The sequence below is a fragment of the Bradyrhizobium sp. ISRA436 genome (genome assembly GCF_029910015.1).
GTDB lineage: Bacteria > Pseudomonadota > Alphaproteobacteria > Rhizobiales > Xanthobacteraceae > Bradyrhizobium.
This window is the reverse complement of sequence record NZ_CP094519.1, coordinates 570,457-685,799: the sequence shown is the minus strand read 5'-3', so window position 1 is coordinate 685,799 and position 115,343 is coordinate 570,457. Positions and strand designations below refer to the sequence as shown.

At 64.5% G+C, this 115,343-nt stretch carries 95 protein-coding genes, 1 pseudogene and 1 riboswitch (2 of these 97 only partly in view); of the genes and pseudogenes, 59 read left to right on the top strand and 37 right to left on the bottom strand.

All coding sequences use genetic code 11. The annotated features are described in order from the left end of the window. A protein-coding gene (locus tag MTX23_RS03165) for an acyl-CoA dehydrogenase family protein (RefSeq protein WP_280975189.1) crosses the window boundary here: on the bottom strand, positions 1-930 show its 5' portion. The gene continues 255 nt to the left of window position 1, outside the view; only the first 930 of its 1,185 coding nucleotides appear in the window; it begins with the start codon at positions 928-930; the stop codon falls past the left edge of the window. 167 nt (positions 931-1,097) lie between these two features. On the opposite strand from MTX23_RS03165, the gene MTX23_RS03160 reads away from it, so the two are divergent. Together MTX23_RS03160 and MTX23_RS03155 are read left to right on the top strand one after the other, a co-directional pair. Next, on the top strand, positions 1,098-1,643 hold the full coding sequence (locus MTX23_RS03160; RefSeq protein WP_280975188.1) for a carboxymuconolactone decarboxylase family protein: 546 nt from the start codon (positions 1,098-1,100) through the stop codon (positions 1,641-1,643). Positions 1,644-1,785: 142 nt separating this feature from the next. Continuing rightward, complete coding sequence (locus MTX23_RS03155) at positions 1,786-2,280, top strand: VOC family protein (RefSeq protein WP_280975187.1); 495 nt, start codon at positions 1,786-1,788, stop codon at positions 2,278-2,280. A gap of 80 nt (positions 2,281-2,360) precedes the next feature. Here the strand turns inward: MTX23_RS03155 and MTX23_RS03150 are convergent, their stop codons facing one another. The 4 genes from MTX23_RS03150 to MTX23_RS03135 all read right to left on the bottom strand — a co-directional run bounded on the left by MTX23_RS03150 (position 2,361) and on the right by MTX23_RS03135 (position 6,801). Further along, the gene (locus MTX23_RS03150; protein WP_280975186.1) at positions 2,361-3,578 is read right to left on the bottom strand and encodes an MFS transporter; all 1,218 of its coding nucleotides are present in this window, start codon (positions 3,576-3,578) and stop codon (positions 2,361-2,363) included. Positions 3,579-3,757: 179 nt separating this feature from the next. After that, the gene (locus MTX23_RS03145; RefSeq protein ID WP_280975185.1) at positions 3,758-5,002 is read right to left on the bottom strand and encodes an MFS transporter; all 1,245 of its coding nucleotides are present in this window, start codon (positions 5,000-5,002) and stop codon (positions 3,758-3,760) included. Between the two features lie 444 nt (positions 5,003-5,446). Continuing rightward, positions 5,447-5,944, bottom strand: coding sequence for a type II toxin-antitoxin system HicB family antitoxin (locus tag MTX23_RS03140; RefSeq protein ID WP_280975184.1), 498 nt, complete (start codon positions 5,942-5,944; stop codon positions 5,447-5,449). A gap of 182 nt (positions 5,945-6,126) precedes the next feature. Then, complete coding sequence (locus MTX23_RS03135; protein ID WP_280975183.1) at positions 6,127-6,801, bottom strand: DUF938 domain-containing protein; 675 nt, start codon at positions 6,799-6,801, stop codon at positions 6,127-6,129. Between the two features lie 281 nt (positions 6,802-7,082). On the opposite strand from MTX23_RS03135, the gene soxX reads away from it, so the two are divergent. From soxX to MTX23_RS03090, 9 genes are all read left to right on the top strand, one after another. Next, complete coding sequence (gene soxX, locus MTX23_RS03130; protein ID WP_280977962.1) at positions 7,083-7,373, top strand: sulfur oxidation c-type cytochrome SoxX; 291 nt, start codon at positions 7,083-7,085, stop codon at positions 7,371-7,373. Positions 7,374-7,404: 31 nt separating this feature from the next. Continuing rightward, positions 7,405-7,899, top strand: coding sequence for a thiosulfate oxidation carrier protein SoxY (soxY, locus tag MTX23_RS03125; RefSeq protein WP_280975182.1), 495 nt, complete (start codon positions 7,405-7,407; stop codon positions 7,897-7,899). A 72-nt stretch (positions 7,900-7,971) separates the two neighbouring features. Further along, positions 7,972-8,283, top strand: a complete 312-nt coding sequence (gene soxZ, locus MTX23_RS03120; protein ID WP_280975181.1) for a thiosulfate oxidation carrier complex protein SoxZ — start codon at positions 7,972-7,974, stop codon at positions 8,281-8,283. Further along, complete coding sequence (soxA, locus tag MTX23_RS03115; RefSeq protein ID WP_280975180.1) at positions 8,280-9,140, top strand: sulfur oxidation c-type cytochrome SoxA; 861 nt, start codon at positions 8,280-8,282, stop codon at positions 9,138-9,140. The genes soxZ and soxA overlap by 4 nt, the downstream gene beginning before the upstream one ends. Next, positions 9,137-9,442 (top strand): hypothetical protein, encoded by a 306-nt coding sequence (locus MTX23_RS03110; RefSeq protein WP_280975179.1) that lies wholly within the window; start codon positions 9,137-9,139, stop codon positions 9,440-9,442. The genes soxA and MTX23_RS03110 overlap by 4 nt, the downstream gene beginning before the upstream one ends. Before the next feature lie 187 nt (positions 9,443-9,629). Further along, positions 9,630-11,381 carry a thiosulfohydrolase SoxB gene (soxB, locus tag MTX23_RS03105; protein ID WP_280975178.1) on the top strand — a complete coding sequence of 584 codons (1,752 nt, stop codon included), beginning with the start codon at positions 9,630-9,632 and terminating at the stop codon, positions 11,379-11,381. Next, the gene (locus tag MTX23_RS03100; RefSeq protein ID WP_280975177.1) at positions 11,378-11,839 is read left to right on the top strand and encodes a hypothetical protein; all 462 of its coding nucleotides are present in this window, start codon (positions 11,378-11,380) and stop codon (positions 11,837-11,839) included. The genes soxB and MTX23_RS03100 overlap by 4 nt, the downstream gene beginning before the upstream one ends. 11 nt (positions 11,840-11,850) lie before the next feature. Continuing rightward, positions 11,851-12,294 carry a DsrE family protein gene (locus tag MTX23_RS03095; RefSeq protein ID WP_280975176.1) on the top strand — a complete coding sequence of 148 codons (444 nt, stop codon included), beginning with the start codon at positions 11,851-11,853 and terminating at the stop codon, positions 12,292-12,294. Between the two features lie 190 nt (positions 12,295-12,484). Continuing rightward, on the top strand, positions 12,485-13,525 hold the full coding sequence (locus tag MTX23_RS03090) for an MBL fold metallo-hydrolase (protein ID WP_280975175.1): 1,041 nt from the start codon (positions 12,485-12,487) through the stop codon (positions 13,523-13,525). Positions 13,526-13,546: 21 nt separating this feature from the next. On the opposite strand, the gene MTX23_RS03085 is transcribed toward MTX23_RS03090, so the two are convergent. From MTX23_RS03085 to MTX23_RS03075, 3 genes are all read right to left on the bottom strand, one after another. Then, positions 13,547-14,338 (bottom strand): ABC transporter substrate-binding protein, encoded by a 792-nt coding sequence (locus MTX23_RS03085; protein ID WP_280975174.1) that lies wholly within the window; start codon positions 14,336-14,338, stop codon positions 13,547-13,549. A 251-nt stretch (positions 14,339-14,589) separates the two neighbouring features. After that, positions 14,590-15,363, bottom strand: a complete 774-nt coding sequence (locus tag MTX23_RS03080) for an ABC transporter ATP-binding protein (protein WP_280975173.1) — start codon at positions 15,361-15,363, stop codon at positions 14,590-14,592. After that, positions 15,360-16,382 (bottom strand): iron ABC transporter permease, encoded by a 1,023-nt coding sequence (locus MTX23_RS03075; RefSeq protein WP_280975172.1) that lies wholly within the window; start codon positions 16,380-16,382, stop codon positions 15,360-15,362. The genes MTX23_RS03080 and MTX23_RS03075 overlap by 4 nt, the downstream gene beginning before the upstream one ends. Before the next feature lie 132 nt (positions 16,383-16,514). Further along, positions 16,515-16,641: riboswitch (cobalamin riboswitch) on the top strand. Between MTX23_RS03075 and MTX23_RS03070 the strand changes: the two are divergent. Both MTX23_RS03070 and MTX23_RS03065 read left to right on the top strand, forming a co-directional pair. Beyond that, a pseudogene (locus MTX23_RS03070) lies at positions 16,636-16,875 on the top strand (TonB-dependent receptor); the annotation flags it as partial. Its footprint overlaps the riboswitch before it by 6 nt. A 108-nt stretch (positions 16,876-16,983) precedes the next feature. Beyond that, positions 16,984-17,145: a hypothetical protein gene (locus tag MTX23_RS03065; protein ID WP_280975171.1), complete on the top strand. Its 162-nt coding sequence runs from the start codon at positions 16,984-16,986 to the stop codon at positions 17,143-17,145. A 109-nt stretch (positions 17,146-17,254) separates the two neighbouring features. Here the strand turns inward: MTX23_RS03065 and MTX23_RS03060 are convergent, their stop codons facing one another. Continuing rightward, positions 17,255-18,541, bottom strand: coding sequence for a hypothetical protein (locus MTX23_RS03060; protein WP_280975170.1), 1,287 nt, complete (start codon positions 18,539-18,541; stop codon positions 17,255-17,257). Between the two features lie 171 nt (positions 18,542-18,712). Between MTX23_RS03060 and MTX23_RS03055 the strand changes: the two genes are divergently transcribed. Beyond that, positions 18,713-19,951, top strand: coding sequence for an MFS transporter (locus MTX23_RS03055; RefSeq protein ID WP_280975169.1), 1,239 nt, complete (start codon positions 18,713-18,715; stop codon positions 19,949-19,951). Positions 19,952-20,016: 65 nt separating this feature from the next. Here the strand turns inward: MTX23_RS03055 and MTX23_RS03050 are convergent, their stop codons facing one another. Next, positions 20,017-20,469: a MarR family transcriptional regulator gene (locus tag MTX23_RS03050; RefSeq protein WP_280975168.1), complete on the bottom strand. Its 453-nt coding sequence runs from the start codon at positions 20,467-20,469 to the stop codon at positions 20,017-20,019. A gap of 81 nt (positions 20,470-20,550) precedes the next feature. On the opposite strand from MTX23_RS03050, the gene MTX23_RS03045 reads away from it, so the two are divergent. From MTX23_RS03045 to MTX23_RS03035, 3 genes are all read left to right on the top strand, one after another. Further along, entirely contained in the window at positions 20,551-22,335 is a 1,785-nt protein-coding gene (locus tag MTX23_RS03045) for a chloride channel protein (RefSeq protein ID WP_280975167.1), read from the top strand. Positions 22,336-22,524: 189 nt separating this feature from the next. Continuing rightward, complete coding sequence (locus MTX23_RS03040) at positions 22,525-24,243, top strand: amidohydrolase family protein (protein ID WP_280975166.1); 1,719 nt, start codon at positions 22,525-22,527, stop codon at positions 24,241-24,243. Between the two features lie 213 nt (positions 24,244-24,456). Then, entirely contained in the window at positions 24,457-25,611 is a 1,155-nt protein-coding gene (locus MTX23_RS03035; protein ID WP_280972038.1) for an IS4 family transposase, read from the top strand. A 134-nt stretch (positions 25,612-25,745) separates the two neighbouring features. Here MTX23_RS03035 and MTX23_RS03030 read toward each other — a convergent pair whose 3' ends face one another. Further along, on the bottom strand, positions 25,746-27,050 hold the full coding sequence (locus tag MTX23_RS03030; protein WP_280975165.1) for an MFS transporter: 1,305 nt from the start codon (positions 27,048-27,050) through the stop codon (positions 25,746-25,748). Between the two features lie 238 nt (positions 27,051-27,288). On the opposite strand from MTX23_RS03030, the gene MTX23_RS03025 reads away from it, so the two are divergent. The 5 genes from MTX23_RS03025 to MTX23_RS03005 all read left to right on the top strand — a co-directional run bounded on the left by MTX23_RS03025 (position 27,289) and on the right by MTX23_RS03005 (position 33,014). Then, on the top strand, positions 27,289-28,053 hold the full coding sequence (locus MTX23_RS03025; RefSeq protein ID WP_280975164.1) for a class I SAM-dependent methyltransferase: 765 nt from the start codon (positions 27,289-27,291) through the stop codon (positions 28,051-28,053). Positions 28,054-28,089: 36 nt separating this feature from the next. Beyond that, positions 28,090-28,743, top strand: a complete 654-nt coding sequence (locus MTX23_RS03020; protein WP_280978352.1) for an ABC transporter ATP-binding protein — start codon at positions 28,090-28,092, stop codon at positions 28,741-28,743. Continuing rightward, a complete protein-coding gene (locus MTX23_RS03015; protein WP_280975163.1) occupies positions 28,740-31,199 on the top strand; it encodes an ABC transporter permease in 2,460 nt (819 codons plus the stop codon). The genes MTX23_RS03020 and MTX23_RS03015 overlap by 4 nt, the downstream gene beginning before the upstream one ends. 178 nt (positions 31,200-31,377) lie before the next feature. Next, on the top strand, positions 31,378-32,487 hold the full coding sequence (locus tag MTX23_RS03010) for a lipocalin-like domain-containing protein (protein WP_280975162.1): 1,110 nt from the start codon (positions 31,378-31,380) through the stop codon (positions 32,485-32,487). 137 nt (positions 32,488-32,624) lie between these two features. Next, positions 32,625-33,014: an MAPEG family protein gene (locus tag MTX23_RS03005; RefSeq protein ID WP_280975161.1), complete on the top strand. Its 390-nt coding sequence runs from the start codon at positions 32,625-32,627 to the stop codon at positions 33,012-33,014. 138 nt (positions 33,015-33,152) lie between these two features. Here the strand turns inward: MTX23_RS03005 and MTX23_RS03000 are convergent, their stop codons facing one another. The 3 genes from MTX23_RS03000 to MTX23_RS02990 all read right to left on the bottom strand — a co-directional run bounded on the left by MTX23_RS03000 (position 33,153) and on the right by MTX23_RS02990 (position 38,926). Continuing rightward, positions 33,153-34,343, bottom strand: a complete 1,191-nt coding sequence (locus tag MTX23_RS03000) for an ABC transporter substrate-binding protein (RefSeq protein WP_280975160.1) — start codon at positions 34,341-34,343, stop codon at positions 33,153-33,155. Positions 34,344-34,571: 228 nt separating this feature from the next. Then, complete coding sequence (locus tag MTX23_RS02995; protein WP_280975159.1) at positions 34,572-37,745, bottom strand: multidrug efflux RND transporter permease subunit; 3,174 nt, start codon at positions 37,743-37,745, stop codon at positions 34,572-34,574. Further along, the gene (locus MTX23_RS02990; protein WP_280975158.1) at positions 37,742-38,926 is read right to left on the bottom strand and encodes an efflux RND transporter periplasmic adaptor subunit; all 1,185 of its coding nucleotides are present in this window, start codon (positions 38,924-38,926) and stop codon (positions 37,742-37,744) included. Before MTX23_RS02990 ends, MTX23_RS02995 begins: the two co-directional genes overlap by 4 nt. A 567-nt stretch (positions 38,927-39,493) precedes the next feature. Between MTX23_RS02990 and MTX23_RS02985 the strand changes: the two genes are divergently transcribed. From MTX23_RS02985 to MTX23_RS02945, 9 genes are all read left to right on the top strand, one after another. Continuing rightward, positions 39,494-40,648, top strand: a complete 1,155-nt coding sequence (locus MTX23_RS02985; protein ID WP_280978351.1) for an iron-containing alcohol dehydrogenase — start codon at positions 39,494-39,496, stop codon at positions 40,646-40,648. An 88-nt stretch (positions 40,649-40,736) separates the two neighbouring features. Then, a complete protein-coding gene (locus MTX23_RS02980; protein WP_280975157.1) occupies positions 40,737-42,287 on the top strand; it encodes an AMP-binding protein in 1,551 nt (516 codons plus the stop codon). Between the two features lie 123 nt (positions 42,288-42,410). Then, complete coding sequence (locus tag MTX23_RS02975; RefSeq protein WP_280975156.1) at positions 42,411-43,109, top strand: DUF2270 domain-containing protein; 699 nt, start codon at positions 42,411-42,413, stop codon at positions 43,107-43,109. 148 nt (positions 43,110-43,257) lie between these two features. After that, positions 43,258-44,145 carry a TauD/TfdA family dioxygenase gene (locus MTX23_RS02970; RefSeq protein WP_280975155.1) on the top strand — a complete coding sequence of 296 codons (888 nt, stop codon included), beginning with the start codon at positions 43,258-43,260 and terminating at the stop codon, positions 44,143-44,145. A gap of 361 nt (positions 44,146-44,506) precedes the next feature. Further along, a complete protein-coding gene (locus MTX23_RS02965; RefSeq protein WP_280975154.1) occupies positions 44,507-46,105 on the top strand; it encodes an ABC transporter substrate-binding protein in 1,599 nt (532 codons plus the stop codon). Between the two features lie 145 nt (positions 46,106-46,250). Next, positions 46,251-47,198 carry an ABC transporter permease gene (locus MTX23_RS02960; RefSeq protein ID WP_280975153.1) on the top strand — a complete coding sequence of 316 codons (948 nt, stop codon included), beginning with the start codon at positions 46,251-46,253 and terminating at the stop codon, positions 47,196-47,198. Positions 47,199-47,201: 3 nt separating this feature from the next. Next, positions 47,202-48,095 carry an ABC transporter permease gene (locus MTX23_RS02955; protein WP_280975152.1) on the top strand — a complete coding sequence of 298 codons (894 nt, stop codon included), beginning with the start codon at positions 47,202-47,204 and terminating at the stop codon, positions 48,093-48,095. An 11-nt stretch (positions 48,096-48,106) separates the two neighbouring features. After that, positions 48,107-49,108 carry an ABC transporter ATP-binding protein gene (locus MTX23_RS02950; protein ID WP_280975151.1) on the top strand — a complete coding sequence of 334 codons (1,002 nt, stop codon included), beginning with the start codon at positions 48,107-48,109 and terminating at the stop codon, positions 49,106-49,108. After that, positions 49,105-50,103 carry a dipeptide ABC transporter ATP-binding protein gene (locus MTX23_RS02945; RefSeq protein ID WP_280975150.1) on the top strand — a complete coding sequence of 333 codons (999 nt, stop codon included), beginning with the start codon at positions 49,105-49,107 and terminating at the stop codon, positions 50,101-50,103. The genes MTX23_RS02950 and MTX23_RS02945 overlap by 4 nt, the downstream gene beginning before the upstream one ends. Before the next feature lie 122 nt (positions 50,104-50,225). On the opposite strand, the gene MTX23_RS02940 is transcribed toward MTX23_RS02945, so the two are convergent. The 4 genes from MTX23_RS02940 to MTX23_RS02925 form a co-directional block, all read right to left on the bottom strand. Next, positions 50,226-52,214, bottom strand: a complete 1,989-nt coding sequence (locus tag MTX23_RS02940; RefSeq protein WP_280975149.1) for an acetyl-CoA carboxylase biotin carboxylase subunit — start codon at positions 52,212-52,214, stop codon at positions 50,226-50,228. After that, positions 52,211-53,827, bottom strand: a complete 1,617-nt coding sequence (locus MTX23_RS02935) for an acyl-CoA carboxylase subunit beta (protein WP_280975148.1) — start codon at positions 53,825-53,827, stop codon at positions 52,211-52,213. The genes MTX23_RS02940 and MTX23_RS02935 overlap by 4 nt, the downstream gene beginning before the upstream one ends. After that, entirely contained in the window at positions 53,827-55,425 is a 1,599-nt protein-coding gene (locus tag MTX23_RS02930; protein WP_280975147.1) for an AMP-binding protein, read from the bottom strand. The genes MTX23_RS02935 and MTX23_RS02930 overlap by 1 nt, the downstream gene beginning before the upstream one ends. A gap of 191 nt (positions 55,426-55,616) precedes the next feature. Then, the gene (locus tag MTX23_RS02925) at positions 55,617-56,483 is read right to left on the bottom strand and encodes a 3-keto-5-aminohexanoate cleavage protein (RefSeq protein WP_280975146.1); all 867 of its coding nucleotides are present in this window, start codon (positions 56,481-56,483) and stop codon (positions 55,617-55,619) included. Positions 56,484-56,695: 212 nt separating this feature from the next. On the opposite strand from MTX23_RS02925, the gene MTX23_RS02920 reads away from it, so the two are divergent. Continuing rightward, positions 56,696-57,919: an ABC transporter substrate-binding protein gene (locus MTX23_RS02920; RefSeq protein WP_280975145.1), complete on the top strand. Its 1,224-nt coding sequence runs from the start codon at positions 56,696-56,698 to the stop codon at positions 57,917-57,919. A gap of 84 nt (positions 57,920-58,003) precedes the next feature. On the opposite strand, the gene MTX23_RS02915 is transcribed toward MTX23_RS02920, so the two are convergent. The 4 genes from MTX23_RS02915 to MTX23_RS02900 form a co-directional block, all read right to left on the bottom strand. Next, a complete protein-coding gene (locus tag MTX23_RS02915) occupies positions 58,004-58,822 on the bottom strand; it encodes a helix-turn-helix domain-containing protein (RefSeq protein ID WP_280975144.1) in 819 nt (272 codons plus the stop codon). 118 nt (positions 58,823-58,940) lie between these two features. After that, positions 58,941-59,597: a glutathione S-transferase gene (locus MTX23_RS02910; protein WP_280975143.1), complete on the bottom strand. Its 657-nt coding sequence runs from the start codon at positions 59,595-59,597 to the stop codon at positions 58,941-58,943. Then, a complete protein-coding gene (locus MTX23_RS02905) occupies positions 59,597-60,766 on the bottom strand; it encodes an acyl-CoA dehydrogenase family protein (protein ID WP_280975142.1) in 1,170 nt (389 codons plus the stop codon). Before MTX23_RS02905 ends, MTX23_RS02910 begins: the two co-directional genes overlap by 1 nt. A gap of 128 nt (positions 60,767-60,894) precedes the next feature. Next, the gene (locus tag MTX23_RS02900) at positions 60,895-62,031 is read right to left on the bottom strand and encodes an acyl-CoA dehydrogenase family protein (RefSeq protein WP_280975141.1); all 1,137 of its coding nucleotides are present in this window, start codon (positions 62,029-62,031) and stop codon (positions 60,895-60,897) included. 219 nt (positions 62,032-62,250) lie between these two features. Between MTX23_RS02900 and MTX23_RS02895 the strand changes: the two genes are divergently transcribed. The 3 genes from MTX23_RS02895 (at position 62,251) to MTX23_RS02885 (ending at position 66,153) form a co-directional block, all read left to right on the top strand. After that, entirely contained in the window at positions 62,251-63,792 is a 1,542-nt protein-coding gene (locus MTX23_RS02895) for a long-chain fatty acid--CoA ligase (protein ID WP_280975140.1), read from the top strand. A 129-nt stretch (positions 63,793-63,921) separates the two neighbouring features. Further along, positions 63,922-65,142 carry an ABC transporter substrate-binding protein gene (locus MTX23_RS02890; RefSeq protein WP_280975139.1) on the top strand — a complete coding sequence of 407 codons (1,221 nt, stop codon included), beginning with the start codon at positions 63,922-63,924 and terminating at the stop codon, positions 65,140-65,142. Positions 65,143-65,442: 300 nt separating this feature from the next. Beyond that, positions 65,443-66,153, top strand: a complete 711-nt coding sequence (locus MTX23_RS02885) for a DUF1614 domain-containing protein (protein ID WP_280975138.1) — start codon at positions 65,443-65,445, stop codon at positions 66,151-66,153. Between the two features lie 148 nt (positions 66,154-66,301). Here the strand turns inward: MTX23_RS02885 and MTX23_RS02880 are convergent, their stop codons facing one another. Beyond that, the gene (locus tag MTX23_RS02880) at positions 66,302-67,072 is read right to left on the bottom strand and encodes a helix-turn-helix transcriptional regulator (RefSeq protein ID WP_280975137.1); all 771 of its coding nucleotides are present in this window, start codon (positions 67,070-67,072) and stop codon (positions 66,302-66,304) included. Positions 67,073-67,273: 201 nt separating this feature from the next. On the opposite strand from MTX23_RS02880, the gene MTX23_RS02875 reads away from it, so the two are divergent. From MTX23_RS02875 to MTX23_RS02865, 3 genes are all read left to right on the top strand, one after another. Beyond that, a complete protein-coding gene (locus MTX23_RS02875; RefSeq protein ID WP_280975136.1) occupies positions 67,274-69,559 on the top strand; it encodes a marine proteobacterial sortase target protein in 2,286 nt (761 codons plus the stop codon). A gap of 182 nt (positions 69,560-69,741) precedes the next feature. After that, on the top strand, positions 69,742-70,311 hold the full coding sequence (locus MTX23_RS02870) for a class GN sortase (protein WP_280975135.1): 570 nt from the start codon (positions 69,742-69,744) through the stop codon (positions 70,309-70,311). 171 nt (positions 70,312-70,482) lie between these two features. After that, positions 70,483-72,705, top strand: a complete 2,223-nt coding sequence (locus tag MTX23_RS02865) for an acetate--CoA ligase family protein (protein WP_280975134.1) — start codon at positions 70,483-70,485, stop codon at positions 72,703-72,705. A gap of 67 nt (positions 72,706-72,772) precedes the next feature. Here the strand turns inward: MTX23_RS02865 and MTX23_RS02860 are convergent, their stop codons facing one another. Then, positions 72,773-73,528 (bottom strand): trypsin-like serine protease, encoded by a 756-nt coding sequence (locus MTX23_RS02860; protein ID WP_280978350.1) that lies wholly within the window; start codon positions 73,526-73,528, stop codon positions 72,773-72,775. 117 nt (positions 73,529-73,645) lie between these two features. On the opposite strand from MTX23_RS02860, the gene MTX23_RS02855 reads away from it, so the two are divergent. From MTX23_RS02855 to MTX23_RS02835, 5 genes are all read left to right on the top strand, one after another. After that, positions 73,646-74,278, top strand: a complete 633-nt coding sequence (locus tag MTX23_RS02855; protein WP_280975133.1) for an HAD-IA family hydrolase — start codon at positions 73,646-73,648, stop codon at positions 74,276-74,278. Between the two features lie 131 nt (positions 74,279-74,409). Then, entirely contained in the window at positions 74,410-74,730 is a 321-nt protein-coding gene (locus MTX23_RS02850; RefSeq protein ID WP_280975131.1) for a hypothetical protein, read from the top strand. A 143-nt stretch (positions 74,731-74,873) separates the two neighbouring features. Beyond that, positions 74,874-75,821: a MoxR family ATPase gene (locus tag MTX23_RS02845; RefSeq protein WP_280975130.1), complete on the top strand. Its 948-nt coding sequence runs from the start codon at positions 74,874-74,876 to the stop codon at positions 75,819-75,821. A gap of 5 nt (positions 75,822-75,826) precedes the next feature. After that, complete coding sequence (locus tag MTX23_RS02840) at positions 75,827-77,203, top strand: VWA domain-containing protein (RefSeq protein ID WP_280975129.1); 1,377 nt, start codon at positions 75,827-75,829, stop codon at positions 77,201-77,203. Between the two features lie 165 nt (positions 77,204-77,368). After that, positions 77,369-78,589, top strand: coding sequence for a DUF2235 domain-containing protein (locus MTX23_RS02835; RefSeq protein ID WP_280975128.1), 1,221 nt, complete (start codon positions 77,369-77,371; stop codon positions 78,587-78,589). Between the two features lie 3 nt (positions 78,590-78,592). Here MTX23_RS02835 and MTX23_RS02830 read toward each other — a convergent pair whose 3' ends face one another. Genes MTX23_RS02830 through MTX23_RS02820 form a run of 3 tightly spaced genes read right to left on the bottom strand, consistent with a single transcriptional unit; the run spans position 78,593 to position 82,652 of the window. Beyond that, a complete protein-coding gene (locus tag MTX23_RS02830; RefSeq protein ID WP_280975126.1) occupies positions 78,593-80,818 on the bottom strand; it encodes a molybdopterin cofactor-binding domain-containing protein in 2,226 nt (741 codons plus the stop codon). Beyond that, the gene (locus MTX23_RS02825) at positions 80,815-81,300 is read right to left on the bottom strand and encodes a (2Fe-2S)-binding protein (protein WP_280975125.1); all 486 of its coding nucleotides are present in this window, start codon (positions 81,298-81,300) and stop codon (positions 80,815-80,817) included. The genes MTX23_RS02830 and MTX23_RS02825 overlap by 4 nt, the downstream gene beginning before the upstream one ends. Further along, the gene (locus tag MTX23_RS02820) at positions 81,297-82,652 is read right to left on the bottom strand and encodes a cytochrome c (protein ID WP_280975123.1); all 1,356 of its coding nucleotides are present in this window, start codon (positions 82,650-82,652) and stop codon (positions 81,297-81,299) included. Before MTX23_RS02820 ends, MTX23_RS02825 begins: the two co-directional genes overlap by 4 nt. A gap of 99 nt (positions 82,653-82,751) precedes the next feature. On the opposite strand from MTX23_RS02820, the gene recQ reads away from it, so the two are divergent. The 3 genes from recQ (at position 82,752) to MTX23_RS02805 (ending at position 87,591) form a co-directional block, all read left to right on the top strand. Further along, positions 82,752-84,620: a DNA helicase RecQ gene (gene recQ, locus MTX23_RS02815; protein WP_280975122.1), complete on the top strand. Its 1,869-nt coding sequence runs from the start codon at positions 82,752-82,754 to the stop codon at positions 84,618-84,620. Between the two features lie 197 nt (positions 84,621-84,817). Next, positions 84,818-86,566, top strand: a complete 1,749-nt coding sequence (locus MTX23_RS02810; RefSeq protein WP_280975121.1) for an NAD(P)/FAD-dependent oxidoreductase — start codon at positions 84,818-84,820, stop codon at positions 86,564-86,566. An 83-nt stretch (positions 86,567-86,649) separates the two neighbouring features. Continuing rightward, the gene (locus MTX23_RS02805) at positions 86,650-87,591 is read left to right on the top strand and encodes a metallophosphoesterase (protein WP_280975120.1); all 942 of its coding nucleotides are present in this window, start codon (positions 86,650-86,652) and stop codon (positions 87,589-87,591) included. Between the two features lie 60 nt (positions 87,592-87,651). Here the strand turns inward: MTX23_RS02805 and MTX23_RS02800 are convergent, their stop codons facing one another. The 3 genes from MTX23_RS02800 to MTX23_RS02790 form a co-directional block, all read right to left on the bottom strand. Then, positions 87,652-88,920 carry a trypsin-like peptidase domain-containing protein gene (locus tag MTX23_RS02800; RefSeq protein WP_280975119.1) on the bottom strand — a complete coding sequence of 423 codons (1,269 nt, stop codon included), beginning with the start codon at positions 88,918-88,920 and terminating at the stop codon, positions 87,652-87,654. A gap of 194 nt (positions 88,921-89,114) precedes the next feature. Beyond that, entirely contained in the window at positions 89,115-89,354 is a 240-nt protein-coding gene (locus tag MTX23_RS02795) for a hypothetical protein (protein ID WP_280978349.1), read from the bottom strand. A gap of 121 nt (positions 89,355-89,475) precedes the next feature. Continuing rightward, positions 89,476-90,489, bottom strand: coding sequence for a 1-aminocyclopropane-1-carboxylate deaminase (locus tag MTX23_RS02790; protein WP_280975118.1), 1,014 nt, complete (start codon positions 90,487-90,489; stop codon positions 89,476-89,478). Between the two features lie 159 nt (positions 90,490-90,648). Here MTX23_RS02790 and MTX23_RS02785 point away from each other — a divergent pair, with 159 nt between their 5' ends. From MTX23_RS02785 to MTX23_RS02770, 4 genes are all read left to right on the top strand, one after another. Next, positions 90,649-91,113 (top strand): Lrp/AsnC ligand binding domain-containing protein, encoded by a 465-nt coding sequence (locus tag MTX23_RS02785; RefSeq protein WP_280975117.1) that lies wholly within the window; start codon positions 90,649-90,651, stop codon positions 91,111-91,113. Positions 91,114-91,279: 166 nt separating this feature from the next. Then, complete coding sequence (locus MTX23_RS02780) at positions 91,280-92,212, top strand: LysM peptidoglycan-binding domain-containing protein (RefSeq protein WP_280990717.1); 933 nt, start codon at positions 91,280-91,282, stop codon at positions 92,210-92,212. A 177-nt stretch (positions 92,213-92,389) separates the two neighbouring features. Then, complete coding sequence (locus MTX23_RS02775; protein WP_280975116.1) at positions 92,390-92,710, top strand: hypothetical protein; 321 nt, start codon at positions 92,390-92,392, stop codon at positions 92,708-92,710. A gap of 107 nt (positions 92,711-92,817) precedes the next feature. After that, entirely contained in the window at positions 92,818-93,621 is an 804-nt protein-coding gene (locus tag MTX23_RS02770) for an NAD-dependent protein deacetylase (RefSeq protein ID WP_280975115.1), read from the top strand. Between the two features lie 125 nt (positions 93,622-93,746). Here MTX23_RS02770 and MTX23_RS02765 read toward each other — a convergent pair whose 3' ends face one another. From MTX23_RS02765 to minC, 4 genes are read right to left on the bottom strand one after another with little or no spacing between them, the layout of a single operon-like run. Continuing rightward, complete coding sequence (locus MTX23_RS02765; RefSeq protein ID WP_280975114.1) at positions 93,747-94,049, bottom strand: hypothetical protein; 303 nt, start codon at positions 94,047-94,049, stop codon at positions 93,747-93,749. After that, positions 94,046-94,324, bottom strand: a complete 279-nt coding sequence (gene minE / locus MTX23_RS02760) for a cell division topological specificity factor MinE (protein WP_280978347.1) — start codon at positions 94,322-94,324, stop codon at positions 94,046-94,048. Before minE ends, MTX23_RS02765 begins: the two co-directional genes overlap by 4 nt. Next, positions 94,324-95,139: a septum site-determining protein MinD gene (gene minD / locus MTX23_RS02755; protein ID WP_280975113.1), complete on the bottom strand. Its 816-nt coding sequence runs from the start codon at positions 95,137-95,139 to the stop codon at positions 94,324-94,326. Before minD ends, minE begins: the two co-directional genes overlap by 1 nt. Before the next feature lie 20 nt (positions 95,140-95,159). Beyond that, positions 95,160-95,852, bottom strand: a complete 693-nt coding sequence (gene minC, locus MTX23_RS02750) for a septum site-determining protein MinC (RefSeq protein WP_280975112.1) — start codon at positions 95,850-95,852, stop codon at positions 95,160-95,162. Between the two features lie 992 nt (positions 95,853-96,844). Between minC and MTX23_RS02745 the strand changes: the two genes are divergently transcribed. Next, a complete protein-coding gene (locus tag MTX23_RS02745) occupies positions 96,845-99,976 on the top strand; it encodes a multidrug efflux RND transporter permease subunit (protein ID WP_280975111.1) in 3,132 nt (1,043 codons plus the stop codon). Positions 99,977-100,251: 275 nt separating this feature from the next. Next, positions 100,252-100,725 (top strand): hypothetical protein, encoded by a 474-nt coding sequence (locus MTX23_RS02740; RefSeq protein WP_280975110.1) that lies wholly within the window; start codon positions 100,252-100,254, stop codon positions 100,723-100,725. A gap of 121 nt (positions 100,726-100,846) precedes the next feature. Here the strand turns inward: MTX23_RS02740 and MTX23_RS02735 are convergent, their stop codons facing one another. Next, entirely contained in the window at positions 100,847-101,749 is a 903-nt protein-coding gene (locus MTX23_RS02735; RefSeq protein ID WP_280975109.1) for an SDR family NAD(P)-dependent oxidoreductase, read from the bottom strand. A gap of 178 nt (positions 101,750-101,927) precedes the next feature. On the opposite strand from MTX23_RS02735, the gene MTX23_RS02730 reads away from it, so the two are divergent. From MTX23_RS02730 to MTX23_RS02720, 3 genes are all read left to right on the top strand, one after another. Next, on the top strand, positions 101,928-102,395 hold the full coding sequence (locus MTX23_RS02730) for a MarR family winged helix-turn-helix transcriptional regulator (protein ID WP_280975108.1): 468 nt from the start codon (positions 101,928-101,930) through the stop codon (positions 102,393-102,395). Positions 102,396-103,135: 740 nt separating this feature from the next. Then, a complete protein-coding gene (locus MTX23_RS02725) occupies positions 103,136-104,458 on the top strand; it encodes an MFS transporter (protein WP_280975107.1) in 1,323 nt (440 codons plus the stop codon). A 456-nt stretch (positions 104,459-104,914) separates the two neighbouring features. Beyond that, positions 104,915-106,081, top strand: a complete 1,167-nt coding sequence (locus MTX23_RS02720; protein ID WP_280978346.1) for an ABC transporter substrate-binding protein — start codon at positions 104,915-104,917, stop codon at positions 106,079-106,081. 465 nt (positions 106,082-106,546) lie between these two features. Here the strand turns inward: MTX23_RS02720 and MTX23_RS02715 are convergent, their stop codons facing one another. Next, positions 106,547-108,886 (bottom strand): MMPL family transporter, encoded by a 2,340-nt coding sequence (locus tag MTX23_RS02715; protein WP_280978345.1) that lies wholly within the window; start codon positions 108,884-108,886, stop codon positions 106,547-106,549. Positions 108,887-109,518: 632 nt separating this feature from the next. Here MTX23_RS02715 and MTX23_RS02710 point away from each other — a divergent pair. Then, a complete protein-coding gene (locus MTX23_RS02710; RefSeq protein ID WP_280975106.1) occupies positions 109,519-110,118 on the top strand; it encodes a cytochrome c family protein in 600 nt (199 codons plus the stop codon). Between the two features lie 30 nt (positions 110,119-110,148). Here MTX23_RS02710 and MTX23_RS02705 read toward each other — a convergent pair whose 3' ends face one another. After that, positions 110,149-110,487, bottom strand: a complete 339-nt coding sequence (locus tag MTX23_RS02705) for a hypothetical protein (protein ID WP_348637542.1) — start codon at positions 110,485-110,487, stop codon at positions 110,149-110,151. Positions 110,488-110,787: 300 nt separating this feature from the next. Between MTX23_RS02705 and MTX23_RS02700 the strand changes: the two genes are divergently transcribed. From MTX23_RS02700 to MTX23_RS02690, 3 genes are all read left to right on the top strand, one after another. Beyond that, complete coding sequence (locus MTX23_RS02700; protein WP_280975105.1) at positions 110,788-111,000, top strand: hypothetical protein; 213 nt, start codon at positions 110,788-110,790, stop codon at positions 110,998-111,000. A 601-nt stretch (positions 111,001-111,601) separates the two neighbouring features. Beyond that, positions 111,602-114,508 carry a UPF0182 family protein gene (locus tag MTX23_RS02695; RefSeq protein WP_280975104.1) on the top strand — a complete coding sequence of 969 codons (2,907 nt, stop codon included), beginning with the start codon at positions 111,602-111,604 and terminating at the stop codon, positions 114,506-114,508. Positions 114,509-115,184: 676 nt separating this feature from the next. Further along, on the top strand, positions 115,185-115,343 hold the start of the coding sequence (locus MTX23_RS02690; RefSeq protein WP_280975103.1) for an ABC transporter ATP-binding protein/permease. 2,025 nt of this gene lie beyond the right edge of the window; only the first 159 of its 2,184 coding nucleotides appear in the window; its start codon is at positions 115,185-115,187; its stop codon lies beyond the right edge, outside the window.

The window sequence follows — 115,343 nt, the reverse complement described above, 5'->3', positions numbered from 1 at the left end:
GAGATCGACCGCGCGCTCCGCGGCCGCGGCGAGTGCCGCTTCATCCACCTCGAAGGTCGCGATCTGGCTGCGCAGTTGCGCATCGTCGAGCTTCCCTTGCGCGTCCGCGCCGACGGAGTCCGCCGCGATCTGGCCGAGTGGACGGCCGATGCCGCGCTCGCCCATGCCCGAGATCATCGCGCGCTCGTGCTGCAGCAGGTATTTTGCGACGTCCCAGCCGCGGTTGACCTGACCCACGACATGCGACTTCGGCACGCGCACATTGTCGAAGAAGGTTTCGCAGAACGGCGAATAGCCCGAGATCAACAGGATCGGCTTGGTGGACACGCCCTTCGACGTCATGTCGAATAGGATGAAGCTGATGCCGTCATGCTTCTTCGCCGCCGGATCGGTGCGGACCAAGCAGAAGATCCAGTCGGCATAGTTCGCGTACGAGGTCCAGATCTTCTGGCCGTTGATGATGTAGTCGTCGCCGTCGCTCTCGGCGCGGGTCTGTAGCGAGGCGAGGTCGGAACCGGCGTTCGGTTCGGAATAGCCCTGGCACCAGCGGATCAGGCCGGCGGTGATCTTCGGCAGATGTTCCCGCTTCTGTTCCTCGGTGCCGTATTTCAGCAGCGCCGGCCCGAGCATCGAGACGCCGAACGAGGTGAGCGGCTGCCGCGCGCCGATCGCCGCCATCTCCTGGCGCACGATCTTGGCCTCCTCGCCGTCGAGGCCGCCGCCGCCATATTCCTTCGGCCAGTGCGGAACGGTCCAGCCCTTGTCGCGCATGCGCTCGAACCAGACGCGTTGCGCTTCGGAGGAGAACTTGGCGTTGCGGCCGCCCCAGAACGTGTCGCCATCCGACGTCATCGGCTTGCGCATCTCCGGCGGGCAATTCTGCTCCAGCCAGGCGCGGGTCTCACTGCGGAATTTCTCGAGGTCAGCCATTGTGCGTTTCCGGTCAAAAATCGACGAATTGAAATCGACCTTAGCCAGCGCCCCGTGGAATTCAATATGTCTTGCGACCGCGCCATGCTCTGCTGTCGGTGGTCACTTTGCCGGATCGGGTGTATGCGCGAGATGGGGTAACGATTGAAAAGCAAGAGGAAACGGACATGCGGCTCAAACTCCTTTCGCCTGGCGAAATGAACGCCGCCCAAAAAGAAACCTATGATGAGTCGATCGCCGGCAAGCGCGGGGCCCCGCCGGCGCCGATGATGGCTTGGCTCAACAGCCCGGAGATGGCGCGGCATGCCACGCGCCTTGGCGAGGTGCTGCGCTTTGACACGATCTTTCCGGCAAAGCTGTCGGAGATCGCGATCCTCGTCACTGCCCGGCACTGGACCGCGCATTACGAATGGTATGCGCACAAGCGCCTGGCACTGAAAGGCGGCCTCGACCCGAAGATCATCGAAGACATCCGGGTGCGACGCGTCCCGACCTTCGACGATCCCAAGGCCAAGATGATCTACGAGCTCGCCAAGTCGTTGCACGAGGGCCACGGCGTGGCCAAGCCGCTGTATGACGAGGCGGTCGAACTGTTGAGCCTGCGCGGCGTCGTCGAGATCATCGGGTTGTGCGGCTACTACACCATGGTGTCGATGACGCTGAACACGTTCGAGTTCGAGGTACCCGGCGGCGAACTGTCGGAACTGGCATAAGTAGCGGGCTCCGGCCCGCAACTGAGACGCTTCCGGAAACCTTGGGTTTCCGGATCGACCGCCCTTCGATCCGCGGATTCTGATTATATTAGGTTTAGAGGCTTCCCGCGGGTGGGAAGCCACACGCCAGCGGAGCCAGAACGTGTCGCAGACCCCTCCCATCATCGCGGGCACCCGGATCGGGCATGTCCATCTCAAGGTCGCCGATCTCGATCGTGCGCTGGGGTTCTATTGCGGCGTGCTCGGCTTCGAGCTGCAGCAGCGCATGGGTTCCGGCGCGGCCTTCATCTCGGCCGGTGGCTATCACCACCACATCGGCCTCAACACCTGGGAGAGCAAAGGCGGGCATCCGCCGCCGCCCGGCACCACCGGCCTGTACCACACCGCCATTCTCTACCCGAGCCGCCCAGCGCTCGCCGACGCGCTGCACCGCGTGCTCTCCGCCGGCATTCCGCTCGACGGCGCCAGCGATCACGGCGTCAGCCAGGCCCTATACCTGCGCGATCCCGACGAGAACGGCGTCGAGCTCTACTGGGACCGGCCCGAGGCCAAATGGCCGCGCACGGCCGACGGCAAGCTCGCGATGTTCACCAGGCGGCTGGACCTCGAGGACCTCTTGAAGCAGCGGGCGGCATAATTCCGTAGCCCGGATGAGGCGCAGCGCAATCCGGGACTTGCGCTCGCTGGGACAAATTCCGCACCGCAAAGCGACGTCGGCTACGGTCTCCGGTGGATCATGATCGCGACGGCCGCGATCAGCTCGAGACCGACGCAGCCATAGAACGGCGGCGTGTAGCTGCCCGAAAGATCGTGCAGCAATCCGATCACGCCGGGGCCGAAGGAATAGGTGATCTGGTTGATCGCCGTGAGCAGGCTGACGAGCACGCCGAACGCGCGCGGATCGAACTCGCGCTGGACGATCAGCGACGGCAGTGTGATCACGTTGCCGACGGAGAAACCGAACAGCCCGCAAGCGGCGATCTGCGCGACATCATTGTGCAGGTTGATGATGACGAGCAGCGCGACGGCCTGGCTGGCAAAGGACAGCGCCGATGCCAGCCGCTGGTTCAGCCGGTCGATCACGAAGGAGAAGGAGACGCGGCCGACCACCGCCATCGCGGTCAACAGTGCGATCGCGACCGTGGCGCGCTCGCGCCCGATCACCTGATCCAGGAACGCGATCAGATGGACGATGAAGCCGACCTGGGCAAACAGCACCAGCGCAAATGCGACCGAGACCGAGAGGAAGTTGATGTCGCGCAGCGCCCGGGTGCGGACCTGCGTTGCCGACGGCGCGTCCGCCGCAGCCAACGTGACCGCGTGGAGATGAGCCGGCGGCGGCCCGACGAAGATCAGGGTCACCGGCACCATCACCGCGACCAGCAGCGCGGCGGCGGCGATCATCGCGCCCGAAAAGCCGAACGCGCCAATTCCCGCGACCAGCAGCGGCACGCCGACGATGCCGCCGAAGCTCGCGCCATTGAGCGCAAGACTGATCGCCATGCCGCGCTTCTTGTCGAACCACAGGCCGAGCGTGTTGGTGATGATGGCGAGGCTGGTGCCGGCCCAGCCGAAGGCGAGCAAGGCGTCCGCGAGGTAGAGCTGCCAGGGCTCGCGCACCTCGCCGACCGCGACAGAGGCGACGGCCATCGCGAGCGTGCCCGCGATCAAACATTTGCGCGGGCCGAACGCCTTGATCGCCTCGCTGACGAAGGCAACGAGCGCCGCGCCGAACAGGTAGAAGAACGTCGTGCCCGAGGAGATCAGCGACGCCGGCCAGCCGTGCAGCCGCTGCAGCTCGGCGACATAGACGCTCTGGCCGTAAAAGCCGAGCCCCCAGCCGAAGGTTGCAAGCAGGAAGCAGACGACGACGATGCGCCAGCCCTCGTAGCGCAGCGAGGTCTCATCGGGCGGGGTGTATGAGGATGCGTCCATTTTGTTGCTCTTGCTTCTCACATCGTCATGACAGGGAATTGCCGGTTCTGACGATGTAAATAGCCACGCAAGGCAATCACTTCGATTCAGATCGAAGTGTCAGCAATTGGCAGCAGGAGACCTGCTGCGCATGCCCCTGCGGGAAGACCGCAACGCACCTTTTCGTTTCCGGCTCTTGCCTAGACGCTGGGATCCGGAATCTCGTCCATCGCCCGTAATTTCGCTCGGCGTTTGGCGAACGACACGAGCGACAGCACGACGAGGCCGAGCAGCACCGGCGGGAACACCACCATGTTGACGGCGTTCCAGCCGTAGTGGGCGAGCAACTGGCCTGAGGAGAACGAGCCGATCGCCATCATGCCGAAGACGAGGAAATCGTTGAAGGCCTGCACCTTGTTGCGTTCCTGCGGCCGGTGGGTTTCCAGCACCAGCGCGGAGGCACCCACGAAAGCGAAATTCCAGCCGACCCCGAGCACGATCAGCGTCGCCCAGAAGTGCGGTGCGGTGATGCCGGACAGCCCGATCATCGCGGCCACCGCTTCGAGGATCAGGCCGAGCGCGACGATCACCGGCGCGCCGAACCGCGCGATCAGAGAGCCGGTGAAGAAGCTCGGGCCGTACATCGCCACGATGTGCCATTGAATGCCGAAATTGGAGTCACTCACCGTGAGCCCGCACATCTTCATGGCGAGCGGCGCCGAAGTCATCACGAGGTTCATCATCGGATAGGCGATCACGCCGCACAGCGCGGCGGCAATGAAGCGCGGCTGCTTCGCGATCTCGAGCAGCGGACGGCCGCCATGCAGGTCCGCCGCCGCGGGCTTCGGCGCATCGACGCCGGACAGCACCGCCATCGCGACCAGCGCAACCAGCGCCTGCATCACAAAGGAGAAGGCGAACAGATAGGGCGGCCAGACGTCCATGGTCCATTGCACGAGCTGCGGCCCGAGCACGCCGGCGAACACGCCGCCGGCCATCACCCACGACACCGCCTTGGGCCGAAACTCGGCGCTCGCGCCATCGGCCGCCGCGAAGCGATAGGATTGCGCCACGGCGCCGTAGAGTCCGCCGAGGAAGGTCGCGCCGCAGAACAGCCAGAACGACGCGTGCAGGATGGCCCAGGCACCGAGCAAGCCGGTGAGCGTGCCGCAGCCGGTGCCGATGATGAAGGCGACACGGCGGCCATAGGCCCGCGAGATCGCGCCGGTCGGCAGCGTGCCGGCGGCAAGCCCGAGCACATACATCGAGAGCGGCACCGTCGCGAGCGAGATGCTCGGTGCCAGCGTGGCGCCGACGATCGAACCGGTGGCGAAGATCACAGCCGAATTGGCGCCAGTCAGCGCCTGCGCCGCGGCGAGCCGCAATACGTTGCCGCGCGCCCGCGCGTCGTCGGCCGCTTCGTCCAAAGCTGTCACGTCGGTCATCGGCATTCCCGCCCTGAGCGTCCCCCGGCGGGAGCCCCCTGTTGCCGGCACTATGAAGAGCGGGCTCGGCGCGATCAACCGACGCAAATGGGCGCACCCCATGCGAGAATGCAATGAAATGCGGCTCAGCAGATCATTCTGCCCGTTCCGTCATCTTGAGGCGCGAGCCTTGCATCGCATTTGCACTGCTGGGCGAGCCGCGAAGGATGCACGGGCCACCGTCCGGACCGTCGCGCATCGAGACGCCGCTTCGCGGCTCCTCAGAGGCGGTGAATGCATGCAGTCCGTCATTGCGAGGAGCGAAAGCGACGAAGCAATCCATACTTCCGCGTACGCCGCGCGATGGATTGCTTCGCTTCGCTCGTCTTTCCGGTCATCGCGAGGAGCGTCAGCGAGGAAGAACCCATCCTGCTTCCTCTCGACCAGGATTGCTGTCGCGCGTCCCTATCGCATCAGCTTCTTGGCCGGCCGCTTCCCGGCGCGCAACGCGCCGGTCTTGTGCACCTTGGAACGTGGCGCGATCGGGGCGCCGCGTGGATATCCGCCCGGCCATTCGAGCGCAAGCGAGCTCGCAAAACCGAAAAAGCTCGAGCGGCTCATGCCGAGCTCGGCGGCGCGCTTGTCGATCCGCACGATCAGGCTCTTCGGCAGATAGACATTCACCCTCTCGGACGGATCAGGCGGATCCACACCGACGATGAAGTAGGCGGCGACGTCGGAGCCCTTCGGGGCCACGATCTGCTCGATCGGCGTCGGCTCCGGCAGCACGCGACCCTGCTCGACCCAGCCGTCGACCGCCTGCGCCAACGCATGCTCGGCGCGTTCGATCGCCTCTTCCTGCGATCTGCCTCCGGCCACACAGCCCGGAAAATCGGGAAACCATGCGCCGAACGCACCGCGCGGACCGCGCTCCAGCACCGCCGGATAAAGCCGCCTCTCCATTCTGGCCTCCGTTGTTGAGGTATGCTATTTAACACACAGGAGTGTGTCAAATGACACATTGTCAGGCGGAAGAGCGGACATGGACCCGCAAGCCGAGCTCCGCATCATCCCGGCGGCCTATCGCTACGCCCTCCTGAAGGACAAGATCGGCTGGAATCGACGGCGACCGGTGAGCGCAGCAGCTAGTCCCGCGCGAACGCCAGAATCATGTTGTTGGCCGGCATCTCGAACGCGTCAGCCAACTTCAGGCCGACGCTCCTGGCCAGTTTTTTGAGGTCGGCGATATCGCGCACGCCCCACTCCGCGTCACGCCCCCGCAACGAGGTGTCGAACACTGCATTGCTGAGCGCGGTGTGCTTGCCGTCGCGCTTGAACGGACCGTAGAGGAACAGCCGGCCGCCGAGGCGCAAATGCCTGTTAGCACCGGCGAACAGGCCCTCGGCGACGCGCCAGGGCGCAATGTGGATCACGTTGGCGCAGAAGATCGCGAGCAGCTTGTCCGGGTCGCTGCCCCCTGATGGCACAGGCGACCATTCCGGATCCGACAGGTCGATCCGCTGGGGCGGTCGGATGTTGGGGAGGCCCGCATGGGCACGCCACGCCACGATGCTCCTCAAATGCGCCGCGTGGAGGTCGCTCGGCCACCAGGTGATGTCGGGCGTTTGACGCGCGAAATGCACGACATGCTGCCCGGTGCCGCTGCCGGCTTCCAGCACGTCACCGGACTGACCGGCCAGAAACGGCCGCAGCACCGCCCAGATCGGCTCGTGGTTGCGGTGGAAAGCGGCCGCATCGAGCCGTCCGTCCGCCTCCACTGGCCGGCCATCCTTGCCGAACTCTGCGACATACTCCGCCACCGCGCTCTCCTCGGCTCACCCCTATCTCAACCGCACGATCATGACAGGCTGAAGGCGCGCAAGACGGCCTGGTTCCGCGCGCCATCGCGGTGCATCGCACCGACGTTAACCCCCGACGCGACGCGCTCGTCCTGCACATTGCCAATCGATCGCCTTTGTGCTTTCCACTCTCGATATTGCGATATTGCGATGGGATCATCGAGACTGAAGCCCGGGAAACACCCTTGATCGCCAACTTCTCCAAGCCGGCCCTCGCGCTGGCGCTGCTGGTGGGCGCGGCAGTGGCTGCACCCGCACAGGCCCAGTCCGCCGCCGAGGGCCAGAAGCTCGCCTTCGACCGCGGCAAGGGCAACTGCCTGACCTGCCATGTGATCAAGGGCGGCGACCTGCCCGGCACGATCGGCCCCGCGCTGACCGACCTCCAGAAGAAATACAGCCGCGACGAGCTGACCGCGATCGTGTCAGACGAGACCAAGCGCAACCCGCTCACCGTGATGCCTCCATTCGGACGAAACCGGATCCTGACTGAGAGAGAGATCAGCGCGGTGGTCGATTTCCTGCAGACGCTGTGACGCCGCGACGGTCGCTTTAGGAGTATTTGGAATGAGCATCACGACCAAGAAATTTTCCGGGACGCGCCGCCTGGTGCTGAAGGGCGCAGGTGTCGCCGCGCTGATCGGCCTCGGCGTCATCCCGTTCGACGTGCGGCAGGCGCTCGCGGCCGCCAACGCCCCCTACCCGACCGAGGCGTTCAAGCAGAAGAACGAGGCCGACGCGATCAAGGCGCTCTATGGCAAGACGGCCGAACCGTCCGACAAGGTGAAGATGGACGCGCCTGAGATCGCCGAGAACGGCGCGGTGGTGCCGATCTCGGCCACCACGACGCTCGCCGACGTGACTTCGATCTCGTTCCTGGTCAGCGAGAACCCGATCGCGCTGGTGGCCTCGTACAGAATTCCGGCAGGCACGTTGCCGAGCGTCTCCAATCGCATCAAGATGGCGAAGACCAGCAATGTGATCGTGATCGTCGAGGCCGGCGGCAAGCTCTACAGCGCCACCAAGGAGGTCAAGGTCACCGTCGGCGGCTGCGGCGGCTGACCACGCATGATCCGGAAAAGTGGGAACCGGTTTTCCGACAAGATCATGCGCAAACCATAAAGGAATAATCCGATGGCATCGAGCATTCGCGTGCGCGCCACGTCAAACGGTGAGACCACCGAGGTACAGGCGCTGATCCAGCATCCGATGGATTCCGGCTTCGTCAAGGACGCCAAGGGCGAGATCATTCCGCCGCATTTCATCCAGCAGCTGACCTTCGAACATGACGGCAAGCCGGTGTTCATCGCCGACTGGGGCGGCGGCGTCTCCAAGGACCCCTATGTCAAGTTCGCCTTCAAGGGCGGCAAGAAGGGCGACGATCTGAAGATCAGCTGGGTCGACAACAAGGGCGCGACCGACAGCACCACGGCGAAGATTCAATGACACGGCGTCGTCCTGTTCATGTCGCAACCGCAGCGCTTGCGCTGGGCGTGCTGGCGCTTGCGCCTTCGGCGCACGGGGCGGACACGATCGATCCTGCGGCTGACAAGGCCGCCTTCCAGAAATACTTCACCACCAAATTTCCCAAGCTGAAGCTGGAGGATTTCGTCAACGGTCCCTATTCGATGAATGAGGACCTGCACAAGCAGTGGGAAGAGAAGGAAGAGTTCCCGCCCTACGAGTTCTCGCTCGAGGCCGGCAAGGAGATGTTTTCGAAGCCGTTCAAGAACGGCAAGAGCTACGCCGATTGTTTCCCGAACAAGGGCATCGGCATCCGCCAGAACTATCCCTATTTCGACGAGAAGGAGGGCAAGGTCGTCACGCTCGAGCTCGCGCTCAATCGCTGCCGCGAGGCCAATGGCGAGGCGCCGTTGTCCTACGTGAAAGACGACATGGCGGCGCTCACTGCCTACATGGCCTTCACCTCGCGCGGCAAGCCGATGGACATCAAGATCCCGAACGATCCGCGCGCGCTCGAGGCCTATCAGAAGGGTAAGGAATATTTCTATACCCGCCGCGGCCAGCTCAATTTCTCCTGCGCGACCTGCCATGTGCAGAGCCCGGGCGAGCGGATCCGCGCCGAGGTGCTGGCGCCGGCGCTCGGCATCCTGAACGCGATGCCGATCTACCGCTCGGAATGGAGCGGCATGGGCACGATCAGCCGCCGCTTCACCAGCTGCAACAGCCAGACCCGCGCCGTGCCGCTCAACCCGCAGGACGACGAGTATCGCAACCTCGAATACTATCTCTCCTATGTCAGCAACGGGCTGCCGATCTCGGGTCCGGGAGCGCGGCCATGAGAACGGCGATCATCTTCGCAGCCGTGCTGCTGATCGCGAACGGAGCGAGCGCCCTCGCCGCCTCCGAGGCCGACTACAAGGCGGCCTATGCGGCAGCCGAAGCCGCCAACAAGGAAGCCGGCTCGCTGCGCAACCAGTGGACCACCACCGCCTCGAAGCTGGCTGCGGCGAAAAAGGCCGCCGACACCGGCGACTTCGACACCGCGGTCGCGCAGGCCAAGGAAGCGGAAGCACTGGCAAAGGCCTCGATCTTCCAGGCCACCAGCGAGAAGCAACGCTGGAAGGACATGGAAATTCGCTGACGTATGTTGAGATGACAATGAACTCATTCCGCATCGCCGGTGCTACACCTCTCTCATCGGGAGAGGTCGCGCCAAAGGCGCGGGTGAAGGGTTACATTCTCTCGTGTGGCCCGCGGCCCCTCACCCGGCGCTGCGCGCCGACCTCTCCCCGATGGGGAGAGGTGAAGCGGGCCGGGCGGAGAAAATCATGATCATCCGCCGCCGGGATTTCTTGAGAGCGACGGCCGCCGCAACGCTGACGGCCGGCCTGCCGGCGAGCTCTGCGCGCAGCGCCGACACCGCAAGCGTCTACGATCTCGAACGCTTCGGCAATGCGCGCGTCCTGCACATGACGGATACGCACGCGCAGCTCAGGCCGGTGTTCTTTCGCGAGCCCAGCGTCAATCTCGGCGTCGGCGCGATGGCCGGCCAGCCGCCGCATCTGGTCGGCAAGGCGTTCCTCGACCGTTTCGGCATCCGGCCCGACAGCGCCGATGCCTATGCCTTCACCAGCGTCGAGTTCGAGAAGGCAGCTAGCCGCTTCGGCAGGCTGGGCGGCTTTGCACATCTGAAGACGCTGATCGACAAGCTGCGCGCCGATGCCGGCCAGGGCCGTTCGATTCTGCTCGACGGCGGCGACCTCTGGCAGGGCACCGGGCTCGCCAACGCCGTGAAGGGCGCCGACATGGTCGAGGCTGCCAACCTGCTCGGCATCGAGGCGATGACCGGCCATTGGGAATTCACCTATGGCGAACAGGCCCTGCGCGACAATCTCGCCCGCTTCAAGGGCGAGTTCCTGGCGCAGAACGTGTTCCTGACCGAGGAAGCCGCGTTCAACGACGCGAAGGCGTTCGACCCGGCCTCGGGGCGCGTCTTCAAGCCGTCTGTCGTCAAGGAGATCGGCGGCCACCGCATCGCGATCATCGGCCAGGCATTCCCCTACGTGCCGATCGCGCATCCCAGGCGCTTCACGCCGGACTGGACCTTCGGCATCCGCGACGAGGAGTTGCAGAAGCTCGTCGACTTTCACCGCAACAACGACAAGGTCGAGGCGGTGATCCTGCTGTCGCACAACGGCATGGATGTCGACCTCAAGCTCGCGGGCCGCGTCACCGGCATCGACGTCATCCTCGGCGGTCACACCCATGATGCGATCCCGCTGCCGATCACGGTGACCAATGCCGGCGGCGTGACGCTGGTCACCAACGCCGGCTCGAACGGCAAATTTCTTGGCGTGCTCGATCTCGACCTCGCCAAGGGCAAGGTCGCCAATGTACGCTACCGGCTGCTGCCGGTGTTCTCTGAGCTGTTGAAGCCTGACCCTGCGATGCAGGGGCTGATCGACCGGGTGCGCGAGCCGTATGTCGGCGAGTGGGGCGACAAGCTCGCCTCCGCCGACCGCCTGCTCTACCGCCGCGACAATTTCTCCGGCACCGTCGACCAGTTGATCTGCGACGCGATGTTGAACGAGCTCGATGCCCAGATCGCACTGTCGCCGGGCTTCCGCTGGGGTCTCACCATGCTCGCCGGCCAGCCGCTGACCATGGAAGACGTGCTGTCGGAAACTGCGATCACCTATCCCGAGACCTACGTCACGACCATGACCGGCAGCCGGATCAAGGACGTGCTGGAAGACGTTTGCGACAATTTGTTCAACGCCGATCCCTATCATCAGCAGGGCGGCGACATGGTCCGCGTCGGCGGCCTCGCCTACACCTGCGCGCCAGCGGAAACCGTCGGCAAGCGCATCTCCGAGCTGAAGCTCGCCAACGGCAAGCATCTCGAAGCCCGCAAGAGCTACAAGGTCGCGGGCTGGGCGTCGGTCAACGAACAGAAGGGCGCGCCGATCTGGGATATCGTCGCAAAGCACCTGCGTGCCGGACGGCCGCCGAACCGTGCCGCGCCGGGCGTGACGCTGAAGGGCGTCGACGACAATCCGGGTATCGTAAGGCAAGGATGACGATGCGGCAGGCGATCACCACGATGCTTTGCTTTGCGCTGATCGCCCTCGCGGCGCCGCCGACCTACGCCCAGCAGGAGCCGCCGCTGCAGGACAAGCCGTTTGCCGAGCACAAGGTCGTGCTGCAGCTCTCCGACAACGATCCGAAGAAGCAGGGTCTCGTGATCAGCGTCGCCAACAATCTGATGAAGCGCTACGATCCCGACAAGGTGGCGATCGAGATCGTCGCCTTCGGCCCCGGCATCGATCTGCTCAAGCCCGACAATCCGAACCGCAAGCTGGTCGAGAGCCTGGTAGCGCAGGGCGTGCGGGTCGATATCTGCCTGAACACCGTCGATACGATCGAGCGCGAGACTGGGAAGCGGCCGGACTACATCCCCGTCGCCACGCCGGTGCAGGTCGGCGTCGCGCAGATCCTGCGGTTGACCGAGAACGGATACACGCTGGTTCGGCCTTAGGGAGAATTGCCATGCTTCGTCGCCTTGCCGCCGCTGGTGCGGTGTCGCTCGCGCTCACAGCAACCGCCTTCGCCACGGACAAGTCGCATCGCATCGCAATCCAGGTCGACCAGAACGACCCGCAGGTGATGAATCTCGCGCTCAATAACGCGACGAATGTCATCGAATACTACCGCGCCAAGAACGAGGACGTGGACGTCGACATCGTCACCTACGGCCCCGGCCTCAACATGCTGCGCAGCGACACTTCGCCGGTGCAGGATCGCATCAAGCGGCTGAAGGACCTGGTGTTTCCGGGCAAGATCCAGTTCTCCGCGTGCAACAATACCAAGCATGCGATGGAGAAGGCCGAGGGCCACGCCATCTCGGTGGTCCCGGACGCCACCATCGTACCGTCAGGCGTGGTCCATCTGATGGAATTGCAGGAGCAGGGCTGGAGCTACGTCAGGCCCTAACGCCCCCTCAAAACCTCCATAAGCCCCGTTATCCTGAGGAGCCGCATAGCGGCGTCTCGAAGGACGCACGGCCCGTTGCGCGGGGATGACGGCAATGGACCATCCCAGGGGGATGGATTTGCTTTGAGCAGACCACGTCTATGGAATAATATCCTCCCCAAGACTCGGTCCGAAGAATAGGTCAGCCGCCATGATCTTTCGCCAGCTGTTCGACAGCGCGTCCGGCACCTACAGCTATCTGCTCGCCAGCCGCGCCGGCGGCGAGGCGCTGATCCTCGATCCTGTGCTGGAGAAAGCGGACCGTTACTGCAAGCTGCTGCAGGAGCTCGACCTGCGGCTGGTCAAGGCCGTCGATACCCACCTGCACGCCGACCACGTCACCGGTCTCGCCGAGCTGCGCGACCGTACCCAGTGCATCACCATCATGGGCGAGCAGAGCAAGGCTGACGTGGTGTCGATGCGCGTCTCCGACGGCGACAAGGTAACGATCGAGGGCCTTTGCCTCGAGGCGATGTATACGCCCGGCCACACCGACGATTCCTACAGCTATTTGATGGGCGACCGCGTCTTCACCGGCGATACGCTGTTGATCCGCGGCACCGGCCGCACCGATTTCCAGAACGGCAGCGCGCGGGAGCAATACGACTCGATCTTCAACCGCCTGTTGAAGCTGCCCGACGAGACGATGGTGTTCCCTGCCCACGACTACAAGGGCGACACCGTCTCCACCATCGGCGAGGAGAAGCGCTACAATCCCCGCCTGCAGGTGAAGTCGGTCGACGACTATGTCGAGTTGATGAACAACCTCCATCTGCCGAATCCCAAGATGATGGACGTCGCGGTGCCTGCCAACATGCATGTCGGCCTGCACCAGGACGAGCTCGCCAAGCAGGGGCTTGCACTGACCGCGCGCGACGCCATCGCGAGCCTCGGCCGGCCCGATATCTTGCTGGTCGATCTGCGCGAGAATGGCGAGCGAGCCAAGCACGGCACGCTCCCCGGCGCGATGCACGCGCCCTACCCCGGCATCTGCGAGAGCCTGCAGCCCGGCGGCATGCTGCGCGAGGTCGCGGCCGCAACCGGCCGCCGCGTCGTGTTCTTCTGCGCCTTCGGCGAACGCTCGGCGATGGCGGTGGCCGCCGCAAAGAAAGCGGGATTAGCGAACACCGCCCACATCGAAGGCGGCATCGACGCCTGGAAGAAGGCCGGCGGTCCGGTAATGCCCGGGTGATTTCGTAGCCCGGATGCAGGGTCAACGCGTCACCCGCTTCAGTTCCGCCGTCAGCCGGTCCAGTGCGTCGGCGAGCATCACGCCGCCGCACACGGTGAGCCGCTCGGGCAGCACGATGCGCTTGTTCGGGGGGTAGAAGCGTTCCAGCGCGGGATGCAGCAGGAAGGCGCGGCCCTCGTCCTCGGCGCGATCGCCGGCTTCCGACACCAGAATGAAATCCGGCCGCAGCTTCACGATCGCCTCCAGCGAGGCAAATCCGCCGGCCTCGAGGCCGAGCTCGCCGGCGGCATTGACCAGGCCGACTTCGGCCAACAATGAGCTGACCAGGCTGTTCTTGCCGGACACCCAGCCACGCCGCTCCAGCGGCAGCACACGATAATGATGAGCGGTGACCGCGCCCCGCGCGCGGGCGATTGCAGCATCGAGGCGTGCGATCTCGGCGCTGGCGCGATCCGCATGCTGCACGACATCGCCCATCTGGCGGATCTGCGCTTTCACCTCGTCGAGCGTGCGCGGCACCGAGAATTCGACAAGGTGAAGTCCATTGGCCTTCAGCAGGTCGCGCGTCTCGCGCTTGTCGAACTGGCTGACGACGACAACATCCGGCTTCAGCACCAGCACGTCCTCGGCCCCGCCGGACAGGACAGGATAGCGCCGCGCCTCGTCGGCCGCCCAGGATTGCCAGGCATCGCGAGCGAACGGGCTGAGCCCGAGGATCTGATCCGGATCGGCCAGCGACAGCACGAGCTGGTCGCTGCAGACATTCATCGAGACGATGCGCGGTCCGGCGGCGAGCGAGGTGCTGGCCGACATCATCCAAGCCAGAGCGGCAAACGTCAGCGCACAAAGGAATGAGCAAAGCTGGCGGCCACGACGGGGCTGCGCCCCCTCTCCCGCTTGCGGGGCGCGACGAGCAAAGCTCGCGCGGAGAGGGCTGGGGTGGGGGTATCGCCGCGAATCGTATTGTGGAGAAAGCCCCCACCCGCATCGTATCTGACGATACGATGCGACCTCCCCCGCAAGCGGGAGAGGTGAAACGAGCTCGCGGAAACTCCGTCGCGGCATCACACGTCCGCCCACGGCACGATCACCGCCTCGCGCTGATACTCGGCGCGATAGGCGCTGATCCGAAACACTTCGGCCATCACCGCTTCCGATAGCGCTTCGGTCGGCGCGCCCTGCGATGCCAATCGTCCCTCCGACAGCACCAGCACGTGATCCGCAAAGCGCGCGGCAAGGCCGAGATCGTGGGTTACGACGACAACGAGCACGCCTGTCTTGGCGACGCTGCGCAGCCTCTGCATCACGTCGACCTGATGGCGCGGATCGAGCGACGCCGTCGGTTCGTCGGCGAGAATCACGGGCGCCTCCACCGCAAGCACGCGGGCCAGCGCGACCCGGCTGCGCTCGCCACCGGAGAGTTCGGTGACGCGGCGGTCGCTGAACGCGGTGACGTCGACCGCCTGCATCGCCCGCAGCACCGCCTCCATGTCGTCAGGCGACAGCCGGGCGGGATCAGTCGCGCCGTGCGGATAGCGGCCGAGCGCGACGATGTCGCGCACCGGCAGCGGCCAATGCACCATGTGCCCCTGCGGCAGATAGGCAAAGCGCTTGGCGCGCTCGCGCAAGGACAGCGACGACAGCACATCGCCACCGATCCTGATGTCGCCGCGGGAGGGGATCAACCCGGCCAACGCACGAAGCAGCGTGGTCTTGCCCGCGCCGTTCGGACCAACCAGAGCCACCAGATGACCCGATGCAAGCGATAGCGAGATGTCGTGCAGCACTTTTCGGCGGCCGAGCGAGGCGTTGAGATCGGTTGCGGACAGCAGCGTCACGCCACGCCTCCGCCGAGCGCGCGGCGTTCGCGCATGATCAGATAGAGGAAGAACGGCACGCCGATGATCGAGGTCAGCACGCCGACCTTGATGTCGGAGGTCGAAGGGATGATGCGCACCGCGATATCGGCCGCCAGCAGCAGCGCCGAGCCGGTGAGCGCGCTCGGCACCAGGAGCCGCGCCGGATCGTGACCGATCACGGGCCGCATCAGATGCGGCGCGACCAGGCCGATGAAACCGATCGTCCCTGTCACGGCGACCGCACCGCCGACCCCGAGCGCGACACCCGAGATGACGAACAGCCGCAACCGCCCGACATCGACACCAAGGCTCTGCGCGGCCTCCTCGCCGAGCGTCAGCGTGCGGAAGCTGCTTCGCTGGCTGAGCAGGACGGCCGCGCCGGCCAGGATGAAGGGCAGCGCAATCGCGACATGCTGGAAACTGCGGTCCTCGAGCGAGCCGAGCAGCCAGAACGCGATCTCCAGCGCCACGAACGGATTGCTCGAGAGATTCATCACCAGCGCCGTCGCGGCACCTGCGAAGCTGGAGATCGCGAGACCCGAGAGGATCAGGATCAACAGTCCGGCGTTGCGTCCCGCGATCGCAAGCAGGGCGAACACCGAGCCGAACGCCGCGATGATCGCTGCGACCGGCAGCGCGTAGGAACGCACGTCGGCCAGCCCCAGCGCGATCACCAGCACCGCCCCGAACGCCGCCGCCTGTGGCGCGCCGAACAACGACGGCGAGGCCAGCGGATTGCGCAACAGCCCCTGCAGCGCCGCACCCGACAATCCCAGAATGCCGCCGATCGCAAACGCCAGTATGGTCCGCGGCAGACGGATCTCGCGCACGATCACCTGCGCCACGTCGCTGCCGCCGCCGAACAGCGCCTCGATCACCTTGAGCGGCGACAGCCGTACCGGCCCGATGCCGAGCGAGATCAGCACGAGCAGCACCACGAGCGCAGCGAGCGCCACGGTCGCGGCCAAGCGGCGCCGCGCCGCGACCTCGGTCGCCATGGCAAAATCCTGCACACTCATCGGATCAATGCTCTTACAGCGATCGCCGTGGCAGACAAGCGACACTCGGCGAAAACCGTGCCCGTCCAGCCGCAGCCCCACTCCCGCCGGCATTGACTTTAGTCTCCGGCCGAACCCTAGTGACCATGACGGTTCTTTCATGAGATGAAAAGGGAATGCGGTACGGGAAACTCCCCCAAGGCCGCGGCTGCCCCCGCAACTGTATGCGGTGAATCCTTCGTTACGCGCCTGCAGCTCCCGCACCATGGACAACGACTAGGCCAACACTCAGAGCCGCATTCCCGGCAACGCGACGGCCGACATCAAGCTCAGCGGGCAATACGACCGCTTCTTCTGGTCGGTCGGCGTGAACAACCTGTTCAACGCGCTCTACTACGACTACGCCATCGCCAGCTCGTTCACCGCGGGCCGCTTCTCGGCCTATCCGCTGCCGGGCCGGACCTACATGGTGCGGGCCGGCGCGACGTTCTGAGCCGTTGCAGGGCGGCGGGACGCATCCCGCCGCACCGTCTGCTCGCATTTCAAGCGCTTGCAAACTGGGATAGATTTTCCGGCACCATCGATTGCGCAGGGGAAATGTATGGGCAAAGCCGGAAAGAAGAGCAAGGGTCGCGGCAAGGCCAGCGAGCCGCCGAAAAAGCCTCCGCCGCCCCCAACGCCGCAGGACGACGAATATTATGAGGACGGCGACATCGCCACGCCGAAGCTCGATCGCTACGGCAATGACGACGAGCCGTTGTAGGCGCATGCCTATCCACGCCGTCGTCCTGGCGAAAGCCAGGACCATTACCACTGAAGCGAGTTGGAGGGCGAGCTACGGCCCCAGCCTGCTAACTAACTTTCAGCGGTGGTTATGGGCCCTGACCTTCGCCAGGACGACGCGTTGAAGCATCGCGCAAGAACCCCTCACTCTCGATTATCCGGATGCTCGCGGCGTCGAGCAGATGCGCGCCGAAGCCGCGCGATAGCGACGACGCGAGCTGCGGCGAGACCAGCAGCAGCGCGGCGGTGATCGCCAGCGGCACGGCGCCGGGCCAATCGAGCCGCACCGGCGTCAGTTCCTCGGTGCTGCCCCGATAGGGACCCTTGCCCGCGGCGATGCGGCCGCATTCCCCGATGATGTCGCGCCGCGTGCCGTCGCGTGACGCGCTGCCGAGCAGCGCCAGCATCGCAAGATGCGTCCGCACGCCGGCGCGGCTCTCGGCAAGCGGCTCTGGCGTCTCGCCGCGCGAGACCCGCAGCAGCAGATCGACGAGATCGGTGCCTGCGCGGTGCGCGTTCATCGGCTCGACCAGCCGCGGATTGCAGTCGATCAGCAGCGGGGTTGCGCTGTCGAGCGGCATGATGACGTCGACCGAGAGCGCCCCGTGCCAATTGAGATGCGCGCCGATCGTCTCGAGATAGCGGCGGATCGCCGGCCGGCTGACGCTCTCCTTGATCGCCTCGCCGCCGCCGACTCCGGCGGCAACCTGCCGATAGGCATGGAAGCCGAGCAACTCGCCGCGGCAAAACACCGACTGCGCCTTCTCGGTGGTACCGGTGACGAGGTCCTGCACCAATAGTTCTCCACCGATGTCCCCGCTTGTTTGGAGATCGTAGAGCGCGAGATTGAGATCGCCTGCGTCGCGCACGATCCACACGCCGCGGCTTGCAGTGCCGATCGACGTCTTGATCACCGATGGAAACCGGGTCGCCCCGCGCAGTTCGTCGAGCGAGGTGACGATCCGCGTCGGCGGCTGCGGCAGGCCGAGTTGATCGAGCAGGCGGCTGAAGCCCGCCTTGCTGTGCACCCCGCGGTAGCTGGCGAAATCCGGCAACGCGAGCCCAACGCGCGGCTTCAGCCGCGCCTCGCCCCGGGCGAACAGGAAGCCCTGCTCGTGGGTCGGCAGCAGCACGTCGAAATGTTGCGATGCCAACAAACTTTCGACGAAGCGCAGGAAGCCGCCCGGATCGGTGCGCAGGCCGGGACAATGGTGGAATTTGCGCACAAAGCGCGAATAGCGCGCCAGGCACCAGCGCGAGGGGTCGCAGACCTCGACGTGATGGCCGGCCGCACCCAGGATCGTGATCGCCTCGCGGCCAGAGGTGCTGGACCCCTCTGACACGAGCACCCGGAGCGGCTTTTTGGCGTCGATCATGTCCGATCATCGCCGCAATGCCGCACTTTGTCGCCGCCTTTAATGCCGCACGTGTCGATCCGGCACCCACCCCGGGGGCAGCCATGCAGCTGCGTTCATGGACAATTATCGGCCAATGTCTATTTTTCACTCCGCCCTGCCGGGCAGTGACGACATGGGGTTCTCTCCGAGATGGTCGATATTCTGGCCGCACAGCAACAAGCGAAGGCCGACAGCGCGCTCCGCACGCTGACGGGGATTTCCGTCGCGCATTGGGTCAGCCATTTCCATATCTTCGTGCTGCCGATGCTGTTCCCGTTCCTGAAACAGCAGCTCGGCGTCGGCTATGTGGAGCTCGGTTTTGCGCTGACGGTGTTCGCGGTGGTCTCTGGCCTCACCCAGGCGCCGATCGGCTACCTCGCCGACCATATCGGGGCGCGCAGGATCCTGCTGATCGGGCTGACCGTCGGCGGCTGTGCGTTGATCGGGCTCGGCCTGCACCTGAGCTATGCTTCGCTGATCGTCTGCGCGGTGCTGCTGGGGCTCGCCAACAGCGTCTACCATCCGGCCGACTACGCCATCCTCTCGGCGCATATGGACGCGGCGCGGATGGGCCGCGCCTTCTCGATCCATACCTTCGCCGGCTTCCTCGGCGGCGCGGTGGCGCCGGCGATCATCGCGGCGCTGGTCGCGTGGATCGGCGGGCTCGGCGCCCTGGTCGTGGCCGGCGCAGTCGGCCCGCTGGTGGCGCTGTTTCTGATCGTGCTCGGCATCCCCGATGCGGGCGCGAACAGGAGCAAGGCCAAGGACGCCACCGCGCCGAAGGCCAGCGTGATCACGCCGGCGCTCATCGTGCTCACGGCCTTCTTCACGCTGCTCAGCCTGTCGACATCGGGCATCAACAATTTCGGCGTGGTCGCGCTGATGGGCGGCTATGGCGCATCGTTCTCGACCGCCAACATCGCGCTGACCGCCTTCCTCGGCGCCAGCGCCGTGGGCGTGCTCGCCGGCGGCTATCTCGCCGACTGGACTCACCGCCACAGCCAGGTCGCGGCGGCCTGCTTCGCCGTCAATGCCGCGCTGGTGCTGCTCATCGCGCTGGTCAATCTGCCGTCGGCGGCGCTGACGCTGGCGATGGGCCTTGCCGGATTCCTCGGCGGCGTGATCGCGCCGTCCCGCGACATGATGGTGCGCAACGCCGCACCGCCCGGCGCCGCAGGCCGCGCCTTCGGCATCGTCTCCACCGGCTTCAACTTCGGCGGCATCGTGAGCCCGCTGCTGTTCGGCTGGATCATGGACCAGCACATGCCGCACTGGGTGTTCGGCGCCTCCGTGGTGTTCATGGTGCTGACGGTGCTGCTGGCGCTGCTCACCGAGCGCAAGCCGCAAACCTCGGAATATCCCGGCGAGGCGAAGAGCCCGCGCGCCTGACGCGGGAAGCCCCTGGCGCTCTGTGATGATTGCGCCGCGTCGGATAGCTCGCGCGCAAAGCGCCGTCATTCCGATCGTCGCGACAGCACCTGCTTCAGCAGCGGCTCGATCCGCGACAGCTCATCCAGGTGAGCCGCGGAAAGCTTGGCGAGATGATCCGCCGCGAGGCCGGTCAGCTTCAACAGCACCCGCCGCTGGTCGGAGGGATCGAGGACGCGCTCGACCAGCCCTGCCTCGGAGAGCCGGTCGACGAGCTCGACCGTGGTGTGGTGACGAAGCCGCAGCCGTTCGGCCAGATCGCCGATCGCGACCGGTCCGCCGCCCGGATAGCCCCGGATCGCCAGCAATGCCTGATGCTGCCTCGGCGTCAGGCCCTCGGCCTTCGCCGCCTCCTGGCTGAACTCCAGAAAACACCGGATCAGGTAGCGAAATTGCGACAGCGCCTCGTAATCGGCCTGGCTCGGAACCCGCTTTCGGGCCCGGGCGGTCGATTTCAGAGGATTTTTCGACGCTGCCATTCCATATCTCCGGCTTGTAATTATATCGCAATGCGATATGAGGCCGCCCATTGTCAACCTGATCCGGGCCTTCCGCCGTCCATGAGCGTCCTTTCCGCCAAATCGAATCTCCCCGCCAAGACCACTCACCGTCTCGGTGACTTCACGACCGACCCGCGCGTCGTGGTGATCTCGGCCATCGCCGTCGTTGTTGCCAGCGCCGGCGTGATCGCCGGCGTCGTGCTGCTGCAGCTGATCAGGCTTGCCACCAACATCGCCTATTTTGGCCAGTTCAGCTTCGCCGACCTCAAGCTGCAGGACTCGCCGCTTGGCCTTTGGGCCGTGCTGGTGCCGGTCGCAGGCGCGTTCATCATCGGCCTGATGGCGCGTTTCGGCAGCGAGAAGATCCGCGGACACGGCATTCCGGAAGCGATCGAGGCCATTCTGCTCGGCCGTTCCCGGCTCGACGCCAAGGTCGCGGTCCTTAAGCCGCTCTCATCGGCGGTCGCGATCGGCACCGGCGGCCCGTTCGGCGCCGAGGGCCCGATCATCATGACGGGCGGCGCGATCGGCTCGCTGATCGCGCAGATGCTTCCGGTGAGCGACAACGAGCGCAAGACCCTGCTGGTGGCGGGCGCCGCCGCCGGCATGACCACCGTGTTCGGGACGCCGATCGCCGCGATCATGCTCGCGGTCGAGCTGCTGCTGTTCGAATGGACGCCGCGCAGCTTCATTCCCGTCACGGTCGCGGCCGTGGTGGCGGCGGTCGAGCGCACCTTCCTTCACATGCCCACCCCGCTGTTCCCGTTCACCGGCAGCGTCGACATCTCGGTGATCCAGCTCGGCGCCTGGGTGCTGATCGGAATTCTCTCCGGGCTGCTGTCGGGCGTGCTCACCCAGCTCGTCTATGGCTGCGAGGATATCTTCCTGAAGCTGCCGATCCACTGGATGTGGTGGCCGATGATCGGTGGCCTGGTGGTAGGCCTCGGCGGCCTGATCGAACCGCAGGCGCTCGGCGTGGGCTATGACAACCTTGCGGCGATGCTGCGCGGCGACGTGGTGCTGAAGGCCGCGTTGCTGCTGCTCGTGGTGAAGGCCATTATCTGGTCGGTCGCGCTCGGCTCGGGTACGTCGGGCGGCGTGCTGGCGCCGCTGCTGATCATGGGCGGCGCGATGGGGACAGCGCTGAGCGGCTATCTGCCGTCCGCGAGCCCCGGCTTCTGGGCGCTGCTGGCGATGGCGGCGACGATGGGCGGCACGATGCGCTCGCCGCTGACCGCAACCTTCTTCGCCGTCGAGCTCACCGGCAACACCCACGTGCTGCTGCCGCTGATCGCGGCCTGCGGCACCGCCCATGGCGTCACGGTGCTTCTGATGCGGCGGTCGATCCTCACCGAGAAGGTCGCCCGACGCGGCCATCATTTGGTGCGCGAGTACCGCGTCGATCCGTTCGCGTTGACGCGTGTGCGCGACGTGATGACCAAGGCGGTCGAGACGGTCCCCGATACCATGACGCTGCACGGCGCCGCCGCCTTCCTGACCAATCCGAAGACCGGGCACCCCAGCTTTCCCGTCGTCGATGCCAACCATCACGTGCTCGGGGTCATCGATCCGCCGGCCGTGCTGCGCTGGCGTCGCGCCGGCAAGCATCGCACCGCGACGCTCAACCAGCTGTTGACGGGAAGCAAGATCACCGTCGCCTATCCCGATGAATATCTTGATAGGCTCGCCGACCGCTTGATGCAGGTCAACGTCTCGCACCTGCCGGTGATCTCGCGCGAGGATCAGCGCCTTGTCGGCTATATCGGCTGGAAGGATTTGATGCGGGTGCGCGCCAGGCTGCAGGCCGAAGAGACCCAGAAGACGTCCTTCTTCGGCGCGCGATAGGTCTGCACCGGCGTCCGCGGCGGAGGGGCATCCGCTCCGCCGCGGAACCAATTTCCTCCAGGCGGTCGCGCGATCTTCGCTGGCAAAACACCGCCAACGCATCCCAGAGCTTCATCGGCAGCGGTTGACAGCATCATGGGCTCTCCCATGATGCCGGCTAACCAAGAACAGCCAACGGGATGACACGCCATGACCTCGACCCCTGACCTCGTGATCCGCGGTGGGACCATTGCCGACGGCAAGGGCGGCGATCTCTATGAGGCGGACGTCGCCATCGCCGGCGGCCGCATCTCCGAAGTCGGTAAGGTGCAGGCCAAGGGCAAGGAGGAGATCGACGCCAAGGGCAAGCTCGTAACGCCCGGCTTCGTCGACGTCCACACCCATTACGACGGTCAGGTGACCTGGAGCCAGGACATCACGCCGTCGTCGCAGAACGGCGTCACCACCGCGATCATGGGCAATTGCGGCGTCGGCTTCGCGCCGTGCCGGCCGAGCGATCACACCCGGCTGATCCAGTTGATGGAAGGCGTCGAGGACATCCCGGAGCCTGTGCTGAGCGCCGGCATTCCCTGGGAGTGGGAGAGCTTCCCCGACTACATGGACTGGTTGTCGAAGCGCAATTTCGACATGGACATCGGCGCGCAACTGCCGCATGCGGCGCTGCGCGTGTACGTGATGGGCGAGCGCGGCGCGCGCCGTGATCCCGCAACGCCTGAGGACAACAAGGCGATGGCGGCGCTCGCCGGCGACGCGGTGCGATCAGGCGCACTGGGTTTCTCGACCTCGCGCACGCTCAACCACCGCACCTCGACCGGCGACTACACGCCGACGCTGAAAGCGGGCGAAGACGAATTGACCGCGATCGCCGGCGCAATGCACGGCGTCGGCCGCAGCGTGCTGCAATTCGTACTCGACCAGAGCACCGTCCACGAAGATCTGCCGATGATGCTGCGGGTCGCTGAAAATACCAGATGCCCGATCTCGTTTTCCGTAGCCCAGGCCGACAAGGCGCCGCGGCGCTGGCGGCAGACGATGGACACCATCAATGAAGCCGCCGCCCGCGGCCTGTCGATCACGACCCAGATCGCCGCGCGGCCCGTTGGGCTGCTGCTTGGGCTGGAATTGTCGCGCAACCCGTTCCAGACCCATCCAAGCTACCGCGCGATCGCCACGCTGCCGCCGGCCGAGCGGCTCGCGCATTTGCGCCGGCCTGAGGTGCGCGCGGCCATCCTGAGCGAAACGGCGACGGCGACCGACGATCCGCTGTTCTTCCGGCCGAACTACGACAAGATCTATCTGCTGGGTAATCCCCCGGACTATGAGCAGCCGCCGGAGAACGCGCTCGGCCCGCAGGCGCGCCGCCAGGCCCGGCAGCCGGAAGAACTCGCCTATGACGCGATGCTGACGGACGAGGGCCGCGGCATGCTCTATGTGCCGTTCCTGAATTATGCCGACGGCAATCTCGATGCCGTGCATGAGATGCTTCGCGAACCCAGCGCCGTGCCGGGATTGAGTGACGGCGGCGCGCATTGCGGCATCATCTGCGACGCCAGCTTCCCGACCTATCTCTTGACGCACTGGACGAGAGACCGCAGCCGCGGCGAGAAGCTCTCGATCCCGTTCGTGGTCGCGGCGCAGTCGCGCAAGACCGCACTGTCGGTCGGCCTCCACGATCGCGGCGTGATCGCGCCCGGCTTTAAGGCCGACGTCAACGTGATCGACTACGACCGGCTGCATCTGCATCCGCCGAAGGTGCATTACGACCTGCCGGTCGGCGGCCGCCGCCTGATGCAGCAGGTCGACGGCTACGAGGCCACCATCGTCTCGGGCGTCGTCACGCGGCGCGACGGCAAGGCCACCGGCGCGCGCCCCGGCAAGCTCGTGCGCGGCGCGCAGGGATTGAATTGATCGCGTAGCGACGTAGCCCGGATTCCGCGTCGTCATGGCCGGGCTTGTCCCGGCCATCCACGTCTTCCTTCACGTGGAAAACCAAAGACGTGGATGCCCGGGACAAGCCCACGGCTGTCCGGTTTAAATTTGGTGGACAGGGCGCATGGCGTGGATTCTTCTGCGGTCTTGAGCATCGCCAAATGTTCGAGACACGCCAGGAAGGTCCCCGCCATGCGCCACCACAATACAGTATTTCACGGCATTCTGAACTTGGTGCCGTGGAGTGTTTTGGATCGGCTTGTGGACAGATATCGCGCCAACAAGCGGGTACGCCGTCTCAGCACGCAGAACCAGTTCGTCGCGATGCTGTATGCGCAGCTGTCTGATGCCCAGAGCTTGCGCGCGATCGAAGCATCTTTCGAGAGCCATGCCACGCGGCTCTATCATCTCGGAGCGCGAGAGCTGTCGCGCTCGACCCTGGCTGACGCCAACGCCAAGCGTTCCAGCGCGGTCTTTACCGCGCTGTTGTCAGAGCTGATGGGCCGCTGCGAGCGTGACCTCGCTGGCAAGCTGGCGGGCGCAGTGTATCTGGTTGATTCCACGGGCTTTCGGCTGACCTCCCTGAGCGCCGAGTGGGCGCGGTTTTGTTCCGGTGTGCACGGGGTCAAGCTGCATATCGTCTATAATCCAGACCGCGAGCGGCCGAGTTTCGCCGAGCTGACGCCCGCCAACGTCAACGACATCACCGTCGCCAAGGCCATGCCGATCCGCCCCGGGGCCACCTATGTCTTCGATCTCGGCTACTATGACTATGGCTGGTGGGCCCAGCTCGACAACGCGGGATGCCGCTTGGTCACACGGCTGAAGGTCAACACACCGTTGGTGGTGACGGCCGAGAACAAGGTGCCTGAAGGCTCCTGCGTGCTCTCCGATCGCATCGGTCTGTTGCCCGCAAGGCAGGCAAAGTCCCGCAAAAACCCGTTCAAGGATCCGGTGCGCGAGATCACGGTCCGCACCGAGACAGGCAAGATCCTGCGTATCGTGACCAACGACCTCGATGCCCCGGCCGACGAGATCGCCGAACTCTACAAGCGCCGCTGGCAGATCGAGCTGTTCTTCCGCTGGATCAAGCACACGCTCAAAATCCGGCACTTCTTCGGCACGTCGGAGAATGCCGTCCGCATTCAGATCGCCATCGCATTGATCGCCTTCTTGCTCTTGCGCATGGCCCATACCGCCCAAAGCAGCGTCGAGAATCTCCTGACCTTCACACGTCTGGTGGCTCAGAACCTCATGCACCGGCGGCGGATTGATCGTCTCCTCGATCCGCCGCCCCCGATCATCAAAGACGACCGCCAGATGAGCCTCAGCCTAGGCCAAATTTAAACCGGACAGCCGTGGGTCAAGCCCGGCCATGACGAGTTTGTGGGTAGACCTACTAAACCACAGGCATCGAACGCGCAGCATAACCGGCATATGCGATTGCCCTCCCCCTTTCCGGGGAGGGTGAACCCATAGTCTCACGTTGGCGAGACCGCGCTCTGGATCGTGCCGGCCTGCTGCGGCGTGCCGGTCAGCCGGGCGCGTTCGGTGTTCGGCCACAACAGCAGCAGCCCGAGCAGGCCGGAGCCGGCCATGATCGCGGCATTGATGGTGAAGCCCGTCATGTAGCCCTGCAGCACCGCGCCGGAATGCTGGATCACGTTGCCCATCACCATCGGCGCCAGGATGCCCGAGATCGTGTACAGCGCACCGTAGATCGCGATGATCGCGCCGCGCTGCGATACCGGCGTGAACTCGCCGAGCATCGGCGGGCAGACCACATAGATCGACCCACAGAGGCCGGAGCCGATCACGAGAAGCGCGATCATCAGCGCGCCTGGCGTGACATGAGGCAGCAAGGCGAGGATGCAGCCGCCGACGATCAGCGGCACCGAACCGAGCACGCCGCGCGCCCCGCGGGTGGTGAAGCCGCGCGCCAGCATCAGCTGTGAGATCCATCCGGTGAGGATCACGATGGTCGCGCCGAAGATCCAGGGCAGGATCGAGATGAAGCCGGCCTGCTGCTGCGAGAAGCCGAGCCCTTCGATGATGAACGAGGTGAACCAGGTGAGCCCGAGCGACAGCGCCCAATAGGCGCCGAAGGTGGCGATGACGCAGCCGACGAAAGTGCGTGACGTCAGGAGCTTCCAGTAGCGAATCCGCGGCTCGTTGGCGGCAACCGCGGCAGTCGGCACCAGCGGCCCCTCCTTGCCGAGCGCGAACCAGGCTGCGGCCCACAGCAGGCCGACGATGCCGAGCGCACCGAAGGCGTGATGCCAGCTGTGATTGACGATGATCCAGTTCAGTGCCGGCACGGCGAGGATCACGCCGAACGCCGAACCCTGTGACAGGATCGCGGTCGGCAGCGTGCGCTTCTCGTCCGGAAACCATTTGTAGATGGCGTGCGCTGCGACCGAGAAGGCCGGGCCCTCGCCGGCGCCGAGAATGATGCGGCAGATCACCAGCGTCGTGAAGCTGACGGTCCCGATCATCGGAAACTGCGCCAAGGCCCAGATCACCGCCAGGATCAGCAGCACCCACCGTGTCGATGCATGATTGACGATGAAGCCGACCACGATCGCCGAGATCGAGAACAGCAGGAAGAAGGAGGACCCGAGGGTGCCGAACTGCTCCTGGGTGAGACCCATGTCGGTCTTGATCGGCACGCCGGCCAGCCCGACCACGATCTTGTCCGCAAAGTTCACCACCATGAAAAGGAACAAAAGGAAGGTGATTTTCCAGGCGCCCTTGGGCGTATCCATGGGCGTCGGTTGCGTCGTCATGTCTGGCTCCCCATCGTTTCGTTTGTCGGCTTCGTAAGACCGGCCCCTGCCGGAGATGCTAGCCACGCCTCGCCGGACAACGCAACACCGCATTTCCTCGGGGCCTGCGACACGGCCGTCCATGGCTGCGTATCGCGCGTCCTAACAGTGATCACGATCGCGTCGCCGCCTGACTGCACCGGTGATCTGTCATGGAGCGGCTGCTATGCTCGCCACAACCAACGCCCGAGGTCACGTCATGAACAGATCGATTCTTCGCCGCACCGCCGCCAGCACCGCGCTTGCGGCCATCGCGCTGCTCATCGCGCCAAATGTCCGCGCAGAGGACGCCGCGAGCCCGGATTATGCCGCGATCGTCGCCGCACCCGATCGCACGGATTCGGACCGCCTGGCCGACCAGCGCCGGCAGCCTGCCAAGATGCTCGCCTTCGCCGGGGTCAAGCCTGGCATGACGATCCTCGACATGGAGGCGAACGCGGGCTACAGCACCGAATTGCTGGCGCGCACCGTCGGTCCGGCCGGCAAGATCTACGCGCAGGACTCGGCCGACGTGATCGCGCAGCATGTGAAGGACAGGTTTGACACCCGCGCCCAGAAGCCGGCCATGAAGAACGTCGTGCATGTCGTGCGCAACTACGACGACCCGATCCCGCCCGGGGTCTCGAACCTCGACATGATCACCTTCTTCTTCGCCTATCACGACATGACCTACATGTCGGTCGATCGCGCCGCCATGAACAAGAAGATGTTCGCCGCGCTCAAGCCCGGCGGCTTCCTCGTGATCGCAGACCATTCGGCCAAGCCGGGCGACGGCGCGAGCGTCGGCAAGACGCTGCACCGGATCGAAGAGGGCACGCTGAAGCAGGAGATCGAAGCCGCCGGCTTCAAGCTGGTTGCCGAGGGCGATTTCCTGCATCATCCCGAAGACCCCAGGAACATGCCCGTCTTCAAGGCGTCGGTGCCGATCGACGAGTTCGTCCTGAAGTACCAGAAGCCGCAATGAGGCACGGCCATCGCTCCGCCTGAGAGGACCACAGAGCTGCTCCGCGTCACCGGATTGACCAAGAGCTATCGCACGACCAGCGAGAATGTCGCCGTGCTGCGCGGCGTCGATCTGGCCGTTGCGACCGGCGAGAGCGTCGCGCTAACCGGCGAATCCGGCAGCGGCAAGAGCACGCTGCTGCATCTGATCGCAGGACTGGACGCCGCAGATGGCGGCGAGATCAGGCTTGCCGACACCCTGGTCTCCGGGCTCGACGATGCCGGCCGCGCCGAGTTGCGCCGCGACCGGCTTGGCCTCGTGTTCCAGCAATTCAACCTGATCCCGAGCCTGACGGTTGCGGACAATCTCGCTTTCCAGTCGCGCATCGCCGGGCGGCACGATGCGGCATGGCACGATGAGCTGGTCGAGCGCCTCGGCCTGAAGTCCCTGCTCAAGCGCTATCCGGAACAATTGTCGGGTGGCCAGCAGCAGCGCGTCGCGATCGGCCGCGCGCTGGCGCCGAAGCCGCTGTTGCTGCTCGCGGACGAGCCGACCGGCAATCTCGACGAGGACACTGCCGACGAGGTGCTCGCGCTGGCGCGCGATCTCGTGGCGCGCACCGGCTGCGGCTTCCTGATGGTCACCCACAGCGTGCGGCTCGCCGCAACGCTGGACCGCCAGGTCACCCTGCATGCCGGGGTGATCGCATGAGGCGCGCGCTCTGGATCCTCGCCGTGCTGCTCAGCCATTGGCGCCGGCATCCGATGCAGCTCGCGACCCTGCTGATCGGGCTGATCTCGGCGACCGCGCTGTGGAGCGGCGTGCAGGCGCTGAACCAGCAGGCGCGCAACGCCTATGACCGCGCCGCCGCCACCTTCGGCGGTTCGCGCACCGCGATGCTAGTAAGCAAAGACAGCGCGACATTCCCGCAAAAGCTGTTCGTCGACCTGCGCCGCGCCGGCTGGCCGGTGTCTCCGGTGCTGGAGGGCCGCGTCCAGATCGACGGGCGCAGCTATCGCCTGCTCGGCGTCGAGCCGGTCACCTTGCCGTCCGAGGTCGGCAACGCGCCCGCGATCGGCAAGGCCAGCCTGCAATCCTTCGTCACCCCGCCCGGCGAAATGCTGGTGGCGCCGGAGACGTTGCGCGACCTCGGCCTCACCGGTGGCGCGCGGCCGCAGGCGAACGGCATGGCCTTGCCTCCCTTACGCGTGCAGCCGGAGCTCGCGCCCGGCGTGCTGGTCGTCGATATCGGAATCGCGCAAGAGATCCTGAAGATGCCGAACCGGCTGTCGCGGCTGCTGATCGGCAAGTCCAAGACGCCGCACGCGGCGTTGCAGAGCGTGGCCGGCGACAAGCTCCGGCTGGTCGAGCCGAGCGCGGAGACCGATCTTGAACGGCTGACCGATAGCTTTCACCTCAACCTCACCGCCTTTGGCCTGCTGTCGTTCTTCGTCGGCCTGTTCATCGTCAACTCCGCGATCGGGCTCGCCTTCGAGCAGCGGCTGCCGATGCTGCGCACGCTGCGCGCTTGCGGCGTGTCGGCACGGATGCTCAACACCGTGCTGGTCGTCGAGCTGGTGTCGCTGGCGCTGATCGCCGGCCTGATCGGCCTGGTCTGCGGCTATTTCATCGCGGCGGCGCTGTTGCCCGACGTCGCCGCCTCCTTGCGCGGGCTCTATGGCGCGCAGATCCCGGGCCAGCTTTCGCTCAAACCCGTTTGGTGGTTCGCCGGCATCGCCATCAGCATTCTGGGCGCGTTGGCCGCGGCGGCCGCGAGCCTGACCAAAGCAATCCGGATGCCGGTGCTGACGTCGGCGCAGCCGCAGGCGTGGCGGCAGGCGCAGCGGCGCTGGCTCATGATCCAGAGCGCGGCGGCGATCGCGGTGTTCGCGGTGGCCGGCGGCCTGATCTGGTTCGGCGATTCCCTGCTCGCCGGCTTTGCGGTGCTCGCCGCGCTGATGCTCGGCGCGGCGCTGATCCTGCCGATGATCCTGGAGATCGCGCTCTCGCTTGGCGAGCGCAGCGCGCGGCGCCCGGTCGGCATCTGGTTCTGGGCCGACAGCCGCCAGCAATTGTCGGGCCTGTCGCTGGCATTGATGGCGCTGCTGCTCGCGCTCGCCGTCAATGTCGGCGTCGGCACCATGGTCAAGAGTTTCAGCCGCACTTTCCTGGTCTGGCTCGACGGCCGGCTCGCGGCCGACGTCTACATCAATGCCGCGAGCGACGCGCAGGCGACCAAGATCAAGGCGTGGCTGCGCGAACGCCCGGAGGTGAAGGCGATCCTGCCCGGCGGCCGCGCTGACACCAAGTTCGGCGGCGCGCCGATTGAGGTGCTCGGCCTGCCCGACCAAGCGACCTATCGCGACAACTGGCCGCTACTCGAGAGCACGGCGAATGCGTGGATCCGCTTACGTCCCGGCGACGCCTGCTTCGTCAGCGAACAGCTGTCGCGGCGGATGAAGCTTAGCCTCGGCGACCGGATCTCCGTGCCCACCCCCGGTGGCGACTGGCCGCTTGAGATCGTCGGCATCTATGCCGACTACGGCAATCCCAAGGGCCAGATCGCGGTCAACTTCGCCGCGCTGACGCGGCACTTCCCGCAGATACCGATGACCCGCATCGGCCTGCGCGTCGCGCCGGGCAAGATCGCGCCGCTGATCGCAGCGCTGCAGCAAACATTCGGGCTCGACGACCGCAATGTCGCCGACCAGGCGACGATGAAGGCGGAATCGAAACGGATCTTCAACCGCACCTTCTCGGTGACCGCGGCACTCAACGCCTTCACGCTCGGGGTTGCCGGCGTGGCGCTGTTGACCAGCCTGCTCACGCTCGCCAATTCGCGGCTGCCGCAGCTCGCCCCGCTGTGGGCGATCGGCCTGACGCGGCGGCGGCTCGCCGCGCTCGAACTGTTGAAGACCATGGCGGTCGCGCTGATCACCGCGCTGTTCGCGCTGCCGCTCGGGCTATTGGTCGCCTGGTGCCTGCTTGCGATCGTCAACGTGAAGGCGTTCGGCTGGCGGCTGCCGTTCCACGTGTTCCCGCTGCAGCTCATCGAGCTGCTCGCGGTGGCGCTGGTCGCAGCGCTCTGTGCGGCGGCGCTCCCCGTGGCTAGACTGGCACGCATGGAGCCGGCGAGCCTGATCAGGATCTTCGTCAATGAGCGCTGAGATCGGATGAGAGCAGGTTGCGGCCGCGAGGAGGTTATGTTCCCTCTCCCGCTTGCGGGGGAGGGTCAGGGTGGGGGTCTCACCACGAGTGATATTGTGGAGAGAGCTCCCACCCGTATCGCATCTTCGATGCGATACGGCCTCCCCCGCAAGCGGGAGAGGCGAAGCGAGGTTGCGGATGCGCCGATTCATTCGACATAGAGTCGTCGCTAACCGCGCCGTCACACGTCGCGCCTTTGCCGGCGGCGCGCTGGCGCTCGGCCTTGGCGGCAAGAGCTTCGCGCAGGGCTTTGCCGGCCTTGGCGAGAGTGCCGATGGATTTGCCGCGGTCACGCCGGGCAAGCAGTTCACGTTCCCCGCCGATCACGGACCGCATCCAGAGTTCCGGATCGAGTGGTGGTATGTGACCGCGAACCTGTCGGATACGAGCGGCGCGGCCTATGGCGTGCAGTGGACCTTGTTTCGCCAGGCCATGAAGCCGGGCGGACCGGTCGAGGGCTGGGCCAATCAGCAGGTCTGGATGGGCCACGCGGCGGTGACCAGCGCGGCGACGCATCGCTTCGGTGAGAGCTTTGCGCGCGGCGGCGTCGGCCAGGCCAATGTCGAGGCGACGCCGTTTCAGGCCTGGATCGACGCCTGGAAGATGCGCGGGCTCGACGGTTTCGACGCGCAGACCGTCGCACCGCTCGAGGTGAAGGCCGCGGCCAACGATTTTAGCTACGCGCTGCGGCTGCAGGCCGACCGGCCGCTGGTGCTGCAAGGCGACCACGGCTACAGCCGGAAATCGGACCGCGGGCAGGCCTCCTACTATTACAGCCAGCCGTTCTTTGCCGCGTCCGGCACCATCACCATCGACGGCAAGCCGACCGACGTCACCGGGCAGGCCTGGATGGACCGCGAATGGAGCAGCCAGCCATTGGCCTCCGACCAGACCGGCTGGGACTGGTTCTCGCTGCATCTGCCCGGCAACGAGAAGCTGATGCTGTACCGGCTGCGGCAGAAGGACGGCCGCGAAAACCTGCTCGGCAACTGGATCACATCCGACAGCCGCTCCGCGGAGATCGCTGCCGCCGGCAACAGCATCACACCGACCGCCACGACCGAAATCGGCGGCCGCACGCTGCCGACCTCGTGGCGCATCACCCTTCCCGCGCGCGGCCTCGCCATCGACACCACGCCGCTCAATCCGAAGAGCTGGATGGGAACCAGCTTTCCCTATTGGGAGGGACCGATCCGCTTTGCGGGCAGCCACGCCGGGCTAGGCTATCTTGAGATGACCGGCTACTAGGATCGGCGGTTGCGGCGCGGCTTTCCGAAAAACCGTGCTCTCGCGACTGGCGAAGCGAAAAATGGATTCCGCGGTCACACCGGCCCCTGCAGCCGCGTCATGCTATGGAGCCAACGGAATGAGAGGAAATGCCCGACATGTACCACTACACAGCCATCGTCACCTGCCTTGCCGTCGCGCTGCACTTCTTCTTTGCGACGCAGGTCGCGCGCGCCCGCATCCGCTACGGCGTCAAGCTGCCGGCGATCACGGGCAACCCGGATTTCGAGCGCATCTACCGCATCCAGATGAACACGCTGGAATGGATGCCGATCTTCCTGCCGTCGCTATGGCTGTTCGCGATCTATGTCGGCGACGTCGCCGCCGCTGCCATCGGCGCGATCTGGACCATCGGCCGCATCGTTTACTTCATCGGCTATCGCGAGGCGGTGGCCAGCCGCACCCCCGGATTCGCCATCCAGGCGATCGCAGCGATCATTCTATGGATCGGCGCGCTCGGCGGTGCGGTGTGGCGGCTCGCGCATTGAGAGTAGGAGGGGCGAGGGGAACTCTTCACACGTCATTCCGGGACGGCCCGCAGGGCCGGACCCGGAATCTCGAGATTCCCAATGCACAATCGCGCATTGGGAATCGATGCTTCGTATCGTCCGGAATGACGCTACGCATCACTTCGTCAGCGGACACCCGCTTTCCTTGGCCGTGAAGAACGCCTGGTCGCCGGGCACCACGGCGAGCTGCTTGTAGTAGTCCCACGGCTTCTTCGATTCCGAGGGCTTCTTGACCTCGAACAGATACATGTCGTGGACCATGCGGCCGTTCGCCAGCACCTTGCCCTTGGCGAAGGCGTCGTCGACCGGCAGCTCTTTCAGCTTCTTGGCGACCGCATCGCTGTCCTTGGTACCGGCCGCCTTCACGGCCTTTAGATAGCTCAGCGTCGCCGAGTAGGTGCCGGCATGGATCATGCTCGGCATGTGACCGGTGCGCTTGAAGAAGCGCTCGCTGAAGGCGCGCGAAGCGTCGTCGTGATCCCAGTAGAACCCTTCGGTGAGGATAAGGCCCTGGGCTGCCTCGAGCCCGAGGCCGTGCACCTCCGACAGCGTCATCAGAAGGCCGGCCAGCTTCTGGCCGCCCTTGACGATGCCGAATTCGGCGGCCTGCTTGATCGAGTTGGTGGTGTCCAGGCCGGCATTGGCGAGCCCGATGATCTTGGCCTTCGAGCTCTGCGCCTGCAGCAGGAAGGACGAGAAGTCCGACGAGTTGAGCGGCACGCGAACCGAGCCGACCACCTTGCCGCCCTTTGAGGCGACGATGTCGCTAGTGTCCTTTTCCAGCGCATAGCCGAAGGCGTAGTCGGCGGTCAGGAAGAACCAGGTGTTGCCGCCGGCTTCCGTCAGCGCGCCACCGGTGCCGACCGCGAGCGCACGGGTATCATAGGCCCAATGGAAGCTGTAGGGCGTGCAGGCATCGCCGGTGATGCGCGAGGTCGCCGCGCCGACCACGATATCGATCTTCTTCTTTTCCTTCGACAGCTCCTGCACCGCGAGCGCCACCGACGAGGTGGTGAGCTCCGTGATCATGTCGACGTTCTCGACCTCGTACCAGCGCCGCGCGATCGCGGTCGCGAGGTCGGGCTTGTTCTGATGGTCGGCGGTGACGATCTCGATCTTCTGGCCCAGCACCTCGCCACCGAAATCCTCGACCGCCATCCGCGCCGCCTCGAGCGAATATTTGCCGCCATAGTCGGCATAGACACCGGACTGATCGTTCAGGATGCCGATCTTGACGCCCTGCGCCGATGCCGGCGCCACAAGCAACAGGCTGCACGCCGCGACGGCGGCCAGAAATCCCGATTTCATATTTATGGTCTCCCAGCAGTTTCTATCAGGAAAAATCGGCGCAACCTTATTTTATAACCCGGCGGCTGCCCATCTCTTTCGGTTCAGCCAATAGTATGGCCCCTTGTCATTCCGGGGCGCGCGCAGCGCGAGCCCGGAATCCATCGGGCCGCACGCCTCCGTGGAGAAATGGATTCCGAGTTCGCCGCGCCGCGGCGTCCCGGAACGACGGCGGCGGGTCGAGCGTACCTAACCCGCCGCGGATGCCGTCTTCGCTGCCGGCTTCCCTTCTTTCTTCCCTTCCGCGAGGTTGCGCACCACCATGTAGAAGATCGGGGTGAAGATCAGGCCGAACAGCGTGACGCCGAGCATGCCGAAGAACACGGCGACACCGACCGCCTGGCGCATCTCCGATCCCGAGCCCGTCGATACCACCAGCGGCAGCACGCCGAGGATGAAGGCGAACGACGTCATCAGGATCGGCCGCAGACGCAGGCGGCACGCCTCGATCACGGCCTCCAGCCGCGGCCGGCCCTCGAGCTCGATGTCGCGCGCGAACTCGACGATCAGGATCGCGTTCTTGGCAGCCAATCCCACCAGCACCACGAAGCCGATCTGGGTCAGAATGTTGACGTCCTGGCCCATGATGCGCACGCCGATGGTGGCCGCGAACAGGCACATCGGCACGATCAGGATCACCGCAAAGGGCAGCGTCCAGCTGCCATATTGCGCGGCCAGCACCAGATAGACGAACAGCACGCAGATCGGGAACACGTAGAGCCCGGCACTGGCGCCGTTGACCTGCTGGTAGGACAGGTCGGTCCACTCATAGGCGAAGCCCGACGGCAGCGTCTCGGCCGCGAGCTTCTTCATGATGTCGATCGCGGTCGCCGAGCTGGTGCCGGGCAGCGTGTCGCCCTGCAGTTCGGAGGAAGGATAGAGATTGTAGCGCGCGACGCGGTCGGGGCCCGAGATGTCCTTGAAGTCGACGACGCTGCCGAGCATCACCATGTCGCCATTGGCATTGCGGGTGCGCAACCTTGCAAGGTCGGTGGTCTCCTTGCGGAACGGCAGGTCGGCCTGCGCGGTGACGTGATAGGTGCGCCCGAACAGGTTGAAGTCGTTGACATAGGTCGAGCCGAAATAGGTCTCGATCGTGTCGGTGACGTTGGCGATGGGAACGCCGAGCTTCTGCGCCTTGACGCGGTCGATATCGACGAACACCTGCGGCGTGTTGGCGGTGAAGGTTGAGAACACTGATGTCAGCCCCGGCGCCTTGCGGGCGGCCGCGACGAGTTCATCGGTGGCCGAGGCGAGGAGCTGGGCACCCCGGCCCTGGCGGTCCTGGACGCGCATCGCGAAGCCGCCGCCGGTGCCGATGCCGGGCACCGCAGGCGGTGGGATCACGATGATGAAGGCGCCCTGGATCGATGCGAGGCGCTTGCGCAGCTCATTGGTGATCTTGGTCGCGGTCTCTCCCTTCCTGGCCCGCTCCTCCGGTTCGTCGAACACCGGGAACAGCGCCGCGGCGTTGCTCGCCTGGGTTCGCGTCGCACCGGAGAAGCCGGCAAAGGACGGCACGCGGACGACGCCGGGCACCTCGAGCGCAATGCGCTCGATCTCGCGCACGACCTCCGTGGTGCGCTGGAGCGAAGCCGCGCCGGGCAACTGCACCGACACGATGACGTAGCCGCGGTCCTGCGCCGGGATGAAGCCCTGCGGCGTGGTGGCGAGCAGCCATCCGGCGCTGCCGATCAGCGCCACATAGACCAGCAGCATCACCACCGAGTGCCGGATCACGAAGGCCGCCGCCGCTGCATAGCCGTGCGACAGCCGGTCGAACACACGGTTGAACAGGCCGGTGAAGGCCGACCAGCCGCGTGCGATCACGTTCCAGCGCGCCGCCGGCCGCCTCTCCTCATGCGGAACCAGGATCTGCGAGGCCAGTGCCGGCGACAGCGTCAGCGAGCAGAAACAGGAGATCGCGGTCGCGACCGCGATGGTGACAGCGAACTGCTGGAAGAACTGCCCCGAGATGCCGCCGAGAAAGGCGGTCGGCACGAACACCGCGCACAACACAAGCGCGATCGAGACCAGCGCGCCGCCGACCTCCTCCATGGTCTTGAGCGCCGCTTCGCGCCGGCTCAGGCCGTGCCCGAGATGCCGCTCGACATTCTCGACCACCACGATCGCGTCGTCGACCACGATGCCGACCGCGAGCACGAGGCCGAACAGCGACAGATTGTTGATGCCGAAGCCGAGCGCGGCCATCGCCGCGAAGGTGCCGACCAGCGACACCGGGATCGCGATGATCGGGATGATCGAGGGCCGCCAGCCCTGCAGGAACACCAGAACCACGACGACCACGAGGATCATCGCCTCATAGATGGTCTTGATCAGTTCGTGGACCGACTGGGCGATGAACTCGGTCGGGTTGTAGCCGATGTTGTAGTCGAGGCCCTTGGGGAAGCTCATCTTGAGCTGCGCCATGGTGTCGTAGATGTGCTTGGCGGTCGCGAGCGCATTGGAGCCCGGCCGCTGCGTCACTAGCAGCGCCACCGCGGATTTCTTCAGGAGGAAGCTGTTGGTGGTGTAGGCCAGCGCACCGAGCTCGACGCGGGCGACGTCGCGCAGCCGGACGGTGCGGCCGTCATTGCCCGCCTTGACCACGATGTCCTCGAACTGGGAGATGTCCTTGAGGCGGCCGGTGAAGGCAAGGTTGGGCGAAAAGGCGCGGTCCGCGATCGGCGGCTCCGCGATCTGTCCGCCGGCGATCTGCAGGTTCTGGGCCCGGACCGCCGCGATGACGTCGCTCGAGGTCATACCGAGATTGGCGATCTTGTCGGGATCCAGCCACAGCCGCATCGAATAGTCGCGGGCGCCGAACATCTGGATGTCGCCGACGCCGTCGAGCCGCAATAGCTGGTCGCGCACCTGCAACAGCGCATAGTTCGAGATGTAGAGCTGGTCGAACGTATCGTCCGGCGACAGCATGAACACGACGAGCAGGATGTCCGGCGAGTTCTTGCGGGTGACGACGCCGTTGCGCTGCACTTCCTCGGGCAGTCGCGGCTGCGCGATCGCGACGCGGTTTTGCACCAGCACCTGGGCCTTGTCGAGATCGGTGCCGAGCTTGAAGGTGACGGTGATGGTGAGCTGGCCGTTCGAGGTGGCCTGGCTGTACATGTACAGCATGTCCTCGACGCCGTTGATCTCCTGCTCGATCGGGGCGGCAACCGTGTCGGACACGGTCTGCGCCGACGCACCCGGATATTGCGTGGTGACAGTGACGGTCGGCGGCACAACCTGCGGATATTCCGAGACCGGCAGCGTGGTATAGGCGATCGCGCCCACGATCAGGAGCACGATCGACAGCACCATCGCGAGGATGGGCTGGTTGATGGAAAGCCTGCCGAGATTCATGGCTTGGCACCTGCCGGGGGCTTGGCACCATCAGTCGCTTTTGCGATTTGCGGGGTCACCTTGGCGCCGACGCGGGCGCGCTGGATGCCGTCGACGATGACGCGATCTTCCGCCTTGAGGCCCTCACGGATCACCCGCAGGCCGTCATCGAGTGGCCCGAGCACGACCGGCCTTGCCTCCACCGTGTTGTCGTCCTTGACCACGAACACGATCTTGCGCGACTGGTCGGTGACGATCGCGGCATCAGGAATCAGCAGCGCCTCATAGGGCGACGAACCGATGATCCGGACGCGCCCGAACTGCCCGGGCAGGATCGAGAGATCCTTGTTCGGGATGATGGCGCGGCTGCGCAGCGTCGCGGTCGAGACGTCGAGGCGGTTGTCGAGGAAGTCCATCTTGCCTTCGTGCGAGGGCTTGGTCTCGCCGGTCAGCGCCACCTGCACCGGGTTCGGCGTGTCGCGCGAGCTCGGCCGCTTGCCTTCGAACCAGAGCTTGCTGTTGCGCTGATAGGTCGCCTCGTCGACGTCGAAATAGATGTAGATCGGATCGAGCGACACGATCGAGGTGAGCAGCGTCGCGCCGCCCTCGCTGCCCTGCACGAGGTTGCCGGGCGTCACGAGATGGCGGCTGACGCGGCCGGTGATCGGCGCCAGCACGTGGGTGAATTCGACGTTGAGCTGCGCGGCCTTCAGCACGCCCTCGGCCTGCGTCTCGGCCGCGTGAGCCGCCTGCAAGGCTTGACGGCGCTGGTCGACGACCTGTTCGGAAACTGCATTGGTCTGGACCAGATTCAGCCCACGGTCGAGTTCGCGCTTGGCAAGCTCCGCCTTGGCGCGCGCATCCGCCAGCTGCCCCTCCGCCTGCAGCGCGACCGCTTCGAACGGACGCGGGTCGATGGTGTAGAGCAAATCGCCGGCGTGGACGATCGCGCCGTCCTTGAACTCGACGCTGTTGACGAAGCCGCCGACGCGGGCGCGGACCTGAACTTCCTCGATCGCCTCGAAGCGACCGGTGAACTCGTCCCAGTCGGTGACCGTGCGCTTGACCGGCTGCGCGACCGTCACCGGCGGCGGCGGAGGCGCCGCGGCCTGCGATTGCGCCTTGTCATCGCAGCCGCCGAGCGTCAGCGCGAACAGCAAGCCGATCGGCGCAAGGCCGCGCCATGCGGTACGGTGAATCAAACGGCGCTCACGGCCGGTCGCCGGAGCTGGACGCCCCGCTCTGTCAGTCGCACTCAATTCCGTCTCCCCAAGGACTCGAACGTCGCAAATGAAATTGCTGTGATTCGACGAAAGTGGATTGCCGCTACGTCGCCGCGGCGGACGCCTCAGATGTGACTGCTCCCCAGTCTGTTCAAGATGGCGGCCGGATCAAGCAAAATAGTGGCGCATTCTGAACGCTTTACGACACTACCCGAATGGGCAGGATCACTGCTCCATCATGCCGCGATCCGCCGGTGCCGGGACAAGCAACCTGTTCGGCGACGGCCGACCGCCTCAAGCCGTTTCGCGCACTGGCGGCAGGCCTTGGCATTGAGTTGCCCGACGACGCAAGCCCCCGCAACCGGAGCGACAAGTAAACGCAAGACTCGGACGCATCGCGCCGCGAGAATGCGGATTCGTGAGTCACGGGGAACAGCACGAGCCCACGACGCCCAGCAGCAGTCCCTGATGACGATCGCAATTTCCTCCGCTAACCTGCTGCCAACAGCCGCCAACAAGGGCGGCGCATCGAGGGAGGACAGGCGCGTGCATCGAGGCCGTGTCGTATTCGGCGCCATGGACGAGGTGGTCTTCGGGCGCCCGGCCCGTGAGGCCATCGTCGAGCAGTTGGACCGGCTTGGCGCGCAGCGCGGCTTCCTGATGGTGTCGGGCACGCTGAACCGCGAAACCGACGAGATCGAGAAGATCCGGAACGCGCTGGGATCGCGCTGCGTCGGCGTCTTCGACAAGATGCCGGCGCACACGCCGCGCGCCGCCGTGATCGCAGCGACCGGGCAGGCCCGCGCCGCGAGGGCCGACCTGATCGTCACCGTCGGCGGCGGCTCGATCACCGACGGCGCCAAGGCGGTGCAGCTTTGCCTCGCCAACAACGTCACCACGTCGGACGGCATCGACGGTATCCGCACCCGCGGCGGCGTTTCGCCCGAGATGGAGGCGCCGACCGTGCGCCAGATCAGCGTGCCGACCACGCTCGCCGGCGGCGAGTTCTCCTCGATCGCCGGCGTCACCAACGAGGCCAAACGGCAAAAGGAGATGCTGCACCATCCATTGGTGATGCCGCGCGCCACCATCCTCGATCCCGAACTGTCGGTGCACACGCCGGACTGGCTGTTCCTGTCGACCGGCATCCGCGCGGTCGATCATTGCGTCGAGGGCATCTGCTCGCGCGAGGCGCATCCTCACGGCGATGCGCAGGCGATCAAGGGCCTCGAAATGCTGGCCCACGGCCTGCCGCGGGTGAAGGCCGATCCGAAGGACATCGACGCGCGGATGGATTGCCAGATCGGCACCTGGCTCTCGACCGGCCCGCTCGCCTCCGGCGTGCCGATGGGCGCGAGCCACGGCATCGGCTACGTGCTCGGCGCCGAGCATGACGTCCCGCACGGCTACACGTCCTGCGTGATGCTGCCGGCGGTGATGCGCTGGAACAAGCGCGACAACGCCGGCCGCCAGGCGCTGGTCGCAGCCGCCATGGGCCATCCGGGCGAGGACGCCGGCGACGTGCTCGACCGATTCATCCGCGACCTCGGTATGCCGCGCAGCCTGCGTGAGGTGCATGTCGGCCCCGAACATTTCGACCGCATCGCGGCGCAGGCGATGCGGACACCCTGGGTGCCGCGCAATCCGCGCAAGATCGACGATCCGTCCCAAGTCCGCGAGATTCTGGTGATGGCCGCCTAGCGCGTTTTCGAGCGGAGTGGACACCGGTTCGCGCGAAGAAAACGCGTCAAAACAAGAATCTGGAGCATCACGGGGGAAACGGAGTTCGATGTACACCGGCAAGCATGCTTATCTGCGCCCGCTGCAACCCGCCTTCATCATGGCCGGGACCGGCGAGATCGTCACCTATCGCGAGTTGGAGGCGCGTAGCAACCGCCTCGCGCACCTGTTCCGCAACCGCGGCCTGAAGCGGCTCGATCACTACTCGATCTTCATGGAGAACAACAACCGCTACCTCGAGGCCTGCGGCGCGGGCGAGCGGTCCGGCCTGTACTTCACCTGCGTCAATTCCTTCCTCACCCCCGGCGAGCTTGCCTACATCCTCACCAACAGCCAGTCGCGCATCCTCATCACCTCCAAGCTGAAGCTCGACATCGCGCGCGAGGCGCTGAAGGAATGCCCGCACGTCGAGTTCTGCATCGTCGTCGACGGGCCGAGCGAAAGCGACCGCATCGTCGGCTTGCAGGAGGCCACGGCCGGCCTGCCGATCACTCCGATCGCGGACGAATATGCGGGAACGGCGATGCTTTATTCCTCCGGCACCACCGGCCGGCCGAAGGGCATCCTGCGGCCGCTCCCGGAGCAGCCGCCGTCGCAGAACCTGCCGCTGTTCGATTTTCTGATCAAGCTCTGGCACTACCGCGAAGGCATGGTCTATCTGTCGCCGGCGCCGCTCTATCACTCGGCACCTCAAGCGGCGGTCAATCTCACCATCCGCATGGGCGGCACCGCCGTCATCATGGAAAGCTTCGATCCGGAGCGTTACCTCGAGTTGGTCGAGACATGGGGCATCACCCACAGCCAGCTCGTGCCGACCATGTTCTCGCGGATGCTGAAGCTGCCCGAGGAGGTCCGCCGCCGCTACGACCTGTCGTCGCTGGAGGTCGCGATCCATGCCGCCGCGCCCTGCCCGGCGCTGGTGAAGGACGACATGATCAAATGGTGGGGCCCGATCATCCACGAATATTACGGCGCCACCGAAGGCCTCGGCTTCACCGCCTGCAACAGCGAGGAGTGGCTCGCGCATCGCGGCACCGTCGGCAAGGTGCTGCTCGGCGACCTCCATATCCTCGACGAGAACATGAAGCCCTGCCCGAAGGGCACGGCCGGCACCGTATGGTTCAAGACGGCGACACCGTTCGAATATTTCAACGATCCCGCCAAGACAGCGGAGGCACGTTCGGCGGACGGCAGCATGAGCACGGTCGGCGACGTCGGCTATGTCGACGACGACAACTTCCTCTATCTCACCGATCGCGCCACCTTCATGATCATCTCAGGCGGGGTGAACATCTATCCGCAGGAATGCGAGAACCTGCTGATCACCCATCCCAAGGTCGCCGACGCAGCCGTGTTCGGCGTACCCAATATCGATCTCGGTGAGGAGGTGAAGGCGGTGGTGCAGCCGATCGAGGGCATCGCGCCCGGACCGGACTTGGCGGAGGAGCTGATCGCGTTCTGCGCCAAATCGCTGTCGCGGCAGAAGGTGCCGCGCTCGGTCGATTTCGAGGCCGAGCTGCCGCGGCTGCCGACCGGCAAGCTCTACAAGCGCCTGCTGCGCGACCGCTACTGGGGCAACAAGACCTCACGGATCGTGTGACCCGGACGGCGCCGCGGGCTGGACCGATGCGGGCGGCGATGTCACAGCGCGCAACGGACTCGCCCGTCGCGCGCATTTCGCGCTATGGTCTGCAATCGCAAGCCAGCTTCGCCGGAGGCCGCCATGCCGTCGCCCCAGCCGCGCGAGCCGGAGCCGTTACAGGCCGGAAGGCTCGAATTCACCGCCGCCGAGATCGGCGCGCTCGCCCACCTCTATCGCGGCGAGGTCTACCGCAGCACGGTCTGGCGTTCCCGCCTCGACAGCTCGACCAACTGGGCGGTGGTCACCACCGGGATCGCGCTGTCGGCGACCTACAGCAGCGCGGAGGCGTCACCCTTGCCGATGGTGCTGGTCGGCCTGCTGGTCACCGTCTTCCTGCTGTTCGAGGCGCGCCGGTACCGCTACTTCAACGTCTGGCGCGCCCGTGCGCGGTTGCTCGAAACCGATTTCTACGCGCCCATGATCCGGGGCGAGGGTCCCTCGCCGAACTCGCACTGGACCGAGCTGCTGGCCAACGACTACCGCAATCCGAGGTACCACATCAGCTATGCTCGCGCGATCGGCCGGCGGTTGCGACGGACCTATGCCTGGATCTTCGCGATCCAGGCCATCGCCTATTACGGCAAGCTGGCGATCCACCCCTCACCGCTCACTGCGATGAGCGAGATCTGGGATCGCGCCTCGATCGGCCCGATTCCCGGAACCCTGGTCGTGCTGGCCGGCATCGCGTTCCATTCCAGCTGGGCGCTGTTCGCATTCATCACCCATCGCATCGAGGTCGCCGACCGGCGCAAGCGGCACAATTTGATCGCGATGGGGTGAGATGCACGGCGATGTCCCGGCGGAGGCATTACCGGCCGGAAGGCGACACGATGCCTGCTGCAAGCCAGACCCGACCGGTGCGCGCATTGCCGGGCCCGGGCCTTTCCCCTAGGCTCGCGATACAAAAACAAAAAGGGAGGATTTGCCGATGGACGTGATCCCTCTGGAGTCCGGCTTCGGCGCCGAGCTGCGCGGCGTCACGCTCGCCGACGTCGCGAGCAGTGATGCCGCCTATGCGGCGGTGCGCGCGGCGTTCGAGGAACACTCGGTGCTGGTGTTCCGCGGCCAGGAGGTCAATGACGACATCCAGCTCGGGTTCTCCCGCCGCTTCGGCCCGCCCGAGGTGACGAAAGTCGGCTCGATGGGCACCGGCTCGCACTTCGTGATCCTCTCGACCTTCGGCCCCGACGGCAAGGTGGTGCCGGCGGATCACCGGCAACAGTTGCGCGCCAAGGCCAACCAGCTCTGGCACACCGACTCCTCGTTCAAGCGCGTGCCGGCGCTGACCTCGATCCTGTCGGCGCGCATCATTCCCGAGCATGGCGGCGAGACCGAATTTGTCTCCACCCGGCTGGCGTTCGAGCGGCTCGACAAGGACCTCGCGAAGCGGCTGGAAAACTCCTTCGCCTGGCATTCCTATGCGCATTCGCGCGGCAAGGTGGCGGCGGGGCTGGCGACCTCGGAGGAGGTGGACGCGCTGCCGCCGGTGTGCTGGCGCATGGTCTGGCGTAACCCCGTCAATGGCCGCGGCGCGCTCTACCTCGCGTCCCATGCCTATGGCGTCGAAGGCATGGACGCCGAAGCCGGCAAAGCGCTGATCGAGCAGTTGACGGAAGCCGCGACCGCGCCCGGTGTCAGCTATCTGCATCAATGGAAGCAGGGCGACGTCGTGATGTGGGACAATCGCGCCACCATGCATCGCGGCCGTCCGTGGCCGGCGCATGAGGGCCGGCTGATGATCCGCACCACGATCTCGGCGACCGACGCGGACGGCGTGCCCGGTATGCGCCTGCCGACGTCGCAGGCGGCGGAGTGAGGAGATGCAGCTTCCCCGTCATCCCCGCGCAGCGGCTTTGCCGTTGCGCGGGGATGACGGGGACAGTTGGGAGTTCGCTGGATAGGCAATATCGGCGACAAACTGTCGCTGATCGCATGCGACATTGTTCAACGCGCAGCGACGCGCTGCGTCGGAACCGAGAGGAAATTCATCGCTGCAGAGCAAAACAAGCTGCAAACGCGGTGCGTCGGCACCAACAATCCCGGCCCATGGAAATTTTAATGTCAGGGCGTCATCCGAATTGCCAATCCCCGCACGATCCTCGCCGGTTGCCCGACAGCCTCACCATGGTATCGTCAATGCCAATCGGCCATTGAGACCGAAATTTGTGGAGGGGACCATGCGGAGCGTGCAAGCGCTGGCCGTCGCGGTGTTGTCTGTTCTGGCAATCAGCGACGTTTCATTCGCGGCCGGCGAGCCGAAATCAGGCGGCATTCTCAGGATTTATCATCGCGACAGCCCCGGCAGCGCCTCGATCCACGAAGGCGCGACCTACTCGATCAACGTGCCGTTCATGCCGATCTTCAACAATCTCGTCATCTTCGATCAGCACATCGCGCAGAACAGCGTCGCCACCATCCGGCCCGAACTCGCGGAGAGCTGGGCCTGGAGCGCCGACAACAAGACGCTGACCTTCAAGCTGCGCAAGGATGTGAAGTGGCACGACGGCAAGCCGTTCACCTCGGCCGACGTCAAATGCACCTTCGACATGCTGATGGGCAAGTCGCCGCAGAAGTTCCGGCAGAACCCGCGCAAGACCTGGTACCAGCAGGTCAACGACGTCACCACCAACGGCGACTATGAGGCCTCGTTCAACCTGAAGCGGCCGCAGCCGGCGCTGTTGTCGCTGCTCGCCTCCGGCTACACGCCGATCTATCCCTGCCACGTCTCGCCGGCGGAGATGCGGACCAAGCCAATCGGCACCGGGCCCTTCAAGTTCGTCGAGTTCAAGGCCAACGAGTCGATCAAACTCGTCAAGAACCCGGATTACTTCAAGAAGGGCCTGCCCTATCTCGACGGCATCGAGTTCACCATCATTCCGAACCGCTCGACCGCGATTCTCGGCTTCGTCTCCGGCAGGTTCGACATGACCTTTCCGACCGAAGTGTCGATCCCGCTGCTGAAGGACGTCAAGTCGCAGGATCCCAAAGCGGTGTGTGTCGTGGAACCGAACAACGTCTCCACCAACATCATCGTCAACTCGAGCGCGCCGCCGTTCGACAATATCGACATCCGCCGCGCCCTGGCGCTCGCGCTCGACCGCAAGGCCTTCATCCAGATCATGTTCGAGGGGCAGGGCGACATCGGCGGCACCATGGAGCCGGCCCCGGCAGGGCTGTGGGCGATGCCGAAGGACATGCTGGAGTCGATTCCCGGCTACGGCCCCGACGTCGAGAAGAACCGCGAGGAAGCGCGCAAGCTGATGCAGAAGGCGGGCTATGGCCCCGACAAGCACCTGCAGATCAAGGTATCGACGCGCAACATCGCGGTCTATCGCGATCCCGCCATCATCCTGATCGACCAGCTCAAGAGCATCTATATCGACGCCGAACTCGACGTCGTCGACACCGCGCAGTGGTTCCCGAAGGTCGCGCGCAAGGATTACTCGCTCGGGCTCAATCTGACCGGCAATGCCGTCGACGACCCCGATCAATCCTTCTACGAGAACTATGCCTGCGGCTCGGAGCGGAACTACACCAACTACTGCAACAAGGACATCGAGAAGCTGTTCGACCAGCAGTCGGCCGAGACCGATATCAACAAGCGCAAGAAACTGGTCTGGGAGATCGACAAGAAGCTGCAGGAGGACGTCGCGCGTCCGATCATCTTCCACGCGCGGACCGGCACCTGCTGGCAGCCTTACGTGAAGAATATCACGATCATGTCCAACAGCTCCTATAACGGCTATCGTTACGAAGACGTCTGGCTGGACAAGTGAGCGAAGGCACAGATGAGATGAGAATTGGTCGGCCTGGCGTGCGACACGTTGCACCTCTCCCAATGGGAGAGGTCGAGACCTCGCCCGTATCAATTCAAGCAAACATCATCCTGTAACGTGTCGGCGACGAAAGGAGAGAGCCAGGGTGTTTGCCTATGTCATCCGACGCCTGTTCCTCATGCTCGTGACCCTGTTCGGGATCTCGGTCATCATCTTCGTGCTGCTGCGGGTGGTGCCCGGTAACATCGTCGACATCCTGTTCGACGCCGCGGGCTTCGTCGATCCGGCCGACAAGGCCAGTATCGAGCGGGAGCTCGGCCTGAGCCAGCCGATCGTGATCCAGTATCTGCACTGGATCGGCGGCTTGCTGCACGGCGACCTCGGTTATTCCTATGTCTCGGAAAAGCCCGCGCTGGAAGAGATCCTGCCGCGGATCCCGATCACGGCGCGGCTTGCCGGGTTGGCGCTGTTGTTCTCGGCGGCGATCGGCATCCCGCTCGGCGTCATCAGCGCCGTGCACCAGGGCTCGCGGCTCGACTATGTGCTGCGCGTCGTCAGCCTGAGCGGCCTGTCGCTGCCGGCGTTCTGGCTCGGCCTGCTGATCCTGATGGCCTCTGTCTCGATGTTCGGCACCATGCCGATCTTCAATCCGAATCCGAAGACCTGGCTCGAGGCGTTCACCATCTATGCCGTGCCGGCGATGGCGGTCGGCTTCCGCAGCGCAGCGCTGACCATGCGCATCACGCGATCCTCGATGCTGGAGATCCTGCGCCAGGATTACATCCGCACCGCGCGCGCCAAGGGCGCCTCGGAAGCTTCCGTCAACTACCACCACGCACTGAAGAACGCGGTGCTGCCGGTCATCACCGTGATCGGCATCGAGGCCGCGTTCCTGATCGGCGGCCTGATCGTCACCGAGACCGTATTCAACATCCCCGGCATCGCCCGCTTCCTGGTCGAGGCGCTGCGCTGGCGCGACTATCCGATCGTGCAGAACCTCGTGATGTTCATCGCCGTCGTGGTGGTGGTGGTGAATTTCATCGTCGACATGCTCTATGCCGCGATCGACCCGCGCATCCGGTTCGGAGATTAACCCGTGGCGACAATCAACTTCGAAGCCGAACTGCGACGCGCCGGGGCCAACGCCACCGGCGGCTGGCGCCGGCTCGCCTTCCTCGCCCAGCGCTACATGCTCGGCACGATCGGTCTCGCCATCATGCTGATGTTCGTGTGGATGGCGCTCTTCGCCGACGTGATCTCCCGCTACGACCCGCTCAGCGTCGATTCCGCGCACCGTCTCGCCGCGCCCTCCGCGCTGCACTGGTTCGGCACCGACTCCTTCGGCCGCGACGTCTGGAGCCGGATCATCCACGGTGCGCGGATCTCGCTTGCGGTCGGCATCGGCTCCACGGCGCTGGGCGCGTCGCTCGGCGTGATGGTTGGCCTTGCCTCCGGCTATCTCTCCGGCTGGGTCGATCTTGTGTTCCAGCGCGTCACCGACATCCTGCAATCGCTGCCGCTCCTGGTGCTCGCGCTTGTCATGACCGCGGCGCTGGGCCCGTCGCTGCCGAACGTGATCCTGGCGATCGCGATCCCGCTGATTCCTACCGTCGCCCGCGTGATCCGCGCCAACACGCTGGCGCTGCGCGAGCAGCCCTTCGTCGAAGCCGCCAAGTCGATCGGCATGAGCGAGATGCGGATCGCGCTGCGCCACGTGCTGCCGAACACCATCGCCCCGCTGATCGTGCTCGCCACCGCCCAGCTCGGCTCAACCATTCTCACCGAGGCGTCGCTGTCATTCCTAGGGCTCGGCATTCCCGAGCCCTATCCATCCTGGGGCCGCATGCTGTCGGAATCCGCCGCCGAATATGTCCGCACCGCGCCATGGCTTGTGATCTTCCCCGGCATTGCGATCAGCCTCGCGGTGTTCGGCACCAATTTGTTCGGCGATGCACTGCGCGACATCCTCGATCCGAGGCAGCGCGGCTGATGAGCGAGCTAATGGCGACAGAGACGGTTCTCGACGTAAAGAACCTGCAGACGGTGTTCTTCACCAACTCCGGGCTGTTCCGCGCGGTCGACGACGTCTCGTTCTCGGTCCGCCGCGGCGAGACCTTGGCGATCGTCGGCGAGTCCGGCTGCGGCAAGAGCGTCAGCGCGCTGTCGATCATGCGCCTGGTGCCCGACCCGCCCGGCCGCATCATCGGCGGCTCGGTGACGCTGGAAGGCACCGACCTCTTGACCCTCGACGAGGCCGCGATGCGCGACGTCAGGGGCAATCGGATCTCCATGATCTTCCAGGAGCCGATGACCTCGCTCAATCCGGTGATGCGGATCGGCGACCAGATCATCGAGGCCGTGCGCCTGCACCAGAAGGTCAGCAGCAAGGACGCCTGGAAGCAGGCGGTCGACATGCTGCGGCTGGTACGCATCCCCGAGCCCGAGCGCCGCGCGCAGGAATATCCGCACCAGCTCTCCGGCGGCATGCGCCAGCGCGCGATGATCGCGATGGCGCTCGCCTGCCGGCCGGCGCTGCTGATCGCGGACGAGCCGACCACCGCGCTCGACGTCACCATCCAGGCGCAGATCCTCGCCCTGATCGTCGACTTGCAGAAGCGGCTCGGCACCGGCTTGATCCTGATCACCCATGATCTCGGCGTCGTTGCGCAGACCGCGCAGCGCGTGATCGTGATGTATGCCGGCAAGAAGGTCGAAGAAGCGACCGTCGAGGCGCTGTTCGAGACTCCGCTGCATCCCTATACGCGCGGACTGATGGCCTCGATCCCCGCGGTGCCCTCGTCCGACGCCAAGGCCGAGGCGCGGCTGGTCGAAATCCCCGGCATGGTCCCGTCGCTGACCAAGCTGCCGCCCGGGTGCGCCTTCGCGCCGCGCTGCAAGCTCGCGGTCGACCGTTGCCGCCAGGCCTATCCGCCGCTCGAGGAGGTCCGACCCAATCACTGGGCGGCGTGCTGGCGCGCCGGCGAGATGGCGGAGGCGTCATGACCGAGCAGCGTCCGCTCCTGGAAGTCACCGACCTCATCAAGCACTACGCGGTGCGCGGCGGCGTCTTGCGCCGGCAGGTCGGCACCGTGCATGCGGTCGACGGCGTCAGCTTCTCGCTTGGCGCGGGTGAGACGCTCGGCCTGGTCGGCGAATCCGGCTGCGGCAAGTCGACCGTGGCGCGCACGGTGCTGCGGCTGGTCGAGCCGACCAGCGGCGCGATCAAGCTCGATGGCGAGGACATCGCGCCGCTCAGCAAGACGGCGCTGCGGCCCTATCGCCGCTCGATGCAGATCGTGTTCCAGGATCCGTTTGCTTCCCTCAACCCGCGCATGACGGCGGGCGACATCGTCGGCGAGCCCTTGACCGTGCACGGCCTCGCGACAGGAAAGAAAAAGCAGGACCGCGTCGCGGAATTGTTCCAGCAGGTGGGCCTCAGGCCCGACCAGATGAAGAACTTTCCGCATCAGTTCTCCGGTGGCCAGCGCCAGCGCATCTGCATCGCGCGGGCGCTCTCGCTCGGTCCGCGCCTGATCGTCTGCGACGAGCCGGTCTCGGCGCTCGACGTCTCGATCCAGGCGCAGGTGATCAATCTGTTGATCGACCTGCAGCGCAAGCAGAACTTCTCCTATCTGTTCATCGCGCACGACCTCGCGGTCGTCGCCCATATCAGCCATCGCGTCGCGGTGATGTATCTCGGCCGCATCGTCGAGATTGCCGATAAGCATGAGCTGTTCGCCAATCCGCGCCATCCCTACACCCAGGCGCTGCTCGCCTCGGTGCCGATCGCCGATCCCAAGGCCAAGCGGCTGGCGCCCATGATCGAAGGCGACGTGCCGAGCCCGATCAATCCGCCCTCGGGCTGCGCCTTCCACACCCGCTGCCGCTTCGCCATCGACCGCTGCAAGACGGAGCGTCCGGCCTTGAAGGAGGCCGGCACCGGCCACCAGGTGGCGTGCTGGCTGAATGACGGGACGGGACGTAAAGATAGTCAGTGACCGTCATTGCGAGCGAAGCGAAGCAATCCATCGTGCGGCATATGCGGAGCCTTGGATTGCTTCGTCGCTTCAGCGCAAAATTGCTTTGCAATTTTGTCGCGAGCTCCTCGCAATGACGCTATTTAGGCCGCTTGCTTGTCCGCCTCTATCTCCACCACAATCTTCCCCGTCGTCACCTGCTCGCCCTCGGCGACATCGATCGACGACACCGTGCCCGCAACACTAGCGGTGTGCACATGCTCCATCTTCATCGCCTCCAGCGTCATCACGGGCTGGCCGGCCGCGACTATGTCGCCGGCCTTCACCAGCACCGAAACGACACGGCCGTTCATGGCGGCGCGGACCTTGCCGTCGCCGCCAGTGGCCACCGCACTCTCCGGCGGCGCCAGCGTGAGATCACGGACCAACAACGTGACGCCGCGATGCAGGACACAGAGCCGATCGCCATCGCGCAGGAACCTTGCCGATTCCATCAACCCGTTACGGCGATACCGGATGCTGTTCGGCCCGAGCTCGTCGATCTCGAGACCGAAGCGGTCGCCATTGCGGACCGCGACATAGCTGCCGTCGCGCTCGCGCGTGATCTCGACCTCCTGCACCCCATGGCCAAGGTCGATCCGCAAGCCGAGCGGGAATGTCGCAGCGAGCGACCGGCCGCGCTGCCAGGGCGGCGCGTGAGGGTTGGTGACGTAGAGCAGCAGCGCCGCGAGCGCGACGTCGCTGGCCCGGTCGGTCCGCAGCGCCAGCAACACATCGCGGTTCTGAGCGATGAAGGCCGTGGTCGCCTCGCCCCTGGCAAAGACCGGATGACGCAGGCAATCGATCAGGAAGCCCTGGTTGGTGGTGACGCCGAAAGCCGCGACCTGCTCCAGTGCACAGATCAACTTGCCCCGCGCCTCGTCACGGGTCGCGCCGTGGCTGATGACCTTCGCGATCATCGAATCGTAGAATGGCGGGATCTCGGCGCCCGACTGCAATGCGTGCTCGACGCGAACATCGTCCGGCATCCGCCACAAAGCCATCGTGCCGGATTGCGGCATGAAATCGTGCCCGACATCCTCCGAGCAGAGCCGCACCTCGATGGCGTGGCCGGCGAAGGCGATGTCCTCCTGCGCCAAGCCGAGCGGCTCACCACGCGCGATGCGAAGCTGCAGCTCGACCAGATCAAGCCCGGTGATCGCCTCGGTGACGGGATGCTCGACCTGCAGCCGCGTGTTCATCTCCATGAAATAGAAATTGCCGTCGCGGTCGAGCAGGAACTCCAGCGTGCCCGCGCCTTCATAGCCGATCGCCTTCACCGCCTGCACGGCGACCGCGCCCATCCGCGCGCGCCGCTCCGGCGTCACCGCCGGCGACGGCGCCTCCTCGATCAGCTTCTGGTGCCGCCGCTGCACCGAGCAATCGCGCTCACCGAGATGGATCGCGTTGCCATAGCGGTCACCGAACACCTGGATCTCGATGTGGCGCGGATCGACGATCGCACGCTCCAGGATCACCGTCGGATCGCCGAACGCGCCCTGCGCCTCCGAGCGCGCGCTGCGCAGCGCATCCGGAAACGAAGCAGCATCCGCCACCAGCCGCATGCCGCGCCCGCCGCCGCCGGCGACCGCCTTGATCATGACAGGGAAGCCGATCGCCTTGGCTTCCGCCAGCATGACGCCGTCGCTCTGGTCGGCACCCTGATAGCCCGGCACGCAGGGCACGCCGGCCTCTCGCATAATCGCCTTGGCGCCGGCCTTGTTGCCCATCGCGCGGATCGCGTCCGGCGACGGGCCGATGAAGACGAGCCCGGCGTCACGGCAGGCCTGCGCGAAATCCTCATTCTCGGCGAGAAAGCCGTAACCTGGATGCACGGCACTGGCCCCGCTCGCCTTCGCGGCGGCGATGATCGCATCGATCTTCAGATATGACTGCGTCGGCAGCGCCTCGCCGATCCGCACCGCCTGGTCGGCTTCGCGCACATGCAGGGCATCGCGATCGGCATCGGAATAGACCGCGACCACGCCGTAGCCGAGCCGTCGCGCGGTGCGCATGATGCGCAGCGCGATCTCGCCACGATTGGCGATCAGAATCTTGAAGAACGGCGTCCGCTTCACTGCTGCACCGCTCATGGCCGCGCCACCGAGAACTGCATGCGCTGCGGGTTGCGCGCCTCCGCCTCGCGACAGATCGCCAGCACCTCCGCGAGGACGCTGCGGGTGTCGCGAGGATCGATCACACCATCGTCGAGCACGCGCGCGCTGGTCGAGAATACATCCATCTGGCTATCGAACACACCCGTGATCTGCGCCTTCATCGCGTCAAGCTTCTCCTTCTCGATCGGCTTGCCGCGCCGCGCGGCGGCGGCCTCGGTGACGATCGCCATGGTCTCGGCGGCCTGCTCGCCGCCCATCACGGCGGTCTTGGCGTTGGGCCAGGAGAAGCAGAAGCGCGGGTGGAAGCCGCGGCCGCACATGCCGTAATTGCCGGCGCCGAAGGAAGCGCCGCAATAGAGCGTGATCTGCGGCACCGTCGCCGACGTCACCGCCTGGATCATCTTCGAGCCGTGCTTGATCATGCCGGCCTCTTCATAGGCTTTGCCCACCATGTAGCCGGTCGTGTTGTTCATATAGAGGATCGGCGTGCGCGACTGGCAACAGGCCTGGATGAAATGCGTCGCCTTGTTGGCGCCGGGCACGTCGAGCGGACCGTTGTTGGTGATGATGCCGATGGCGTGGCCCTCGATACGGGCATGACCGCAAACCGTCGCCGGGCCGTAATTCGCGCCGAATTCGGTGAAGTCGGAATCGTCGATGAAACGTGCGATCGCCTGGCGCATGTCGACGGGACGCTTGTGGTCCATCGGCATGATGCCGAGCAGCTCCTCCGCGTCATAGCGCGGCGGCTTGAACGCGGCCGGCGCGGAATGCGGACGGTCCCATGGCAGCTTGCCCATGATGTCGCGCGCGATACGAAGCGCATCGCGATCGTCTTCGGCAAGATAGTCGCCGAGGCCCGAGATCGAGGTGTGCATCTCGGCGCCGCCGAGTTCCTCCTCGGTTGCGATCTCACCGGTGGCGGCCTTGAGCAAAGGCGGCCCGGCGAGGAAGGCGCGGGTGCGCCCGCGCACCATCACGATGTAGTCGGAGAGGCCGGTCTGGTAGGCGCCGCCGGCCGTCGAGGAGCCGTGGGTGACGGTGACGACGGGAAGCCCCGCCGCCGACAGCCGCGCCAGATTGCGGAAGATATTGCCGCCGCGGACAAAGTCCTCGACGCGGTAACGTAGCAGATTGGCGCCGGCGCTCTCGACGAGCTGCACATAGGGCAGCTTGTTCTCCAGTGCGAGTTCCTGCACCCGCAGCGTCTTGTCGAGGCCGTAAGGCTGCAGCGCGCCGGCATCGATGCCGGCATCATTGGCGCTGACCATGCAGCGGATGCCGGAGACAAAGCCGATGCCGGCGATCAGGCCGCCGCCGGGCACGCTCTTGTCGGCATCGGGCACATCGAACATGTAGCCGGCGAGCGTCGACAATTCGAGGAACGGCGAGCCAGGATCGAGCACCAGCGCGACGCGCTCGCGCGGCAGTAGCTGCCCGCGACTGTGGAAGCGGTCCTTTGCCGCCGCCGAAGCGGCACGGGTGCGCTCCTCCAGCGCACGCATCCGCGCGATCAACGCAAGCATGCCGTCGCGGTTGGTCTGGAAGGCCGCGCCGCCGGTTGCGATGGTGTTCTCGATGGTAGCCACTAGGCGCGCTCCGAAAAATACTCGCTGTACTTCTGCCGCAGTTCGACCTTGCGCAGCTTGCCGGTCGCGGTCATCGGCATCTCCTCGAGGATACGCACCAACTTCGGCACCTGGAAGCCGCCGAGATGCTTTCGACAATGCGCCTCGATCCCGGCTTCGTCGGCCACCGCGCCCGGCTTCAGCTTGACGAAGGCCGAAACCGCCTCGCCCCATTGCGGATGCGGCAGCCCGACGACGGCGGCGTTCTGCACGGCGGGATGGGCCAGCAGCGTCTCCTCGATCTTGACCGAGGCGACGTTTTCGCCGCCCGACTTGATCATGTCCTTCTTGCGGTCAAGGAACAGCACCTCACCATTCTGGTCGATCAAGGCGAGATCGCCGGTATGATGCCAGCCGAACTTGCGTGCCTCCTCGGTCGCCTTCGGGTCCTTGTAGTAGCCCATCATCACGTTGGGTCCCCGGTGCACCAGCTCGCCGAGCTCGCCACGCGGCAACAGGTTGCCATTGTCGTCCATGATCGCGGTCTCGTTGACGATCAGCGACTCGCCCCAGTAATTGCCGAAACGGTTGAGCTGCACGTCCGGCCGTGACATTGTGGTGGCCGGATACATTTCGGTCTGACCGCTCGACAGCACGAAGTTCGGGCAGAGATCGGCGATGGCGCGTTCGAGCAGCGGCTTGCCCATCGGCGCCATGGTATAGATGCAGCAGCGTAGGCCCGAAAGATCATAATCGCGCCGGCGCGGATGGTCGAGGATCGCCTGATACATCAGCGACAGCCCGACGAACACGGTGAGCTTGTCGCGCACGATCGCCTCCATGCAGGCGACGGGGTCGAAGCCGCGCATCAGCGCCATGCAGCCGCCGACCGAAAGATAGCTGAGCAGCAGCACATGGCCGGCGCAATGGAACAACGGGAATTGCCCGGTAATCCCGTCGTCGCGGGAGAGCTGCATCTCGATGCAGTTGCTCATCACGGCCATGACAACGGCGAGATGACAATGCATCGCGCCCTTCGGCCGCGAGGTCGTGCCCGAGGTGTAGATGATCATCGCGAGATCGCGGTCGTTGATCTCGATCTCCGGTTCGATGTCGGACTGGCCCTGCAGCAGACCATTGAATTCTTGCAGACCGGTCTTTGCGACGTTGCCGGTCAGGTCGATCGCGATCATCTCCATGCCGCGTGCCTCCAGCGCAGCGCGCCGGTCGGCCTGGGCGTGGAGATTGTCATCGATGATGGCAAAGCGCACCTCGGCATGGCCGAGGATGTAGTCCATGTCCGTCGGACCGAGCATGGTGTTGATCGGCACCCAGACCAGGCCGGCGCGATGGATGCCGAACAGCGCTTTGACGAACTCGACCGAGTTGTTGCAGATGGTCGAGATCTTCTCGCCCGGCTTCAGCCCGCGTTGCACGAGGTAGTTGGCGAAGCGGTTGGCATCGCGCTCCAACTCCGTGAAGGTGACGCGGCGATCGCCGTCGGTCAGCGCAATGCGATCGGGAAACCGCCTCGCGGCGCGTTTCAGGAGGTCACCGATCGCGACCCGTCCGATGCGGCCCGGCCCGGCGACGCCGCCGGTTGCAGTTAGGTCCTGCATGTGGCTTTTCCTCCGGTTCATCGGCATCGGCGGTGAGCTACCTCTCCCCTTGTAGGAGAGGGTTGGGGTGAGGGGACTCTATCCATGGAGACGGACCCCTCACCCGGCATGCTTCGTATACCGACCTCTCCCACAAGGGGAGAGGTTGATCGAGTTCGCGGTACTTTCGGGCCCACTTGCGATGCGCCGAGCTAGTGCCTGACCCCGAAAATCTGCCGCGCTTCAGCCGGGCTCGCAATCTGGCGTCCCGCGCGCTTCGCACAGGCCGCGAGCGCCTCGACGAGTTGTCCGTTCGACGTCACCTTGGTGCCGTCGCCGAGATAGAACGTGTCCTCCAGCCCGCTGCGCAGATGGCCGCCGAGATCGGCGGCGCGCTGATGCAGCGGCCAGATCTCGGCGCGGCCGATCGCGGTGACCTGCCAATGCGCTTCCGGCGCCTTCAGCTTGAGCAGGATCGGCAGCAGCTCGGGATCGGCCGGCATGCCCGAGGCGACACCCATCACGAAGTTATACTCGAGCGGTCCGGAATACATGCCGGTCTGCCGGTACATGCCGACGCAGCGCACGATGCCGACATCGAAGCACTCGAACTCGGGAATCGTGCCGACCTCGTTCATCACGTCGAGATAATCCTGCACCTTCTCGACCGCGTTGTCGAACATCATCGGCGGCCAGGCCCAGGTGTTGTCGGCCTTCACCTTCAGATAGTTCAGCGAGCCGGCGTTGCAGGCCGCGATCTCGGGCCGGGTCTCGCGCACGCAGTTGAGCGCGCCTTGATAGTTGGGACCCGAGGTGCCGGTGGTGTGATTGATAATCACGCCGGGGCAGGCCTCGCGAATCGCCTGCTGGATCTCCTTGCTGACATCAACCTCCCACGACGGCAGGTGGCCCTTGTTCGGCTCCTGCTGGCGCAGATGGATGTGCATGATGCTGGCGCCGGCGTTGAACGCGGCCTTGGCCTCGCGCGCCATCTCTTCCGGCGTCACCGGAACGTTGTGCTGCTTGGGATCGGTAAGCACGCCGTTCAGCGCGCAGGTGATGACTGCCTTGTCGTTCATGATGTCGCTTGCCCAGGTTGCAGCGCACGCGCTGCTGATTTTCCCATGATGAGAAATTTGGCTTGGCGCCATCTTGCGTTGACTGGCTAATCCGATGCCTCATGCGGCGCCCCTCGCCAGCCGGTCAACACAAGACGGAGAACGACGCGATGCGTTAGCTTTGCGGCGAGCAAAAGCCCGGCGCGACAAGCCGGCATCGCGGGGAGGACGTCATGATCTCGATCAACCGGCGTACATGGCTCGCAGGCGCGACAGGCGCCGGCCTCACGGCATTCACCGGCCTCCGTCCCTCGTTCGCCGACGACACGCCGGGCGTCACCGCGACCGAGATCAGGATCGGCAGTACGACGTCACTCAGCGGACCTGTGTCGGCGCTCGGCGTGCAGGCGCGCTGTCAGGAAGCCTATTTCAGGATGCTGAACGAGCAGGGCGGCATCGCCGGCCGTCAGATCAAGTACATCTATTACGACGACGCGTTCAATCCGGCGAAGACGGTCGAGCAGGTGCGCCGCCTGATCGAAAGCGACAACGTCGCCTTCCTGTTCAACATGCTCGGCACTGCGCCAAATTCGGCTGTTGTCAAATACATCAACGTCGCCAAGGTCCCGCATCTGTTCCTGTCGGTGAACGGCGACAAATGGGGCGACTACAAGACCTATCCCTGGACCATGGGCTTTGCGCCGAGCGCTCGCACGGAGGCACAGGTGTTCGTCAAATATGCGCTGAGCCAGAACAAGAACGCGAAGTTCGCGGTGCTCTACCAGAACGACGATCTTGGCAAGGATTTCGTCGCCGGTACCAAAGACGTGCTGGGCGAGCGGTTCGCAAGCTCGGCCGTCGTGGCCTCGCACGAGGTCACCGATCCTACGATCGATTCCCAGATCGTCAGCTTACGCGGTGCCAATCCCGACGTGCTGATCTCGGGCACGACCGCGAAATTCGCCGCGCAGTCGATCCGCAAGATCCACGAGCTCGGCTGGAAGCCGATGCACTTCATCGCCAGCGGCGCCGCCTCGATCTCGTCGACCATCGCGCCGGTCGGCTTCGACAAGGCGCAGGGCACGATCTCGTCGGCCTATGTGAAGGACGTCGCCGATCCGACCTGGGCCAATGACCCCGGCGTGAGGGATTTCCTCGCGTTCATGGCGAAGTACTTTCCCGACGGCAATCCGAAGGAAGGCTATAACCTCTATGCCTACACGGTGGCGCAGGTGCTCAAGATCGTGCTCGAGCAATGCAAGGGCAACTTCAGCCGCAGCAACATCATGGCGCAGGCGAACAATCTGAGGGATATCGAGGTGCCGACGCTGCTGCCCGGCATCCGCGTCAACACCAGCCCGACCAACCACCACCCGCTGCGGCAGCTCCAGTTGCAGCGGATCGAGGGCGACGGATGGCTGCGGTTCGGCGAGGTGATCGAGGGCGCGAATTTGTAGGTTTGAAAAATGCGAGTTGGCGGCCCTCTTCACCTCTCCCACAAGGGGAGAGGCGGGACTGCGCAAGCGGATGCCGCGGGAGGCCTAGGTCAATGCCGGTTCATTCACCACCTGCCCGGTCCGATAGATCGCGAGATCGCGAGAGCCGGAGAAGATCGCGCGCGGCTTCAGGCCGTAGAAGCGGCGGATCGAGTGGCTGAAATGGGTCGAGTCGGGATAGCCGATGTCCTGCGCGAGATGCGCGAGGTTGATGTCCTGGTTGGCGAAGTGCAGCAGATGCCGCGCGCGCTTCCAGGCGCGGAAAGAGCGGAACGAGATGCCGGTCTCCTCCTTGAACAGATGCAGGAAACGCGACGGCGACAATCCGGCCTCAGTCGCACAGCCCGCCGCGGTCACCGGCTCGCCGGAAAACTGGCCGATACGGGCGATCGCGCGCACCACGCGCGGGTCGAGCCCGCGTTGCGGCAGCGCATCGCCGAAGCACATGGTGTCGAACTCGGCGTTCGAGATCGCGTCGCGATGTTGCATCTCGGCGAGCGTCGCATAGGCGGCCCGGATGCGATTTGCGAACAGGCCGGAGTCCGGGCCCTGCAGGCGGCGGGCGACCGCCTCAAACGTGCCGTCGGGCACGCTTTCCGGCTCGATCACCACCGCGATCGCCGAGCGGTATTCGCTGGTGATGGTGTGGCGCAGGTTTGGCATGGTCACGGCGAGCTCGCCATGGAACTGGCGGCCATCGCTGGTGGACAAATGCAGGCCGTCGCGGATCGCAACATAAACATAGAACGCGCCCGGACAGCGCTCACGCGGGCGGCCGAGCAGCCCGGCGTAAAACACCCGTTCCGGCGTGATCAGCATCCGGTGGCCGGAATCTTGGTCCTTTGCGTGCACAATGGCATCCATGGCAGGCTCCTCCGCGCGCGGCTCTTTTGGCCACTGCGACGGCGGCTACCATAGCGCAAATTCGCAAGCTGTCACCGAGAGCGTGGGTTAATTCCGGGACAGACGGACGCCCGCCAAATCAAGGCCGCACCCTAGGCGCAACATTCTGTTCCACCCCGGCTTTTTGCTCTGCCGCCACCGCCCGCTTGTAGCCGTCGCGCTGCTGCAGGCGGGCCCAATAGGCCGCGACATTCAGCCCGAAATCCTTGGCGAGCCCGATATTGGTGGCGAGCCGGAGCGCATAGCCGTTGGTGATATCGGCGGCGGTGAAGCGTCCCGCGCACAGGAATTCCGAATTCGCCGCCGCGGCCTCCACCGCGCGCAGGCGGCCCAGGAACCATTTTGCATAGTCGCCCGAAACCTGCGGGTTGCGCCGCTCCTCCGGCTCGAGCTGGCTGTAGCGGAGCACCAGCGTTTGCGGGAAGGTGAGCGTAGCGTCGGAAAAATACATCCAGTTCAGGAACGCGCCATAGGCCGGCTCGTCGACGCCGACGATCAGCGGCGACGGCCCGTATTTGGTGCCGAGGTAATGGCAGATGCCGGAGGACTCCGTCATCCTGGTCTCGCCGTCGATCATAAAAGGGATGGTGCCGAGCGGATTGATGCCGAGATACTCCTTGGCGAACACACGCGGCGGGAACGGCAGCATCTTCAGCTCATAGGGAAGCCCGAGCTCCTCCAGCATCCACAACGGACGGAACGAGCGCGCAGCGTCGCAGTGATACAGCGTGATCATCAGGCATTTCCCTTTTGCTTCATACCCGGCAGCGTGCCCATCATCTTGCACAAGACCATGAGCATCACCTCGTCGGCGCCACCGCCGATCGAGGTGAGGCGGCTGTCGCGATAGGCGCGGCTGACCGGCGTCTCGTTGGTGAACCCCATGCCGCCCCAATATTGCAGGCAGGCGTCGGTGAGCTCGCGGCCGAGCCGGCCGGCCTTCAGTTTGGCCATGGTCGCGAGCCGTGTCACGTCCTCGCCCTTAACCAGCGCCTCGCCGGCACGATAGATCAGCGAACGCAGGAGTTCGACCTCGGTCTGCATCTCCGCGAGCTTGAAGTGCACCACCTGGTTGTCGAGGATCGAGCCGCCGAACGCCTTGCGGTTGCGGGTGTAGTCGATCGTTGCGTTGATGATGAACTCGTGCGCCTTCAGACAGGCCGCCGCGCCCCACAGCCGCTCCTCCTGAAACTGGATCATCTGATAGGTGAAGCCCTGGCCCTCTTCGCCGATCCGGTTGCGCTTGGGCACCCGGACATCGTCGAAGAAAATCTGCGCGGTGTCGGAGGAACGCATGCCGAGCTTGTCGAGCTTGCGCGCGACCTGCACGCCCCTGGTCTTCATCGGCACGCAGATCAGCGACTTGTTGCGATGGACCTGGCCGTCGCTGGTGTTGGCGAGCAGGCAGATCCAGTCGGCCTGGGTGCCGTTGGTGATCCATAGCTTGCCGCCATTGATGACGTAATCGTCGCCGTCGGAGCGGGCACTGGTCTTGATCGAGGCGACGTCGGAGCCTGCGCCGGGCTCCGAGACGCCGATGCAGGCGACCTGGTCGCCCGCTATCGCCGGAGCCAGAAACTCGCGCCGCACCTCGTCGGAGCCGAACCGCGCCAGCGCGGGCGTTGCCATGTCGGTCTGCACCCCGATCGCCATCGGGACGCCGCCGCAGGTGATCGCGCCGAGCTCCTCGGCCATCATCAGCGCGTAGGAATAATCCAGCCCCTGGCCGCCGAACTCGACCGGCTTGTTGAGACCGAGGAAGCCGAGATCGCCGAGCTTCTTGAACAGCTCATGCGCCGGAAAAATACCGGCCTGCTCCCACTCGTCGACATAGGGGTTGATCTCGGCCGCGATGAACTTTTGCAGGGCGCGGCGGGGTTCGTCATGGTCCGCGGTGAAGAGCATCCTGTTTATCGATCCTTCGTCATTCCGGGGCGATGCAAAGCATCGAACCTGGATTCTCGATCAAATACCTCTAGATTCTAGATTCCTGGTTCGCGCTGCGCGCGCCCCGGAATGGCGGAGCAGGTTTATCACAATCCCATCTGCCTTGAGGCGAGATCCTTCATGATCTCCTCGGTGCCGCCACCGATGGCGTTGACCTTGACCTCGCGGTAGATGCGCTCGACCTTGGCGCCGCGCATGAAACCGGCGCCGCCGAAGATCTGCACCGCCTCGGAGGCGCAGTACGCCATGGTCTGCGTCGCCTGGTTCTTCATCATGCAGATCTCGGCGACCGGGCTTTCGCCCTGGCCGAGCCGCCACGCCAGCATTTCCAGCATCGCCTGCGATGCCGCAACCTTCTGCGCCATGTCGACGATCTTGTGACGGATCACCTGATGCTGCGCGATCGGCTTGCCGAAGGTCGTGCGTTCCTTGGCGTAGGCAATCGCCTCGTCGACGCAGACGCGGGCAAAGGCCGTGCAGCCCGCCGCCATGCCCATGCGCTCGCTGTTGAAGTTCTGCATGATGATCTTGAAGCCCTGGCCTTCCTCACCGATCAGGTTCTCCACCGGCACGCGGCATTCATCGAAATGCAAGGTCGCGGTGTCGGACGCCCACCACCCCATCTTCTTCAGCTTGGTGCGGGAGAGGCCGGGCGTATCGCCCTCGATCAGCAGCAGGCTGACGCCGCCGGCGCCCTCTCCGCCGGTGCGCACCGCGACCGTCAGATAGTCGGCACGCATCCCTGAGGTGATGAAGGTCTTCTCGCCGCTGACGATGTAATGATCGCCGTCGCGCCGCGCCTTGGTGCGCAGGTTGGCGACATCGGAGCCGCCGCTCGGCTCCGTGATCGCGAGCGCGGAGATCTTCCGGCCCGACAGCACCTCCGGCAGCACGCGTGCCTTCACCTCGGGCCGCGCGGCGCGCGCGATCGGCGGCGAGCCGATGGTGTGGCTCATCAGGCTCGCGCTGATGCCGCCGGCGCCGGCACGCGCCAGCGCCTGCGAGGCCACGATCTTCATGAACTGGTCGGCGGCGATCCCGCCATATTCCTCGGGGAAGCCGAGGCCGAGCAGACCGATCTCGGACGCCTTGACATAGAGCTCGCGCGGAAACTCGCCCGCCTCGTCCCATTGATGGGCGAAGGGCTCGATCTCCTTCGCCACAAAGCGGCCCATCACCTCGCGAAAGGCCTCATGCTCGCTGGTGTAGAACGGGTTTGCCATCCGCCTCGCTCCGTTGATTCCCGCATCCGACGATGTCCGGATTTCTGATCGCTAACTTGCGTCGAGTGGCTGTCCCGACGCGACCGGGGTCCAGGCTGGCTGTTCCCAGCCACTAAACGCAAGACAGTATCCCGACAGGCCCCCTCCACTGCCGATCCACGCCATCAAATTGGGCCAGGAACAGGCGGCGCAAGACTGCCGTTCCAGGAGGAGGGAAACGTGCCGGTTCGATACTACGACTGGATCGCGCATCATTGCCGGCGCACGCCGGAGAAGATCGCGATCGTCGATCTCGCCAGCGGGCGCCGCTTCAGCTATGCGGAGCTCGACACGCGCGTCTCGCGCTTGGCCAGTCATTTGCGCGACAGCCTCAAGGTCGGCAGCGGCGACCGCGTCGCGGTGCTCGCGCTGAACACCACAGATACGCTGGAAGTGCAGTTCGCCTGCTTCCGGATCGGCGCAATCTTCCTGCCGCTCAACACCCGCCTCACCGTTCCCGAGCTGCGTTACATCACAGGCGACGCCTCACCCAAGGTGATGATCCACGACAACGATCTCGCCGACACGGCGCTCGCGGTCGCCAAGCTCTGCAATGTGGCGTCCGTGATGCGGTTCGGACCGGGCGGATCGTATGAGGCCGGGATCGCGTCGGCCAGACCGCTCGAGCGGACCGAAGAGGTGATGCTCGATGACATCTCGACCATCATGTACACCTCGGGCACGACCGGTCAGCCCAAGGGCGCGATCATCACGCATGGGATGACGTTCTGGAATTGCGTCAATCTCGGCGGCCCGGCCTATATCTCACCGTCCTCGGTGCTGCTTACGGTGCTGCCGCTGTTCCACACCGGCGGGCTGAATTGCTACACCAACCCGGTGCTGCATGCCGGCGGCACCGTGCTGATCATGCGCACGTTCGATCCGGGCGAGGCGCTCAAGCTGATCAGCGATCCCACCCAGGGCATCAACGTGTTCTTCGGCGTGCCCTCGATCTACCAGTTCATGGCACAGCATCCGGCGTTCGCGACCTCGGATTTCAGCCGCCTGATCAATGGCGGCGTCGGCGGCGCGCCGATGCCGGTGCCGTTGCTCAAAACCTGGGAAGCCCGTGGCGTCGCGCTGCAGCAGGGCTACGGCATGACCGAGACTTCACCGGCGGTGCTGACGCTCGACCGCGAGGACGCCGCGCGCAAGGCCGGCTCGTCCGGCAAACCGCTGCTGCATACCGAAGTGCGGATCGTGCGTCCCGACGGCAGCGATGCCGATGTCGGCGAGCTTGGCGAGCTCTGGGTGCGGGGCCCTAATGTCACGCCGGGCTACTGGAACAGGCCGGACGCCAACGCCTCCTCCTTCACTGACGGCTGGCTGCACACCGGTGATGCGACGCGGATGGACGAGGACGGCTTCTACTACATCGTCGATCGCTGGAAGGACATGTACATCTCCGGCGGCGAGAACGTTTATCCGGCCGAGGTCGAGAGCGTGCTGCATCAATTGGCGGCGGTCGCCGAAGCCGCGGTGATCGGCATCCCGAACGAGCAATGGGGCGAGGTCGGGATGGCGATCATTGCCGTGAAGCCTAGTTATTCGCTGACACCGGCCGAGGTTCTCGCGCATTGTCAGGCCAATCTGGCGCGGTTCAAATGCCCGCGCCTGATCGAATTCATCGACGCCCTGCCGCGGAATGCGACGGGCAAAATTCATAAGCCCACGCTCCGGCAGCAGTTCAGCCAGCCGAAGCCGACCGATACCGCGGCGTGATCCCGCAAACGTGTGTAGCGTTTTCCTGTTCATGCCGAGACAAGGAGCTGCCCCGTAACCGTCTGCCGGGACCGGCTACGGGTGTGTTGCGTAAGTCCCCAACCAAAATCAATCGAGGAAAATGCCTTTATGACAACCAAGAAACTGTCGCTGCTCGCGGCCGCCACGGCGCTCTGCCTGCTCTCTACCCAGGCCGCTTTGGCACAAAAAAAATACGACACCGGCGTCTCCGACACCGAGATCAAGATCGGCAATGTCGAGGCCTATAGTGGTCCGGCTTCCGCCTACGGCATCATCGGCAAGACCGAGGAAGCCTATTTCAAGATGATCAACGATGCCGGCGGCATCAACGGCCGCAAGATCAACTGGATCTCCTATGACGACGGCTACTCGCCGCCGAAAACGGTGGAGCAGATCCGCAAGCTGATCGAAAGCGACGAGGTGTTCCTGGTGTTTAACGCGCTGGGCACGCCGACCCAGACCGCGGTGCAGAAGTATCAGAACGCCAAGAAGGTGCCGCAACTCTTCCTCGCCACCGGCGCCAGCAAGTGGAATGATCCGAAGGAATTCCCGTGGACCATGGGCTTCCAGCCGAGCTATCGCGTCGAGGCGCGGATCTTTGCGAAATACATTTTGCAGGCCAAGCCGAACGCCAAGGTCGCGATCTTCTATGCCAATGACGATTTCGGCAAGGACTACCTGGCAGGCCTCAGGGAGGTCCTCGACAAGTCGTCCGCCAAGATCATCGCAGAAGAAAGCTATGAGACCACCGAACCGTCGATCGATTCGCACATCGTCAAGCTGAAGGACACCGGCGCCGACGTGTTCGTCAACATCTCGACGCCGAAATTCGCGGCGCAGGCGATCAAGAAGATCGCCGAACTCCAGTGGAAGCCGATGCAGGTGATGACCGACGTCTCGATCTCGATCGGCGCTGTGATGAAGCCCGCCGGTATCGAGGCTGGCGAAGGCGTGCTATCGGCCGGCTACCTGAAGGACGCCTCCGACCCGCAATGGAAGGATGATGCGGGCATGAAGAAGTTCATGACCTTCATCGAGAAGTACATGCCGGGCGCCAACATCTCTGACGCCAACCTAGTCTACGGCTACGCCGCGGCGCAGACCATGGTGCAGGTGCTGAAGCAGTGCGGCGACAATCTCACCCGGGAGAACGTGATGAAGCAGGCGGCGAGCCTGAAGGACTTCACGCCCGACACGCTGATCCCCGGCATCCGGGTCAACACCAGCGCGACCGACTTCGCCCCGATCGAGCAGCTCAAGATGATGCGGTTCAAGAACGGTCAGTGGGAGCTGTTCGGCGACATCATCAGCGCGGAGACCGGCGGCTAGGACGGATCTCACGAGACCGGTGAGGCGAACTCAGTGCACCTCTCCCGCTTGCGGGGGAGGTCGGATCGCATCGATAGATGCGATCCGGATGGGGGCTCCCTCCCCACAGAGGGTCTCGATCGCGGAGTCACCCCCCACCCCAACCCTCCCCCGCAAGCGGGAGAGGGAGCGCCTCTCCTTCGCAGCTGCCATCACCCAATCGCATCATCTCTAGGCGATCGCGGCGTGATGGACGTCCTTGTGATCGCTCCCCTAAACTCCCAACTAACAGGGTAGGGCCGAAACCAAACGGTCATACCGATGGATTCGAACGTTCAGTATTTGCCGCTGACGCCGGGATTCTTTTCGATCCTGGTGTTGCTGGCCGTGGCGCTGGTGATCCTGATCCAGCTTCGCATCCTGAGATACGCCTATATGCGTCTCGGCGTCGGTCCGGGGGTCGCGTTGTTGCTGCTGTTCGGTTCGCTGATCGGCAGCTATTTCAACATTCCGATCACAGTGCTGTCCGGCCCGCCGGTGCGATCCGGTGAGATCGTCGACTTTTTCGGCATGCGCTATGTCGTGCCCTTCGTGGTGTCGCCCAGTACGATCCTCGCCGTGAATGTCGGCGGCGCGGTGATTCCCACCGTGATGTCCACCTATCTCGTCCTTCGCTATCAGCTCTGGCTCAGGGCCGCGATCGCCACCGCGGTCATTGCCTTCATTGTGCATGTCACCGCCACGCCGGTGCAGGGAATGGGAATCGCCGTTCCCGTGTTCGTTCCCGTCATCGCGACCGCAATCCTCGCCTTGCTGCTGTCCCGCGAATACGCAGCCCCCCTCGCCTATATTGGCGGCTCGATGGGAACGCTGCTCGGCGCCGATCTCTTGAACCTCGACAAGATCGGCAGCCTCGGTGCGCCGATCGCCTCGATCGGCGGCGCCGGTACGTTCGACGGCATTTTTCTGACCGGCATTCTGGCCGTGCTGCTTGCCGGGATCGTCGCTCCGCCGAGCCCGCGGCCGGCCTAAAGCGTGATGAGTTTGGGTTGAATCGACTCGCCGCTGCTTCGGTCTACCTCTCCCCGTCGGGGAGAGGTGACCTCCGACGCTGTTTCAGGTCAACCTAATCCCATCACGCTCCAGCCTCGCGCCTTCCGCCCTCGCTGGGCTTGATAGTCTATCCCGGCAGGAAGATCGCAAACGGCTCGTCGATCGTGCGCCGCAAATGCTCGCGATAGACGTTGTAATTCGGATCGCCGGCGGACACCCGGCCGACGCTCGGATTGGGCACGTTCTTCGCCGGCAAGAATGCGATCGGCGCCGCGATCGGCGTCAGCAGCGAGCCGCGGCCGGCGAGCAATGTCGTGATGATGCCGTACATCTCGCCGGTGATGCGTGGACGCGACACCGTGATCAGGCGATGCTGTCCATGCCGGTTGGTGACCAGATAGACGAAGCCCGACTGGTTGGGGACGGCGACCTCGCCGAACTGTGTGTAGGTGGCGTCGAGGCGCTCACCCTCGCGGAAGGTCAGCGCTGACGCCGCGGCGTCCCAGACAATTTCCGTGCGATAGGCGTAGACTGCGTCCTTCTCGCCAAACGACGGGCGCACCGTGACATAGATTCCTTCGATCCAGGTGACCGCGCGGCGCGCATAGGCCCCCAACGCATCCGGCGCGATCTCGCCGTTCGCTTCGACGGCGGAGGCCGGGGCGGCGGCCTCCGGCAGCTTGCGCAGGGACACGCCGAGCGCCTGTTCGAGCCGCACGGTGGTCGCCAACGTGAACAGCCGACGGCCGCCGAGCACCTTTTCCAGCGTGGAGAGGCTGAGCTTCGCCTCTTCGGCCAGCGTCTGCCGCGAGATGCGGCGGCGGGCGATTTCCTCGCGAATGGTCTCCGCCACCTGCCGGCTCTGCTCGGCGGAAAGCTGCTTGTCCGGCGTCGGCATCGAGGCCCCTTGCGCGATTCCCTTATCGATTTGCCCAGTCTAGCAGACCGGACATTCCATCACAAAATCGCACAAACCCGCCGCGGCCATCGGCGGACTGCGCCGGCCCGCGGCCAATCATTGCCGATCAGTCTGCTCGCGCCAAAGCCCCCGTTCTCCATGATTGCGAGGCAGCGAAAACCTCGCTCGGGAGTGATGAAAATGACGATTTGCGATGTAAGTGAGAGCAGCCAGCGGATGCGGCTGTCGCGCCGGATGCGCGTCCTGCTGTTCTTCCTGGTGGAAGGCGTGGCCGCGCTGGTGATCGGCTTTGCGGCGCTTTTCCTGAGCTTCGATCCGGTGTGGTCGGCGGAGCAGCCGCAGCAGGCCGTGTTGCGGCCGGCGGAGGCGCACTCCGGCTCACTGCTGCTCAAGACCGACGACGGCTATGCCGAGGCAATGCGGCTCGGCATCGATGTCGATCTCACGGTGGCGGGCCCGACGGTGCGCGCCCGCGTCACCCAGCTCTTCCGCAACCCGACGCAACACTGGATGGAGGCGACCTACGTCTATCCGCTGCCGGCCGGCAGCGCCGTCGACACGCTGAAGATGGTGGTCGGCAACCACGTCGTGGTCGGCGACATCAAGGAGCGGCAGCAGGCTCGCGCCATCTACGAACAGGCCCGCTCGAGTGGCCAGAAGGCCGCGCTCACCGAACAGGAGCGGCCGAACATCTTCACCAACTCGGTCACCAATATCGGCCCCGGCGAGACCGTGCTGGTGCAGATCGAATATCAGGAGCCGGTGCAGCAGAACGGCCACGAGTTCTCGCTGCGGGTGCCGATGGTGGTCGGCCCGCGCTACAATCCGCAGCCGGTGGTGCAGGGCGTCGACCTCCGTGCCGATGGCAGCGGCTGGGGCACGACTGCCACCGATCCGGTCCCGAGTCGCGACCGCATCTCGCCGCCGGTGCTCGACCCCGCCGAGAATGCGCCGATCAATCCGACCAACATCACGGTGCACCTGCAAGCCGGCTTCGCGCTCGGCGAGGTGAAGAGCCACTTTCACAAGGTCAACATCGAGAGCCCCGACAGCACCACGCGCATCATCAAGCTGGCAGAAGGCCCGGTGCCGGCGGATCGCGACTTCGAGCTGACCTGGAAACCGGCCGCCGAAAAGGCGCCGTCGGTCGGATTGTTCCGCGAGCATGTCGGCAATTCCGACTACCTGCTGGCCTTCGTCACCCCGCCTTCGGTCGAGCAGGCGAGCGAGAAGCCGCTGTCGCGCGAAGTGATCTTCGTGATCGACAACTCCGGCTCGATGGGCGGCACCTCGATCATCCAGGCCAAGGCAAGCCTGCTGTACGCGCTCGGCCGCCTGCAGCCGACCGATCGCTTCAACGTGATCCGCTTCGACGACACCATGGACGTGCTGTTTCCGATGCCGGTGGCCGCAACGAGCGGCAACATCGCCAATGCGACGTCGTTCGTCAGCGCGCTGCAGGCCCGCGGCGGCACCGAGATGTTGCCGGCGATGCGCGCGGCGCTGTCCGGCACCAACCGTGACGACGCCAGCTATGTCCGCCAGGTCGTGTTCCTGACCGACGGCGCCATCGGCAACGAGCAGCAATTGTTCGAGACCATCAGCGCGCTGCGCGGATGCTCGCGGGTGTTCATGGTCGGCATCGGCTCGGCGCCCAACACCCATTTGATGACGCGCGCCGCCGAGCTCGGCCGCGGCGCCTTCACCCATATCGGCTCGGTCGAGCAGGTCGAGGAGCGCATGCGCAGCCTGTTCGCCAAGCTGGAGAATCCGGCCGTGACCAACCTGTCCGCAAAATTCTCGGATGCCACAGCCGATCTGACGCCGTCGGCGATCCCCGACATCTATCGCGACGAGCCGCTGGTGCTTGCCGCCAAGCTCGACAAGCTCGCCGGCTCGGTCGAGATCAAGGGCCGCATCGGCGACCGTCCGTGGAGCGTGACGCTGCCGCTCGCGAATGCCGCCGAAGGCAAGGGCCTCTCGAAGCTGTGGGCGCGCCGCAAGATCGCGGATGCCGAGGTCGCGCGCACCACGCGCCAGCTGAGGCCTGAGGACGCCGACAAGACGATCCTGGCGCTGGCGCTGGAGCATCAGCTCGTCACGAGGCTCACCAGCCTCGTCGCAGTCGACAAGACGCCAAGCCGCCCGGAGGACGAGCCGCTGAAGCTCGCCGAGCTGCCGCTCAACCTGCCCGCCGGCTGGGATTTCACCAAGGTGTTCGGCGAGCGTCCGCACGCACCGGTGGCTCCGACCGAACGCCGCGCCGATGCAGGCGATGGCAAGGTGCAAGTTGCGGCGCTCAAGCGGTCGATGCCGGTCGTGACCGCGGCACCCGCCACGATCCAGCTGCCGAAGACCGCAACCGATGCCGAGCTGAAGATGATTGCGGGCGTGATCCTGCTCACGGTCAGCCTGCTCATGCTGGTGTTCAACCGCGTCAGGCGTCGTCCAACTGACGTCGGATGAAAGGAGGAGGTGCCCCGATCTCCTCTTTCAAGAGCGCGCGCGGCCTCCCACCCGTTCCCAAGGGCCGCGCGCGCCACTTTTCCCCAGCTGTCATTGCGAGCGAAGCGAAGCAATCCATGTCAACGCGCCGGGATAGATGGATTGCTTCGTCGCTTCGCTCCTCGCAATGACGGGAGCAAGCAATGCCCCGCTTCATCGCCCCCGCAGTCTTCGCCCTGATCGGCCTGATCCTGTTCGGCCAGGGCGCCTACATCCACGCCAAGGCGCTGCTCGCGCAGGCGCTGCTGGAGCGCGCGTTTGCAAGGACGATTGCCACCGGGCATCCCGTGAAGCCGTGGAGCTGGGCCGATACCTGGCCGGTTGCCCGCATCGAGGTGAAGCGCCTCCACGCCTCCGCGATCGCGCTGGCCGGCAGCAGCGGCCAGGCGCTGGCCTTCGGTCCCGGCCATGTCGAGCAGACGGTCGACGCCGGCGAGCGCGGCGTCGCGGTCTATTCTGCGCATCGCGACACCCATTTCCGCTTCCTGAAGGATGTCACGATTGGCGACGAGATCGATGTCACAAGAAGCGACGGCACGACGTTCCGCTATCGGGCCGATCGCAGCTCGGTCGTCCGCTTCGATCAATCCGGCATCGATCCCCTGACGGATCAATATGAACTCGTGCTGTCGACCTGTTGGCCGTTCGACGCGTTGTTCTCGGGCCCGGAACGCTACCTGCTGCACGCCACCCTGATTGAACAGGGTTCCTGATGCAGTCCATGAATTTTGCGTGTGCCGGGATATCGCATGCGATGCCCTGATTTGCGCTGGCGTGAGTTGTCACGCCCCTCTTCCCTGCGCCATAAAAACAATGAAAGATCCGGGCCCGCGGCGATCGACCGTCGGCCAGAGGAAACAAAGACAAGGATAAGGGCAGGCTCCATGGAAGCTTTCGCAAGCACCGCGTCTCATCCCTCCACCAAATGGACGCCGCCCATTGATGCCAGCGACATCGTCAAGAGCATTCACGCGATGCTGCACCCGCGCAACATCGTGCTGGTCGGCGCCACCGACAAGCCGGGCAATTATGCCGAGCGGATCTGGAACAACCTGATCAAGTACAAATATGCCGGCGGCCTGTTCCCGATCAACGCCAAGCGCGAAACGATCTGGGGCGTCACCTGCTACAAGGACTTTGCCAGCCTTCCCGAAAAGCCTGACCATGTGCTGGTGCTGGTGCCGGCACGCTTTGCGGTGCAGGTCATCCGCGACGCGGCCGCGGCCGGCGCGCGCTCGGCGACCATCGTCACCTCGGGCTTTAGCGAACTACAGGACGAGGAGAGCCAGCGGCTCGCGGTCGAGCTGAAGCAGGCGATCGAGGAGACCGGGCTTGCGGTCACCGGTCCGAACTGCCTCGGTAACCTAAGCGCCGGCGAGAACCTGTTCACCAATATCGACGACCGCATCGTCACCATGGAGCAGGGCCCGGTCGCCGTCGCCGGCCAATCCGGCGCGATCGTGATGGCGATCCGCCAGGCACTGGAGGATCGCGGCGTCGGCGTCGGCTACATGGTCACGACGGGCAACGAATCCGGGCTCGAGACGCCCGACCTGATGGCCTATTTCGCCGCCGATCCGAGCATCCGCGTCATCGTGGTCTATCTCGAAGGCGTCCGGAACACGAAGGTGTTCCGGGATGCCTGCAAGGCGGCGCGCGCCGCGGGCAAGCCGGTGATCGCGCTCAAGCTCGGTGCATCCGAAGGCGGCCGGGCCGCTGCGATGGCCCACACCGGCGCACTCGCCGGCTCGATCGAGACATTCGACGCGATCTCGACCCGTGAAGGCGTGATCCGCGTGCGCGGCCTGGACGAGCTGATCGAGACCACGGAGTGCTTCGTCCACGCCGATCCGCCGAAGGGCAATCGCCTCGCGGCGGTGTCGCTGTCGGGCGGCAAGCGCGGCCTGCTGATCGACGCCTTCTATTCCGCCGGCCTGAATTTCGCGCCGCTGGGCCCCAATGCCAGCGAGCAGCTGGCAAAAATGCTCGGCCCCGGCAGCATCGTCGGCAACCCACTCGATGCCGGCTTCGCTGCGGTGGTCGATCCGTCCGTCTACATGAAGTCGATCAAGGTCATGATCGACGATCCCGACACCGACATCGTCATCATCGATGCCGAGCTGCCGAAGGCGCCGCACGAGCTGCGCGAGCGTAACCTTCGCATCGTCAACGAGATGGCGGGCCAGGCCAACAAGCCGGTGATCTATATCAGCGCGATGTCGATCGGCTTCACCGAGTTCACCAAGGGACTGCGCAAGAGCCTGCCCAATATCGCGGTGCTGCAGGGCCTCGACCGCGCAGTCGGCGCCATCAAGTCGCTGATCGACTATGCCGGCCTGCGCAAGGAGGTGCCCGACATCGTGTCGAGCTCGAAACCTGCCGCCCGCGCCTTGCTCGAGAAGACGCTCAAGGCAGCCGACGGCGCCGCCGCGCTCGACGAGGTCGCCTCGAAGAAGCTGCTCAAGGCCTATGGCATTCCGATCTCGAAGGAAGAGGTCGCGCAGACCGCGGCGGACGCCGTGAAGATCGCCAAGACAATCGGCTTTCCGGTGGTCGCAAAGGTGGTCAGCCCTGACATCCTGCACAAGTCCGACATCGGCGGCGTGGTGCTCAACCTCAACAGCGCGGCCGAGGTGAAGAAGGCCTTCAACGACATCACCGCGCGGGTGAAGAAGCTGAAAGGCAAGCCAAAGCTCGAGGGCATTTTGATCGCGCAGCAGGTCAAGGCCGACCTCGAGCTCGTGGTCGGCGCCTCACTCGATGCCGAGATGGGACCCGTGGTGCTGTTCGGCACCGGCGGCGTCGACATTGAGTTGATGAAGGACGTCGCGCTCGCCGGCGCGCCGCTCGACGCGGCCGAAGCCAAAGAGCTGATTGCGAAGACCAAAGCCGGCATCAAGCTGAAGGGTTATCGCGGCAAGCCGGCGCTGCACGAAGCGTCGGCGGTGAAGGCGCTGGTCGGCCTCTCCAACCTGATGGCGGACGCCGGCGGCCGCATCGCCTCGATCGACGTCAACCCGTTCCTGATCAACAGTAAGCTCGGCGTCGCAGTCGACGGCCTGATCGTGCTGAACAACGCCGCCGCGAAGAAAGCCGCGGAGCATTGACGTCTACTCCCCCTCTCCCCGTTCTTACGGGGAGAGGGTTGGGGCCCCGCAAGCGGGGCGAGGTAACTTAAAACGACGCTCCCCACTGCCGCGCGGTCTGCATCACCCAGTCGCGATAGATCGTCAGCGGCGTGACGCCGGTGATGCCGCCGCAGCCGGCGGTGCCGTTCGGCCCGGTGGACCAGCTCACCACGCCGACGATCGCGGGTCCGCCTTGCTTGTCCTCGAACACCGGCGCGCCGGAATCGCCGGTGCAGGCCCCGAGCCCGTCGCGGATGCCCTGCGCGACCGGATCGACCAGGCGGATCTGCAGGGTGCCAGGCTTACCGCTCGCGATCAGCCCGGCGACGCGGGTGATGCCGCCGCTCTTGCCGTCGCCGCGCACGGTGACGCCAACGCCCGCGATCGTGAAGCGGCCGCCGACCTGGATCGGGATGTTGGGCATGCCGAGCGCGGCCGGGACCTTGCCTGCCACCGGCGCGGCGAGCTGCAGCAGTGCGACGTCGGCGGTCGCGACATGATTGAGCATCGCCTGCATCCGAAATCCCGGATGGATCGCCACCGTCCTGACGTCCTGCAGCTTCGGCTGCCGGTCCGGGCCATACTCGACGATCTTGTAGTCGGCGCCGGGCTGCACGCAATGCGCCGCGGTCAGCACGACTTTCGGCGCGATCAGTGCACCGGTGCAGAAATTGCCGCGCGAGCCGACAATGGTAACGACGGAGCGCGCGACGCCCTCAGTCGACGGCGCGCCGCCACCGACGATGGCGAACGCGGGAGCGGAGGCGAGCGACAGCGTGGCTGCAAGGATCAAGCGAGGCATTTTCATGGGCGCAGCAATAGCCTGAGCCGTCCTCATCGCCAAGCCGGATCGGGCTGGTCCCCGCCCCCGATCCGTGTTAGCCGCTGCCCAAGCAATGCAGCATTGGGCGGGAAAGCGATGATTGAAGCAGTGATCTGGGATTTCGGCGGCGTCTTGACCACCTCGCCGTTCGAGGCGTTCGCACGCTACGAGACCGAGCGCGGGTTGCCGATCGACATCATCCGCCGCACCAATGCCGCCAATCATCTCGAGAACGCCTGGGCCAAGTTCGAGCGCGCCGAGATCGATGCCGAGACCTTCGACAGACTGTTCGCCGTGGAGTCGAAAGCGGTCGGCGCCGAGGTGCGCGGCAAGGACGTGCTGCCGCTGCTCTCAGGCGACCTGCGCCCCGAGATGGTCGAAGCGTTGAAGCGCATCAAGGCGAAATTCAAGACCGGCTGCATCACCAACAATCTGCCCTCGAACGCGATCGGTAGTCACAGCGGGCGCACGCTCTATGTCGCCGAGGTGATGGCGCTGTTCGACCACGTGATCGAGTCCGCCAAGATCGGCCTACGCAAGCCCGATCCGCGGATCTACCGGATGATGGTGGAGACGCTGCAGGTGAACCCGAAGAATTGCATCTATCTCGACGACCTCGGCGTCAACCTGAAGCCGGCGCGGGAGATGGGCATGACCACGATCAAGGTGCTGAACGCTGCGCAGGCAATCGGCGAGCTCGAGGCCGCGACCGGCCTCACGCTGAGGTGAAGCGGGTTTCGCACGCATTCACCACGCATTCAGGCACCCGCTTCTAATTGTCGGCGTCCTTTCCTGGTCTGGGCATGGCCTTTCGGACAACCGGTTTCCACGTGTCCGGAGCATGCTTGTGGAGGCACCAAATGAAACGATCCGTCGCAGCCCTCATCTCAGCCGGCTCGCTGCTGTCCTCGGTCGCGGCCTTTGCGCAATCCACGACAAGTCCGGCCCCCGCCGCGCCGGCGGCCGCTCCCGCACAGGGCAACACCGCGGCGGCTGCGCCCGTGCCCGGCGCGAAGCGCGCAGCCTGCCAGAGCACGGCGCAGGCCTTGAAGGGCCAGGAGAGGCGTGACCAGATGCAGCTCTGCATGGCGCAGGCGCGGCTCGATTGCCTGAAGCAGGCCGTGGCCCAGAAGATCGTCGGCCCGCAGCGCAAGGATTTCGTGAAAAGCTGCGCGAGCTAAACCTCACAGCCGTATTGCGCTCGGCGGAATACGCCGGAACCATGCGCCAACCCCGTGCCGTTGCGGGCCAAACGAGCCTTGTGCTTTGCCCGTAACGGAGGCAGAACAGGTCCGAGTTCAAGGCAAATTCGGAGCTGATCCTCGTGGCTGACACCAGGCCCACCGCCTCGATCGAGGCCGTGGAAAGCGGCCTCGCCGCGCAAGGCTATATTGCAAGCCGGCAGATCGCGACCGCGGTCTATCTGTCACAGCAGATCGAGAAGCCGATCCTGGTCGAAGGCCCCGCCGGCGTCGGCAAGACCGAACTGGCGAAAGCCATCGCCGCCTGGCGCGGGATGAAGATGATCCGCCTGCAGTGCTATGAGGGCCTCGACGAGGCCAAGGCGCTGTACGAGTGGAAATATGCCAAGCAGCTGCTCTACACCCAGATCCTGAAGGACAAGCTCGGCGAGGTGCTCGGCGGGGCGCAGACGCTGCACGCAGCGCTCGACCAGCTCCACACCTTCGGCGATGTGTTCTTTTCCAAGGAGTTCGTCGAGCCGCGCCCGCTGTTGCAGGCGCTCGAGCAGCCCGCCGGCTGCGTGCTCCTGATCGACGAGATCGACAAGTCCGACGCGGAATTCGAATCGCTGCTGCTGGAGATCCTCTCGGACTTCCAGGTCACCATCCCCGAGCTCGGCACAGTGTCGGCGGTTGCGCCGCCAACCGTGATCCTGACCTCGAACAGCGAGCGCGATCTCGGCGATGCCTTGAAGCGGCGCTGCCTGCATCTGCATATCGGCTTCCCCGAGCAGAAGCTGGAGCAGCGCATCGTGGAAAGCCGCGTGCCCGGCATCTCGCAAACGCTGCGCAAGCAGATGGTCGGCTTCATCCATGAGATCCGCAGCCTCGACCTGAAGAAGCTGCCTTCGGTCAGCGAGGCGATCGACTGGGCGCGCGTGCTGGTGCTGCTGGAGACGAACGAGCTCAATCATGAGATCGTCAAGGACACGCTCAACGTGCTCCTGAAATACGAGGCCGACATCGAGGCCGCGACGCCCCAGATCTCGACCTTCATCGCCAAGGCGTCGCGGCAAGGCGTGTTCAGCTAACCCGGATGCGCGAGAACCTGCATCGCTTCTTTCGTGCGGCGCGAGGAGCCGGGGTCCGGGTCTCGCCCGCCGAAAGCATCGATGCTATGCGCGCGGTGGCCAAGGTCGGCTTCACCGACCGCGCGATCCTGCGCGACACCTTCCTGCTGACGCTTGCCAAGACCCAGGACGAGAAGCGCGCGCTCGGCGATTGCTTCGATCTGTTCTTCAGCCAGCCTGAGCCGCAGCAGGACAGCAGCGAACAGAACAAGCCGGACAACAAGAATAAGTCGGGCGCCAATCCGTCGGCCGATGCGCATGGCGACGCCAGCGGCGGTGCGGAGAATGAGAACATCGGACCGCTGGCGCAGATGCTGCTGTCGCAGGACCGCAGCGCGATCTCGACCGCGGTCGCCAACGCCTCCGGCGCGGCGTCACTGCCCGACATCCGCTATTTCACCCAGCGCGGCATCTTCCAGACCCGCATCCTCGATGCGATGGGCATCCAGCGTCTGCGCGACGACATCGACGAACTGACCGCGAGCAATCCGGCGCTCGCCGAGCGGCTGCAGGACGCGCTCAATGGCCTGCGCGGCACCGTGCGCGACGCCGTCTCGCAGGCGCTTCTGTTGTACGGCCGCGAGGAGGCTGAAAACCTGCGCAACGAGATCCTGCGCAACGCGCCGCTGGCGCGGATCGAGCCGCGCCAGGTCGAGCAGATGCGCACGCTGATCCGCCAGATCGCGCGCCGCCTGCGCGAGCGCTACTCCAAACCGCGCAAGCGCCAGCGCCGCGGCCACCTCGACGTCCGTCGCACGCTGCGGCGGAATGCGGCCTGGGGCGGCGTGCCCTTCCTGACTGCCTGGAAGCGCAAGCACCGCGACCGGCCGAAGATCGTGGCGCTGTGCGACGTCTCCGGCTCGGTCGCGCGGGTCTCGGACTTCTTCCTGCTTCTGATCCACAGCTTGCACGAGGTCGTGGACGACGTCCGCTCGTTCGCCTTCTCCGGGCACCTGATCGAGGTCAGCCGCATCCTCGAAACCAAATCGCCGGAAGAGGCGATGAAGGAGATCATGGCCAAGGTCGGCTTCGGCTCGTCCGACTACGGCAATTCATTCGCCGATTTCGAGGATGAGTGGATGAGTACGGTGACGCCGCAGACCACCGTGATCGTGCTCGGCGACGCCCGCAGCAACAATCTCGACCCGCGCGCCGACATCCTGCGCCGCATCGGCGAGCGCTCCAAGCGGCTGGTGTGGCTCAACCCCGAGGGACGCATGACCTGGGGCTTCGGGGACTCGGAGATGCCGCGCTACGCAACCTTCTGCAGCGTGGTGCGCCAATGCGCCACTGCCAAGCAGCTCGAACGCGCCGTCTCCGACATCGTGGCGACGTATCAATAGGCCTGAGGTCGCCTAGACCGTGCGCCGGCCAGGTGACGGAGCATTGTGCTACAGCCGACCAACGTTCCGTCTGTGTAACACAGCAAACTTCAATTAAAGATTGAATCCCGATCGCATACTGACTTACATAGGCGCGAGAATTCACGGCGACCGCAGGGGCTACGGATGCCGAAGGATATTGTGATTTGTTGCGACGGCACCGGCAACGAGATCGGCGCCAATATTTCCAACATTCTGAAGCTGTTTCGCGTTACCGAGAAGAATGGCCGGCAGCGAATCTACTATCATCCCGGTCTCGGCACGATCGGCCTGCAGAGCGCCTGGGGACGCTTCAAGCAGCAGGTACGCGGCGTGCTCGGGCTTGCTACCGGCGCAGGCCTCGACGAGGACACGCTCGGCGCCTACGTCTTTTTGTGCAGAACCTGGGAGTCGGGCGACCGGGTCTGGCTGTTCGGCTTCAGCCGCGGTGCCTACACGGTGCGCGTGCTGGCGGCCTTCATCCATGTGATGGGCCTCTTGCCGGTCGATCAGCTCGACCTCGCCGGCTACGCGTTCAGCTCTTACAAAAAAGCCAGTTCGGACAGCCAGAGGTCCGACGGCACCTTCGACCCGGAGCCCTTGAAGGAGGCCTGGCATTTCAGCCAGATCGCCGGTGGCCGCAACATCGACATCGAATTCGTCGGGGTCTGGGATACGGTGGCCTCGATCATCGTGCCGCGGCAGGACAACTTCCTGTTCGATCTGCAGATGCTGCTGTTCACCCGCACCAATTCGAGCGTCAAGCGATTCCGCCAGGCGATCTCGATCGACGAGCGGCGGCGCATGTTTCGCCTCAACCGCTGGATCGAGCCGCAGAAATACCGGTCGGATCCATTCGATCCAGCAACGGAAGTGGACCAGGACATCCATCAGGTCTGGTTCGCCGGCGTTCACTCCGACGTCGGCGGCGGCTATCCGGAAGATCAGAGCGGGCCGTCGAAATTTCCGCTGATATGGATGCTCGAGCAAGCCAAGGCTGCCGGGCTCGCCGTAGACCAGGCGCTGATCGATCATCTCGCCTGGGGGCTGCCACTGCCGCCACACAAGCACGAATATGTGCCGCCGAGCGCGACGGCGCCGTTGCACAATTCGCTGACCGCCGGCTGGGAAATCCTGGAATGGATCCCGAAGAACGCCAAATGGAAGGAATGGCCCGAGCGAAAATCCTTCCTCGGCTTCTATTTGCCGCGCGGTGAGCCGCGACCGATCCCGGAAGGGGCGACCATCCATGCTTCGGTGCTGGAGCGCATGGAGAAGGATCCGACCTACCGGCCGATCAACCTGCCGAAGACCTACAAGGTCGAACCACTGACGCCGCCACCGGCGCCAGCCGCTCCAACGGCCTGACGCCTACGCGTCGATCGCCTCCTTGATGCGCTTGCGGCTGAGCGGCAGGTCGCGCAGCCGCCTTCCCGTCGCATGGGCGATGGCGTTGGCGAGCGACGCGGCAGCCGGCCCCTGCCCGGTCTCGCCGGCGCCGAGGAAGGGCTGGCCGGGGCGGTGGATGATGTGGACGTCGATACGGTCGGGCACCGCACTGAAACGCAGGATCGGATAGGTTTGCCAGTCAATGCTGGTGATCCTGGCCTCGTCGAAGCTGACGCTTTCGTACAGCGTCCAGCTCGAGGACTGCACGATCGCGCCTTCGATCTGGTTGGTGATCCCGTCAGGATTGACGACCTGCCCGGCATCGACGGCGGCGACCGCGCGCACCAGCCGCGCGCGGCCGGTCTCACGATCGACCTCCACCTCGGAGGCGATGGCGCAATAGGCCGCTAGATTCTTGTAGCGCGCGAACGCAAAGCCGTAGCCGCGGTTCGGCGGCGCCGTCTGGCCGGGCTTCCAACCGAACCCCTCGGCCGCCTTCTCGATCACCGCGCGGCCGCGCGGGTCGTCGAGATGTTTCAGGCGGAATTCGACCGGGTCGATTGCGGCGAGACCGGCCAGTTCATCCATGAAGCTCTCGAGCGAGAACACGTTGTGATAGGCGCCGAGCGCACGCATCGCGGAGATCCGCAGCGGCATCGCCGGGATGAAGTGATGCACCACATGCGCGTTCGGAAAATTGTAGAGCGGGATCGCATTGCGATCGCCGCCGCCCTCCGGCAGCGGCAGCGGCTTCGGCGCCGGCACCGCGAAGGCTTGCGCCATGTGCTGGGCCGCGAGCAGCGCGCCGGCGCCGCCCGGCCGCATCGAATGCGTGTTGCTCCACACCGCAAAATTCCAGTCGGCGATCCTGCCGCTCGCATCGAGCGAGGCGCTCAGCTTCGTCACCATCGCCGGACCATAGGGCTCCCAGCCTTGCTCCTGCTCGCGCATCCATTGTACCCTCACGGGACGCCCGGGAAGCGCGCGGGCAATCAGCGCGGCGTCGGCTGCGGCATCGTCGGCGCCGTTGTGGCCGTAGCAGCCGGAGCCCTCGACATGGATCAGGCGGACGCTGTCCCTTGGCAGGCCGAGCATCTCGGCGATCGCCTGGCGGTCGGGATAGACGCCTTGCGTGTGCGTCCACACGGTCATGGTGCCGTCGACGAAATGCGCGACCGCGCAGGAGGGCCCGATCGAGCCGTGCGACTGGTAGGGCCGCGTGTAGGTGGCCTCGAGCGCCTTCGTGCCGCTCACCGATGGATTGCTGCGCTGGAGGATCGTGAAATCCTGCGACGGCAGCGCGGTCAGCGCGCTTGCCATATCGTTCTGGTTCGGAAGCTTTGCTCTCTCTTGCCACTTCGCGACGGCGGCCAGCGCCTGCATCGCCTTGATCGCCGTAAACTCCTTCTCCGCCACCACGGCGAGAAAATTGCCGTCGCGCATTACCCGCACCACGCCGGGCATCTTCTCGATTGCGGAAGTGTCGCATTCGGTCAGTTGCGCGCCATAGCTCGGCGGCCGCACCACGCGCGCGTGCACCATGCCGGGGAGCCGCATGTCCTGCACATAGGCCGCGCCGCCCGTGACCTTCGCCGGGATGTCGACGCGCGGCACCGGTTGGCCCATTACCTTGAAGCTTGCCGGATCCTTCAGGCTCGACGCCGGCTGCGCCTGGACGTGCAGGATGTTCGCGGCGACAAGCTCGCCGTAGCTCAGCCGCCGACCGTCGGGCGCGACGACCGCCGCATTCTCCGTCCGCAACCCGTCGGCGGGGAGCCCGAACCGTCGTGCGGCTTCCGCGATCAGCAGCGCGCGCGCCTGCGCCGCAGCGTTCAGGATCGCGGTGCCGCTGTCCTGCATCGAGTGGCTGCCGGCGGTGTAGCCTTCGTTCGCCGTGAGCCTGGTGTCCGCGGTGATCACCTTCAGCGTATCGAAGGGGACATCGAGCTGTTCGGCGGCGATCTGCTGGAACGCGGTCCTGAAGCCCTGACCGAGCTCGGCCTTGCCGGAGAACGCCGTGATGCAGCCGTCGGCATCGATGCGAATCCAGGAATCCAGATAGGGCGAGGTCGCCAGACTGCCCGGCAGCTTCGGCCCCTCGCCCGCCCTCTGCTCCTGCGCCGCCGCAGGGCGCAGCGCAAAGCTGATGATCAGCGCGCCGCCACCGGCCAGCACGCTGCGGCGATCGAGAATCACGGGCGCGTTCATCGCTGGCTCCCGTCGCTCGCGGCATCAGCCGTGTCGATCAGGCGCGCGGCGCGATGCACGGCGCGCAGAATGCGCATGTGGGTGCCGCAGCGGCAGAGATTCGATTCCAGCTCGGCACGGATCTGCGCATCGGTCGGCTTCGGATTGCGCAGCAACAGCGCCTGCGCGCGCATCATCATCCCCGCGATGCAGTAGCCGCATTGCGCCGCCTGCTCCTCCATGAAGGCACGCTGGATCGGCGCCGGCGCTGCCACGGTGCCGAGCCCTTCGAGCGTCGTCACCTGCTTGCCCTCGAGCAGAACCAGCGGCGTGACACAGGACAGCACCGCCTTGCCGTCCACGATCACCGTGCAGGCGCCACACTGCCCGAGCCCGCAGCCGAACTTGGCCGCGTTAAACCCGAGGTCGTCGCGCAGCAGCAGCGGCGTATCCGGGTCGGCATCGACCCGATGATCCCCGCCATTGACCTTCAATGTCATCATGGCTTGCCTCCCGGTTTGGGGTTGGCCGGCGCGTCGCGCGGATCGGGCGACGCCGCAAGCGAAACGGCTTGGCTGGCGCGCGCATCGCGCACGGTCTTGTCGAGATCGCTCCAGGCCGGCTGCTTGCCGAAGCGGGCGCGCAGATAGTTCAGCAAGGCGACCATCTGCGCATCATCCATGCTGGCGGCAAAGCCGGGCATGATCGGGCTGTGCTCGCCCTCGACGCCCGAGACGCCGGACAGCACGGTGTTAATGAGATTGCGCGGATCGGGGCTCGCGATCGCCGTGCTGAGCGCGAGATTGACGCCGCCATAGGGCAGCGGCCGGTTGCCCTCGTGGCAGGACGCGCAGGCTGCGGCGTAAATTGCCGCACCTGCGGCATTCGCCTGCGGCGCTTGCGCCGGAGACGATTGCGCCACCACCGCACCGGCGGAACGCGTGCGATCCGGCGCCGGCGCGCCCGAGATATCGGCCATGTAGACGGCGATGGCGCGCACGTCGCTGTCGGCGACCGACGACAGATTGGCGACGACCTCGGCCATCGGCCCGCGCGCGGTGCCGTGGTCGGAGTGCCAGCCGTGACGCAGATAGGCGTACAGCGCGTCGGCGTCCCAGCGCACCGGCGCATGCGACGAGTCGTTCAGTGCATAGGCGTGCCAATTGTCGACCTCGCCGCCGGCAAACTGCGCATTGACGCGTTCGGCGCCAAGCGCATTGCGCGGCGTGTGGCAGGCGCCGCAATGCGCGAGTCCTTCGACCAGATAGGCGCCGCGGTTCCATTCCGCGCTCTTCGCTGCATCAGAACGAATATCGGCGCTGCGAAGGTACAGCAATTTCCACCCGGCGATCAGCGGCCGATAGTTGAACGGAAAGGACAGCTCATTCTTCGGCGGCGATGCATGAACCGGCTCCCGGGTCATCAGGAACGCGTAGAGCGCCCGGTCGTCGGCATCTGAAACATTAGTGAAATGGTCATAGGGGAAGGTCGGGTAGAGATGATGGCCGTCGCGGCTGACGCCCGAGCGCATCGCGCGGACGAACGCCTCTTCCGACCAGCGCCCGATCCCGGTCTCGGCGTCGGGCGTGATATTGGAGGAAAACACGGTTCCGAACGATGTGGGAACCGGAACGTCGCCGGCGTAATTCGCAGCCCCACGCACGGTATGGCAGGTGCTGCAATTGCCGATCGCGGCGAGATCGCGGCCGCGCTTGACGATATCAGGATCGAACGTATCCGGCCGCGGTGGCGCAACAGCCGCGATCGACGGCCGCCAGGCCACGGCGAAGCCTGCGGCCGCGACCACCAGCACGACAACAACGACGCTTGCGACGATCCGCGATTGACCGGCCATGCCTGAATCGAGTTTATGGTTGGCTTGTCCGTTAACCTATCTCCCCCGGGATCGTTCGGCCGCCCGGGCCTTCAATCACCGCCTGTTGACCCCCGGATCATGACCGCCCAGCCAGCCCTCGATCGCGCACCCGCCGAGACCCGCGATGCGCTGTCCGTGCTCAATTCCGTGTTTGGGCTGCCGAGCTTTCGCGGCGCGCAGGAAGAGATCATCCGCCACGTCACCGGCGGCGGCAATTGCCTGGTGCTGATGCCGACCGGCGGCGGCAAGTCGCTCTGCTACCAGCTGCCGTCGCTGCTGCGCGACGGCTGCGGCATCGTGGTGTCGCCGCTGATCGCGCTGATGCGCGACCAGGTCGCGGGCCTCACGGAGGCCGGCGTCAACGCCGCGGTGCTGAACTCGACGCTCACTTACGAGGAAGCCTCCGAGGTCGAGCGGCGGCTGATCGCCAGCGATCTCGACCTGCTCTATGTCGCACCCGAGCGGCTGCTGACGCCGCGCTGTCTCAATCTGCTCGGCCAGGCGCAGATCGCGCTGTTTGCAATCGACGAGGCACATTGCGTCTCGCAATGGGGCCACGACTTCCGACCCGAATATATCGGCCTCTCGGTGCTCGCCGAGCGCTTTCCCGACGTGCCGCGCATCGCGCTGACCGCGACCGCCGATGCACTGACGCGCAAGGAGATCGCCGAGCGGCTGTCGCTCGCTGATGCGCCGCAATTCGTCGCGAGCTTCGACCGCCCCAACATCCGCTACGAGATCGTCGACAAGCAGAATGCGATCACGCAGCTGAAGAACTTCATCAAGGACCGGCACGCGGGCGACGCCGGCGTGGTCTACTGCCTGTCGCGCGCCAAGGTGGAGGACGTCGCAGCGTCGCTGAACGCCGTCGGCATTCCGGCGCTACCCTATCATGCCGGGCTCGATGCCGCCGTGCGCGCCCGGCACCAGGACCGCTTCATCAACGAGGACGGCGTCGTGATCGTCGCCACGATCGCGTTCGGCATGGGCATCGACAAGCCGGACGTTCGCTTCGTCGCGCATCTCGACCTGCCCAAGAGCGTCGAGGCGTACTACCAGGAAACCGGCCGCGCCGGCCGTGACGGCAAGCCGTCGACCGCATGGATGGCCTACGGCCTGTCCGATATCGTGCAGCAGCGCCGCATGATCGACGAATCGAACGGCTCGGACGCATTCAAGCGCGTCTCGATCGGCAAGCTCGACGCGCTGGTCGCGCTCGCCGAAACCGCGCATTGCCGCCGGCAGCGCCTCCTCGGCTATTTCGGCGAGATGCACGACGGCGAGAACTGCGGCAATTGTGACAACTGCCTGACGCCGCCGCGCATCCGCGACGGCAAGGTGCTGGCGCAGAAGCTGTTATCGTGCGTCTACCGCACCGGCCAGCGTTTTGGCGCCATGCACCTGATCGACGTGCTGGTCGGGCGGCTGACCGAGCGCGTCAAGCAGTTCGATCACGACCAATTGTCGGTGTTCGGCATCGGCCGCGAGCTCAATGAGAAGCAATGGCGCGCGGTGCTGCGTCAGCTCGTGGCGATGGGCCATCTGCGCGCCGACAGCGACGCCTATGGCGCGCTGAAGCTGACCGACAGCGCGCGCGGCGTGCTGAAGGGCGAGACCGCGGTGATGCTGCGCGAGCAGCCGGAAGGTGCGCGCAACCGCGCGATCTGCGGCAAGTCGCGCCGCGGCGAGCTTGCGCCCGCGGCCGACGGCATGGGCGCCGCCGCCAACCCCGCGCTGCATGCAGCGCTGCGCGCCTGGCGCGCAGAGATCGCGCGGCAGCGCGGCGTGCCGGCCTATGTCGTGCTGCACGATTCGACCATCGACGGCATCGCGGCGATGCGGCCGGACACCCTTAGCGAGCTCCGCAACATCGCCGGCATCGGCGACAAGAAGCTCGAGCATTACGGTAACGACCTGATCAGGCTGGTGAATGCCAACGATGGCTGAAAGTTGTTCCGGTCGCTACGCAAGCCTTGCGTGAAGCGGCGTCCGGATACCGCGGCGCTCGCCGCTGCGGCATAGGTGCCATTCGCTGCGCGGCAAGACGCTTGCTTGCGGGCCGCGCCGCCCTCGCCCTAATCTTTTGGCTGCCTCGTCCAACGGGGCGCAGCCAAGACAAATGAAGCACTGGGGAAGAGACGGCCATGGCTCAGGAGAGTGCCGCGCGCGGCAATGCGCGCCCTGCGGAAACGGGAACGTTCGATGCCGTCGTGGTCGGCGCGGGTTTCGCCGGCATGTACATGCTGCATCGGCTGCGCGGACTCGGCTTTACCGCACGCGTGTATGAGGCCGGCGGCGGCGTCGGCGGCACCTGGTACTGGAATCGCTATCCTGGCGCGCGCTGCGACGTCGAGAGCCTGCAATACTCCTTCTCGTTCTCCGAAGAGCTCGACCAGGAATGGAGCTGGTCGGAGAAATATTCGCCACAGGCCGAGATCCTCGCCTACGCCAACCACGTCGCCGACCGCTTCGACCTGCGCAGCCAGATCGTGTTCGACACCCGAGTGACCGCGGCGACCTTCGACGAAGCCGCAGGCATGTGGACGATCGAGACCGATCGCGGCGACAAGGTTGCGGCAAGGTTCTGCATCATGGCGGTCGGCTGCCTGTCGGCGCCGAACCGTCCGGCCTTTGCCGGGATGAGCGATTTCCGCGGTCCGATCTATCACACCGGCGAATGGCCGCATGAGGGCGTCGACTTCACCGGCCTGCGCGTCGGCGTGATCGGCACCGGTTCGTCAGCGATCCAGTCGATCCCGATCATCGCGCAGCAGGCCTCGCAGCTTACCGTATTCCAGCGCACCGCGACCTGGTCGGTGCCGGCATGGAACGAGGCGCTGTCGGCGGAGTATCTGAAGGAGGCCAAGGCGCATTATCCTGAATTGCGCGCCAAGGCACGCGCGCGCCCGACCGGCTTCTATTTTCCGTTCAACGCCCAGCCCGCCTTGCAGGCGAGCGCGGACGAACGCCAGCGGCAATATGAGGAAGCTTGGCGGCGCGGCGGCCTGCCCTTCCTCGGCTCGTTCAGCGACCTCCTGTTCGAGAAGGCCGCCAACGACACCATAGCTGATTTCGCGCGGAACAAGATCCGCAGTATCGTCAAGGATCCGGCGACCGCCGAGCTGCTGTGCCCGCAGAACGTGTTCGGCTGCAAGCGACTCTGCGTCGATACCAACTATTTCGAGACCTACAATCTGCCGCATGTGAAGCTGGTCGACGTGTCGAAAACGCCGATCGAGCGCTTCACGCGCGATGCCATCGTCGTCGACGGTACCGGATACAAGGTCGACGCGATCGTCTCGGCGACCGGCTTTGCCGCAATGACCGGCTCGTTCGACAAAATTGCGATCACCGGCCGCGGCGGCCGGACGCTCGCCGAGAAATGGCGGGCCGGCCCTCGCGCCTATCTCGGCCTCGCCTCGGAAGGATTTCCGAATCTGTTCATGATCACCGGGCCCGGCAGCCCGTCGGTGCTGGCGAGCATGATCCAGGCGATCGAGCAGCATGTCGACTGGCTGGCGGATTGCCTCGGCCATATGCGCGATATCGGCGCCGGTACGATCGAGCCGCTCCGCGAAGATGAGGATGCCTGGGTCGCCCATGTCAACGACGTCTCGACGGTCTCGCTGCGTTCGACCTGCAGCTCCTGGTATGTCGGCGCTAACATCCCCGGCCGTCCGCGCGTGTTCATGCCCTATATCGGCGGCTTCCCGGTCTATGTGCAGAAGTGCAACGAGGTGATGAATTCGGGCTATGACGGCTTCGTGCTGCAGGGCGCGCAGGGCAGCAACGCGGCGCCCCAGGTGCGCTTCACCGAGCGCTGGCAGGTTCCGCTCGACATCGAGGTGATCTCGCCGGCCGCGGTCGCCGCCAGGCGCGTGCCGGTGGTTTGAGAGATCCCGACGATTTGCCCGCGCCGGCGTGATAGTGTCGCACCGACCCCGCCGCGTTCCGCCGCGGGTCCAGACCGAGGGCAATGATCGACACCGACTTGCAAGGACTGATCGAGCGGATCGGCGCCGACCATGTCGCGCGCCGGCTGGCGGTCGAGACCAGGCATGAGGCACAACTGTTTGGACAGGGCACGCTGCTGTTCAATGTCGAGAACTGGAAGCGCGCGCCCAGGCTCGTCGAGGCCGCGCTCAAGGCCACCGGCCTCTATGGCCGCGCCCGACGCAACGCCGACCGGGTGGAAGTGCGGCGCAACCTGGTGATCTCGGCGCGCCTGCCGGCGGCCTTCGACGGCTTCACCATCCTTCAGCTCAGCGATCTCCACGCCGACATCAGCCTCGGAGCGATGCGGCACCTCATGGACATCGTGCGCCACATCGCCTGCGACATCTGCGTGCTGACTGGCGACTATCGCGGCAGGACCTTCGGCCCATTCGACGCCAGCCTCGCCGCGATGAGGGATCTCTGTGCGCGGATCGAGCAGCCGCTCTATGGCATCCTCGGCAATCACGACAGCATCCGGATGACGCCGGCGCTGGAAGCGATGGGCATCCGGATGCTGTTCAACGAATCCGAGGCGATCGAGCGCGGCGGCGAAACGATCCATCTCGCCGGGATCGACGACGCCCACTTCTATCGCACCGACGACATTGCAAAGGCCGCGGCGGCGATCCCGCGCCAAGCGTTCTCGCTCCTGCTCGCGCATACGCCGGAATCATATCGCGAAGCGGCAAAGGCCGGCTTCGATCTCATGCTGAGCGGCCACACCCATGGCGGCCAGCTCTGCCTGCCCGGCGGCATTGCGATCAAGCTGGAAGCGCGGCTGCCGCGCCGGATGGGCGCCGGTGCTTGGCGCTTCGACAAGCTCGCCGGATACACATCGGTGGGCGTCGGCACCAGCCTCGCGCCGGTGCGGCTCAACTGTCCGGCCGAGATCACGGTGCACACGCTGAGGCGCCCAGGCTGATCCGTGCGTGCCCCGACACTCGCCTCGTCCCGCTTGCGGGCGAGGAGAGGAGACAGGGCTTCAATTGCCCGGCCGCTTCGCGCTCGCGCTTTGTTCGTTCACCGTGCAGGTGATCAACAGCGTGTAGCCGCGCGCGTTCTTGGCGATCTCGGCCGTCTCCTTCTTCATCTCCTCGCGCCACTCGGCGGTCCGGTACGCCACCGCGCTGTTATCGAGGAAATCCCGCAGTGCGCCGGTCTTGATGGCGAAATTGATGTTCTCCGGGATGGTGCCCGTTGCTCGCGCGACCCTGACCGCGTCGAGCTTGGCGGCGACCACGCCGACCACGGCACCGGTCAGATCGAACAGCGGCCCGCCGCTGTTGCCCGGCTGCACCGCGGCGCTTATCTGCAGGAAGCGGGTGTCGTTGATGATGCCGCTCAGCGAACTGACAATTCCGGCGGTCACGGTGAAATCCGACGTCAGCAATCCATGATAGGGGAAGCCGATCGCCACCACGCCGTTGCCGACCTGGACGGCGTTTTGCCGGATACTGGCGACGTCCTTGAACGGGGTCGGCGCCTGCAGCAGCGCCAGGTCGTTGGTCTCGTCGCCGGACACCAGCCGCAGCTTGACCGGTGCCTCGCCGCTCAGATTGCCCGTGATCTCGCCGCAGCCGTCGATGACGTGATGGTTGGTCACGACATGACCATTGCTGCTGACCACAAAACCAGTGCCGGTCTGCGTCCCGGACTTGCCCTGCTTCGGCGGCGAGCTCGGTGCAGCCTGCGGTGGCGGCGCAGCCGCGGGCTTCACGGCGACCGCGAACTCGCCGGCGTTGGCGACGCCGTTCTTCTTGACCGACATCACGCAATTGAGCAGCGCGGGCAGCAACTGCGCGGTTTGATTCAGGTTGAACTGAAACAATTGTCCCTGCGCGAAGGCCGTCATCTGCCGCGCCTTGCGGAACTGGTTGACCAGCGCCGAGTTCACTGGCAATTCGACGCTCACGAGCTGCGCTCCGATCGGCATGCCATAGACGTTGAACGCCGGTTGGCCGTCGAAGGTCAGGGCGAGCGGGAAGGCTTCACCCGGCGTCAATCGCCAGCTTTCATGGGAAAAGCCCAATCGCCAGCTGCCGTTCGCGCCGATCGAGACCATGAAATAGATACCGCTCTGATAAGAGCTGCCCGCAGCGCAATGCGTGAACGCGCCGTTCTGGTCGTTGGTGTAGGCGCCGCCCTTCCAGTTGCCGACGCTGATCGATCCGTACGGGCCGCGCGCCTGCGACGATGTCGCTGATGCAATCAGCCACGCGGCCGCGACGACCGTCCGGATCGCAACTCCCATGATACGCCCCCAGCCCAGTACCGATCACAGAAGGAGCGTGAAGATTCACCCGCAGGTGGTGAGGAAGCTATTGTTGGTCCTGCGACCGCGCCGCACCGCCGCGGATGAGGCAAACGCCACACCCTCTGGTTACAGCGACATGTTCCTATTTTGTTCGATATATGTCAACCCAGACACATAGTCATAGCCGACCCCTAGCTCGGCTCCCGAACCGATGAAGCAACCTGATTTGGCTGTCTGAGGTGGTCGAACCAGCACCAGGAGGCGAGCGCATGCACGCCGACTCCGATCAGGAAGATGCCGGCATAGAGCTCGAACTCCCATAGCCGCCCATGCAGCAAGCAGGGATGGTCCTCGCACGACCAGAACCAGTGCCCGACGGCGATGATGCCGGCGCCCAAGGCAGCAATGGCCCGGCTGAACGCATTCATCATCCACACGTGATGTCTCCCGACTCGCCCGGCGGAACCAGGCTACCGGGCGAACCTGACACGAGCCTTACATGGCAGCTGCGGTCCGCGCCCGGGGGATCGGACGCAGCAATGCGCCGCCGGCTCAGCCGTTGCGGAAGGTGTAGGCGTACCCGTTGATCGCGGGCGCGCCGCCGAGATGGGCGTAGAGCACCTTCGATCCGGCCGGGAAGAACCCTTTCTGCACGAGATCGATCATGCCCTGCATCGATTTCCCCTCATACACGGGATCGGTGATCATGCCTTCGAGCCGCGCGCTGAGACGGATCGCCTCTTTCGTCGCCTCTGACGGCACGCCATAGGCCGGATAGGCGTAGTCCTCGATCAGCACGACGTCGTCCTCGACGATGTCGCGGCCGAGCTCAACCAGCTTCGCCGTATTTCGCGCGATCGCCAGCACCTGCGCCTTGGTCTGGTCAGGGGTGAACGAGCCATCGATGCCGATCACGTTGCGCGCACGCCCGTCCGCGGCAAAGCCGACCAGCATGCCGGCATGGGTCGAGCCGGTCACCGTGCAGACGATAATGTAGTCGAACTTGAAGCCGAGCTCTCTCTCCTGCGCGCGCACCTCTTCGGCAAAGCCGACATAGCCAAGCCCGCCGAATTTGTGCACGGACGCGCCGGCCGGAATTGCATAGGGCTTTCCGCCCGCGGCCTTTACCTCCTCGATCGCCTGCTCCCAGCTCTTGCGGATGCCGATGTCGAAACCCTCGTCGACCAGGCGCACATCGGCGCCCATCACCCGCGAGAGCAGGATGTTGCCGACACGGTCATAGACCGCATCCTCGTGCGGCACCCAGCTTTCCTGCACCAGCCGGCACTTCATGCCGATCTTGGCCGCGACCGCCGCGACCATGCGGGTGTGGTTCGACTGCACGCCGCCGATCGAGACCAGCGTGTCGGCGTTGGAGGCGATCGCGTCAGGAATGATGTATTCGAGCTTGCGCAGCTTGTTGCCGCCGAAGGCGAGGCCAGAGTTGCAGTCCTCGCGCTTTGCATACAGCTCGACCTTGCCGCCGAGATGCTTGGAGAGGCGATCGAGCTTCTCGATATGGGTCGGCCCGAAGGTGAGCGGGTAGCGCGCGAATTTTTCCAGCATACTGGCATCCCCGTTGAGTCTTGGAACGGCGCCACACCTATCACCCCGGATGCGAAAGGTGCTCCCTAACTCGGATTAGATTTTCCGTAAATATTGCATCTGGATTGACATCTATTATGCTTTCTCTCGCCAAATCGGCCCTATCTGAAAGATTCTTCCATGCCTGCACGCCTCGACCGCATCGACCTCAAGATGTTGAGATTGCTGCAGAAGAACGGCCGGCTCAGCAATGCCGAGCTGGCCGATCAGGTCGGCATCAGCCCCGCCACCTGCCATCGCCGCACCCAGGCGCTGTTCGACGAAGGCTTTGTCAGCAGCGTCCGCGCCATGGTCACGCCGCGCAAGGTCGGCAAGGGCACACTGGTGATGGTCGGCGTCGTGCTCGACCGCTCGACGCCGGAGAGCTTTGCGAGTTTCGAGCAGGCGGTGGCGAAACTGAAATGCGTGCTCGACTGCCACCTCGTCGCCGGTGATTTCGACTATTTCCTCAAGATCCGCGTCGGCGACATGGAAGACTTCAACCGCATCCACGGCGACCAACTGATCGCGCTGCCCGGCGTGCGACAGACCCGCACCTTCTTCGTGATGAAGGAGGTGGTGGACAACGCGGTGCTGGAGTTCTGAGCGACGGCCGGACGCAGCGCTTGTGCCGCGTTGCGTCAATTGGGCTGACCGAAGGCGTACCCAATCAGGGAGCTTGATGGACTGAACAAATCGGAGCAGTCTTCGCCAGGAGGTCGAACCGCTGCGCTCTTCGACAGCCGCGCGAGTTGGTCAACGGACGTGAATCATGGCTGCCGTATCGATCATCCGAATGGTTGTGCCGTTTGTCGCACTCGTTGCGGGCGGTGGCGTGGCATTGATGTTTGCCGTCCCTCGCTCCATGCAGGATCCGCCGGCCAATATGGCGGCTCTCGATGCAAAAGGCGCTGCGGCCGCAGCGCCGGCAGCAGGCGCGCGCGATCACGGCGCAGCCGCCTCCGTTGTGGCGCAGTCGGAGGCAGACAAGCTTTCGGCCGCGCTTGCGCCGCCGCCTCCAACACCGGGCAGTGACCAGTTACCCGAGTTCGACGTCGTTCGCGTCGAACCGAACGGCGAGGCCGTGATCGCCGGCCGCGCGGCGCCGGGCGCCACCGTGGAATTGTTGCGCAACGGCGAGCCGCACGATCGGGTGGTCGCCGATCAATCCGGCCAATTCGCCATGATCCCGCGCGCGCTTCCGCCTGGGAATTACGACCTGACCTTGCGCGCGCGGCAGGACGACGGCCGGGAGGTCGTATCCCGGCAAAGCGTGGCCGTCGCAGTCAACCCCACACCAAGCGAGCGGCCGGTCGTTGCGCTGATGAGCCCCAATAAGCCGCCCCGATTACCGTCCACGCCCCAAACGTCCGAGCCGGCGGCCGGCAATGCGGTTGTCGAGGCGACCGGGGCGCTGCCGACGCTGTCCCCGGCATCGAGCCAGGCAGAAGTGCCCGTCGCCTCGCAGCCGCGACTGGCGGCTGCCAACGCGGCCCTGGTCCGGGACAAACCCTCGCCGTCATCCGTGGTCGCGCCGAAGATCACGACCACCACCGTTTCGCGCGGCGACAGCCTGTGGCGCATCAGCCGGCGCGCCCTGGGCGCGGGACCGCGCTACGTGGGCATCTACCGCGCAAACAAGGCGCAAATCCACAATCCCAATTTGATCTACCCCGGCCAGGTGTTTGTGATGCCGACGCGGTGAGGCGGGCGCCATCGGCTCACGCCTCGCCAAGGCTTGCGACGTTGCAACGGGTTGCGCGGGCAGCGTCGAGCTGTCGTGAAGAGCGCGCCCGGAAAACCGCCAACATTCGCCTAAAGGATTGAAGCACCCCGGCGCCCCCCGGTCAGGGGTGACATCCGGCAGCGGAGCAGCAAGGCCATGCGCCCCATCACGCTTGAAGAGCATTTCGCTACGCCCGGCTTTCTCGATGGCCCGGGCCGCGATCTCAAGGAGCAGGCTCGCCAGGTCGGTAGCCGCGCCGAGCAACTGATGCGCGACCTCTTTGACCTCGGCGAAGGCCGGATCGCGCAGATGGACGCCGCCGGCATCGACATGCAGGTCGTCTCGCTGACCGCGCCGGGTCTCGAGCAACTGGACACCGCCGAGGCGGTGGCGCTTGCGTGCGACACCAATGACGCGCTGGCCGATGCGATCGTAAGGCATCCGGCGAGATTGTCCGGCTTCGCCTTCAGGCTCTGAGCGTTCATAGATCGACCGCGCGGCATGCCCGGCGCGGCCGATCTGTTCGGGTTGACTGCGCCTTGACGGGCTGGCGCAGCGCTGCCCGAGCCACTAGATGTGCCCGCATGCCGCAGCACGCCCTGGAACAATTCGTCGCGCGCCACCAGCGCCTGTTTGTCCTGACCGGGGCCGGCTGCAGCACCAATTCCGGTATTCCCGACTATCGCGACAGCAACGGCAACTGGAAGCGGACGCGGCCGGTCACGATCCAGGCGTTCCTGGGCGAGGCCGGCACACGGCAGCGTTATTGGGCGCGCAGCATGGTCGGCTGGCGGCGCTTCGGTCGCGCCGCGCCGAACGGCGCACATCGCGCGCTGGCAAGGCTGGAAGAGCAAGGCAAGTGCGAATTGCTGCTCACGCAGAATGTCGACCGGCTGCACCAGGCCGCCGGCAGCCAGCGTGTGATCGACCTGCACGGACGCCTCGACGTGGTCCGCTGTCTCGGCTGCGCCGCGACGATGCCGCGCGAGCTATTCCAGGGCGAGTTGGCGCGGCTCAATTCGGCGTGGCTGGAGTTCGATGCCGCCGACGCGCCCGACGGCGACGCCGATCTCGATCACGACTTTTCATCCTTCACCGTGCCGGCATGCGAGGCCTGCGGCGGCGTGCTCAAGCCAGATGTGGTGTTCTTCGGAGATACCGTGCCGCGTGATGTCGTTGCATCAGCGCAAGCCTATCTCGAACAGGCCGACGCCATGCTGGTCGTCGGCTCCTCGCTGATGGTCTATTCGGGCTTCCGCTTCGTGCGGATGGCGAAGCAGCGCGGGCTGCCGATCGCCGCGGTCAATCTCGGCCGCACCCGCGCCGACGAGCTGCTCGCGCTCAAGGTCGAGGACCAGTGCGAGACGGCGCTGTCGTTCCTGCTGTAGGCCGCCGGCCTTTCCACGTCATAGCGAGCGAAGCGACGCAATCCATTGTCTGCGAATGCGCGGATGGATGGATTGCTTCGTCGGTATCGCTCCTCGCAAGACGGAACCCCGAGGTCACCGCAGCCTCACGCCCGGTGCCGATGCGGACGGGCATTCACCGGGCTGGTGCTCCAGTGCGTCCAGCTCACGCTGGCGAGGCTGCCGCGGTCGGTTGCCAGCGGACGCCGGGTCCGGCGCTCATATTCGGCGATGCAGCGGCCCGACTCCCAGATCTTGCGCTCCAGCTCGGCGATCGTCTTTTGCATCCGGCGGCTCGTGCCGCAGGTGGGATCCTTGAGCTGATCGACTTCGAGCGCCTTCAGCGCCGCGCGATGCTTCCTGAGCTGCGCGCGTTGCCAGGCAATGTGACTGTTGCTGTCTGCTGTCATGTGGCCGCCACCATCATTGATCGTTGCACGCCATTGGGCACCTCGATATCGACCTCGAGCATCGAGACGAACTTGCCCCTGTCCATCTTGACCACGACTTTGTCGGGGTCGAGATCGACATGTTTGGACACCACGCCGAGGATTTCGGCGCGAAGAACTTCGAGAAGATCGGGACCGCCGGTCCGGCCGCGCTCATGCGCGAGCAGGATCTGTAGCCGCTCCCGCGCCACAGGCGCGGAGCCGGCGCGGCCGCCGAAGAGCCGCATCAGGTTCATCATGCAGCCCTCCGTCGCAGCAGCCGATCCATCAACCCCTTGCGCTCGACCGGCACCGTCATGGTCACCGTCTCGCCCATCAGGCGGCGCACGGCGTCGATATAGGCCCGGGCCGGCGCGCTGTTCGCGTTGTTCAACGTCACCGGGCTTCCGACATTGGAGGCCTTCAACACGTCCTGGCTTTCCGGCACGATGCCGAGCAGCGGCGTGGCCAGGATCTCCAGAATGTCGTCGATCGAGAGCATCTCGCCGCGTGCAGCGCGCGCGGCGTCGTAGCGGGTGACAAGAAGATGCTTCTCGACCCGCTCGCCGCGCTCGGCGCGCACCGTCTTGGAATCCAGCATGCCGATGATGCGGTCGGAGTCGCGCACCGAGGAAACTTCCGGATTGGTGACGATGATGGCCTCGTCGGCGTAGCGCATCGCCAGCGTCGCGCCGCGCTCGATGCCGGCCGGGCTGTCGCACAGGATCCAGTCGAATTTGGTTCTGAGGTCGGCGATCACCCGCTTGACCCCCTCTTCCGTCAGCGCGTCCTTGTCGCGGGTCTGCGACGCCGGCAACAGCCAGAGATTCTCGAGCCGCTTGTCGCGGATCAGCGCCTGCGGCAGCTTCGCAACGCCCTGGACGACGTTGATGAGATCGAATACGACGCGCCGCTCCGCGCCCATCACCAGGTCGAGGTTGCGCAAGCCGACGTCGAAGTCGATGACCACGACGTTCTGTCCCATCTGCGCGAGCGCAGCACCAAGTGCGGCGGTGGATGTGGTCTTTCCGACCCCGCCTTTGCCGGACGTCACGACCAAGACTTTGGCCATTCTCTTCTCCTTCTGGTCGATCAGTTCAAAGCTGTGATTCGCAGCATTTCGCCCTCGAGCCACGCCTGGGCGGGCCGGTTGCGCAAGCTGTCCGAGATCTGTTCAGCGGTCTGGTAGTAGCCGTCGATGGCGAGCAACTCGGCCTCGATCCTCTGGCAGAAGATCCGCGCCGACGAGTTGCCGTTGATCCCGGCCATCGCGCGGCCGCGCAGCGTGCCGTAGACATGGATCGAGCCGCCGGCGACGATCTCGGCGCCGGAGCCGACCGAGCCGAGCACGGTGACGTCACCCTCGGCAAATACCGATTGACCGGAGCGGACCGGGCTTTCGAGCAGCAGCGACGGCGACTTCGCCTTGGTCTTCGCCTGCGGCGGCGGGTCGACATGAGTGATGGCGCAGGCCCGGCCGCCGGTCAGAAGCGGCGGCAGATTGGCGCCGAGCTTCGCCTCGTCGACGCCTTCGATGCCGAGCACGCGGATGTTGCGTTGATCAAGACTGCCGACGAGATGGGCGATCGCGGCGGCGCTGAGGTCCACCGACGCCAGATCGAGCACCACGGGCTTGCCGGTGAAGAAGCCGGGCGAGCGTGCCAGCGTCTGGTCGATCTCCTCGAGCCAGGACACGATCGGCACGACAGGCGTGAACACGAACGCGACGTAGGAACGGCCGCGCATGCGAACCTGCTGACGTGCTGGCTGTTGAGTAGCGTCCATCGCCCCTGACTCGGTTGTCTTTTCGAATGGTTAACAATCGGCACGCATGGTTAACCAAAGGTTAATAACGTCAGGGTTTTCACGGATTTGAGTTGGGCGTGTCCGCGGCGTGCCATGCAGGCCTGGCGCTGCACGGTGTCGTTCGGCCCCCGACTGGGCGAAGGCCGGCGCGATCCAAACCGGGGCTGCAAAGGGCGGTTTGGGCGAAAAACCGTCCCGAACCGTTGCGAATCAGCCGATTGCGCGCCCCCGCGCCTCGGCCGCGACTGCGCAGGCGCAACAAACACTGCGAATCACGCGTGCCTCCGTACTCTTACGGAACCATCGATCATGCTTACGCCCCATTGCGCCGCGCACACTCCGCGTCGGGCTAAGGGTGGAGTGCGTTATGCCGGCGGATGCCAAACCGTCTCCGGAGGCCGTGACGTATTCGTGCGAGGCCTGCGGAAATCACATGACCTTGCTGGCCGCCCTGCCGAGGACGGCGAAGCACGAGGCTATTCGCATCTTCCGTTGCTATGGTTGCAACGCGGTCAGGACCGAGCGCGCCTGAAAGCCCGCGCTGGGGGCGCGCTGATTCGGATTTCTTTTCTCCGCGCGATTGCGTGGACACTCAATCGAGCAAACAGGCAGCCCAGCCAAATCGTCATGGCTGACGCCGGCGATCGATCGACTGTGGCGATGCGCGACGCTCTGATGGGGCCGATCACGTGCGTGGTTTGCCGCGGCACCGCATCATTTCATCATTTCGCGCCCGCGAAGACGCGCGTTGGACAAAGGTCTAATCCGCACTACAGGCTTTCCGTTCGCATGCGACCGCAAACCGACTAAGCTCGCGGACAACAATGCTGGCCTCAGGGACCATCGATGGTCCCGGGGCGCAAAAACACAGTCACGGTCTTCAGGGAAACGCACATTTCGCGCTCGGCACGAGAGCGCGGCTCCCATCGTGTGGCGGAGAAGACGCGCTGGCCAGCCGATGGTTTCAGGGAATGCAGAACAGCATCTCTTCTCCATTCATTCGCTATCCGATCGGCACCTCGCTGCTGATGGCGGGCATCCTGTTCGTGGGGCTGGTCGCGTATCCGCTGTTGCCGGTCGCGCCGCTGCCGCAGGTCGATTTTCCGACCATCCAGGTTTCCGCCAGCCTGCCCGGCGCCAGCCCGGAGACGATGGCTTCCTCCGTCGCCCAGCCGCTCGAGCGCCAGTTCGCACAGATCCCCGGCATCGCGCAGATGACGTCGACGAGTTCGCTCGGCTCGACCTCGGTCACGATCCAGTTCGACCTCGGCCGAAGGATCGACGCGGCGGCCGGCGACGTTCAGGCTGCGATCAACGCCGCCAGCGGACAATTGCCGAAGAACCTGCCGTCGCCGCCGACCTATCGCAAGGTCAACCCGGCGGATTCGCCCATCATGATCCTGTCGGCGACCTCGGACACGCTGCCGCTGACCACCGTGAGCGACCGCACTGACGCCCAGCTTGCGCAGCAGATCAGCCAGATCTCCGGTGTCGCCCAGGTCTTTGTCGGCGGCCAGCAAAAGCCTTCGATCCGCATCCAGGTCGATCCGGCGAAGCTGGTCGCCAAGGGCCTGTCGCTGGAGGACGTGCGCGCCCAGATCGCGATCGCCACGACCGACAGCCCGAAGGGCAATATCGACGGCGAGCGGCATGCGTTCACGATCTACGCCAACGACCAGCTGATGCAGGCGAAGGACTGGAACGACGTCATCATCGCCTATCGCAACGGTGCGCCGTTGCGGGTCCGCGACATCGGCCAGGCGGTGGCAGGCCCGGAGGACGTGAAGACCGCGGCCTGGGCCAACGGCCAGCGCGGCGTGTTCCTCGTCATCTTCAAGCAGCCCGGCGCCAATGTGATCGACACCGTCGACCGCATCAAGGCGCAGTTGCCGCGGCTGGTCGCGGCGATCCCGCCGACCATCAAGATCAAGGTCATCAGCGACCGCACCCTGACGATCCGCGCCGCGGTGGAGGACGTTCAGATCACGCTTCTGATCACCATTGCGCTGGTCGTGATGGTGATCTTCCTGTTCCTGCGCAGCTTCTGGGCGACGATCATCCCGAGCATCACGGTGCCGCTGGCGCTGCTTGGCGCCTGCTCGTTGATGTGGGTGTTCGGCTATTCGCTGGACAATCTTTCGCTGATGGCGCTGACGATCGCGGTCGGCTTCGTGGTGGACGACGCGATCGTGATGCTCGAGAACATCACCCGCTACGTCGAGAAGGGCGAGCAGCCGATGGCCGCCGCCTACAAGGGCGCCAGCGAGATCGGGTTCACCATCGTCTCGATCAGCGTCTCGCTGGTCGCCGTGCTGATTCCGCTTTTGCTGATGGGCGGCATCATCGGGCGATTATTCCGTGAATTTGCGGTCACGCTGGCGATGGCGATCTTCGTGTCGCTCGTGGTCTCGCTGTCATTGACGCCGATGATGGCCTCGCGCTTCCTGCGCGCCGATCACGAGGTCAGGCACGGCCGCTTCTACCAGTGGAGCGAGCGGATGTTCAACAAGCTGCTCCACACCTATGAGCGGGGCCTCGATCGTGCGCTGCGGCACAGCTTCATCACGCTTTGCGTCTTCTTTGCAACCGTCGCGCTCTCGGTCTACCTCTTCGTCATCATTCCCAAGGGGTTCTTTCCGCAGCAGGACAACGGCTTCCTGACCGCGGTTTCGGAGATGCCGCAGGATATCTCGTTTGCCGAGATGAAGCGGCGGCAGGAGGAGCTCAGCCAGATCGTGCAGGCCGACCCCGCGGTCTCCTCAATCGCGATGTTCATCGGCGGCGGCGGCACGGCGCTGAATTCGGGCCGCATGTACATCACCCTGAAGCCGCGCGAGGAGCGCAATGTCGACGCGCAGCAGATCATCGCGCGGCTGCGCCCCAAGCTCGACAAGGTCATCGGCGCGCGACTGTTCATGCAGGCGTCGCAGGACGTGCGGCTGGGCGGCCGCGCGACGCGGACGCAGTTCGAATATACCCTGCAGGACGCCAACCTCGACGAGCTGAACGAATGGGCGCCGAAGATCCTGGCGAAGATGAAAACGTTGCCGCAGTTGCGCGACGTCGCCACCGACCAGCAGACCGAAGGCACAACGCTCCAGCTCACGATCAATCGCGACATCGCCTCGCGTTTCGGCATCCAGCCGCAACTGATCGACGATACGCTCTATGACGCGTTCGGACAGCGTCAGGTCGCGCAGTATTTCACGCAGGTGAACAGCTATCACGTGATCCTGGAGATCACGCCCGAGCTGCAGGGCAAGATCGACACGCTCGACAAGATCTACATCAAGTCTCCGTTGACGGGCGATCAGGTGCCGCTATCCGTGTTCTGCAGATGGACCGACGTCCCGGTGCGGCCGCTCGCGATCGCCCATCAGGGACAGTTTCCGGCCGTGACGATCAGCTTCAACCTCGCCCAGGACGTGGCGCTAGGACAGGCCACCAATGCGGTGCAAAGTGCCGTGGCCGAGATGGGCGTGCCCGGGACGCTGGCGACGAGCTTCCAGGGCACCGCGCAGGCGTTCCAGCAATCGCTGAGCACGGTGCCGATGCTGATCGTGGCGGCGCTGATCGTGGTGTATCTGATCCTCGGCGTGCTCTACGAAAGCTACATCCATCCGCTGACCATTCTCTCCACGCTGCCGTCCGCCGGCGTCGGCGCGATCGCGATCCTGATGGCGTTCGGCTTCGATTTCAGCCTGATCGCGCTGATCGGCATCATCCTCCTTATCGGCATCGTCAAGAAGAACGGCATCATGATGGTGGACTTTGCGATCGCCGCCGAGCGCGAGCGGCATCTGACGCCGCGGCAATCGATCCGCGAAGCCGCGCTGCTGCGCTTCCGCCCGATCATGATGACGACGATGGCCGCACTGCTCGGCGGCGTGCCGCTGATGCTCGGCACCGGGACCGGCGCCGAGATCCACCAGCCGCTGGGTTACGCGATGGTCGGCGGCCTGCTGGTGAGCCAGGCGCTGACACTGTTCACGACGCCCGTCGTCTATCTCTATCTTGACCGCCTCTCCAATTTCCTGTCGGACAGGATCCAGGGCAAGCCGCGCGAGGAGACGGGCGATCGGATGAAGGATGCCGCCGAGTAGCGGGATCACACTCGACTGCTGACGATAGCGCCGGCTCGGCCGGTGTTATCGCGTAGGCTTGTGTATCTTACGGCTGGGACGAAACCGCCGAACCCGGCAGCGGCGCAAACTGCATCCCGGCAACGGCGGAGCCGGCATAGGCAACGGCGATCAACATCACGATCCTGATAGCGACGAACATGCGCTTCCCTCTTGTTCTCGTCTTTGCCGCACCCTCGCAGAGACTCATTGCCATCAGGTGAGAGAAGCTGGTTGTCAGTAGCTTTACGGCATTGGTGAGCGAGAGGTTTACGGATCACGTCGAGAAGCCGGAACCCAATTCACCCGCCGCGAACGCTGTTGCGAGATCGATCCGGCCGTTAAACGCGCTATTCAGCGCCACCTGGGCAGTGTCGAATGAGACAGCCAGGAAGGCGCAAATCATTATGCCCGTTTTTCGATATTCGCTTATTCCAGTATCCGGGTTCCTTGCTTCGTTGTTTGTTTACGATGCTTGCTTCGGTTTCGCTAACGACGTGACATCTCCCGCCAGCGTGGTCGCGCTGCGCTGGCCGGACATCGATGAGTTTCGATTAACCAAAAATCCGGCCCATGCATCGCCTGCCGCGATGACGCCCGCCGCGCGCGTTAGGGAAACGTTTGCGATGTTTCTGCCGGGCGATCATCGGCGCATGCGCGACACGGCGCGGCCACTGGCCGGCGCAGTGGGGCGACAGGGGATAAGAGCGCCCGATCATTCTACAACCTGAGTTTAGCGGGTCTCTCGCCGGCAACCACGCGACGCAGCCTGGCTGCGTGGAGCGCAAGAGCGCTTGCCTCACCACTCCGCCGAAGCCGATTAGGTCCCCGCTTTGAGCAAGTCGGGTATTCCTAGTCGCCTGCCGTATACACATCGGCGTGTCGCAGGACGAAGTCGTAAACGCTGAGCGGCGGCACGCCGGTGACCTTCTCCACATCCGACGTCAAGCGGTCGTACCGGTTCTGCTGTTTGAGAAGAGCCATTGTCGCGAGATGGGCAAGTACATGCGGAGACAACCTCCCGCTATCCTCAAGCTGCTTGCGCCAAGGTTCCCAAGGCACGTCCACATAGGTGATGGGACGTCCGAGAGCCTTGGAGAACTCTTCAGCAACGCCGTTCATGTCCTGGGAGCGCGGTCCCGTCAGTTCGTAGATCTTGCCGAGGTGCCGGCCCGGGTCTTCGAGGATCGCAGCAATCACCCGCGCGACATCTTCACTCGCGATCGGCGAGGTCTTTCCATTCCCGAAAGGCAGTCGAATTTGCTGATGCTCGCGGATTGAATTCGCCGACAGCAGGAGGAAGAAAGTATCCAGGAATGACGTCGGGCGGACATGCACGACAGGCACTCCGAACCAATTCAGCGCCTGCTCCGCGAGCCAGTGCAGCTTCTGCTGTGGGCTGTCGGTGGTCGCATTGATGCTCATTTGCGATACGGTCATCTGCGAGATGTTCACGAATGCGCTCACATTATGATGCTTCGCGACGGCGGCGGCATTGACCGTTGCCTCGAGATACGAAGCCGAAACCGTCATACCGAAGTAGACCCGCTCGCAGCCTTCGATCGCACGATGCATGGCGTGAAGATCGAGAAGATCGCCGACGACGACCTCGACCCCGAGCTCGGCAAGTTTGGCCGATCGACCATCCTCGTTACGAACGAGGGCCCTCACCTTGGATCCCTGTCGGATCAGCAGCTCGCATACAGCATGACCAACGGTTCCTGCGGCACCAGTGATCAAGATGGGAGATTCCATGTCTTCCTCCTCGGGCGCGCCCTGCGAGCTGAGTCTGGGCGCGCAATAGGGGCATATCACACTTTCTTGGATATATGGCAGGAAACCAAAGCGCGCAACGCTCTCTCGCTCGCACCGGTTCTGGAACTATCGACAGCAAACACGAGCCGGTGATATCTTGGGCATTGAGAGGGTATTAATGCCGAAAGCAGCACTAAAAGCATCGGATTGGGTCGATGAGCCTGCACGTTGTAACTGCAACCAAGTCCGACGTGCAGCCAGGCGTCTCTCCCGGTACTACGACCTTGCCCTTGCCTCGAGCGGGCTCAAATCGACGCAATATAGCCTGTTGAGTTACCTTGTAACGTCGGGACCGATGGCCATGGCGCGACTGGCCAAGCTGATGTCCATGGACCGCGCGACCATGGGGCATAACCTGAGGCCGCTCCTGCGTGATGGTTTCGTTGAAATTTCAGTCGGCAAGAATGACCGGCGGGAGCGCATCGTTACCGTCACAAAGCAGGGGCATAGGGCGCATACCCGAGCCCTGGCTGCATGGCGGCGCGCGCAGACAGCCTTTGAAGAGGCTCTGGGGAAACGCGAGGCCTCTGCTCTGCGCGATTTGATGAATCGGATCGTTGACATCCCCCTTCCCCGTCCTGAGTAAATTGTATGATCCGGTGTGGCGCTCCAAAATCGAGCGCGCGCCGCGACGGCCGCAAAGCGTCTGATCACCCAGAGCGCGACTGCACGCATGGCATCCGAAGGAAGAGCTGCTGATGCTTACCCGAGGGCTTGACTGAAGCCGACATCGCGATGTGGCAAACGTCTGCTTTTGCGTCGGCAGCTGCGTCGTTGCGCTTCGCTGGCCGGCGATAGACGAATTTCGCCTCACCGCGAATGCGATCCACGCATCGCCTGCCGCGATGATGCCCTCCGCGCGCGTTAGGGAAGCGTTTGCGATGTTTATGCCGGGTGATTATCGACGCATGCGCGACACGACCCAGCCGCCGGCAGGTTGAGTAGGTGCGTAGGGATTGGCGCGTCCAATCATTTTACAAGCTTGGATTTGTCGAGCTCTCGCCGGCGATCGCTCGCCACTGCCTAGCGCGCTTGGAGTACAAGAACGCTTGCCTCACCACTTCGTCAAAGCCGACTAGGCCCCTGTTTTGAGCAAGTCGTTCAGCAGGTCTCGGACAAGACGCCAAGTCTCTAGCGCGGCCGCGATGCAAGGAGGCCGTGGCCTCGGGGAGCCATTCGGACTCGGGATGCCAGCACTCTCCCACGCCTGTCTACCAGGAGCGGCTGGCTGTGATCTGACCGGGTGCGTCAGAGCACGGAAGTCTCAGGGAACAAAGCGCTAAGCCAGCCGTTGGAAGGGCGCGCTCCAGGACACGAGAAAACTACATGGGCGATGGTGTTGCTGGCCCTGATGACGGAGGCCGAATTTACAAGGTCGCGCTCGCGAGCATTGTCGGCTCGGTCATCGAACAATATGATTTTCTTGTCACCGGGGTGATTGCGGCGACCGTATGGGGCGACGTCTATTTCAAGCTTCCGGCTCTTGCAGCGATTGCGGCTGCCATTGGCGTCTATGGCATCGGCATCCTCATCCGCCCGATCGGCGCCTACATCTTCGGTCACCTCGCCGATCGCTATGGACGCAAGGATGCGCTGGTCTATGCGCTGGTATTGATGGGCGTTAGTACGCTGCTCATCGGGCTCACGCCGAGCTACGACATGATCGGTATCGCTGCCCCTGCGCTCCTGATCCTGTTTCGTTTGGCGCAGGGCATCAGCTTCGGTGCCGAGTTCGGCACCGCCTCGACCTGGGTCATCGAGCAGGCGGCGCGCTCGCGGCACCGGGCGTTCTGGAGCGCCTGGGTCGGGTTTGCCATCCCGATTGGACTGCTGCTCGGCTTCGGCTCGGTGATCGTGCTGAAGTTGCTGATCGCACCTGAGGGCTTCCTGAGCTGGGGCTGGCGTATCCTGTTCCTGTTCGGCTTCCTGGTTGCGATCGTTGGCATCGTCATCCGTACACGTACCGAGGACAGCTTCCTGTTCGAACGGCACAGGGCGCAAAGCGCGGTTCTCGATTATCCTGCCACGCAGGTCTGGCGCGACATGCCGCTCACTATCCTGCGCACCTCGTTAGTGAACGCCATGTTCGGCGGCGCGTTCTTCCTCTATTTCGTGTTCGGCACGAGCTACATGAAAGCGGTTGGATTCAAGGGTACGACGCCGGAACTGATCGGGCTGATTGCTGCGGCGTTCATGCTGGTCTTCATGATCATCGGCTCACTGCTCGCAGACCTGATCAATCGACGCACAATTCTGTTGATCGCCGCGGTCGTTTTCCTGGTCTTTGCCATACCCTATTTCGACCTGGTCAATACGGGCAGCTTCCTGCGCGCAACCGTTGGTGAAATCATCGGCTTCGGCTTTGTGTTCGGATTTGGCTATGGCGCACTCCCCGCCTTCTACACGGAGAATTTTCCGACCCGTTATCGCGCGTCCGGCGCGAGCGCCGGGTACCAGATCTCGCAGGTCTACGGCGGTGGCCTGATCCCGATCCTGGCGGGCCTGATCCTCAACGCCTACGGTATTCACCGCGCCTATCTCTACATTGGGCTCCTCGTCATGGTGTATGCCGTGCTGGCGATCCTGGCAATTCTGGCGACGCCGGAGACCAAGAAGATCGATCTCGAAGGGATGATGCAACAGACCTAGGCGAGAGCGTCGGCCATCCCCTCGATCGCGAAAGAGGCGGGCGCCTGCCTCGCCACAAGACACGCGCAGTGCGAAGCACACGCGCGGCGTGCGACGCAATCCCAAACCACGTCGTCCCACTCTGTCCAGAATTTAATTCTCGCGCGGACACACAGCCAGGTGCCGCAGGACGACCTGCCGGGTTGTCTGCTCATCGCTTGCGAACACAATCGCGAGCCGTTCCGTGACGCGCCCCCCGCATCTGCCGCGCGTCGCCGAGTAGTGGCTTCAGCTATCTCGGGGCGATTACCGCAATTTAATTCCGCGACGGGTGAAAGTCGGGGAACCAGCTCGGAAGCCAGATGTTGGCGCTTCAGGGACGACACGCCTTGAAGGCCATTCTATCGGAGGAAACAGATGATTGCGCTTCGCCCCGTCGCTGCGCTGGCGGCGATCGGATTGCTTGCGGCTGCCGGCATGGCTGCCGCGCAGAACACGACCAGCAAACACGAGCCCGGCGTCACCGACACCTCGATCAAGATCGGGAATATCATGCCCTACAGTGGCCCGGCTTCCGCCTACGGCGTGATCGGGACCGCCGAAGCCGCCTACTTCCGCAAGATCAACGACGAGGGCGGCATCAACGGCCGCAAGATCGACTTCATCAGCTATGATGACTCGTACAGTCCGCCCAAGACCGTGGAGCAGGCACGGAAGCTTGTCGAGGACGACGGAGTGCTCCTGATCTTCAATTCGCTGGGTACGCCGACAAATACGGCGATCGAGAAATACTTGAACGGAGAGAAGGTCCCTCAGCTCTTCGTCGCGACCGGGGCGACCAAGTGGAACGATCCGAAGGAGTTTCCCTCGACCATGGGCTGGCAGCCAAGCTACCAGACTGAAGCGCACATTTACGCAAAATACATTCTGGAGAACAAGCCCGATGCGAAGATCGCAGTCCTCTACCAGAACGATGATTATGGCAAGGATTATCTCAAGGGTCTGGAGGATGGGCTTGGCAGCAGGGCCAACCTGATCGTCGCCAAGCAGGCCTATGACGTTTCCGAGCCGACCATCGACTCGGAGATGGTCAACCTGCAGGCTTCGGGCGCGAACGTCTTCGTGGATATCACGACGCCGAAGTTCTCAGCTCAATCGATCGCCAAGGCAGACGAACTCGGCTGGCACCCGCTGTTCATCCTCAACAACGTCAGCGCCTCGGTCGGCAGCGTGATCAAGCCGGTAGGCTTCAAAAAAGCCCAGGGTATCATCTCGGCGGCCTATCTGAAGGATCCCACCGACCCGCAGTGGAAGGACGATGCCGAGATGAAAGCCTGGCTCGCCTTCATGGACAAATACCTGCCCAACGCGGACAAGAGCGACGCCAGCAACGTCTACGCCTACGCGGTTGCGCGCACGATGGTCCATGTGCTGAAACAATGCGGCAACGATCTCACCCGCGCGAACGTCATGAAGCAGGCGGCTAACCTGAGGGATTACGATCCCGGGATGTTGCTGCCGGGAATCAAGATCAACACCAGCCCGATGGAGTTTGCGCCAATCCAGCAGCTCCAATTGATGCGTTTCAAGGGCCAGACCTGGGAGCGGTTCGGCAAGGTGCTGAGCGGCAGGATCGGCAGCTGACAGTCCGGTCTCGATTCGACGATTGATACCGGCCGTCGCAACTCGTTTGCGGCGGCCACGGATTCGTGCACCTGATCTGCTCCCCTCATCCGCCGATTGCCCTTCACTCGCCCGATGACAATCGTCAGGATCTGCCTCAGCTGCAACCACGCATCCGCATGAATAGCGCTCCGACGACCCCGGCAATCTGCGGGCTGGAACCGGTTGCCTCCAAGAGCACTCAACGACTATGCGGGGCGACCCGAAGAATGCATTGGTCATCAATGTTGTGCTGGCGATGTTCAATTTGTTTCCGCTCCGCCGCTGGATGGCGGACACATCCTGGTTGGTATACTCCCCCGCGGGCCGGCAACGCCGGTCGCGAGACCGAGCCATACGGCATGGTCATTCCAATCGGGCTGTTCATCATGCTGCCGCTGCTTGGAGCGCAGCTCGGACTCGGCCTCAATGCAGCCTGAGCCGATACTATCCTCGTCGACGATCGGCCTTCCGGAAGGTCGACCGTAGAAAGGTGACGGTCGGCCGTAGGATGGTCAGGTCGGCAACCAGAGCCAGAACCATTGCGAAGGTGCTGAGCCACCCGAACATCCGCAGCGCCGGCAGATTGGAGAACACCGTCACGATCAGCCCGCATGACAGCACGACCGAGGTCAGAATCAGGGCCGGCCCAACCAATATCGTAGCCCGCCTGACGCTGGCGGCCGAACCGTCACCCAGGAGTTCCTCGAGCCGCAGGCGATTGAGGAAGTGGATGGTCGCGCTCAAGCCCAAACCAAAGGAGACAGTGAGTGCTACAACGCTGGCAAACTGCAGGCCGTCGCCCAGCACCCACAGCACCGTTCCGGCGACCACAATCGGAAACACCGCAGGCAGGATGCTGGCAAGCATGGCCTGCATCGACCGGAAAGCGAGGCCGATGAAGGCGGCGACGAACACCGCCTCCACTGTCAGGCCCCGACTGAGCTTTTCGATCATCCTTGCGCTGTTTTGCGCCGCGACCGCGGACAAGCTCGTAACGGAAATTGCATAGCCCGGATATTGCTTCCGCACCGCATCCAGCGCCCGGTCCAGCGAGGCTACGATTAGGCGGATCTGGCTGGCATCGATGTCGGGGACGCGCCCGGCGACGACCACCGCATCCTGATTGGCGGACACGAACCGCCGCACCAGATAGCGGGGAAGAATGTCGACATAGCGCTTCAGCGTCGCTGTATCGGGCTTGCCGGTCTGCGCCAGCCAGCGCCGCAGGGTCTCGAGCGACCAGACATTACTGATCCCGCGCTGATGCTCCATGATGCCGTGGACCTCGGCGATAACGTCAAGCGTTTGCGGCGCATAGAGCGATGCGCCGTTCGGGAACTGGATCATGACATTGATCGGATTGGATCCGGTCAGCTCGGAATCAAGACGACCGGCCGCCGCGACCGCCTGGCCGCGGTCGGGCACCTCGTCGGCAAGGCGATAGCGCGGTTGCAGATGTTCGTAGATCGAACCGAAGCCGATCACGGCGAGGAGCCCGATCATCGTATAAAGCCCAGGGCGGGAAACGATGCGGCCTGCGATCCAGCCGCAGGCAAGGCGCAGCGCATTCACCGCCCGATCGGCACGCCGGGCCCGTTCTGCAAATCCGGCTTCGTGGCGAACCAGCAGGATTCCGAACAGCGGCACCAGCAGCAGCACCGTCACCAGCGCAATGACGGTTGCAATCAGGCCGGCCTCGCCGAAGGCGCGGATCAGGTCCGACTGCGTGAACTGCAGCGCGATAAACGATAGGGCCGCCGTGCCGTGGGTCAGCACGCAGGCCGGCCCCACGACGATGATGGCATCGCGGAACGCTGCAAATCGATCCTTGCCGGCGATCATCCTATCGCGGGCAAAGAAGGTGAGCTGCATGCTGTCGGAGAAGCTGATCACCATGATCAGCGGCGTCATCACATTCAGGAAGATGTTGAGCTTGAATCCCAGCCAGCCCAGGGTGCCGAGACCAAGCAGGATCGCGATCAGCGGCGGCCCCGCCGCAACGGCCATGAACGACACCCGGCGGAAGAACAGAATTGAGATCAGGCAGCCGGCGGCAAAGCCTGCGGCGTTGTAGATGACCCGGTCGCGCTCCAGCGCATGGCGGATTTCGAGCTGCATGACCGGCACGCCGGTGAGGCTTGCCTTCAGCCCCGTCCCGGCAAGGTCGCCTGCGGCGGTGGAGCGGATATCGTGGACGATCGCAGCGAGCTTGGCGCCCCGTGCCGCCTGGGGATCGAGCGCCAGCACGATCAGGGTGAGATCGCCGTCCTTCGACAACAGTTTGCCGCGAATAATCTCGTTCGAAGCGATGCGGGAGACCAGCTCCTGATAGGCGCCGTCATGCGGCAGCTGACCGGGGATCAGCGGCGCAGCCGGCCGGTCGTCCTGCGGCGGCTCGCGGGCCGAGAACAGCGAAATCACGCCCCTCGTCCCATCGATGAGCTGCAAGTCGGTGACCAGGTTGCGCAAACGGCCAAGTGAGGTACGCTCGAGCAGCGATTTTCCTTCGACCACGACGAGGACGTCGAATTCGCTGGAGGGAAAGCGACGCGACTCCAGCTCATATTGCCTGAACGAAGGTGTGTCGGACCTGAAGAGCTGGCTTAGCGAATCGTCGATACGGATCCGTGGAATGCCGAACCCGGCCGCAACAACCAGCACCGCCGCAACACTGGCCACGATCGCCGGGAATCTCAAGGATAAGAGTCCAATACGCTCGATACCAAGCGCGAGCTCGCTTCGGCGATCGTGCAAGATCCGCCGGCCTCGCCGCAGTGCGCGCATGATCTGCAGCCTGCGGTTCATGCAATCCTCGAAGCGCTCATGGTCCGCGCCGCTCCGGTCGATCGGTCGCATCCGATTGCCCGGAATCAAACATCGCCTCAAGCGCCCGCCAGACCAGCGCGACTAATGATAACAGGATGAGCAAGGTGACCGATGACAGCAGTATCCCCGATGCCAGTTGGTGATACTCAGTTCCTCCCGTGGCCCAGAAGGCGATTAGGGCCGCCGCGATCAGCGCCGCCCATGACAGAACCGCAGCGGCCTCGCGCTCTGTCCTGCTTTGTTCGCCCCGCCGATTTTCCAGGATATCGTTCGAGAGTCAGTGCTCAACATTCCAATCCGGCGACAGGCCCGCTTGTTCCTGAGCCTTTGCCTGAACAGCAACCGCGTGTCACAAATCGGCGTGAACCGCCGCGTTGCGCGACCAAATCTTAAGATGAATTCACGTTGGAAATTCACGTTGGTAGCTTTAGCCCTTTGCGGATGCCGCTCATGCGCGCCGCTTGTCAGACTGCTCGGAACAAAGAGGATCGACGAACGTTTGAAGTTGATCGTGGCGGGGGCCGGACACCACATATGCCATCCGGCCAAGGTGGCAACCGAATCCACCTTCAATCGGCGCATCGACCGCCATGGATTCCTTTGAGCTGAACAAGGTCCTCGGAGCGATTTTGGCGGGCTGCATCGTGGTGCTCTGTGTCCACCTTCTTGCAAACTCAATCTTCGCCCCCGTTCAGCCGGCCAAGCCAGGCTTCCAGATCGCGGCTCAGCAGCCGGCCTCATCCGCTCCGGCTGCGAAGACAGAGGCGCCAGCACCGATCGCGACCCGCCTTGCCAGCGCGGACGTCAACCGCGGCAAGTCGGAGACCAAGGTCTGCATGACCTGTCATACGCTGAACAAGGGCGGCCCGAACAAGGTCGGCCCGAATCTCTGGGGCGTGGTCGATCGGCCGAGGGCATCCCATCCAGGGTTCGACTACTCGGCTGCGATGAAGGCCAAAGGCGGCAAATGGACCTTCGACGAGATCGACAAATTCCTGACCCACCCACAAGGCTATATTCCCGGAACCAAGATGACTTTCAGTGGAATCCAGAGCTCTGGCCAGCGGGCCAACCTGATCGCCTATCTGCGCACTCTCTCGGATAATCCCGTGCCGCTGCCGCAGGCCGCTGCACCAGCCTCGTCGGGCAGCGCGCAAAGCCCATCACAGAAGGGCAAGGCTGGAGGCTAGCATCGAGGCCGATCGGCAGTCGAGACAGATTCAGATCTGCTTGATCGAGGAGAATTCAAAATTGGAATCCGACGGGTTCTCGCCGATGCGGATCATGGTATCGCTCAGAAAATGATAGGGCGGGACTGGGAGGTTGTAGGGCGCGGGCACGCCGTTGAACACGCGCCCGGCCAGATCATACTTCGAGCCATGGTAACCGCCGGGCCAGTTGGCGGGCGGCGACGTCGGATTGGGCTGCGGTTCATAGAGCGGGATGCATCCTAGGTGAGTAGAGATACCGACGACGACGCCGAACTCTGGTTTGGTCGAGCGTTGCCCATTCTCCACGTAAGGCGCCTGTTGTAGTTCGGACGATTTCGGATCGGCCAACCGTACGCCGCACAGCGCGAACCTTTCTCCGATTTCATGATCGCTTCGCCCGGAATTAAGTTGATTTTGTTCGGCTCTGCATCGAAGCTTTCCAGATTGATCATGCAGACAATGACATCACCCGGTACGCGCTCCGGGCGGAGGCGCGTTGTCGAGTTCAATTCAAGCAACGACGCCGGGCGCCAGAGCCGAGGGCAGACGCAAATCAGCGAGGCAGCAAGCACAAGCCGACATAGCCAAGAGGTCAAGACCAGCGGATAACCGCACTAAGAGAGATTGCAATACACAGCGGAGGGCACCGTGCCACAATTCGATCGCGAGCTTGTTGCGCTCATGCGGAGCGCGCTTGAGGATGTGATGTCGAAGGTGCCTCCGAAGATCTCCAACGCAGCAACCAAAGCCTTTCTCGCAGAATGCATTCTCAAGGCTGCTGCGCAGGGCCACACCAGCTACAACGAGCTCCTGGCTGCGGCGACTGATCATCTTCAATCCATCATGACGATGTTTTCATGAGCACCGTCGGCGATGCACTTCCAGAGCGAGGACTTCTGTAAAGTTGCAGTCTGCATCAGACAAGGCAGATGATCTGGTCAATCGCTGATGCAGCCTGCAGCGCCACGCGGCGCGGACGTTTTGCTCCACCAGCAGCACGGAAATTCCAGACGCACGAGCCCCGCGGATGATCTTGAAGACGTCGCGAACGACAAGCGGCGCAAGTTCCTGCGACGGTCCGTCGAGGATCCGAGTGCACGGTCGCCGCTTCGCTTTGTTACGAAATGTTCATTCGCGCTGACCGCTGGGAGCGACCGCCGGTGACTACCAGCGGGAACCTTCGAACGACTTTTCTGTTGCTCTAGTTGCTCAGCACGAGACCAAGCTGATCGGACCTGCATTCAGCGAACCGGCCAGCGTGAGTTGCGATCGCCGACTGATCCAACTCTCTTGGCGAGCCTGCTGCGAGTGACTCCATCTTTTGCGCTCGACCTATTGCGCGCAAGGGAGAGAGCGTCGCTCGCGATCCCAGACGGTCAAAGGTGCACGTGATCCTGGGATGTCGCCACCCAAAGTTCGGTTTCGTCAGCCTGATTGGTCCCGCCAGATGAAGTGATCGAAAATGGCCACAGAGCCGGTGCGCCTGGAATGGCGCTGGTCCAAACCGCCGAGAAACCGGGACACCGGCCTCGCACCCCAAGGATCGCCCCGACGATGGGCGTTGTATCTTGTTTTAGCCATCCTGATAGGAGCGATCCTGCTCGAAGTCCCGGCCTATCTCCAGAAATGGCTGTGGATGCGACAACTCGGCTATCTCGAAATCTTCCGGACCCTGCTCTCGGTCCAATGGGGGATGTTCTTCCTTGGCTTTGTGTTCGCCTTCCTGTTCTTCTGGTCCAACCTTCGACAGGCGATCCGCAGCGCCTTTCTTTTGCACGGCGGATTCCCGACCGAGGACCTTGGCGGCCCTTGGGGGACTGCGACCCGCAACGTGCGCACCCAGCAGTACGGGCTCGCCTGGCTGCGGGCGGCTGAAATCGGGACCAGCGGTATCGTCGCCTGGGCCTTCGCCCTCGCCTTCAGCTCGAATTGGGACACCTACCTGCGCTTTCGCTACGGCGGCGACTACGGATTGCGCGATCCTCTGTTTGGCATCGATATCGGCTTCTATCTTTTCCACCTGCCCTTCTACGAACTGGAGCAGCATTTTCTCGGCTATCTGGCTTTCGTCACGCTCGCTGCGGTCGTCGGGGTCTATATTATCGGCTCGTCGTTTCAGGCGATCGGCGGCGACCTCACATCGCATACCACCCGAAGCGCGATCAGGCACACGTCTGCACTGCTCCTAGTTCTGGTCGCACTCGCCGGCTGGGAGTTCTATCTCGACCGCTACAATTTGGTCTATTCGACGCTGGGAGTCGTCTACGGAGCGGGTTATGCCGCCGATCATGTCACCCGGATCGCGCTAATGTTCATGCTGGGCGTCTCGATCGCATCCTGCTTGCTGCTGGCAATCAGCCTGTTTCGACCGCAAATGCGTACCATCACGACGGGCACCGTCGCATATGTTGTCCTGTATTCGCTCAGCGTCCTGTTGCTGCCGGCCGTTGTTCAGCACTATGTCGTTCAACCCAACGAGTTAGCGCTCGAGACCCCTTATCTCAAAAGATCCATTGCGTTTACCCGGACAGCCTACGGGCTCGAGAAGGTCAAGGACGCCTCTTATCCGGCCCTCGCGGATTTGACGTCTGCGGCAATTGCCAGGAATCAGGATACAACCGGCAACATTCGGCTATGGGATGATCGTCCTCTGCTCCAGACCTATCAGCAGACCCAGGCGATCCGCCTCTATTACAAGTTCTACAACGTCAGTACAGACCGCTATCGCCTCGCGGACGGTTACCACCAGGTCATGCTTTCGACCAGGGAATTGTCGTCAAAGCTCCCTTCAAAAGCTCAAACCTGGGTCAATGAACGGCTGCAGTTCACGCACGGCAACGGCGTCGTCATGAACTTCGTTTCGAAGATCGCGGGAGACGGTGTCCCGCAATACATCCTCGACAATATACCGGCGCGATCAGATTTCGGATTGCAGGTCACACGGCCGGAAATCTATTACGGCAAATCAATGCGGGGATATCGAATTGTCGCCACTCGCGTGAAGGAATTCGACTATCCGAAGGGCGACGACAACGTCTACACCAGCTACGCAGGCAGCGGGGGCGTTCCGCTGGACAATTTTTGGAAGCGAGCGCTGTTTGCCTGGACTCAGGGCGACGTCAACATTCTCTTGACGTCCTATCTAAACCCGGAGAGCCGTATTCAGATCTGGCGCCGCGTCCGCGAGCGAGTTGCGCAGATAGCCCCGTTTCTGCGTTTTGACGACGACCCCTATCCCGTGGTCAGCGATGGCAAGCTGTACTGGATTGAGGACGCCTATACGGTTTCCGACTATTTCCCGTATTCAAATCCTTCGCGCGCGCCCGTGCAGCAGAGTCACGTCGAGGCAAGGAGAGGCTTCGCGGTCAATCCGGGCGGCCACATGGTCCCGCCTCCAACGACTGCCGCAGAGGCCGACACCGAGCTGACCAGCGGTCTGAATTACATCAGGAACTCAGTGAAGGTTGTGATCGACATGTATAATGGCACGGTCCGATTCTACGCGATGGATCCTGCAGACCCGATACTGGCCGTCTATCGTCGCGCATTCCCGGGCGTGTTCGCCGACCTCTCGAAGCTCTCGGGAGACCTGAAGAGCCATTTGCGTTATCCCCAAGGCCTGTTCGCGATCCAAGCCGACCAATACAGGCTCTTCCACATGACGGATCCTCAGGTTTTCTACAATCAGGAGGACCTCTGGCAGTTTCCGAACGAGCACTACGAGGGCGAGACGCATTTCATGCAGCCGTACTATGTCCTGATGAAGTTGCCCGGCAGCGAGAGGCTCGAGTATCTGCTCATGACTCCGTTCACTCCGCCGGGCCGCGACAACATGATCGCGTGGATGGCAGCAAAATGCGACTTTCCCGACTATGGAAAGATCATCGTCTTCCTGTTGCCGAAAGAAAAGCTCATCTACGGACCGAGCCAGGTCGAGGCCATGATCGACCAGAATACCAACATTTCCCGACAACTCTCCCTGTGGGACCAGCGCGGCTCACATGTTATTCGCGGTAGGCAAATCGTCACTCCGGTCGAGAACTCATTTCTCTACGTGGAGCCGATTTACCTGACGGCCACGGGTATTCCCTTTCCGCAGCTCAAGCGCGTCATCGTCGCAGCCGACGGCAAGGTGACGATGGCGCCGACACTTGATGCGGCGCTCGTCGAGCTTTTCAGGCCGCAACAGTCGGCGACAGGGCCAGCGCTGACGACGGGTCAAAGCGGAAACGGGCGGAAGCAAATGAGCATCGATCAGGCCAGAAAGGCCTTGGACCAAGCAAAGAAGGCATTGCAGCAAGGCAACTGGGAGGAGTTCGGCAAGGCGATGGGCGTGCTCGATCGCCAACTATCGACAACATCAAATTGAGTGTGGCGCATCGGCGGGCGTAAACAATTTGCCTAGTCGAGCGCTTTAACATCATGGACGATGTCATCGCGAACAGAGATCGCCAGGGCTCTGGCGAGACGGCAGAGCCTTCGGGTAGTGCTCGCGTGGCCAGGGGTGAGGAGACGTTCCGTTCGTCGTGCCTGAGACGCATACCACACTGAAGGTGACGTCGACCGATCTTCTGGAATCGACAAGTGCAACGGCTGAGGCGGCGTTCCGTATCTCGATCATAGTATTGTCGGACAAGCGCGGAAGCTTGGCTGTGATGCGCCACAACACCATTCTGTCGCGATCCATCAAGGAGACTGATCTCCTCTACAAAACTCCCGCCCCAGGCCGATTGTCGTTGAGCACGACGTGCCACCGCACTCGTGCTGCAGTCAGGGGATCACGGACGAAAGGTTCCATTAATTCCATGTCATGCCTGGCGGACCACGCGATCCGCGGGGAACCTTTGGTTGGACCGTTTGTTCTCGCGAGAAGAAAACGACAGCGACAGGCGATGCCGCACGAACGGACGACCGGAGCGCGGTACAACAAGCCTGTTTGCGCAACCAACCGAGCCGGGGGTCGCGGGAGATCAAGGCAACACTGATCAGCGAAGCGGCAATGCCAACTGATCAGGCGCTGGCATCGAGGACTTGGAAAAACCTCCATGAAACCATTGAGCGTCGGCCTCGCCCTGACTGGCCTTATCGCGCTGCTTCAATCCGCAATTGAACAATCTCCTCCCGATGCGCTTCTCGCTGCGGTGGTCCTGATCAGCGCTTTGACAACTTTCCGTTCGACCGGGATATCGGCCTTTCTCAAGGTC

Excerpts from the sequence above, each read along its gene's own strand:
- MTX23_RS03095 (WP_280975176.1), top strand. The coding sequence starts at position 11,851 with ATGCTTCGTCGCCTTGCCGCCGCTGGTGCGGTGTCGCTCGCGCTCACA.
- MTX23_RS02695 (WP_280975104.1), top strand. The coding sequence starts at position 111,602 with ATGGCCACAGAGCCGGTGCGCCTGGAATGGCGCTGGTCCAAACCGCCG.
- MTX23_RS03145 (WP_280975185.1), bottom strand. The coding sequence starts at position 5,002 with ATGACCGACGTGACAGCTTTGGACGAAGCGGCCGACGACGCGCGGGCG.
- MTX23_RS03160 (WP_280975188.1), top strand. The coding sequence starts at position 1,098 with ATGCGGCTCAAACTCCTTTCGCCTGGCGAAATGAACGCCGCCCAAAAA.
- MTX23_RS02785 (WP_280975117.1), top strand. The coding sequence starts at position 90,649 with ATGCCTGCACGCCTCGACCGCATCGACCTCAAGATGTTGAGATTGCTG.
- MTX23_RS02870 (WP_280975135.1), top strand. The coding sequence starts at position 69,742 with ATGCCCCGCTTCATCGCCCCCGCAGTCTTCGCCCTGATCGGCCTGATC.
- MTX23_RS03000 (WP_280975160.1), bottom strand. The coding sequence starts at position 34,343 with ATGAAATCGGGATTTCTGGCCGCCGTCGCGGCGTGCAGCCTGTTGCTT.
- MTX23_RS02860 (WP_280978350.1), bottom strand. The coding sequence starts at position 73,528 with ATGCCTCGCTTGATCCTTGCAGCCACGCTGTCGCTCGCCTCCGCTCCC.
- MTX23_RS03030 (WP_280975165.1), bottom strand. The coding sequence starts at position 27,050 with ATGACGACGCAACCGACGCCCATGGATACGCCCAAGGGCGCCTGGAAA.
- MTX23_RS02950 (WP_280975151.1), top strand. The coding sequence starts at position 48,107 with ATGGCGACAGAGACGGTTCTCGACGTAAAGAACCTGCAGACGGTGTTC.
- MTX23_RS02890 (WP_280975139.1), top strand. The coding sequence starts at position 63,922 with ATGACAACCAAGAAACTGTCGCTGCTCGCGGCCGCCACGGCGCTCTGC.
- MTX23_RS02910 (WP_280975143.1), bottom strand. The coding sequence starts at position 59,597 with ATGATCACGCTGTATCACTGCGACGCTGCGCGCTCGTTCCGTCCGTTG.
- MTX23_RS03085 (WP_280975174.1), bottom strand. The coding sequence starts at position 14,338 with ATGTCGGCCAGCACCTCGCTCGCCGCCGGACCGCGCATCGTCTCGATG.
- MTX23_RS02980 (WP_280975157.1), top strand. The coding sequence starts at position 40,737 with ATGTACACCGGCAAGCATGCTTATCTGCGCCCGCTGCAACCCGCCTTC.
- MTX23_RS03060 (WP_280975170.1), bottom strand. The coding sequence starts at position 18,541 with ATGATCGACGCCAAAAAGCCGCTCCGGGTGCTCGTGTCAGAGGGGTCC.
- MTX23_RS02915 (WP_280975144.1), bottom strand. The coding sequence starts at position 58,822 with ATGGATGCCATTGTGCACGCAAAGGACCAAGATTCCGGCCACCGGATG.
- MTX23_RS02965 (WP_280975154.1), top strand. The coding sequence starts at position 44,507 with ATGCGGAGCGTGCAAGCGCTGGCCGTCGCGGTGTTGTCTGTTCTGGCA.
- soxB (WP_280975178.1), top strand. The coding sequence starts at position 9,630 with ATGATCATCCGCCGCCGGGATTTCTTGAGAGCGACGGCCGCCGCAACG.
- MTX23_RS03065 (WP_280975171.1), top strand. The coding sequence starts at position 16,984 with ATGGGCAAAGCCGGAAAGAAGAGCAAGGGTCGCGGCAAGGCCAGCGAG.
- minC (WP_280975112.1), bottom strand. The coding sequence starts at position 95,852 with ATGGACGCTACTCAACAGCCAGCACGTCAGCAGGTTCGCATGCGCGGC.
- MTX23_RS02865 (WP_280975134.1), top strand. The coding sequence starts at position 70,483 with ATGGAAGCTTTCGCAAGCACCGCGTCTCATCCCTCCACCAAATGGACG.
- MTX23_RS02930 (WP_280975147.1), bottom strand. The coding sequence starts at position 55,425 with ATGCAGGACCTAACTGCAACCGGCGGCGTCGCCGGGCCGGGCCGCATC.
- MTX23_RS02995 (WP_280975159.1), bottom strand. The coding sequence starts at position 37,745 with ATGAATCTCGGCAGGCTTTCCATCAACCAGCCCATCCTCGCGATGGTG.
- MTX23_RS02710 (WP_280975106.1), top strand. The coding sequence starts at position 109,519 with ATGGATTCCTTTGAGCTGAACAAGGTCCTCGGAGCGATTTTGGCGGGC.
- recQ (WP_280975122.1), top strand. The coding sequence starts at position 82,752 with ATGACCGCCCAGCCAGCCCTCGATCGCGCACCCGCCGAGACCCGCGAT.
- MTX23_RS02940 (WP_280975149.1), bottom strand. The coding sequence starts at position 52,214 with ATGAGCGGTGCAGCAGTGAAGCGGACGCCGTTCTTCAAGATTCTGATC.
- MTX23_RS02725 (WP_280975107.1), top strand. The coding sequence starts at position 103,136 with ATGGGCGATGGTGTTGCTGGCCCTGATGACGGAGGCCGAATTTACAAG.
- MTX23_RS02840 (WP_280975129.1), top strand. The coding sequence starts at position 75,827 with ATGCGCGAGAACCTGCATCGCTTCTTTCGTGCGGCGCGAGGAGCCGGG.
- MTX23_RS03035 (WP_280972038.1), top strand. The coding sequence starts at position 24,457 with ATGCGCCACCACAATACAGTATTTCACGGCATTCTGAACTTGGTGCCG.
- MTX23_RS02745 (WP_280975111.1), top strand. The coding sequence starts at position 96,845 with ATGCAGAACAGCATCTCTTCTCCATTCATTCGCTATCCGATCGGCACC.
- MTX23_RS03010 (WP_280975162.1), top strand. The coding sequence starts at position 31,378 with ATGCGCCGATTCATTCGACATAGAGTCGTCGCTAACCGCGCCGTCACA.
- MTX23_RS02975 (WP_280975156.1), top strand. The coding sequence starts at position 42,411 with ATGCCGTCGCCCCAGCCGCGCGAGCCGGAGCCGTTACAGGCCGGAAGG.
- MTX23_RS02780 (WP_280990717.1), top strand. The coding sequence starts at position 91,280 with ATGGCTGCCGTATCGATCATCCGAATGGTTGTGCCGTTTGTCGCACTC.
- MTX23_RS02735 (WP_280975109.1), bottom strand. The coding sequence starts at position 101,749 with ATGGAATCTCCCATCTTGATCACTGGTGCCGCAGGAACCGTTGGTCAT.
- MTX23_RS02825 (WP_280975125.1), bottom strand. The coding sequence starts at position 81,300 with ATGATGACATTGAAGGTCAATGGCGGGGATCATCGGGTCGATGCCGAC.
- MTX23_RS02800 (WP_280975119.1), bottom strand. The coding sequence starts at position 88,920 with ATGGGAGTTGCGATCCGGACGGTCGTCGCGGCCGCGTGGCTGATTGCA.
- MTX23_RS02900 (WP_280975141.1), bottom strand. The coding sequence starts at position 62,031 with ATGGCAAACCCGTTCTACACCAGCGAGCATGAGGCCTTTCGCGAGGTG.
- MTX23_RS02970 (WP_280975155.1), top strand. The coding sequence starts at position 43,258 with ATGGACGTGATCCCTCTGGAGTCCGGCTTCGGCGCCGAGCTGCGCGGC.
- MTX23_RS02795 (WP_280978349.1), bottom strand. The coding sequence starts at position 89,354 with ATGATGAATGCGTTCAGCCGGGCCATTGCTGCCTTGGGCGCCGGCATC.
- MTX23_RS02830 (WP_280975126.1), bottom strand. The coding sequence starts at position 80,818 with ATGAACGCGCCCGTGATTCTCGATCGCCGCAGCGTGCTGGCCGGTGGC.
- MTX23_RS03090 (WP_280975175.1), top strand. The coding sequence starts at position 12,485 with ATGATCTTTCGCCAGCTGTTCGACAGCGCGTCCGGCACCTACAGCTAT.
- MTX23_RS03015 (WP_280975163.1), top strand. The coding sequence starts at position 28,740 with ATGAGGCGCGCGCTCTGGATCCTCGCCGTGCTGCTCAGCCATTGGCGC.
- soxZ (WP_280975181.1), top strand. The coding sequence starts at position 7,972 with ATGGCATCGAGCATTCGCGTGCGCGCCACGTCAAACGGTGAGACCACC.
- MTX23_RS02775 (WP_280975116.1), top strand. The coding sequence starts at position 92,390 with ATGCGCCCCATCACGCTTGAAGAGCATTTCGCTACGCCCGGCTTTCTC.
- MTX23_RS03100 (WP_280975177.1), top strand. The coding sequence starts at position 11,378 with ATGACGATGCGGCAGGCGATCACCACGATGCTTTGCTTTGCGCTGATC.
- MTX23_RS02855 (WP_280975133.1), top strand. The coding sequence starts at position 73,646 with ATGATTGAAGCAGTGATCTGGGATTTCGGCGGCGTCTTGACCACCTCG.
- MTX23_RS03140 (WP_280975184.1), bottom strand. The coding sequence starts at position 5,944 with ATGGAGAGGCGGCTTTATCCGGCGGTGCTGGAGCGCGGTCCGCGCGGT.
- MTX23_RS02810 (WP_280975121.1), top strand. The coding sequence starts at position 84,818 with ATGGCTCAGGAGAGTGCCGCGCGCGGCAATGCGCGCCCTGCGGAAACG.
- MTX23_RS03005 (WP_280975161.1), top strand. The coding sequence starts at position 32,625 with ATGTACCACTACACAGCCATCGTCACCTGCCTTGCCGTCGCGCTGCAC.
- MTX23_RS02835 (WP_280975128.1), top strand. The coding sequence starts at position 77,369 with ATGCCGAAGGATATTGTGATTTGTTGCGACGGCACCGGCAACGAGATC.
- MTX23_RS02720 (WP_280978346.1), top strand. The coding sequence starts at position 104,915 with ATGGCTGCCGCGCAGAACACGACCAGCAAACACGAGCCCGGCGTCACC.
- MTX23_RS02805 (WP_280975120.1), top strand. The coding sequence starts at position 86,650 with ATGATCGACACCGACTTGCAAGGACTGATCGAGCGGATCGGCGCCGAC.
- MTX23_RS03040 (WP_280975166.1), top strand. The coding sequence starts at position 22,525 with ATGACCTCGACCCCTGACCTCGTGATCCGCGGTGGGACCATTGCCGAC.
- MTX23_RS03025 (WP_280975164.1), top strand. The coding sequence starts at position 27,289 with ATGAACAGATCGATTCTTCGCCGCACCGCCGCCAGCACCGCGCTTGCG.
- minE (WP_280978347.1), bottom strand. The coding sequence starts at position 94,324 with ATGAACCTGATGCGGCTCTTCGGCGGCCGCGCCGGCTCCGCGCCTGTG.
- MTX23_RS02875 (WP_280975136.1), top strand. The coding sequence starts at position 67,274 with ATGACGATTTGCGATGTAAGTGAGAGCAGCCAGCGGATGCGGCTGTCG.
- MTX23_RS02770 (WP_280975115.1), top strand. The coding sequence starts at position 92,818 with ATGCCGCAGCACGCCCTGGAACAATTCGTCGCGCGCCACCAGCGCCTG.
- minD (WP_280975113.1), bottom strand. The coding sequence starts at position 95,139 with ATGGCCAAAGTCTTGGTCGTGACGTCCGGCAAAGGCGGGGTCGGAAAG.
- MTX23_RS02790 (WP_280975118.1), bottom strand. The coding sequence starts at position 90,489 with ATGCTGGAAAAATTCGCGCGCTACCCGCTCACCTTCGGGCCGACCCAT.
- soxA (WP_280975180.1), top strand. The coding sequence starts at position 8,280 with ATGACACGGCGTCGTCCTGTTCATGTCGCAACCGCAGCGCTTGCGCTG.
- MTX23_RS03150 (WP_280975186.1), bottom strand. The coding sequence starts at position 3,578 with ATGGACGCATCCTCATACACCCCGCCCGATGAGACCTCGCTGCGCTAC.
- MTX23_RS02730 (WP_280975108.1), top strand. The coding sequence starts at position 101,928 with ATGCCGAAAGCAGCACTAAAAGCATCGGATTGGGTCGATGAGCCTGCA.
- MTX23_RS02945 (WP_280975150.1), top strand. The coding sequence starts at position 49,105 with ATGACCGAGCAGCGTCCGCTCCTGGAAGTCACCGACCTCATCAAGCAC.
- MTX23_RS03110 (WP_280975179.1), top strand. The coding sequence starts at position 9,137 with ATGAGAACGGCGATCATCTTCGCAGCCGTGCTGCTGATCGCGAACGGA.
- soxY (WP_280975182.1), top strand. The coding sequence starts at position 7,405 with ATGAGCATCACGACCAAGAAATTTTCCGGGACGCGCCGCCTGGTGCTG.
- MTX23_RS02880 (WP_280975137.1), bottom strand. The coding sequence starts at position 67,072 with ATGCCGACGCCGGACAAGCAGCTTTCCGCCGAGCAGAGCCGGCAGGTG.
- MTX23_RS02850 (WP_280975131.1), top strand. The coding sequence starts at position 74,410 with ATGAAACGATCCGTCGCAGCCCTCATCTCAGCCGGCTCGCTGCTGTCC.
- MTX23_RS02905 (WP_280975142.1), bottom strand. The coding sequence starts at position 60,766 with ATGCTCTTCACCGCGGACCATGACGAACCCCGCCGCGCCCTGCAAAAG.
- MTX23_RS02885 (WP_280975138.1), top strand. The coding sequence starts at position 65,443 with ATGGATTCGAACGTTCAGTATTTGCCGCTGACGCCGGGATTCTTTTCG.
- MTX23_RS02820 (WP_280975123.1), bottom strand. The coding sequence starts at position 82,652 with ATGGCCGGTCAATCGCGGATCGTCGCAAGCGTCGTTGTTGTCGTGCTG.
- MTX23_RS03050 (WP_280975168.1), bottom strand. The coding sequence starts at position 20,469 with ATGGCAGCGTCGAAAAATCCTCTGAAATCGACCGCCCGGGCCCGAAAG.
- MTX23_RS02765 (WP_280975114.1), bottom strand. The coding sequence starts at position 94,049 with ATGACAGCAGACAGCAACAGTCACATTGCCTGGCAACGCGCGCAGCTC.
- MTX23_RS03045 (WP_280975167.1), top strand. The coding sequence starts at position 20,551 with ATGAGCGTCCTTTCCGCCAAATCGAATCTCCCCGCCAAGACCACTCAC.
- MTX23_RS02920 (WP_280975145.1), top strand. The coding sequence starts at position 56,696 with ATGATCTCGATCAACCGGCGTACATGGCTCGCAGGCGCGACAGGCGCC.
- MTX23_RS03055 (WP_280975169.1), top strand. The coding sequence starts at position 18,713 with ATGGTCGATATTCTGGCCGCACAGCAACAAGCGAAGGCCGACAGCGCG.
- MTX23_RS02925 (WP_280975146.1), bottom strand. The coding sequence starts at position 56,483 with ATGAACGACAAGGCAGTCATCACCTGCGCGCTGAACGGCGTGCTTACC.
- MTX23_RS03075 (WP_280975172.1), bottom strand. The coding sequence starts at position 16,382 with ATGGCGACCGAGGTCGCGGCGCGGCGCCGCTTGGCCGCGACCGTGGCG.
- MTX23_RS02715 (WP_280978345.1), bottom strand. The coding sequence starts at position 108,886 with ATGCGCGCACTGCGGCGAGGCCGGCGGATCTTGCACGATCGCCGAAGC.